This window comes from Methylobacterium sp. AC690, assembly GCF_979256535.1.
The window spans coordinates 1-113041 of record NZ_CEEDOX010000002.1 but is presented as its reverse complement, the minus strand read 5'-3'; the positions used below and the strand labels follow the sequence as shown (position 1 = coordinate 113041).

Here is a 113041-nt window from a genome sequence, read left to right as displayed (position 1 = left end):
CGAGGATCTGGCCGTCCTTGGCCAGCCGCATGGCGGCGTAGCGCACGGGCAGGTCCGTGCCGGTGGGCGAGACGTGGTTCACCTGGCGCCAGCGCGTGACGGCGCCGGGCGCGGCGTCCTTGAGGAGCGCGGCGATCTTCGGGCGACTCTCGACCGTCACGGTATCGACCCAGGGACGACCCAGCCAGGTGTCGCAGCCCTCATCCGCGAGATCGGCGCTGCCGAAGGTCGCTTCCCGGATGACGCCTTCGCCGTCGATGACCAGCGACAGGTCCGTCGCGGCAGCCACCAGCAATCCCGCCGCCTGCGCGTCGAGGGGTCCGAGGGACTTTTGAAGCGCCGCAAGCGCATCGCTCGCGGCAGGAAGCGCCAGGCTGGTCACGGATCACCAGGTCGGAATGGGGTCGGGCAGGTCGGATCGGGAGGGCGTGTTTGTCGATCGGGACTTCTTTCAGCAGGGTCTGACCGGCAGATCAAGCAAGCATTCGGCAACGGACAGGGCCATGCGGGCGTCACCGGCGCTCGCGTCGGCCCCGACGCGCCGGAAGCTGTCGGGATTGGCGGCAAAGGCCGGACCTCCAACCAGGACCCGCAGCGCATCGTTCCGCGAATTCCGGCGCAGCGCCGCGACGGTCTCGGTCATCGCGGGAAGCAGGGCCTCGCAGGCGAGGGAGAGGCCCACGACGTCGAACCACTCCTCCCGGACGCAGCGGAGGCTGTCCATCTCCGGCTGCGTGACCGTCGAGGTCACCGACCAGCCGGCTTCCCGAAAGAACTGCTCGACCAGGGTCAGGCCAAACCTGTGGGAATCTCCCGGACAGGGCAGCAGCAGGATCTTCCGGTTCACGGGGGGCGCCGCGGGCTCGCTACGAAAGCGGCCGGTGATCTCGCGCATGATCCGCTGCAGCCGTCCCATGGCGCGGGTCACTTCGACGAAGTCGCAGAGATCCTCCTCCCACAGGATGCCGAGGTGCCGGGCCGTCGGGGCGAGGAGGTCCAGGAGGAGGCTGTCGGTTCCGAGGCCACTCGCCAGGAGTTCGGCGAGCCGGCCCTCCACGTCGTCGCCGGCCGCGTCGAGCATGAGGGCCGTGAAGGCCGCGATCTGCGCCTCGCTCGGCAGCACGTCCGTCGGATCGGTGACCTGTTCGATCCGGTGCGCCAGCATCAGGCGGGGAATGATCTCGGCTTCGACGACGCGGGCCAAGTCTCGCTGCAGGCGGATCGCCTGACCGAAGACCGCGAGCTGCGCACTGATTTCCGACTCGCACAGGTCTGCAACATCCCGGCTGGATGGTTCGTAGCGCAAGCGATCACCGAACTGCCTCACATCATCCATTGGTCCCTCCCAATGTGTCTGACGGCCTGTGTGTCGGTTCGATCTTGCGCGTCGAATTCCGGGACTTTTGAGCGTGCACCGCAATATCCCGGTGCCGGGGTGGGCCAGCTTGGCCGGCACCTGCAACGAGGCTGCACGATACGCCCGAAACTCGCTTTATCAATACTCACTCTATAACTATTTTGCATTCAATCTGTCATTCGCTTTTGACGTAAAGCTGGCTTGACACTCCGGGGCCGCCTTCCTAACCTCCCTTCAACGAGGCCCGGCGACCTGGTCGCAAGGGGTCTCCGCAAGGGGGCGGACAGCATGATCCGGAGAGCGGACAGGCCCAGACGACCGCTCTACGACGCCGATCAGCGCGCCCGTCGCGACGCCACCCGCTGGACCCTGGTCCAGGGTGTTCTGGCCCCCCTTCAATTCCTCGTGTTCGCCGTGAGCCTGGGCCTCGTCCTCCGCACCCTGTGGACAGGCGAGGACGCAGCTGTCGCCAACGCGTCCGTGGTGCTGAAGACCCTGCTGCTCTACGCGATCATGATCACGGGCTCGATCTGGGAGAAGGCCGTCTTCGGCCGCTACCTGTTCGCACCGGCCTTCTACTGGGAGGACATGGTCAGCATGCTCGTGCTGGCCCTGCACACCGCCTACCTCGTGGCCCTGGCCGCGGGCGTCCTCGACACCGCCGGCCTGATGGGCCTCGCCCTGGCCGCCTACGCCTCCTACGCCGTCAACGCGGCGCAGTTCGTGCTGAAGCTGCGGGCCGCCCGCCTCCAGGTGCTGCCGTCCGGCTTCGTCGCGGAGGCCGCCCGATGAACGCCCACGCGCCGGTTTCCGATCTCACCGCCCCCGTTCTCGAGACGGGCTGCGACATCCGCCAGGAGCGCGGCCAGCGCGCGGTGTTCTGCGGGCTCACCGGCATCGTCTGGCTGCACCGCAAGATCCAGGACGCCTTCTTCCTCGTGGTCGGCTCGCGCACCTGCGCGCACCTCATCCAGTCCGCCGCCGGGGTGATGATCTTCGCCGAGCCGCGCTTCGCCACCGCCATCATCGACGAGCGCGACCTCGCGGGTCTGGCCGACGCGAACGAGGAGCTCGACCGGGTGGTCCGCCGCCTCATCGAGCGCCGCCCCGACATCCGCCTGCTGTTCCTCGTCGGCTCCTGCCCCTCGGAGGTGATCAAGCTCGACCTGTCGCGGGCGGCGCAGCGCCTCTCCCACACCTTCCACCCCGACGTGCGGGTGCTGAGCTACTCGGGCAGCGGCATCGAGACCACCTTCACGCAGGGCGAGGATGCCTGCCTGGCGGCCCTCGTCCCCGAGATGCCCCGCGCGCCGGAGGTCGAGGCGCCCGCGCTCCTGGTGGTCGGCGCCCTGGCCGATGTGGTCGAGGACCAGTTCGCCCGGCTGTTCGCGGATCTCGGCCTCGCCGCGGTGGCCTTCCTGCCGGCCCGGCGCGCCGGGGCGCTGCCGGCGGTCGGACCCAACACCCGCTTCCTCCTCGCCCAGCCCTTCCTCGCCGACACCGCCCGCGCCCTCGAGGCCCGGGGTGCGAAGCGGATTGCGGCGCCGTTCCCCCTCGGGGCCGAGGGCACGACGGGCTGGCTCGCCGCCGCCGCCGAGACCTTCGACGTGTCGCCCGAGCGCTTCGCCCGCGTCACCGCGCCGGGTCGCGCCCGCGCCGCCATCGCCCTCGACCTCTACCGCGAGCGCTTGGCCGGCGGACGGGTGTTCTTCTTTCCCGATTCCCAACTCGAGCTGCCGCTCGCCCGCTTCCTCGCCCGCGAGATGGGGGCGGAGCTGATCGAGGTCGGGACGCCCTACCTGCATCGCCAGCACCTCGCCCCGGAACTCGCGCTTTTGCCCGCTGGCACCCGGGTGGTGGAGGGCCAGAACCTCGACGCCCAGATGGATCGCTGCCGCGCGGAAAAGCCCGACCTCACGGTTTGCGGTCTCGGCCTCGCCAACCCGCTGGAGGCGGAGGGGCTGACGACCAAGTGGTCGATCGAGCTGCTGTTCACCCCGATCCAGGGCTACGACCAGGCCGGGGACCTCGCCGAACTCTTCGCGCGCCCGCTGAAGCGCCGCGCCCGGCTGGAGGTCTGAGGCGATGCAGCTCACGCTCTGGACCTACGAGGGCCCCCCGCATATCGGAGCCATGCGGATCGCCACCGCCATGCGGGGCCTGCACTACGTGCTGCACGCGCCGCAGGGCGACACCTATGCGGACCTGCTGTTCACCATGATCGAGCGGCGGGACGCCCGCCCGCCGGTGACCTACACCACGTTCCAGGCCCGGGACCTCGGCGCCGACACGGCCGCGATCTTCCAGGATGCCGTGGCGCACGCCTACGCCCGCTTCCGTCCGCAGGCGATGATCGTCGGCGCCTCCTGCACCGCCGAGCTGATCCAGGACGATCCGGGTGGCCTCGCCCGCGCCCTCGACCTGCCGATCCCGGTCATTCCCCTGGAGCTCCCGGCCTACCAGAAGAAGGAGAACTGGGGGGCCTCGGAGACCTTCTACCGCCTGGTCCGGGCGCTGGCCGGCGGCACCGCTGCGCCGCGCGCCGGGCGCCGCCCCCTCTGCAACGTCCTCGGCCCCACGGCCCTGGGGTTCCGCCACCGCGACGACCTCGTCGAGATCACCAAGATCCTCGGGGCGCTGGGCATCGACGTGAACGTGGTCGCCCCGCTCGGCGCCACGCCGGCCGATCTCGGACGCCTGGGCGAGGCCGACTTCAACGTCGTGCTCTATCCCGAGATCGCCCGCGCCGCCGGCCTGCACCTGCAGAAAACCTTCGGTCAGCCGATGGTCGAGATCGTCCCGATCGGCGTCCAGGCCACCATCCGCTTCGTCGAGGCGGTGGCCGCCGCCGCCGGGGTCGACCCGGCTCCCGTCCTCGCCGGCGCCCCCTCGCGCCTGCCCTGGTACACGCGCTCGGTCGATTCGACCTACCTCACCGACAAGCGGGTCTTCATCTTCGGCGATGCCACCCACGCGCTGGCCGCCGCCCGGGTCGCCGCCACGGAGCTCGGCTTCCGGGTGGTGGGTCTCGGCACCTACACCCGCGAATTCGCCCGCGAGGTCCGCGCCGAGGCGGCCCTGCACGGCATCGAGGCCACGATCACCGACGACTATCTCGACGTCGAGGCGGCGATCCAGGCCGCGGGGCCCGAGCTCGTGCTCGGCACCCAGATGGAGCGCCACATCGCCAAGCGCCTCGGACTGCCCTGCGCGGTGATCTCGGCCCCGATCCACGTCCAGGATTTTCCCGCGCGGCACGCGCCGCAGATGGGGTTCGAGGGCGCCAACGTCCTGTTCGACACCTGGGTCCATCCCCTGATGATGGGCCTGGAGGAGCACCTGCTCGGCATGTTCCGCGAGGATGCCGAGTTCCACGGGGCGGCCGCACCCTCGCACCTGCCCCGGCACGGCACCGCGCCGGCCGCAGCCCACACGGAGGCGCTGCCCGCGCAGGCCGAACCGATCCGCGTCACCTGGGCGACCGAGGCCGAGAAGGAACTGAAGAAGATCCCGTTCTTCGTGCGGGGCAAAGCCCGCGCGAACACCGAGCGCTTCGCGCGGGAACGCGCCCTGCCGCTCATCACCGTCGAGACCCTGTACGATGCCAAAGCGCATTTCGGACGCTGAGCGCCCGGCGCTCCGGGTCGTCCTCGTGACGATGGACAACCACGTGGCGAGCGCCCTGGAGCGCGCCCGCCAGCGCCTTGCGCGCGACCTGCCCGGCCTCGTCCTCGACTTCCACGCCGCGGCCGCCTGGGACACCGACCCGGCCGCCCTGGACGCCTGCCGGGCCGACATCGCCCGGGGCGACATCGTCATCTCCACCATGCTGTTCATGGACGAGCACGTCCGGGCCATCCTCCCGGCCCTGCTGGCGCGGCGGCCCCAGTGCGACGCGATGATCGGCTGCCTCTCGGCCAGCGAGGTGGTGAAGACCACCCGCCTCAATCGCTTCGACATGGACGGCAGCAAGCGCGGCGCCCTGGATTTCCTGAAGAAGCTGCGCGGCAAGCCCGGCGCTCAGGGCAACGGCGCCCGCCAGATGGCGATGATCCGGAAGCTGCCCAAGATCCTGCGCTTCATCCCGGGCTCGGCCCAGGACGTGCGCGCCTACTTCCTCACCCTGCAATACTGGCTCTCGGGTTCGGACGAGAACATCGCCAACCTCGTGCGCTTCCTGGTCGGCCGCTACGCCGCCGGTCCGCGCGAGGGCTGGCGCCGGATCGCGGCCGCGCCCGCACCGTTGAGCTACCCCGAGACCGGGCTCTACCACCCGCGCATGGCCGGCCGCATCGGCGAGGACCTGGCGAAGGTGCCGGCGCCCACCGCCCCGGCGAAGGGCCGCGTCGGCCTGCTCGTCATGCGCTCCTACGTGCTGGCCGGAAACACCGCCCATTACGACGGCGTCATCGCCGCCCTGGAGGCGCGGGGCCTCGCCGTCGTGCCGGCCTTCGCCAGCGGCCTCGACAACCGCCCGGCGGTGGACGCCTTCTTCCGCCGCGACGGGCGCCCGACCATCGACGCCCTGGTCTCGCTCACCGGCTTCTCCCTGGTGGGCGGCCCCGCCTACAACGATGCCGCCGGGGCCCAGGCGCTCCTCGGCGAACTCGACGTACCTTACCTCGCGGCCCACGCGCTGGAGTTCCAGACGCTGGAGCAGTGGGAGGGGTCCGACCGGGGCCTCTCGCCGGTGGAGGCCACCATGATGGTGGCGATCCCCGAGCTCGACGGCGCCACCGCCCCGATGGTGTTCGGCGGGCGCTCCAGCCGCTCCCTCGGCACCAGCGCCCGCGACATGGTCGTGCACCCCGAGCGCGCCGACATGCTCGCCGCCCGCATCGAGCGCCTGGTGGCCCTGCGCCGCAAGGCGCGGGCCGAGCGCCGGGTCGCGGTGGTGCTGTTCGGCTTCCCGCCCAATGCCGGCAGCATCGGCACCGCCGCCTTCCTGTCGGTCTACCACTCGCTCCACAACACCCTCGTGGCGATGGCGGCCGAGGGTTACGCGGTCGAGGTGCCCGAGAGCGTCGATGCCCTGCGCGAGGCGGTGCTCGCCGGCAACGCCGCCCGGTTCGGCACGCCCGCCAACGTCCATCACCGCATTCCCGCGGACGAGCACGTCCGGCGCGAGCGGCACCTCGCCGAGATCGAGGCCCAGTGGGGCCCGGCTCCGGGGCGCCAGAACAGCAACGGCGCCCAGATCTTCGTGCTCGGCGCACGGTTCGGCAACGTCTTCGTCGGCGTGCAGCCGGGCTTCGGCTACGAGGGCGATCCGATGCGCCTGCTGTTCGAGCGCGGCTTCGCCCCGACCCACGCGTTCTCGGCCTTCTACCGCTACCTGCGCGAGGATTTCCGCGCCGACGCCGTGCTGCATTTCGGCACCCACGGGGCGCTCGAATTCATGCCCGGCAAGCAGACCGGCCTCTCCGACGCCTGCTGGCCGGAGCGCCTGATCGGCGCGCTGCCGCACGTCTACCTCTACGCCGCCAACAATCCGTCCGAGGGCCTGCTCGCCAAGCGTCGCTCCGCCGCGACCCTGGTGAGCTACCTGACCCCGAGCCTGGCCCAGGCCGGACTCTATCGCGGCCTCATCGACCTCAAGGCCTCGATCGAGCGCTGGCGCGGCCTGGAGCCCGGCGCCGTCGCCGAGCGCCGCGACCTCGCCGAGCTGATCCAGGCCCAGGGCGCCGGCCTCGACCTCGTGGCCCCCGAGCCGGCCTGGGACGCGGATCTCGCCGGCCATGTCCATCGCCTCGGCGCGGCGCTCCACGAACTGGAGCACACCCTGATCCCGCACGGCCTGCACGTCACGGGCGCCGCCACCCCGCCGGAGGAGCGGGCCGACATCCTCCTCGCCCTCGCGGAAGCCAGCCACGGCCTCGTGCCGGCTCGCGCCGGGCTCCAGGCCCTCGTCGCCGGGAGCGAGATCGACGACGCCCTGGCGCAGGGCGGCCTCGGCCTCACCGACGCGAACCGCGCCGCCTTCGCGGCCTTGCGCGAGACCGATTGCCTGTTGTCACAGGATCACGAGATCCGGGGCCTGCTCGCCGCCCTCGACGGCCGCTTCATCGCCCCCGTGGCCGGCGGCGATCTCCTGCGCAACCCGGACATCCTGCCCACGGGGCGCAACCTCCACGGCTTCGATCCCTACCGTCTGCCCTCCGCCTTCGCCCTCGCCGACGGGGCCCGCCAGGCGGCCCGCCTGCTGGCGCGCTTCCGCGACGAAGGGGCGGCGCTGCCCGAGAGCATCGCCCTGGTGCTCTGGGGCACCGACAACCTGAAGAGCGAGGGCGGCCCCATCGCCCAGGCCCTGGCGCTGATCGGCGCGGCCCCCCGCTTCGACGGCTACGGCCGCCTCTGCGGCGCCACTCTGATCCCCCTGGACACCCTCGGACGGCCGCGGATCGACGTCGTCGTCACCCTGTCGGGGATCTTCCGCGATCTGCTGCCCCTGCAGACCCGGCTCCTCGCGGAAGCCTCCTACCTCGCCGCCACGGCCGACGAGCCGGTGGAGCGGAACTTCGTGCGCAAGCATGCCCTGGCGCTCCAGGCCGCGCACGGCATCGACCTCGAGACCGCGGCGCTCCGGGTCTTCTCCAACGCGGAGGGCACCTACGGCGCCAACGTCAACGCGCTGGTGGAATCCAGCCGCTGGGAGGAGGCGGACGAGATCTCCGAGACCTTCGCCCGGCGCAAATCCTTCGCGTACGGCCGCACGGGCGTTCCCAGCGCCCAGCGCGCCCTGATGGGGGCGGTGCTCGCCACCGTCGACCTCGCCTACCAGAACCTCGACTCGGTCGAGGTCGGCGTGACCTCGGTGGACCACTACTTCGACGGCCTCGGCGGCATGGGCCGCGCCGTCGCCGAGGCCCGCGGTGCGGCGGTGCCGATCTTCATCAGCGACCAGACCCGCGGCGAGGGCGTGGTGCGGACCCTGACGGAGCAGGTCTCCCTGGAGACCCGCACCCGGATGCTCAACCCGAAATGGACCGAGGGCATGCTCGGCCACGGCTACGAGGGCGTGCGCCAGATCGAGGCGCACCTCACCAACACCCTGGGCTGGTCGGCCACCACCAACGGCGTCGCCCCCTGGGTCTACCAGCGCATCACCGAGACCTACGTCCTCGACCCCGCGATGCGTGCGCGCATGGCGGCTCTCAACCCGACCGCTTCGGCCAAGGTGGCTCACCGGCTGATCGAGGCGCACCAGCGCGGCTTCTGGACCCCCGATGCGGAGACGCGCGACGCGCTCGACCGCGCCGAGGAGGAACTCGAGGACCGCGTCGAAGGCATCACCGCAGGGGTCGCCGCATGAACATCGCCATCCGTAATCCGGTCACGGCGCGCCAGCCCGAGGGCAGCGTCCAGGTCGAGCTCGATCCGAACCTCAAGATCGGCACCGCCAAGGTGTTCGCGGTCTACGGCAAGGGCGGCATCGGCAAGTCGACCACCTCGTCGAACCTGTCGGTGGCCTTCTCCAAGCTCGGCAAGCGCGTGCTGCAGATCGGCTGCGATCCCAAGCACGACTCGACCTTCACGCTGACCAAGCGCCTGGCCCCCACCGTGATCGATGCCCTGGAGGCGGTACAGTTCCACGCCGAGGAGCTGCGCATCGAGGACTTCGTCGCCGAGGGCTACAACGGCGTCATGTGCGTCGAGGCCGGTGGACCCCCCGCCGGCACCGGCTGCGGCGGCTACGTCGTCGGCCAGACCGTGAAGCTCCTGAAGGAGCACCACCTCCTCGAGGACACCGACGTGGTGATCTTCGACGTGCTCGGCGACGTGGTCTGCGGGGGCTTCGCCTCGCCGCTCCAGCATGCCGACCAGGCGCTGATCGTCACCGCCAACGACTTCGACTCGATCTTCGCCATGAACCGGATCGTCGCGGCGATCCACGCCAAGGCCAAGAACTATCCGGTGCGGCTCGGCGGGGTCATCGCCAACCGCTCGGCCAAGACCGACGAGATCGACCGCTTCAACGCCGCGACCGGCTTGGAGCGCATCGCCCACTTCCCCGACCTCGACGTGGTCCGGCGCTCGCGCCTGAAGAAGTCGACCCTGTTCGAGATGGAGCCGACGCCGGAGCTCGAAGCCGTCACCACCGAGTACATGCGCCTCGCCGCCCATCTCTGGGCCGGCGGCAAGCCGCTGAACGCGCTCCCCATGAAGGACCGCGACCTGTTCGAATTCCTCGGCTTCGATTGAGCGGGCGCCTCACCATGACCTCGCACAGCTACGCCGCCCGGCGCTCTCAGCTCACCACCTACTTCGACCGGACCGCCGTCGAGGCCTGGGCCCGGCTGACCTCGGACGCGCCGGTCTCGAAGATCCGCGCCACGGTGCGGGCCGGGCGCGATGCCATGCGGGCCAACCTCCTGTCCTGGCTGCCCACCGACCTCACCGGCCGGCGCCTGCTCGATGCCGGCTGCGGCACCGGGGCCCTGAGCCTGGAAGCCGCCCGCCGGGGCGCCGAGGTCGTCGCCATCGACGTCTCGCCGACGCTGATCGGCCTGGCGCGGGAGCGCACCACCCTGTCGGGGCCGGGGCGGATCGACTTCCGGGTCGGCGACATGCTCGACCCGGCGCTGGGCCGGTTCGACGTCGTGGTCGCGATGGATTCGCTGATCCACTACGCCACGCCCGACATCGTGCAGGCGCTGGCGGCGTTGGCGGCCCGGACCGAGGCCGCAATCCTGTTCACCGTGGCGCCGCGCACGCCCCTCCTCACCCTGATGCACATGGCCGGCCGCGCCTTTCCGCGCGCCGACCGGGCGCCCGCCATCGTGCCCGTCGGCGCGGCGGATCTGCGCCGCCGCCTGGCCGCCGAGCCGGCCCTGGCCGATGTCCGGATCGCGCGCGCGCACCGGGTCAACAGCGGGTTCTACCTGTCCCAGGCCTTCGAACTCCGGCGGGCACCATGACCCGCCTCGGCGCGTCCATGGCCCGCGCGATCCAGCGCGTCGGCCCCGGCTTCCTGCCCTTCGCCGACGCGGCGACGGCGGAACTGCCGATGGGGCGCCTGCTGCGGCTCGCCCTGTTCCAGGTCACGGTCGGCATGGCCGCGGTGCTGCTCATCGGCACGCTCAACCGGGTGATGATCGTCGAGCTGGCGGTCCCGGCCTGGATCGTCGCCGTGATGCTGTCCCTGCCGCTGATCTTCGCGCCCTTCCGCGCCCTCGTCGGCTTCCGCTCGGACACCCACCGCTCGGTCCTGGGCTGGCGCCGGGTGCCCTACATCTGGTTCGGCACCCTGCTGCAGTTCGGCGGGCTGGCCATCATGCCCTTCGCCCTGCTGATCCTGTCGGGCGACACCACCGGCCCGGCCTGGCCCGGTCACGGGGCCGCCGCGCTCGCCTTCGTCATGGTCGGCGCCGGCCTCCACACCACCCAGACCGTGGGCCTGGCGCTGGCCACCGATCTCGCCCCGGCCCATGCGCGGCCCCGCGTGGTGGCGCTCCTCTGCGTCATGCTGCTGGCCGGCATGGTGGTCAGCGCCGTCGCCTTCGGGCTGCTGCTGGCGGATTTCTCGGCCCTGCGCCTGATCAAGGTGATCCAGGGGGCGGCCCTCCTCACCGTCGTGCTCAACGGCATCGCGCTCTGGAAGCAGGAGCCGCGGTCGCCCGCCCGCACGGCGCCCGACCTGCCGCGCCCGGCCTTCGCGCAATCCTGGGCGCTCTATGCCGGCAAGGGCCGGGCGCGCCGCCGCCTCGTCGCCACCGGGCTCGGCACCGCCGCCTTCTCGATGCAGGACATCCTGCTCGAGCCCTATGGCGGGCAGATCCTGCACCTGCCGGTGGCCGCCACCACGGCGCTGACCGCGCTGCTGGCCGCCGGCGGCGGCCTCGGCCTCCTCGTCGCGGCCCGCTGGCTCGACCGGGGCGGCGACGCCTTCCGGGTCGCGGCCTCCGGCGCGGGGGTGGGCATCGCGGCCTTCTCGGCGGTGGTCTTCGCCGCCCCCCTGGATTCCGCCCGGCTGTTCGCCGTGGGCGTCGCCCTGATCGGCCTCGGCGGCGGCCTCTTCGCCCACGGGACGCTGACGGCCTCCATGGCCAAGGCCGGCCCCGAGGATACGGGTCTCGCCCTCGGGGCCTGGGGCGCGGTCCAGGCGAGTGCCGCCGGCCTCGCCATCGCGGCGAGCGGCATCCTGCGCGATCTCGGGGCGCATCTCGCCGAATCCGGCCGGCTCGGCGAGGCGCTGAACCTGCCCTCTACCGGCTACCTGATCGTCTACCACTTGGAGATCGCGCTGCTGTTCGCGACGCTGCTGGCCATCGGGCCGCTCGTCCGCGCCGAGAGCCGCGCGCCTCTCCCCCGATCCCTGCCCCGCTCAGCCTGAAGGAGACCGGCCATGCCGAGAGGTGAAATCACGGGCTACGTCGACGTCGCGCAGGTGGTCCTCTACGCGTTCTGGATCTTCTTCGCCGGTCTCGTCTTCTACCTGCGCCGCGAAGATCGCCGCGAGGGCTACCCGCTCGAATCCGAGGCCGCCCGCGGCCGGGCGATGCCGCCGGACCCGTTCCTGATCCCCTCGCCGAAGGAATTCCTCCTCTCCAACGGCCACGTGAAGCACGCGCCCCAGACCGGCGAGCGCACCCCCTGGAACTATCGCGGCCACAAGCACGAGGTCTGGCCGGGCGCGCCGCTCGAGCCCGATACGGACGGCCTGCACGACGCCATCGGTCCCGGCTCCTACGCCAACCGCGAAGACAGCCACGACGAGACCTGGGATCGCGAGAAGCGCATCGTGCCCCTGCGGGTCGCCGAGCACTTCATGGTCCACGAACTCGGGCCGAACCCCATCGGCATGTCGGTGTTCGGGGCCGACCGGCAGGTGGCCGGAACCGTGAGCGATCTCTGGGTCGATCGCGGGGAATCCATGGTCCGCTACTACGAGGTCGAGCTCGGCGCCGGCGGCCGACGGGTGCTGATGCCCGCCACCTTCTGCCGGACCGGCCGGTTCTCGCAGCGCGTGACCTGCGAAGCCCTGCTGGCGCACCAGTTCGCCGACGTCCCGACCACGAAGGACCCGGATTCGGTCACCCTCAACGAGGAGGAGCGCATCATGGCGTTCTACGGCGGCGGCACCCTCTACGCGACGCCCACCCGGCAGGAGGCCATCCTGTGAGCCGGTCCAGCCTGCGGCCCACGCCGCACAATGCGAAGACGCGGCCCACGCCGCACAATCCGAAGACGCGGCCCGCGCCGCACCTGCCCGCCAACGCCTTCGATGCGCCGCCCGGCCTGCCGGCGCCGCTGCCGGCCGGCGAGCACATCCTCTGGCAGGGCCGCCCCTGCGGTTTCGGCATCGCCTTCCGGGCGCTGCATCTGCGCCTCGTCGGCCTCTGGTTCGCCGGGCTGGCCCTCTGGGCGGCGCTCCCGGCGGCCCTGGCCGGACAAGGGCGGGAGGCCGCCTCCCTCGCCCTGCCGACCCTGGCGATCGGCACCGGCGCGGTGCTGCTCCTGGGTGTCCTCGGCTGGCTCTCGGCCCGCACCACCACCTACACCATCACCAACCGCCGGGTGGTGATGCGGATCGGCATCGCCCTGCCGATGACCCTGAACCTGCCCTTCGCCCTGGTGGAGGAGGCGGGCTGCCACCTCTACCGCGACGGCAGCGCCGACCTGCCCCTGCGCCTGCGCCCGGGCAATCGGGTCGCCTACCTCCACCTCTGGCCCCATGCCCGGCCCTGGCAGGTGAACCGGCCCGCGCCGATGCTCCGCACCGTGGCGCAGGGGGCCGAGGTGGCCGCAATCCTGGCCCGCGCGCTGGCCGCCCATCGCGAGGCGCCGGAGGCGGCGGCCGGCCCGGTCATCCTGAGGCCGCGCGCGGCCCCCGTCCCACGCCTCGCCACCGCGAGTTGATCCTATGACTCCAGCGAACCCGCATCCCCTCGCACGCACCGCCGGCCGCACCTCGCGGGGCCTCGTCCTCGGCGTCGGCCTCCTCCTCGGCTTCGTCGTCGCGGCCGTCACGGTCGGCCGGGTCGAGAGCATCGGCCTGACCCGGATGGCGCCGGCGCGCCCCGTCCAGAGCCTCGCCCTCCGGGTCGACGACGCGGCGGACGGCGCGATCACCCTGCGGGAGGCCGAGCACGGCGACCTCGTCGCCACCGTCCGGCCCGGTGAGGACAACTTCATCCGCGCCACCCTGCGGGGCTTCGCGCAGGGGCGGCTCCGGGCCGGCCTGCCGCGCGACGTCCCCTTCCGCCTGACGCGCTTCGACGACGGCTCGCTCCGGCTCGAAGACGCGCTCACCGGCCGCAGCGTCGATTTCGGCGCCTTCGGGCCCTCGAACTTCGCCGCCTTCGCCCGCCTGATGCCTCGAGACGGAGCCGCACGATGATGGCCTGGCTGAACGGACGCCGCACCGTCGACGTCCCCTGCACCGTCGAGATCGAGCAGACCCCCGAGAGCCTGCACGCCCACGTGGTCCTCGACGCCGGCTTCGAGATCGAGCCCGGCGACGCCGTGCAGGTGCACGACGCACCCACCTCGGTGCCCTACGGCGAACGCCTCGTCGTGCGCCGGACCGCCACCGTGACCCGCGCCGGCCGCCTCGAGCGGCTCTGGACCAAGCTCGCGGGCCACCTCGAACTCACCGAACTCTACGAAGTCAGCTTTTCCGAGAGGAGGCGCCTGTGACCGCAGCCATCCAGCAGTCCGTTCTCAAGGCTCCCGCGCCGAAACCGCCCCTCAGCGAGGCCACCAAGGCCGCGCAGGAGACGACGTTCCTGTCCCCGCGCTTCTACACCACCGACTTCGAGGAGCTCGACCGCACCGACGTCGAGCCCGTCCGGGCGGAGTGGACCAAGCTCATCGCGGAGCTGCGCGCCGATCCGAACAAGCGCCACTTCACGCGCAACGCGGATTTCGACTGCGACATGTCCGGGCTCGACCCGGCCCTGCGCAAGGAGTTCATGGACTTCCTGGTGTCGTCGATCACCGCCGAGTTCTCGGGCTGCGTGCTCTACGCCGAGATGCGGAAGCGCGCGAAGAACCCCGACATCCGCGAGCTGTTCGGCTTCATGAGCCGGGACGAGGCGCGCCATGCCGGCTTCATCAACGACGTGCTGAAGGATTTCGGCATCGGCGTCGATCTGGGCTTCCTGACGCGTTCGAAGAAGTACACCTTCTTCCGGCCGAAGTTCATCTTCTACGCCACCTACCTGTCGGAGAAGATCGGCTACGCCCGCTACATCACCATCTTCCGGGAGCTGGAGCGCAAGCCGGAGCGCCGCTTCCACCCGATCTTCAAGTGGTTCGAGAAGTGGTGCAACGACGAGTTCCGCCATGGCGAGGCCTTCGCCCTGCTCATGCGCGCCAACCCGAAGCTGACCTCGGGCCTCAACCGCTACTGGATCAAGTTCTTCCTCCTGGCGGTCTTCGCGACGATGTATGTCCGCGACCATTGCCGGCCGGCCTTCCACGAGGCTCTCGGCGTCGATCCGACCGATTACGACTTCCAGGTCTTCCGGATCACCTCGGAGATTTCGAAGCAGACCTTCCCGCTGACGCTGGATCTCGACGATCCGCGCTTCAAGCAGGCCCTCGACCGGCTGCTCGCCTGCTCGGTGGGCATCGCCGATGCCAAGGCGCAGGGCGGCCTGCTCGGCCGGCTCAAGCAGGGCGCGTGGGTCGCCGCCTCGGCGCTGAACTTCGCCCGGCTCTACGCCCTGCCGACCCGCGACAACCCGATGCCGGCGGAGATCCGCCTCGAGCCGGTCTGGTAGGATGGCCGCCTACGCGCTTCCCGCCCTCTATGCGGTGCTGGTCTGGTGGTTCTCCACCGGCCTGATCCTGCTCCTCGACCACCGCCCGCGCGCGACGCACGGGGTCAGCATGGCGGCGGGCACCGGCGTGCTCGCTCTGGCCCTCTGGGCCATCGGCGCCTCGGCCGGGGATGCCAGCGCGGGAAGCGCGTACGTCGCCTTCACGGCGGCCCTGGTGGTCTGGGGCTGGCAGGAGATGAGCTACTACATGGGCTTCGTCTCCGGCCCCCGGGCGGAGGGCTGCCCGCCCGACGCACGGGGCTTCCGGCGCTTCCGGGCGGCGGCGGCCACCAGCCTGTGGCACGAGGCGGCCATCGTCGCCGGCGGCCTCGCGATCCTGGCCCTGACTTGGCGCCAGCCGAACCTCTTCGCCCTGTGGACCTACCTCGTCCTGTGGGGAATGAACCTCTCCGCCCGGCTGAACCTGTTCCTCGGGGTGCGCAACCTCAACGCCGAGTTCCTGCCCGAGCACCTCGCCTATCTCGGCAGCTACCTGCGGGTGCGCGCCATGAACCCGCTGTTCCCGGTCTCGGTCACGGCGGCCGGCCTCGCCACCGCCGCCCTGGTGCTGGCGGCCCTGGCCGAGGGCGTCAGCGCCCACGAGGTCGCCGGACTCAGCATCCTGGCGACCCTGATGGCGCTCGCCACCCTGGAGCACGGCTTCCTGATGCTGCCGCTGCCCTCGGCCGCGCTCTGGCAATGGAGCCTGCCGAAGCTGGACCGGCGCGGACCGGTGCCGTCGCCGGTCCCGGCCGCGCGCGGGGAGGGCGCCCGCGGCGGCGAGCCCTGCCTCGCCGAGGCCGAGGGACGCTGAACCGTTTCCCGGTCCGCTCCGGCGGACCGGCGCGATCGACGCCGCCGCGGCGGCAGGAGAGGCGAGCGGGCCAGAACCCGCCGTGTAACGAGGGAAGGGGACGGGCATGAACTACGAAGAGATCTTCGGCTCTGCTTTGGCCGGCCTGCATCGCGAGGGACGTTACCGCGTCTTCACCGACCTCGAGCGGCAGGCGGGGCGCTTCCCGCACGCCACCCACCACACGCCGTCCGGCACGCGGCCGGTCACCGTCTGGTGCTCCAACGACTACCTCGGCATGGGCCAGAACCCGGCCGTGCTCGACGCCATGCACGAGGCCCTGGACCGCTGCGGGGCCGGGGCCGGGGGCACCCGCAACATCTCGGGCACCAACCACTACCACGTGCTGCTGGAGCGCGAGCTCGCGGACCTCCACGCCAAGGAGGCCGCGCTGCTCTTCACCTCCGGCTACGTCTCGAACTGGGCGGCCCTCGGCACCCTCGGGAGCCAGCTCCCCGGCTGTGCGATCTTCTCGGATGCCGGCAACCACGCCTCGATGATCGAGGGCATCAAGGCGAGCCGCGCCGAGCGCCACATCTTCCGTCACAACGACCCCGAGGATCTCGACCGCAAGCTGCGCCTGGTCGACCCGGCCCGGCCGAAGATCGTGGCCTTCGAATCGGTCTACTCGATGGACGGCGACATCGCCCCGATCGCGGAGATCTGCGACGTGGCCGAGGCGCACGGCGCGCTGACCTATCTCGACGAAGTCCATGCCGTCGGTCTCTACGGTGCGCGGGGCGGCGGCATCTCGGAGCGCGACGGCCTCGCCCACCGCCTCGACGTGATCGAGGGCACGCTCGGCAAGGCCTTCGCGGTCCATGGCGGCTACATCACCGGCTCGACCAAGCTCTGCGACTTCGTGCGCAGCTTCGCCTCCGGCTTCATCTTCACCACCTCCCTGCCGCCCGCCGTGGCGGCGGGGGCCGCGGCCAGCATCCGCCACCTCAAGGCGAGCCGGGCCGAGCGGGCCCGGCACCAGGAGCGGGTCGCCGCGGTCCGCGCCCGCCTCGACGCCGCCGGCATCCCCTATCTGCCGAACGACAGCCACATCGTGCCCGTGATGGTCTGCGATCCCGTGCTGTGCAAGGCGATCAGCGACACCCTGCTCGACGAGTTCGGCATCTACGTCCAGCCGATCAACTACCCCACCGTCCCGCGCGGCACCGAGCGCCTGCGGATCACGCCGTCGCCCCTGCATTCCGATGCGGATATCGACCACCTCGTCGGCGCGCTGAGCACGATCTGGGGCCGGATGGGCGTCCAGCGCGCGGCGGCCGAGTAGGACGCCCGCGAACCCTCCGCCCGTTTGGGGGGGAGGGGACTCCGTACGCGGCTTCGCGCAAGGAAGTTCAAGCCCATGATCGTGAACGGATCGATCCGAGCGATGTCCCTGAAACCGGTCTCGGCGGCGTTGGCGAGCGAGACCCCGCCGATCCTGCGGGCCGCCGGGTCGGGCAAGGCGCCGCGAACCAACCCGGGCGGGGCCGCGCCGACCTTTCCCTTCTCGGCCATCGTCGGTCAGGACGAGATGCGCCGGGCGCTGCTGATCGCGGCCGTCGATCCGTCCGTGGGCGGCGTGCTGGTGTTCGGCGACCGCGGCACCGGCAAGTCGACGGCGATCCGCGGCCTCGCCGCCCTGCTGCCACCGATGTCCGCGGTGGTCGGCTGTCCCTATGCCTGCGATCCCGGTCGCCCGGCCGAGCAGTGTCACCTGTGCCGCGCGCAGGCGGTCCTACGCGCCGAATCCATCCCCGTCCCGGTGGTGGACCTGCCGCTCGGCGCCACCGAGGACCGTGTCGTCGGCGCCCTCGACCTGGAGCGTGCCCTGACCCGCGGCGAGAAGGCCTTCGAGCCGGGCCTGCTGGCCCGGGCCAATCGCGGCTTCCTCTACATCGACGAGGTCAACCTGCTGGAGGACCATCTCGTCGATCTCCTCCTCGACGTCGCCGCCTCGGGGGTGAACACCGTGGAGCGCGAGGGCCTGAGCATCCGCCATCCGGCGCGGTTCGTCCTCGTCGGCAGCGGCAACCCGGAGGAGGGCGAGTTGCGGCCCCAGCTCCTCGATCGCTTCGGCCTCGCCGTCGAGGTGACGACGCCCACCGACCTGCCGACCCGCATCGACGTGGTCCGCCGCCGCGACGCATACGAGCGCGATCCGGCGGCGTTCTGCGCCGGCTACGCCAAGGCCGACCGCGCCATCCGCAAGGCGCTCACCGCCGCCCGCGCCCGGCTCCCCGGCCTCGGCGTACCCGACGCCACCCTGGAGGCCGCGGCGCGGCTCTGCCTGGCGCTGGGCACCGACGGCCTGCGCGGTGAACTCACGCTGATGCGGACCGCCCGGGCGCTCGCGGCCTATGAGGGCGCCGAGACCGTGGGGCTCGACCACCTGGCCCGGATCGCCCCCTCGGCCCTGCGTCACCGTCTGCGCCGCAATCCCCTCGACGAATCCGGCTCCACCGCGCGGGTCGCCCGCGCCGTGGAGGACCTCCTCGCCCGATGAGCCCCGCCTGGGCCCGCGCCCTGCGCGTGGCGCGCCTCGTCGCCACCGATCCGCAGGTTTGCGGCGGTGTCGTCGTCCGGGCCGGGGCCGGCCCGGTGCGGGACCTCTGGCTCGACCGTCTCGCCGGCGAACTCGGACCCGGCCGGCCCTTCCGCCGGATGCCGGCGGGCATCGCCGACGACCGCCTCCTCGGCGGGCTCGACCTCGCCGCGACCCTGGCCGCCGGGCGCCCCGTCGCCCAGTCCGGCCTCCTGTCCGAGGCCGATGGCGGGTGCGTGATCGTTCCGATGGCGGAGCGCCTCTCGCCCGGCACCGCCGCCCGCCTCGCCGCCGCCCTGGACACCGGCGAGGTCCGGGCGGAGCGCGACGGGCTGGCCGCGCGGGCGCCGGCGCGGATCGGCCTCATCCTTCTCGACGAAGGGGAGGGCGACGACGCCCGGGTTCCCGAGGCCCTGGCCGATCGCCTGGCCTTCCGCCTCGACCTCACCGGCATCGCCTGGGGCGAGACGCAAGGGGCGGCGGCCGAAGCCGAGCCGAACCCGGCCGAGCCGGACGTCGACATCGACATCGACGCTGCGGTGGCGGATCTCTGCGGAGTCGCGGTCCCCCTCGGCATCGCCTCCCTGCGGGCCCCGCTGCTGGCGCTGCGCGTCGCGCGCCTCCTGGCGAAAGAGGGAGCGCTCGGCACGGCGGATCTCCGCGAAGCCGCCTGCCTCGTCCTGGCGCCGCGCGCCACGCGCCTGCCCCCGAGCCCGGAGGAGGCGGACGCTGCGCCGCCGGAGCGGTCCGAGCCGCCGGCGCCGGACGATGCCGCGCCCCCTGAGGCCGTCCTCGAACCGGGGGCCGAGAGCCTCGTCGAGGCCGCCCGCGCGGCGATCCCGCCGGATCTCCTCGCCCAGCTGGCGCAGGCCGGCCCGGCGCCGTCCGCGCCGAAGGCCGGCCGCGTCGGCGCGGTGATGCAGGCGCCGCGCTCCGGGCGTCCGGCCGGCACAAGGCCGGGCTCGCCCCGCACCGGCCGCCTCGCCCTCCTGCCCACCCTGCGGGCCGCCGCCCCCTGGCAGCGCCTGCGGGCCGGCGCGGGGGGAGCCCCGCGCCTGATTCAGGTGCGCAGCGAAGATTTCCGCATCACCCGGTTCCGGCAGCGCGGCGAGACCACCACCATCTTCGCCGTCGATGCCTCCGGCTCGGCCGCCCTGGAACGCCTGGCCGAAGCGAAGGGCGCCGTCGAGCTGCTCCTGGCCGAGGCCTATGTCCGCCGCGACAAGGTCGCCCTGGTGGCCTTCCGGGGGAGCGAAGCCGAGATCGTGCTGGCGCCCACCCGTGCCCTGGCCCGGGCCCGGCGCGGCCTCTCGGCCCTGCCGGGGGGCGGGGGCACGCCCCTCGCCGCGGGCCTCGACGCCGCCGGCGACCTCGCCCGCGCCGTCCGGCGCGGCGGTGGAACCCCGGTGGTGGTGGTGCTCACCGACGGGCGCGCCAACGTCGCCCGCTCCGGAGCGCCCGGCCGGGCCGCGGCCGGCGCCGAGGCGCTGAACGCCGCCGGCCTTCTGCGGGCCGCCGCGATCCGCACGATCCTCATCGACACCGCGGCGCGGCCGCAGGAGGCCGCACGGCGCCTCGCCGAAGCGATGGGCGCGCGCTATGTCACGCTTCCCTATGCCGATGCCGCGGCCATGAGCACCGCGATCCGCTCGGCCCGCTGAAGGATCTGCGATGCCTGCGCCGAGCGACCGGCCCCAGTGGGAGCGCGACGGCGCGGATTGGCCCAACCGCGCCGCGAGCCGCTTCGTCCGTGCCGCCGACCTGACCTGGCACGTGCAGGAGTTCGGGGCGCCCGACGCGCCCGTCGTCCTGCTCCTGCACGGCACCGGGGCCGCCACCCATTCCTGGGCGGGCCTCGCGCCGCGGCTCGCCGACCACTTCCGGGTCGTGGCCCCGGACCTGCCGGGCCACGGCTTCACCGACCCGCTGCCCGCCGGGCGCCTGTCCCTGCCCGGCATGGCGGCGGCGATCCGCGACCTGCTGCGCAGTCTCGACCTGTCGCCGGACCTCGTGGTCGGGCATTCCGCCGGCGCGGCGATCCTGGTCCGGCTCTGCCTCGACGGGCTCGCGCCAAGCCTGCTGGTGGCGCTGAACGGCGCGCTGACGCCGTTTCCGGGCCTCGCCTCGGTGCTGTTCCCGGGGCTCGCCCGGATGCTGTTCCTCAACCCCGTCACCCCGCGGATCTTCGCCTGGACCGCCGACCGTCCGGCGGTGGAGCGCCTGATCCGCGGCACCGGCTCGCGCCTCGACGCCCGCGGCCTCGAGCTCTACCGGCGCCTCTTCCGCTGCCCGGGCCACGTGGCGGGTGCGCTGGGCATGATGGCGAACTGGGACCTCGCCGCCCTCGACCGGGAGATCGGCCGCCTCGCGGTGCCGACGCTGCTCCTCGTCGGCGGGGACGACAAGGCGATCGCCCCCGAGACCGCCTTCGCCCTCAAGGACCGGCTGCCCCAGGCCCGGGTCCGCCTGATCCGCAATCTCGGGCACCTCGCCCACGAGGAGGACCCGGCGCGCATCGCCGACGCCATCATCGCGGCCTACGGGGAGCAGATCGCCGCGGGACACCCGTCCGCCGGGGCTTGACGCGGCCGCGGCCCGGTCGCACCGACGGACGCAGGATGTCCGATCGCGGATGTCCGGAGACGGCGCCGGCCCGGCGCCTGTCCGCGAGGTTGCTGTCCATGGCCCTGACGCCCGTCACCCTCACCGGCCGGCATGTCGAACTCGTGCCGCTGGCGCTGGACCACGCCGCGGCCCTGTCCGAGGCGGTGCAGGACGGCCAACTCTGGCGCCTCTGGTACACGGCGATCCCCGCGCCGGAGCGGATGGCCGCCGAGATCGAGCGCCGCCTCGGCCTGCAGGACGCGGGCACGATGCTGCCCTTCACCGTCCTCGACGGACCCGGCGGCCGTCCCGTCGGGATGACCACCTACATGAACATCGACGCCGCCGGGCCGCGGGTGGAGATCGGCTCGACCTGGTACGCCGCACGGGTCCAGCGCTCCCCCCTGAACACCGAGGCGAAGCGCCTGCTGCTGGGCCACGCCTTCGAGACCCTCGGCTGCCTCGCCGTGGAATTCCGCACCCATGTGATGAACCAGGCGAGCCGGCGTGCCATCGAGCGCCTCGGGGCGCGCCTCGACGGCATCCTGCGCCACCACCAGCGCCTGGCGGACGGCTCCCTGCGGGATACCTGCGTCTACAGCATCGTCGCGCCGGACTGGCCGACCGTGCGGACCCACCTGACCTGGCAGTTGGAGAAGTCGCGCTAGCGCGACTTGGGAGGTGGAGACGCCGCGCTAGCGCGACTTTGGAGGTGGAGACGCCGCGCTAGCGCGACTTTGGAGGTGGAGACGCCGCGCTAGCGCGACTTGGGAGGTGGAGACGCCGCGCTAGCGCGGTCTGGCATCCCGCTCCGCCTGCGGGTCCCCGCGATGCTGATACCAGTCCCAGACGAGATAGGCCGGGACGGGCAGGATGATCGCGAAGAAGATCCAATCGAACATTTGCGGCATGGCAGAGCCCTCTGGTTCGGACGACCTCTGATATTGACGGGTCGTCGCGGGCCAATGTTCCCTGATCGTCCGCACGATCGGTCTCCGCCGGGATCCCTTCCGCCAGGGTTTACCGGTGGGGGTTGTGGTCGCCCGGCGATTTCCCGTGGCCATCGCGCGGCCGATGCGGGAAGACGCGGGGCCGGCGCGGATCGCAGTCGGTCGCGGCCGCCTCCCGGGCCGGCGTCCCCTTAAGCTTCAGACGGAGTTGGACCCACGGTGCCCGGAACCACGAGCCTCCTCGCCTTCGCGGCGATCGCCCTCGGCATGGCCCTGACGCCCGGGCCGAACATGGTCTACCTGATCTCGCGCTCGATCTGTCAGGGGCCGCGGGCCGGCCTGATCTCCCTGGGCGGCGTCGCCCTCGGGTTCGTCGTCTACATGCTGTGCGCCGCCTTCGGCCTCACCGCCCTGGTCCTAGCGGTGCCCTATGCGTACGACGCCATCCGCCTCGTCGGCGGCCTCTACCTGCTCTGGCTCGCCTGGCAAGCGGTCCGCCCGGGCGGGCGCTCCCCCTTCGCGGTGAAGGCCCTGCCGCAGGACAGCCCCCGTAAGCTGTTCCTGATGGGCTTCCTGACGAACCTGCTCAATCCGAAGATCGCGGTGATCTACCTGTCGCTGCTGCCGCAGTTCATCGATCCCGCCCGGGGCAGCGTCTTCGCCCAGGCCCTCAGCCTCGGGGCGATCCAGATCGCCCTCAGCGTCATGGTCAACGCCGCCGTCGCGCTCTCGGCGGGGGCGATCGCGCTGTTCCTGACGCGCCGGCCCTCCTTCGCCCTGGTCCAGCGCTGGGTCATGGGAACGGTCCTGGCCGGCCTCGCCGTCCGGATGATGACCGAAGCCCGCCGCTGAGCCTGCCCCGAGGCCCGTCGCGTGCGGGATCCCGGCGAACGTCATGCGTGGGAAGCGCCCGCAGAATCGCGCTTGCGCCCGACGGCCTGACGCGAATAGTGTCAGTCTATGTTGACACTCGCCGACTCGCCGAGCCTCGCGACGACCCGGTCTCCCCGCCCGCACGCGGTGGTGATCGGCAGTGGCTTCGGCGGGCTGGCGGCGGCGGTGCGTCTCGGCGCCCGGGGCTACCGGGTGACGGTGCTGGAGCGCCTGGATCAGCCCGGCGGACGGGCCCGCGTCCACCGCCAGGACGGCTTCACCTTCGATGCCGGGCCGACCATCGTCACGGCGCCGTTCCTGTTCGAGGAGCTCTGGAGCCTGTGCGGGCGGCGCATGGCCGACGACGTCACCCTGGCGCCGATGCTGCCGTTCTACCGCATCCGCTTCCCGGACGGCGCCACCTTCGACTATAGCGGCGACCCGGAAGCGATGCGGGCCGAGGTGGCGCGGTTCTCGCCCGAGGACGTCCCCGGCTACGAGCGCTTCATGGCGCGCAGCGCCGCGATCTGCCGGGTCGGGTTCGAGGAACTCGGGCACGTTGCCTTCTCGTCGGTCCGCGACATGCTGCGGATCACGCCCTCGCTGCTGCGCCTCGGCGGCCATCGCTCGGTCTACGACCTCGTGGCGCGCCATATCCGCGACGAGCGCCTGCGTACCATCTTCAGCTTCCATCCCCTGCTGATCGGCGGCTCGCCCTTCCGGGCCAGCGCCATCTACTGCCTGATCGCGCATCTGGAGCGCCGCTGGGGCGTGCATTTCGCCATGGGCGGCACCGGACGCCTGGTCGACGGCCTGGTTGGGCTGATCGCGGGGCAGGGCGGCGCCGTGCGCTACCGGGCCGACGTGGCCCGGATCGACGTCGCGGCCGGGGCGGCCACCGGTGTCACGCTCGCCGACGGCACCCGCATCCCCGCCGACATCGTCGTCTCGAACGCGGATTCCGCCGAGACCTACCTGTCGCTCCTCGGCGAGGAGGGCCGGTCCTGGCACCGGGCGAAGCTCAAGGCCTCGTCCTCCTCCATGGGCCTCTTCGTCTGGTACTTCGGCACGAACCGGCAGTTCCCCGACATCGCCCACCACACCATCCTGATGGGGCCGCGCTACCGCGCGCTGATCGAGGACATCTTCGTCCGCAAGGTCCTGGCGCCGGATTTCAGCCTCTACCTGCACCGCCCCACCGCCACCGACCCGCTCCTGGCGCCGCCGGGCTGCGATGCCTTCTACGTGCTGGCCCCGGTGCCGAATCTCGCCGGCGGGCAGGACTGGTCGGTGCTGGGCGAACCCTACCGGAAGGCCATCGCCGACAGCCTGGAGGGCTCGGTGATGCCGGGCCTCTCGGACGCGATCGTCACCTCCCGCGTCACCACGCCGGCGGATTTCGCCGGCGATTTCCGGAGCTTCCGCGGCTCCGGCTTCGGCCTCGAGCCCGTGCTGACGCAATCGGCCTGGTTCCGTCCGCACAACGCCTCGTCGGCGTTCCGCAATCTCTACCTCGTCGGCGCGGGCACCCATCCGGGGGCCGGGCTCCCCGGCGTCCTGTCCTCGGCCAAGGTCCTCGACACGGTGGTGCCGGATGCGCGTCTCTTCGCCTGAAAGGTCGCAGGGTCTCACCCGCCGGCCCGAACCGCTTCCGCCCGAACCCCTCCGGCCCGCGCTCACCCTGTTCGACGCCGTCCGGCGCGGGCCGGAGCGGCCGCCGCTCTGGGCGATGCCCCACGCGGATGCGGCCGACCATGCCGCCTGCCGGGCCGCGATCCGGGACGGGTCGCGCAGCTTCTTCGCCGCCTCCGCCCTGTTGCCGGCGCGGGTCCGGCGCCCGGCCTACGGGCTCTACGCCTTCTGCCGCCTCTCCGACGATGCCGTCGACGATGCGCTCGCCCGCGACCGTCCCGCCGCCCTGGCGCGCCTCGCCGCGCGCCTCGCCCGCATCTACGACGACGTCCCGTCCGATTCGCCCGCCGACCGGGCCATGGCCGACCTCGTAGCCGCCCACAGGCTGCCCCAGGCCCTGCCCGCCGCCCTCATCGAGGGGCTGGCCTGGGACGCGCAGGGGCGGCGCTACGAGACCCTGTCAGACCTCACCGCCTATGCGGCCCGGGTCGCCGGCAGCGTCGGCGCGATGATGACCGTGCTGATGGGCGTGCGCGACGGCGCCGTGCTCGCCCGCGCCTGCGACCTCGGCGTCGCCATGCAGTTCACCAACATCGCCCGCGACGTCGGCGAGGACGCCCGGGCCGGGCGGCTCTACCTGCCGCTGGCCTGGATGCGGGAGACCGGCCTCGACCCGGACGCCTTCCTGGCGAACCCGGTCGCGGGCCCGGCGCTGCGGGCGATCGTCGGTCGCCTCCTCGCGGTCGCCGAATCGCTCTACGCGCGTGCCGAGGCCGGCATTCCCGGGCTGCCCCTGGATTGCCGGCCCGCCATCCGCGCCGCCCGCCTGATCTACGCCGAGATCGGCCGCGATCTCGAGCGACGCGGCCTCGACCCGATCGCCAACCGGGCGCGGGTGCCCGGCCGTCGCAAGGCCGTCCTGATGGCCCGCGCGCTGCTGCCCCTCGCCGCAGGAAACGACTTGGCCCGGCCCGACTTGGCCGCCCTCGACTTGGCCAAGCCCGAATTACTCATGCCCGGCTCGGTCATGCCCGACCGAACCGCGCCGCCCCTGGCCGAGACCGCCTTCCTGGTGGAGGCCGTGGCCGCCCAACCCGTGCCGGTGCCCCCCGCCTGGTGGAACGTTCCCGCCCAGGTCGCCCGGGTCCTCGACCTCATCGAGACCCTGCGCGAGCGCGAGGCCACGGTCCCGGCCGGTCCGTGACCGACCCGCTCTTCGCCGCCTTCGACATCGGTCTCGTCTTCGCGCTCGCCCTGGGGTTGGCGACCTGGCAGCGCGTGGTCCTGAAGCGCGGCATCCGGCGCGACCGGGCGGCGGCCGCGCGCGCGGCGGCCGAGCGGGCCGAGGGCCCGCCGGCCTGATCCGCCTCAGCGCGTCCGGCGCGGCATCCGGAACGGCAGCATCAGCCGCACCAGGGGGTGGCTGAAACGCGCAAGCGACAGGCTCTCGTGGACCGGTCGCACCGCCTCGCCGCGCAGGGTCGCGCGGAGACAGGACCGCGCGTAGAACGGCGTGTCCTCGAAGGTTCGCGCGACCTCCACGCGATCATCGTCGCTCCGCGTACTGCGCGGCATGCGCCAGAACCGCGTCGGCGGCAGGGCGACGCGCCGCGGCGGGTCGATGTCCCGGGGCGTCCCGTCGGCGGCGAAGCACAGGGTGAGTTCCTGCCGGGTGCCGTCCGTCCGGTTGACGTCGTACAGGATCGCCGCCCCGTCGCGCAGGTCGGCCCGGCACCAGGTCCAGTCGCGAAAGGCGGCCTCGAGCGACGTGTCGCCGTGGTTGGTGTCGAAGTAGGCGGTTCCGCGCCAGGCGATCCCGGGCTCCTCCAGCGCCACCTCGACCGGGGAGGAGGGCGCCATCGGCCACCAGCGGTGCTGGCCCGCCGCATCGAGAGGGCGCGGGCCCGGCGTGAAGCCTCCCGGGCGCAGGCGCACCGTCCCTCGGACCCGGGCGGGGATCGGCGCCGTCACCTCGTCGAGGCGGATCGTCAGCGTGGTGCCGTCCCAGGACAGGCCGCTCGGCCCGATCTGGATGTGGTCGGCATCCCGGTTCAGACTCGTCCGGCCCCGCTCGGTCATGCAGAAGCGGTTGGCCCGTTCGCCGTAGAGCACGACGTTGACGGCGCAGTGGTCGAAGGGGTCGCGGCTGGGGTCCCAGGCGTAATAGGGCGAGAACACGCTGCCGATGAAGGCGATGATCGTCAGGCCCTGGCGGCCGTCCTCGCTCAGGGCATCGACGTACCACCAGACGTAGCCGTCGCGATCCACCCGCGTATCGAAGCGCGGGCGCCGCTCCGGTCCCGCAGCAGACTGTCCGCCGCGATCCGCCCGGACTGCGCCGCCATCGGCACCCCCGGACCCGGATGCACGCTCCCCCCCGCGAGGTAGAGGCCCGGAATCCGCGTGCGGGCGCCCGGGCGCTTGAACGAGGCCATCCAGCCGTGGGACGCCCGCCCGTAGAGCGCGCCCGCCGATCCCGGGAACAGGTGCGCGAATTCCGCCGGGCCCGTCGTCACCGGATCCGCCGTCTCCGAGAGGGTCAATCCGCTCGCGCTCAGGCGCCGCCGCATCGTGGTCGCGCATGTCTCGATCTCCGAGGGGCTGAAGGTCCGGGCCGGGGCGTTGACGAGGCAGAGCAGGCGCTCGGGCCGATCCGACGGAGCGCTCACGTCGGATCGGTCCTGCGCGCAGACATAGATTGTGGGATCGTCCGGCAGGTGCCCGGCCCGAATGCGCGCGAACTCCGCCGCGTAGTCGCCGGAGAAGAACACGGTGTGCCGCGCGAGCGGGAAGCCCGCGGCACGCGCCTGCGCGCAGAGCGTGACCGCCGAGAGCGAGCGCTCGGAGGCCGGAACGGTCTCTGCGGCCCGGGCCGCGTCGCGTCCGAGCAGGCCATCGGCCAGGGCCGCCACGTCGGCGTTGCAGATCACGGCATCCGCGGGGAGCCGCTCGCCGTCGTCGAGGTCGACGCCGACGACGCGGCCGCCCTGCACGGCGATGCCGCGGGCGGCCGTCCCGTAGCGAAAGGCGGCGCCGCGCTCCCCGGCCAGCGCGGCGACCGCGCCGGCGAGGCGGCTGAGGCCGCCGGCCACGTGCCAGACGCCCTGGCTCTCCACGTGGGCCACCAGCATCAGGGTCGCGGGCGCCGCGAAGGGCGACGAGCCGCAATAGGTCGCGTAGCGGCCGAAGAGCTGCCGCAGCCGCGGATCGGTGAAGTAGTCGCCGAGGGCGCGCCACAGGGTGGTGAAGGGCTGGATGCGCCAGAGGTCGCCCAGGCCCGAGAGGCCGGCCTGTCGGGTCAGGTCGATCGGGCTCGGGCGCTCGCCCCGGATGAAGGGCCCCTCCAGGGTGGCGTAGACCTCGGCGGCGCGGGCGCGGAACCGGCGGTATCCGTCGCGCGCGCGCGGCCCGGCGAATTCCGCGATCGCCGCCTCCGAGGCGTCCGGATCGGCGTGGAGGTCGAGCTGTTCGCCGGGCCTCCAGGCATGCCGGGCCAGGATCGCGGCCGGCTCCAGCCCGACATGGGCGCCGAGGTCCGCGCCGCATTCGGCGAAGATTTCCTCGAAGACCCAGCGCATCGTGAACACGGTGGGGCCGGCATCGATCGCCGTCTCGCCCACCGGGACACGCCGCATCTTGCCGCCCGGCCGCTGCCCCCGTTCCAGCACCGTCACCTCGAGGCCCGCATGGGCGAGCCGCAGCGCGGCGACCAGACCGCCTATGCCGGCACCGATGACGACGACCTTCACGTGGCTTCCTCCGGTCAAGCGGATCTGTCTTGACGACTGTCAATAAATACTGACACTTTGAGCTAGCAAGAACAAGTGACACGGGAGAGACGGCCAATGGACGCCAACCGTCGCATCGAGACCGCCCTCGACGCCGCCGTCGCGCACCTGGAGGCGCCCGGAGCGCCGCCACGCCTCGCCGAGTCGATCCGCTACGCCGTCTTCCCCGGCGGGCACCGGATCCGCCCGCGCCTGTGCCTGTCCGTGGCCCGGGCCTGCGGCGACGACGATCCGGCGGCCTCGGACGCCGCGGCCGCCGCCATCGAGCTCCTTCACTGCGCCTCCCTCGTCCACGACGACCTGCCCTGCTTCGACGATGCGCCCCTCCGGCGCGGCCAACCCTCCGTCCACGCCGCCTTCGGCGAGCCCCTCGCGGTGCTGACGGGCGACGCCCTCATCGTTTCCGCCTTCGAGACCCTCGCGCGCGGCGCGGCCCGGAATCCGAAGCGGCTGGCCGCCCTCGTCGGCCTCGTTGCCCGGGCGGCCGGTTCGCCGTCGGGAATCGCCGCCGGTCAGGCCTGGGAATCGGAGCCGACCGTGGCGTTGACCGAGTATCAGCAGGCGAAGACCGGGGCGCTGTTCGCCGCCGCGACGGTTACGGGGGCCGCCGCCGCGGGCGCTCCGTCGCTGCCCTGGCGCCTGCTCGGGGAATGCCTGGGCGAGGCCTACCAGGTGGCCGACGATCTGCGCGACGTCGCCTGCCGCCAGGAGGAGGTCGGCAAGCCCGTCGGCCGCGACTCGACGCTCGGTCGCCCGAACGCGGCCGCGCTCCTCGGGATGGGCGGGGCGCTCACGCGCCTGAAGCGCCTGGTGCGCGAGGCCGTCGAGGTCATTCCGGATTGTCCCGGTGCCGAAACGCTCCGCGCCGAGATCGAGGCGCAAACCCGGCTCTTCCTGCCGGCGAGCCTCGCGCGGGAGCTGGCGTGAGGTGGCGCGCGGCGCCACCCTCGATCCACCGCTTCCGCCCGGCACCGGGGGGCTCCGGGCGCGCTGGTACGCGCTCCGGGCCCGCATCATCGCCGATCCGCGCTTTCAGCGCTGGGCCGCCGGCTTTCCGCTGACGCGGCGGATCGCGCGGTCGAACACCCGCGCGCTGTTCGATCTCTGCGCGGGGTTCACCTACTCGCAGACGCTGTTCGCCTGTGTCCGGCTCGACCTCTTCGGACTCCTGTCGGACGGCCCGGTGCCGGGCGCGGCGCTGGCCCACCGGATGGGGCTGTCCCCCGAGGCCGGGACGCGTCTGCTCAAGGCCGCGGACTCCCTCGGCCTGATCCGCGGGCTGCCGGACGGCCGCTATCTCCTGGCCGATCTCGGGGCGGCCCTGATCGGGAACCCCGCGATCGGCCGGATGATCGAGCATCACGCGCTGCTCTACGACGACCTGCGCGATCCGGTCGCGCTCCTGCGCGGCGAGGCGGGACCGACCCGTCTCGGCGGATACTGGCCTTATGCCCTCGGGGACGGGGCCGCGCTGGAGGCCGCGTCGGTGGCCTCCTATAGCGGGCTGATGTCGGCCTCCCAGGCGCTGATCGCGGCGGATATCCTCGAGGCCTACCCGATGCGGCGCCATCGCTGCCTGATGGATGTCGGCGGTGGCGAGGGCGCCTTCCTGGCGGCGGTCGGCCGCCTCGCGCCGGCGCTCCAACTCCGACTCTTCGACCTGCCGGCGGTGGCGCATCGCGCCACGGAGCAGGCCGGCCGAGCCGGGCTCACGGGCCGCTTCCAGGCCTTCGGCGGCAGCTTCCTGTCGGACCCGCTCCCGCCCGGCGCCGACGCCATCAGCCTGGTGCGGGTGGTGCACGACCACGGCGACGCGACCGTCCGCATCCTGCTCAAGGCCGCGCACGCGGCGCTTCCCCCCGGCGGGCGTCTCATTCTCGCCGAGCCCATGAGCGGTACGCCCGGCGCCGAGCCCGTCACCGACGCCTATTTCGGCCTCTACCTCCTGGCCATGGGCAGCGGGCGCTGCCGCACCGTCGGGGAGCTTACCGCGCTCCTCTCCGAAGCCGGCTTTCGACGTAGCGTCGAAGTCGCGACGCGCCGTCCGCTGTTGACCCGGCTGCTTGTGTCAACGCGATAAGACAGCGTCATTGTAAGTTTATCTTGACGTGTAAAACTGTCTATCTAGGATGACATAACAGGTTCGGCGCCGAACGAACCGAGTCGGTGGATGGGGGAGGGCAGGCGCGATGCAAACAGATGCCGTCGTCCTCCACGATCCCGGAATGCTCCGCCTCGAAAGCCTGCCGCTCGACGAACCCGCGGCCGGCGATGCCGTCGTGGCGATCCGTTGGAGCGGCATCAGCACCGGAACCGAGCGCCTGCTCTGGTCGGGCCGGATGCCGTCGTTTCCGGGGATGGGCTACCCCCTGGTGCCCGGCTACGAGTCCGTCGGCGAGGTCGTCGAGGCCGGAGCCGGGAGCGGCGTCCGTGTCGGGCAGACCGTCTTCGTCCCCGGAGCCCGGTGCTTCGGCCCCGTCCGCGGATTGTTCGGCGGCGCCGCCGCCCACCTGGTCAGCGCCGGCGAGCGCCTCGTTCCCATCGACACGGCATGGGGCGAGCGCGGAACCCTGATCGCCCTGGCGGCCACGGCGCGCCACGCCCTGGCGGGAATCGACCTGCGCCAGCCGCTCCTCGTCATCGGCTACGGCGTCCTGGGGCGCCTGGTGGCGCGCATCGCCCAGGCCCTCGGTGCCACGCCGCAGGTCTGGGAAACCAACCCCGTGCGGCGCCGGAACCCGGAATCCTACCCCGTTCTCGCGCCCGAGGACGATGCACGGCGCGACTACGCCACGATCCTCGACGTCAGCGGCGATGCCGGCATCCTCGACGCCGGGATCGCGCGCCTCGCCCCCGGCGGCGAACTGGTCCTCGCCGGGTTCTACGAAGGCCGTCTCGGCTTCGCCTTCGCGCCCGCCTTCCTCCGGGAAGCCCGGATCCGCGTCGCCGCGCAGTGGCGGCCGGAGGATCTCGCCGCCACCCTCGCGCTCGTCGCCGAGGACCGGCTCTGCCTCGACGACCTCATCACCCATCGGCGCCCGGCCGCGGACGCTCCGGCTGCCTATCGCACGGCCTTCGGTGACGCCGGATGCCTGAAGATGATCCTGGATTGGAGAGCCGCATGAACATCCAGCTGACGAACCGGCAGCTGAACGGCGGCGCCCTGGAGGCCTCCGAGGCCCTGCGCGCCGAGGCCGGCATCGAGCCGGATCCCGTGCCCGTCGCCGCCACCAAGGCGACGCAGATCATCGCGATCTACGGCAAGGGCGGCATCGGCAAGTCGTTCACCCTGGCCAATCTCAGCTACATGATGGCCCAGCAGGGCAAGAAGGTCCTGCTGATCGGCTGCGACCCCAAAAGCGACACCACCTCGCTCCTGTTCGGCGGCCGCGCCTGCCCGACCATCATCGAGACCTCCACGAAGAAGAAGCTCGCGGGCGAACAGGTCGCCATCGGCGATGTCTGCTTCAAGCGCGACGGCGTCTACGCCATGGAGCTCGGCGGTCCCGAGGTCGGGCGCGGCTGCGGCGGTCGCGGCATCATCCACGGCTTCGAGCTCCTGGAGAAGCTCGGCTTCCACGACTGGGGGTTCGACTACGTCCTGCTCGACTTCCTCGGCGACGTGGTCTGCGGCGGCTTCGGCCTGCCGATCGCCCGCGACATGTGCCAGAAGGTCATCGTCGTCGGCTCGAACGATCTCCAGTCGCTCTACGTCGCCAACAACGTCTGCTCGGCGGTGGAATACTTCCGCAAGCTCGGCGGCAACGTCGGCGTCGGCGGTCTCGTCATCAACAAGGATGACGGCACCGGCGAGGCCCAGGCCTTCGCGGCGGCCGTCGGCATTCCGATCCTGGCCTCGATCCCGGCCGACGACGACATCCGCCGGAAGAGCGCGAATTACGAGATCATCGGGCGGCCCGAGAGCTCCTGGGGCTCCCTCTTCTCCGAGCTCGCCCGGAACGTCCACGAGGCGGCGCCGCACCATCCGACGCCCCTCAGCCAGGATGGACTCCTGGGCCTGTTCAAGGGTGAGGCCGTCGGCCGCGGCGTCACCCTGGTGCCCGCCACCTTCGAGGACATGTGCGGCACGACGCAGGTCGTGAAGCCGTCCCTCGAAGTCGTCTACGACGAGGTCTGACGCATCATGGCCGTCACCCTCGACATCGCCGCTCTTCGCGCCCGCAAGGAGCGCCCGGCCTCGACCCTGGGGGCCGTCCCGGCCTCCGCCGAGGTGGTGAACCTGGCCGCCGCGCGCGAGGACGGTCATGGCTGTCACGCCGGCAAGGATGCGATGCGGGCGGCCGCCCAGGCCGCGGGCCTGAACGAGACCCTGGACACCTATGCCCGGGACTACCCGGCCGGCCCGCACGACCAGCCCCAGAGCATGTGCCCGGCCTTCGGCTCGCTCCGGGTCGGCCTGCGGATGCGCCGCACGGCGACGATCCTCTCCGGCTCCGCCTGCTGCGTCTACGGCCTGACCTTCACCGCACATTTCTACGGGGCCAAGCGGAGCGTGGGCTACGTGCCCTTCAACTCCGAGACCCTGGTCACCGGCAAGCTGTTCGAGGATATCCGCGAGGCGGTGTTCCAGGTCGCCAAGCCGGCCGATTACGACGCCGTCGTCGTCATCAACCTCTGCGTGCCGACCGCGTCCGGCGTGCCGCTCCGCCTGCTGCCGAAGGAGATCGACGGCGTCCGCATCATCGGCATCGACGTTCCGGGCTTCGGGGTCCCGACCCATGCCGAGGCCAAGGACGTCCTGGCCGGCGCGATGCTTAAGGTCGCGCGGACCGAGGCCGAGCAGGGGCCCGTGCAGGCGCCCCGCACCGGACGGGCCGAGCGTCCCACCGTGGCCCTCCTCGGCGAGATGTTTCCCGCCGACCCGGTCGTGATCGGCGGCCTACTGGAGCCGCTGGGTCTCAGTGCCGGACCGGTGGTCCCGACGCGGGAATGGCGCGAGCTCTACGCCGCCCTGGACTGCACCGCCGTGGCGGCGATCCACCCGTTCTACACCGCGTCGCTGCGCGAATTCGCTGGCGCGGGGCGGCCGATCGTCGGTTCGGCCCCCGTCGGGCATGACGGCACCGCCGACTGGCTCGACCGGATCGGCGAGGCCTGCGCCGTGCCCCGCGCCGCGGTGGAGGCGGCCAAGAACCGCGTCCTGCCGATGATCCGCGCGGCGCTCGGCGCCAATCCGATCCGGGGCCGGATCACGCTGTCGGGCTACGAGGGCTCCGAGCTGCTGGTCGCCCGGCTCCTGGTGGAGAGCGGCGCGGATCTCGCCTACGTGGGCACCGCCTGCCCGCGCACGCCGTACTCCGAGGCCGATCAGGCCTGGCTCGAGGCGCGCGGCGTCGCGGTGCGCTACCGGGCGTCCCTGGAGGACGATCTCGCGGCCCTGATGGATGCCCGGCCGGACCTCGCCATCGGCACCACGCCCGTGGTGCAGAAGGCCAAGACGCTCGGCATTCCCGCCCTCTACTTCACCAACCTGATCTCGGCCCGCCCGCTCATGGGCGTGGCGGGCGCCGGCTCGCTGGCGAAAGTCATCAACGCCGCCCTCGGCAACCGCGCGCGCTTCGATGCCATGCGGGACTTCTTCGACGGCGTCGGCGAGGGCCATGCCGCCGGCATCTGGGAAGACGTGCCGACGCTTCGTCGCAACGTCGCCGCGGCGGTCCGGCCGAAACCGACCCACGATCCGATCGGGGAGATGGCCTGATGCTCGTCCTCGATCACGACCGGGCCGGCGGGTACTGGGGCGCCGTCTACGTCTTCACCGCGATCAAGGGTCTGCAGGTCGTCATCGACGGCCCGGTGGGCTGCGAGAACCTGCCGGTGACCTCGGTGCTGCACTACACCGACGCGCTGCCGCCACACGAATTGCCCATCGTGGTCACGGGCTTGGCCGAGGAGGAACTCGGCCGCCACGGTACCGAGGCCGCGATGAAGCGGGCCCACGCCACCCTCGACCCGGCCCAGCCGAGCGTGGTCGTCACCGGCTCCATCGCCGAGATGATCGGCGGCGGCGTGACGCCGGAGGGCACCAATCTCCAGCGCTTCCTGCCGCGCACCATCGACGAGGACCAGTGGCAGGCCGCCGACCGCGCCATGGCGTGGCTCTGGAACGAGTACGGCGCCAAGCGCTTCGCCAAGAAGGGCATTCCCGCGCGGCCGCCCCGCCAGGAGGGCGTGAAGCCGCGGGTGAACCTGATCGGGCCGGCCTACGGCACCTTCAACATGCCCTCCGACCTCGCCGAGATCCGCCGCCTGGTGGAGGGCATCGGCGCCGAGGTGAACCTCGTCTTCCCCCTGGGCTCGCATCTGGCCGACGTCCCGGCCCTGGTGAATGCCGACGCCAATATCTGCCTCTATCGCGAGTTCGGCCGGCTGCTCTGCGAGGCCCTCGAGCGCCCCTACTTCCAGGCGCCCATCGGCATCCACTCGACGACGCGGTTCCTGCGGGCCCTGGGCGAGGCCCTCGGCCTGGACCCGGAGCCGTTCATCGCGCGGGAGAAGCACACGACCATCAAACCGGTCTGGGATCTCTGGCGCTCGGTGACGCAGGACTTCTTCGGCACGGCGAGCTTCGGGATCGTGGCCTCCGAGACCTACGCCCGGGGTGTCCGGCACTTCCTCGCGGACGAAATGGGGCTGCCCTGCCATTTTTCCGAGTGCCGCAGGGCGGGTGCCAAGACCGACAATGCCGCCATTCGCGAGATGATCGCGAAGAACCCGCCCCTGGTGCTGTTCGGCTCCTTCAACGAGCGGATGTACGCGGCCGAGGCCGGGGCCCGCGCGGTCTTCGTGCCGGCCTCCTTCCCGGGCGCGATCATCCGGCGGCACACCGGCACGCCCTTCATGGGGTTCGCGGGTGCGACCTACCTCGTCCAGGAGGTCTGCAACGCCCTGTTCGACATGCTCTTCCACATCCTGCCGCTCGCCCGCGACATGGACCAGGTCGAGCCGACGCCGTCGCGGCTCCACCGGGAACTGCCCTGGGACGAGGCCGCCCGGGCCCGTCTCGACGAACTCGTCGAGGCCCATCCGGTGCTGGTGCGGATCTCGGCGGCCAAGCGCCTGCGTGATGCGGCCGAGCGCGTCGCGCGCGGCGAGGGCACGGCCCGCGTGGTCGCCCACCATGTCGAGCGCGCCCGCGCCGAGACCCGCCTGGGGGCCGCCGCATGAGCGCGCATCCCGTCCCGGGCACCCATTCCCTTTCCGGCTGGAACGGCGCGGCGCCGTCCGACCGGTCGATGCCGACCCCGCGCGTCCCGACCCGGATGCGTCCCGCCGCGGAACGCCAGGAGGAGACCCATCCCATGCAACGTTCGCTGAATCCGGTGTCGCGCCTGCATCAGGACGAGGTCCAGTTCCGGATCATCCTGGCCAGCACCTATCCGTTCTTCCTCATCGCCGCCCTGGTGCAGCGCGTGATCCCGCAGGCCCGGACGGCGCTGCCGCAGCGGCGGCGCTCGGTCTTCGCCGAGGCCCGCGCGATGGCCGTCTCGGCCATCCCCTTCGTCTTCATGGGCTGACTTCGTCCTCGGGACGAGGCGTTCCGCCCGCCCCCGATCGACCTCCCGTCCGAACAGGCGGGAAGGACCGCCGAGGCCGCTCCGCGCGGTCCGGTGACACCCACCGTACCCGGACGTGCGGGCGCGGCTAGTCAAAGCGGAGGTTTGAACCAATGGCCAATGGCATTGTCGAGAAACCGAGCAGCCTGTCCGGGCTGACGGAACCGGAAGCCAAGGAGTTCCACGCGATCTTCTTGACCAGCTTCATCATCTTCACGGCGATCGCCGTGGTCGCCCACATCCTGGTGTGGCTGTGGCGTCCGTGGCTGCCCGGACCGAAGGGCTACGCCGCCCTCGAGACGGCGGCCCAGGGCGTCGTCTCCCTGCTCTCCTGAGAAGGACCCTCATCATGCACAAGGTCTGGCTTCTCTTCGATCCGCGCCGCACGCTGGTGGCGCTCTTCACCTTCCTCTTCATCCTGGCGCTGCTGATCCACTTCATCTTGCTCAGCACCGACCGGTTCAACTGGCTGGAAGGCCCCAAGGCGCCGCGGGCCGCCAACGCGCAGACGCTGGTCCTGCCGACGATGCCCGCCTGACAGGCGCGGCCTCGACAGCAGAGGACCTCGAACACGGATGATCGGCGGGCGGGCGCCAAGGCCCCCCGTCGATCATCGCGGAGACTCGTGATGGTGGGCCCGGGAGGTCGCGATGGCGATGCTGAGTTTTGAGCGAAAATACCGCATCCGCGGCGGCACGCTGGTCGGCGGCGACCTGTTCGATTTCTGGGTCGGGCCGTTCTACGTCGGCTTCTTCGGCGTCACGACACTGTTCTTCTCGGTGCTGGGGACGGCACTGATCATCTACGGGGCGGCACTCGGACCGACCTGGAACATCTGGCAGATCAACATCGCACCGCCCGACCTGAAATACGGGCTCGCCCTGGCGCCGCTCCAGGAGGGCGGCCTCTGGCAGATCATCACCTTCTGCGCCGTCGGCGCGTTCTCGTCCTGGGCCCTGCGCGAGGTCGAGATCTGCCGGAAGCTCGGCATCGGCTACCACGTCCCCTTCGCCTTCGCGGTGGCGATCTTCGCCTACGTGACGCTGGTGGTAATCCGGCCGCTGCTGATGGGCGCCTGGGGACACGGGTTCCCGTACGGCATCCTCTCGCACCTCGATTGGGTCTCGAACACCGGCTACCAGTACCTGCACTTCCACTACAATCCCGCGCACATGCTGGCGGTGACGTTCTTTTTCACCACGACGCTCGCGCTCTCGCTGCACGGCTCGCTGATCCTGTCCTCGACCAATCCGGGCAAGGGCGAGGTGGTGAAGACCCCCGAGCACGAGGACACCTTCTTCCGCGACACCATCGGCTACTCGATCGGCACGCTGGGCATCCACCGGCTCGGCCTGTTCCTGGCGCTGTCGGCCGGCTTCTGGAGCGCCGTCTGCATCGTCATCAGCGGTCCGTTCTGGACCCGCGGCTGGCCCGAATGGTGGGGCTGGTGGCTCAATCTCCCCGTCTGGCGCTGATCTCCGAAGAGGGAGGCTCGTGACCCCATGGCCTACTACCAGAACATCTTCTCCGAAGTGCAGGTCCGACCGACCCAGCCGGAACACGGCATCCCGGTGGATGTCGACAAGCGCTGGGGCACGCCGTTCAATTCCTACCTGTTCGGCCTCATCGGCAACGCGCAGGTCGGCCCGATCTATATCGGCTACCTCGGCGCCCTCTCCTTCGCCTGCGGGCTGATCGCCTTCGAGATCATCGGTCTCAACATGTGGGCGAGCGTGAACTGGGATCCGATCCAGTTCGTGCGCCAGCTGCCTTGGCTGGCCCTCGAGCCGCCCCGCCCGCAATACGGTCTGAAGGTGCTGCCGCCCCTCGCCGAGGGCGGCTGGTGGCTGATCGCCGGCTTCTTCCTGACCGCCTCGATCCTGCTCTGGTGGCTGCGGCTGTTCCGCCGCGCCAAGGCGCTGGGCCTCGGCTACCACGTGCCCTGGGCCTTCGCCTCCGCGATCTGGCTGTTCCTGGTGCTCGGCTTCATCCGGCCGGTGCTGATGGGCTCCTGGAGCGAGGCCGTCCCGTTCGGCATCTTCCCGCACCTCGACTGGACCGCCGCGTTCTCGCTGCGATACGGCAACCTGTTCTACAATCCCTTCCACATGCTCTCGATCGTCTTCCTCTACGGGTCGACGCTGCTCTTCGCGATGCATGGCGGTACCATCCTGGCGGTGAGCCGCTTCGGCGGCGAGCGCGAGATCGACCAGATCGTCGACCGCGGCACCGCCACCGAGCGCGCCGCCCTGTTCTGGCGCTGGACCATGGGCTTCAACGCCACCATGGAATCGGTCCACCGCTGGGCCTGGTGGTTCGCGGTGCTGACGACGCTCACCGGCGGCATCGGCATCCTGCTCACCGGAACGGTGGTCGACAATTGGTACCTCTGGGCGGTCAAGCACGGCGTCGCCCCGTCCTACCCGCAGGTCTATCCGCCGGTCGTCGATCCGCTGAGTGTGTCGCCCACCACCATGCCCGGGGGAGCTCCATGAAGACCTTCTTCACCGTCCTCGGCGCGTCCATCGCCTTCTTCCTCACGGTGGCGATGGTCGGTCTGACCGATTGGGACCGGCCGCCGCTGGCGGTCCATCAGAACGGTTTTCGCGGGACCGCGATGGCGCAGGTCCACACCCGCGACGCCGTCGAGGACATCCGGGACGCCAACCGCGCGCCGGCACCGGCCGATCCGGCCGAGCCCGGCGAGGAACTTGCCGGCACGACCTACGAGAACGTCCAGGTTCTCAAGAACGTCAGCGTCAACGAGTTCAATCGGCTGATGGCTTCGATGACCGAATGGGTCAGCCCCGAGCAGGGCTGCACCTACTGTCACAACACCGAGAACATGGCCGACGACAGCCTGTACCAGAAGAAGGTCGCCCGTCGGATGCTGCAGATGACGCAGCACATCAACAGTTCCTGGAAGGAGAACCACGTCGGCGGGGCGGGCGTGACCTGCTACACCTGCCACCGGGGGCAACCGGTGCCGGCCAATATCTGGTTCACCCAGCCGGGTCCCAATCGCCCGGGCGGCTTCATCGCCCGCAACAACGGGCAGAACCTGGCCGCGCCGTCGGTCGGCCTGGCGTCGCTGCCCTACGACACCCTGACCGAGTACCTCGCCGACAAGACCATCGACAACAACGCGATCCGGGTGAACGCCACGACGGCGCTGCCGACGAGCAAGGGCAAGCCGATCCAGGATGCCGAGAAGACCTACGGGCTGATGATCCACATGTCGGAGGGACTGGGGGTCAACTGCACCTTCTGTCACAACACCCGCGCGATCTCGAACTGGTCGCAGAGCACGCCGCAACGGACCACCGCCTGGCACGGCATCCGGATGGTGCGGGACATCAACGGCAATTACCTCGAGCCGCTGCTCTCGACCTTCCCGCCGAACCGCCTCGGCGCCCTCGGTGACGTGCCGAAGGTCAACTGCACCACCTGCCACAACGGCGTGAGCAAGCCCCTGAACGGGGCGCACGTGGTCGAGGCCTATCCCGAACTCGCCAGGTCGACCGAGACGGCGAGCGCGGCCGATCCGCAGGCTCCTGTCACGGCACCGCCCGTCACGACCTCGCCCGCTCCGGATCAGCCCGCGATGCCCGCCCCGGCGCCGCAATAAGCCGGCGGCGCGCCCATCAGACGCGCAACGCCGCCGGACGGACATCCGGCGGCGTTTCGACGGTCAGGAACGGTCAGGCAGAAGCGTCGCTTCGTGCCGCGACCGATTACTTCTTGGATGCGAGGTAGGCGATCACATCGTCGATCTTCTTGTCGTCGGGATAGCCGGCAAAGACCATCTTCGTGCCCGGGACCTTCGCCTTCGGGTTCTTCAGCCACTCGTGCAGGTTGGCTTCATCCCAGGTGATCCCGGACCCCTTGAGGGCGGCGGAATAGTTGTAGCCTTCCTCCGACGCAGCCTTGCGGCCGACGACGCCCGTCAGGTTCGGCCCGACGCCGTTCTTGCCGAAGGCGTGGCAGGCTTTGCAGGGTGCGAACGCCTTCTCACCCGCCGCGGCATCACCCTCTGCATGCGCGGCCATGGGGAGCAGGGCGGCAAACAGAGCACCGTAGATCATGTATCGCATGGGGTTTCCTCGCAGATCGTTCTGGTGGCGAGGAGTAGCTAAAGCTCCGCTTCCAAAAGTAATGCGAACCGCGTCGATTATCACGTGAACGTGATCGGCCGGGATGGATTAAGGCTCGACCGCGTATGGTCGGGATTGTCCGCGCGCCTACCCTTATGCGCCTGCGCGAAATCCATCGCCTCAGGTGGAGCCATGCCGGTCCGACCCGCCGACGTCTGCCAATTCCTCGATCGCACCGGCTGGAGCCAAGCGCGTCTCGCCTGGGAACTGGGGATCAACCAGCCGCGGATCTCGCGTTTCATCAACGGCATGAAGAAACCCAATCCGGACCTTGTGCGTGTCCTGGAGGCCTTCTTCGCGGAGGACGCGCTCGCCCGCGTCGCGACGCGGACGGGCGACGGGGCTCGGTCCAACCATCCGCACGCCTAAGCCCCTCTTCGCGGGGCGCCGGCCCCGATCGAGGCCGTTCCGGCATCGGTCCCTCCCGTCTTGGCGTCGGACGGCCGCCCGAAGCGGGCCGTCGCCCGGTCAGGTCCGGGCGTAGGCGGCCGCATCCGCCACCTGGGCGGATGTGGGCCGCACGCCGGTGTAGCGGACGAACTGTTCGAGGCCCTGCAGGACCAGGACCTCGTGTCCGGTGATCGATGGCGTGCCGAGGCGTTCCGCCGCCTGCAGGAACGGAGTCCGTGCGGGCAGGGCGACCACATCGAAGGCGATCGCGGCGGCGGCGATGGCCGCCTCCGGAAAGGCCAGGGCCGCCGCATCCGGGCCCTCCATGCCGAGGGGCGTGACGTTGATGAGGAGCGGCGCCGTGCGGTCGCCGAGCTCGGTGGCATGGGCGAAGCCGTAGCGCTGCGCCAGGGCGACTCCCGCGGCCGCGTTGCGCGCGACGACCGTCCCGTGGCGAAAGCCGGAATCGCGCAGGGCCGCCACGACCGCCTTGGCCATCCCGCCGGACCCCCGCAGCACGAACGCCGTTGACGGATCGATGGCGTACTGGGCCAGCAGGGCGCGCACCGCGAGGTAGTCGGTGTTGGCGCCGGTCAGCGTGCCGTTGTCGTTGACGATGGTGTTGACGCTGTCGATCGCCCGCGCGGACGGGTCGAGGGCGTCGAGGAGCGGGATCACCGCCTCCTTGAAGGGCATCGAGACCGCGCAGCCGCGGATGCCGAGCGCGCGGATGCCGGCGATCGCCCCGGGGAGGTCGGTGGTCGCGAACGCCTTGTAGACGTAGTCGAGCCCGAGCAGCGCGTAGAGCCGGTTGTGAAACCGCGACCCGAAATGCCCCGGTCGCGCCGACAGGGACATGCAGAGGGTGGTGTCCCGCCCGATCGGGGGACGCTCGGGACAACGCCTGTCCGCGTCGTCCGCCCTCCCGTCCAGGCTCAGGGCTGCGATCCCGCGTAGAACTTCGGATTCAGGGCGGCGAGCGCCAGCAGGGGCGGGGGCATGACGACGCCGGCGACCCGCATGGCACGCGCCGCGGCGCGGCAGGCGGTCTGGTCGTTCGCGCCGGCGGCCGTCTCGAGCTGCGCGATCACGGCCGGATCCGGCTTCGGGCTCGGGGCCGGTGCACCGGGCGGCGGCGGAGACTTGGCCGAAGCATTGGCCTGGGTCATGACCGTCTTGCCGTCGCTGACGGGCGCCCGCGTATCGCTGGTCGGCGCCTTGGTGTCGCCGGCCGGCGCCTTCGCCTCGGTGGCCGGCGCCTTGGTGTCGCTGGACGGCGCCTTGGTGTCGGCGTTCGTGGGTCCGCTCAGGCCGGACTTCTGCTGCGGTTCACCCGCACCCGTCGAGGGCTGCCCCTCGCTCTTGCCGGAGGAATTGGAGACGGCGGTCGCCTGCTTCGCCGGTGTGGCGGCCTCCTGCTTCTTCTCCTCCGGCTTCTGCACGAAGGCGACCAATTCCTGGCACAGGTTCGCCGGCCCCTTCGCGGGAGCCGCCGCCGGGGCGGGCGCCGCATCCTGGGCGAAGGCCGCGGGCGCCACGAGGCAGCTCGACAGGAGCAGCGCGGCGAAGGGCAGGCGTCGGATCATCTTCGGTCCCCTGTGGTCCGGGCGCTTGGTTGGGTTCGGCGATCGCAGGATGGATCAGGACCGCTTCGGGTGGGAGGGCTCACCGGTCGCCTTGCCGTGTGCCGATTCCCCGGTGTCGTTCGTGCGCGGATCGCCGTTCCACTTGTCGCCCACGAGATTGGTGCCCGGCTCCGACACGCGGGCGCCCGACGTCGCGAAGGCCTGGTAGGCGAACTTCTGATTGCTCGTCAGGGCGTACATGGCGACGACGCCGAGCCCGATGGCCGCGATGACGGCGAGGATGAAGGCTTTCATGGTCTGGTTCCCCGTCGCCGTGCCGGCGTCCTCAGGCAGCGTTGGAAGGTCACTCGGCCGCGGCGGGATGGCGCCCGGTCAGCTGCGGACCGCTGGCGGTCTTGGCCTGCTCCTGCTCCACCCAGAGATCGTGGTGCGCGCGCGCCCAGGCGAGATCGACCTTGCCGCTGCCCATGGCGTCGTAGGCGCCCTTCATGCCGAGCGTGCCGATGTAGATGTGCGCCAGGATGCCGGCGATGAAGGTGATGCCGATCAGCGAGTGGATCACCTGCATGACCTGCATGCCGTTGATGTCCAGCAGCGCGAACGGGAACAGCATCATCAGGCCGGTCAGGCTCATGGCGACGCCGAAGCCGGCGACCATCCAGAACACGCCCTTCTGGCCCGCGTTGAAGCGCGCCGCATGGGGGTGCTTGTTGCCGATGAAGCCGCCGCCGGCCTTGATCCAGGCCCAGTCCAGGCGGTTGGGGATGTTGTCCTTGATCCAGACCACGAACATCATCACCACGCCGAACATGAACGGCCAGGCCAGGTAGACGTGGCTGTACTTCGCCCATTGCGCCAGAGCGCCGAAGGCCTCGGGGCCGATCAGCGGCATCAGCAGGCGCTTGCCGAAGATGTAGTTCAGGCCCGAGAGCGAGAGGATGATGAAGCACACGGCCGTCATCCAGTGGGTGAAGCGCTCGAAGGTGTTGAAGCGCAGGATCTTCCGGCCGGATTCCTGGCTGTGCTCCGTCAGGATGCGCCCGCGCCAGAGGAAGAACGCGCCCAGCGCGCCGATCATGCCGAGGATGAAGGCGGCACCGATCCACGGCAGGTAGTGCTCGCGGAACGACTGGTACTCGCGGCCCTGCGGCTGGATCAGGTTCGCGGCCTTCCGGTCCGGGATGCTGATCCGGCCGGTGATCTTGTCCGCGTTCTTGAAGAGGAACTCTTCGTTCACCGAATCCGCCGTGGGCTTGGCGCCCATGGGGTTCTGCCCGTCCTGCGTGATCGGATTCTGGGCCTGCGCCGGTTCGAACGCTGCCGGCGCGGCCAGGAGCGTCGTCGCGACGACGAGGGTGCTGAGGAGCGTAACTGCCCGCCGCATCGGCGTTCCTTTCGATGGCGTGTCGCCCGATGGCGTGTCGTCTTGGAGCCGCCGGACGGCCGCCGGCTCCAGGGGCGAGGGGGCGATCAGATCGCCACGGTCTCGCGGTAGGCCGTCTTCCAGCCCCAGGCGCCGGAGCCGTAGCCGCGCTTGATCACGCGCTGCTTGTAGATCTCGGCGATCATCTCGCCGTCGCCGGCGAGCAAGGCCTTGGTCGAGCACATCTCGGCGCAGAGCGGAAGCTTGCCCTCGGCGAGGCGGTTCGAGCCGTACTTCTCATACTCGGCCACCGACAGGTCCGGCTCCGGTCCACCCGAGCAGTAGGTGCACTTGTCCATCTTGCCGCGCGAGCCGAAGTTTCCGACGCGCGGATACTGAGGCGCGCCGAAGGGGCAGGCATAGAAGCAGTAGCCGCAGCCGATGCAGATGTCCTTGGAGTGCAGCACCACGGCGTCGGCCGTGGTGTAGAAGCAGTTCACCGGGCAGACCGCCGCGCAGGGCGCGTCAGTGCAGTGCATGCAGGCCATCGAGACCGAGCGCTCGCCGGGCTTGCCGTCGTTCAGCGTGACCACGCGACGGCGATTGATGCCCCAGGGCACCTCGTGCTCGTTCTTGCAGGCGGTGACGCAGGCGTTGCACTCGATGCAACGGTCGGCGTCACAGAGGAACTTCATACGGGCCATGGTCGATGCGCTCCTCTCACGCGGCCTTGATCTGGCATAGGGTACACTTCGTCTCCTGCATGCCCGTCACAGGATCGAAGCCGTAGGTGGTGACCGAGTTGACGCTCTCGCCGAGCACCACCGGGTCGGTGCCCTTCGGGTAGTAGTCGCGCATGTCCTTGCCGTCGTACCAACCCGAGAAGTGGAAGGGCATGAACGCGACGCCCTTGCCGACGCGGTCGGTGACGAGCGCCTTGACCTTGGCCTTCGAGCTGTTCTCGGCGCCGGTGACCCAGACCCAGGACCCGTCCTTGATGCCGCGGTCGGCGGCATCGCCGGTGTTGATCTCGACGAACATGTCCTGCTGCAGCTCGGCGAGCCACGGATTCGACCGGGTCTCCTCGCCGCCGCCCTCGTATTCCACGAGGCGGCCCGAGGTGAGGATGATGGGGAAGTCGCGCGCCACGTTGCGCTCGACCGCCGCCTTCTGCACCGACAGGCCGATGTTCGGCATGCGGAACTGCCGCTCGTCCGGCCGGGTGGGGTACTTCGCCACCAGGTCCGGCCGCGGCGAGTAGACCGGCTCGCGGTGCACCGGCACCGGATCGGGCAGGTTCCAGGCATTCGCCCGGGCCTTGCCGTTGCCGAACGGGATCACGCCGTGGTCGAGGCAGACCCGCTGGATGCCGCCCGACAGGTCGGTGGCCCAGCTCACGGTGTCGGGCTTGTCGCCGCCGATCTTCAGGATCGTGGCGAGTTCGTCCGCCGTCAGGTCCTTGTCCCAGCCCAGCTTCTTGAACACCCCGAAGGTGAATTCCGGGTAGCCGTCGGTGAGATCCGAATCCTTGGTGAAGCTGTCCTCGGCCAGCAGGGTCTGGCCGTTGCGCTCGGTGCCGAAGCGGGCCCGGAAGGTGCTGCCGCCGTCCTTCACGTGCAGCGACGTGTTGTAGAGGATCGCCGAACCGGGATGGCGCAGCTCGGGCTTGCCCCAGCACGGCCAGGGCAGGCCGTAATAGTCGCCGCCCACCTCCGGGTCGTCCTTGGGCGCCCGAAGGGTGATGAGATCGAACTTGTGCTGGTTGCGCATGTGCGCCTTCAGCCGCTCGGGGCTCTGGCCGCAATAGCCGGTCGACCAGCCGCCACGGTTGATCTCGCGCAGCAGGTCCTCGGCGGACGGGACGTTGTTCTCGACCTTGATGTTCTTGAACAGCGTCTCGGCGAAGCCGAGCTTCTTGGCCAGGAGGTAGAGCACCTCGTAGTCGTTCTTCGACTCGAAGGCCGGCTTCACGATCTGCTCGCCCCATTGCAACGAGCGGTTCGAGGCCGTGCGGGAGCCTTCCATCTCGAGGGAGGTACAGATCGGCAGCAGGTAGGTGTTGTCCTGCCGGGCATCGAGGGCCGCGAAGGTGGTCGGGTGCGGATCGGCGACCACCAGCAGCTCGAGCTTGTTCATGCCCTCGATCGCCTCGGGCAGGCGGGTCACGGTGTTGCCGCCGTGGCCGAACACCATGAACGCCTTGATCGGGCTGCGCTGGTCGATCTGCTCCGGCGGCAGGTTCACGGCGTCGAACCAGCGCGTCGAGGTGATGCCGGGCGCTTCCATGTTCTCCTTGCGCGAGCGGGCCTTGCGGCCGGCCGCGGCGGGAACCTCGTCGAAGCGGGACTGCAGCCACTCGTAGGGCACGTCCCAGACGCGGGCCCAATGGCGCCAGCCGCCCTCGACGAGACCGTAGTAGAGCGGCAGCGAGGTGACATCGAGGCCGAGATCGGTCGCGCCCTGCACGTTGGTGTGGCCGCGGAAGATGTTCGCGCCGGTACCGGGCTTGCCGACGTTGCCGGTGGCCAGACACAGGATGCAGAGGGCGCGCACGTTGGCGGTGCCGACCGTGTGCTGGGTCGCGCCCATGCACCAGATCAGGGTCGCGGGCTTCTCCTTGGCGAACTTCTCCGCCACCCGGCGCAGCTGCTCGCCCGGCACGCCGGAGACGCGCTCGACCTCCTCGGGCGTCCACTTGGCGACTTCCTTGCGCACGTCGTCCATGGCGTAGACGCGCTGGCTGATGAACTCCTTGTCCTCCCAGCCATTCTGGAAGACGTGCCAGAGGATGCCCCAGACCACCGGGATGTCGGTGCCGGAGCGGATGCGCACGTACTCGGTGGCGTGGGCGGCGGTACGGGTGAAGCGCGGATCGATGACGATCATGTTCGCGCGGTTGATCTCCTTGCCGGACAGCACGTGCTGCATGGAGATCGGGTGCGCCTCGGCGGGGTTGCCGCCCAGGATGATCATCGTCTTGGCGTTGCGGATGTCGTTGTAGGAATTGGTCTGGGCGCCGTAACCCCAGGTGTTGGCGACGCCCGCCACCGTGGTCGAGTGACAGATGCGCGCCTGGTGATCGACGGAGTTGGTGCCCCAGAAGGCACCGAACTTGCGCATCAGGTACGCCGCTTCGTTGGTGAACTTGGCGGAGCCGAGCCAGTAGACCGAGTCCGCGCCGTTCTTCTCGCGGATGGCGCCGAGCTTGTCGCCGATCTCCTCGATCGCCTGTTCCCAGGAGACGCGCTGCCACTGCCCGCCGACGAGCTTCATCGGGTATTTCAGGCGGCGGTCGGACGAGACCAACTCACGGATGGCCGCGCCCTTGGCGCAGTGGGTACCGCGGTTGATCGGGCTCGCGTAGGACGGCTCCTGGCCGACCCAGACGCCGTTCACCACCTCGGCCGTCACGGTGCAGCCGACGGAGCAGTGCGTGCAGACGTTCTTCTTGATCTGCACGTCCGGCGCCGTGGCCGAGGACCCGGCCGCGCGCGCCTGACGCACCGACCCGAGCTGGATCGTGCCGGCCGCCGCGAGGGCGCCGGCGGTCAGGCCCGACTTCTTCAGGAAGCCACGCCGGTCGAGCACGCCGGCCGCGAGGCCCGCGGCGACGGCCTGATGCTTGGTGCGGCTCGCCTCGCCGCTCTTGCGCTTGGTCAGCATCGCAGGCTCACTTCTTTCCGGCGTTCGTGCTGTTCTGGAGGGTCTCGTAGCCGTTGGTCCGGTAGAACGCCTTCACCTCGTCCGTGAGGCGGTAGCGCGACCGGGTCTCGTCCGTGCCGGGGTCATAGGCCTGCGCCTCGGTGACCGAGATCGGCGACGCCATGCCGGCCGCGGCCGCCACCGTGCCGCCGCCGAGCGCGCGGAAGAACTGGCGACGGCCGAGCTGATCCTTCTGATCCTGTCCCATCGCCCACACACTCCTGACGGTGCTCGCCCATGCGGGCCGAGCGCCATGATCCCAAGTGACGAATGCCTCAGGCATCCATCGCGAAAGCTGCCGCCTCGATCTCCAGGAAGGCTCGTCCCAGAGCCCCGACCGGGCGGTAGAAGCGCGCTGCCTTCGCGCGCTCCAGATCCGTGAAGAAGCGTTCGCCCCACGGCGCGATGTGCCGGAGGAAGAACGCGCGGGACGCCTCGGGCTCCGCCTCGAGCCGTCCGGCCGTGAGCCCGGCCATCACATCGAAGAGAATCGCGAGATGATCCTCGGGTTCGGTCGTCGCCGGGTCGCGCTCGATGCCGAGATTCGAGAGATCCTCCCGCACCCGGGCAAGGGGCCGCTCGTTCAGGAACCCCGTCAGATAGTAGGAGGCGTAGGGAAGGAGCTCGCCCCGCCCGACACCGACGAAGAGCGCGAAATATTCCCGCTCCACCGCCTCCACCGACGTCTCCCGCGCCAGGGCGGCGAGGGCGGCGACCTCGCGTCCGAGCACGCTGTCGCCGCCGCTCAGTCCGGCCAAGGCGCGGAGAAGATCCGCCGTGGGAGGGCGACCCAGCAGGACCGCGAGCAGGTCGTACTGCTGGGCACGCAGGTAATCGACTTCGTCCAAGGCCAAGCTCGCCACTGCGGCCTCGTCGATCCGATCCGTCACCCCGAAGCCTACTTCCCCTGGCGGCTCTGAAAACGGCGCACCGGAACGCATACCACTCCTCGACCCTTGCGGCCCCCGCCGCTCCACCTGAGGTGCGGTCTAGTTTGTATTGATAATAAAAAGCGTTTCGCCGGACGGCAATCGGCTTTCTTCGGATTAGCTCGGCATCGCGCCGCCATGGCGTCGCAGGGGCGAAACAATCGGAGGCGATTGAAACGCGCGCTCACTAATTTTCGATGGATGAAGCTCCGCGACGCCGACGTGCGCCGGCTGCTCAGGGACGGCGAGCACGTCCGGGGCGGCAAGCACGTCCGGATCGGCGAGTCCGTCGGGTGCCGCGAGCTTTTGCGTCTCGGTCTCCGGTTCGTCCGCATCCGGTCCGGTCGATGGTGTGACCTCGACGACACCCTCTTGGATACCGGCGGGCTCCTCGACCCGTCGCGGGGCATGGCCGGTCATGATCCGTTCGACCATCGCCTTGATGTCGTCCGTGGGGAGCATGGGGCCGAGCCCCGGCACCCCGCCGGGCGTATTCCAGTCATAGGCATATTCCCGGGCCTCGCTCACGAAGTCACGGATCGCCGGATCGACGGACCACATTCGCCGCAGGGCGGCTTTGCGCAGAGCCGCCGGAATCCCCACCCTGAGAAACGGAGCGAGCTCGGTCTCCGCGGTCAGATCCTCGATCTTCGGCAACCGGGCGATCGCGTCCGCCAGGCTCTCGTCGTCGATCGCCGGTTCCGAGGAAAACAGAGCGTCGTCAACGGCTTGCGGTTCGGTCGGGAGCGGTTCCGGGACCGCCTGCTCGCGCTCGCGCCGACGAACCTCCTGCTTGCGTCGCGCCCAGCGTGAGAGAAGGCCGTCGCTCATTCGCCGCGTCCCTTGCCCTGACCGCCCCGCGCCAGCGCTTCCGGATCGGCGCGGTCGCGCTTCCGCTTCTCGAACTTCCGCTCCACATGGAACGCCTCGAAGAAGGCGCGCAGGATGCCCTGGCACTCGCTCGGCATCGGGACGGCTTCCACGATCTCCCCGATCCCTTCCGCCATGGCCTCGCCCTCGTAGGGATCCGCCGTCACGGTGGCGATCTCGTAGGAATCCTCACCGAGTTTGCGCAACGAGACCCAGAGGGAGGGACGTCCGGACACGAGGTTGTCGCGATAATGCGAGGTCTCCGCAGGGTGCAGGAGAACCTCGTAGGATCCGGCGTAGAACGTTGATTCCGCTTCGGTTTCTGCAAGCTGGGTCCAGTTCGCCACGGGGGGCGCCGCCGGCAGTGCCGCGACCGGCAGCCAGGCATGGGTCGCCCAGGGGCCGCGCAGGCGCCGGCGGGCGACGAGGATACCGACCTCGAAATGGTTCTGCGGCAGGACCCGCTCCTGCGCGGGTTCGTCCGGCGCTCGTCCGGTCCGCTCGTCGTCGGGGATTGGCGGAACGTTGGGCATCAGCAGGGCGCCTGCGCTGTCTTGAGGGGGAGGCCTGCGATCAGATTCTGCGGCTTCAGCGTCACGAGGTTCGCGCCCGTTGCCGCCAGCAGGAGGTAGACCGGACGGTCGCCGACCGAGTCTTCGAGGCGCGTCCGGTCGGTGAACGTCAGGCTGAAGAGCGCGATGACGCGCTCCTGATCGGCGCTCGAGACCGGGTCTCCGCGCCAGAGGGCGTTGCCGATCCGGGTCGCTTCCGCATCCAGGCCGACGAACCAGCGCCAGTCGGAATCTTCGAGCTTGTCGAGGGGGTTGACCCGAACCTCGACGTTCAGGAGGTGCCCGACGAAGGCCTCGATCACCCGGGCGAGCGCCTCGCGGCTGCGCACGCTGGAGCCGAGGTTCAGCGCCATCGAGAACGCATCGGAGCGGCTCCAGTAGCTCCAGGCGTTGTCCTCGTTCAGAACGTCGAGTTCGTTCGCCGCGTCCTTGCCCAGCATGCTCACCAGCGGCGACAGGGGTGCACTCCCCTCCCGGGCCTCGATCACCTCCGCATCGGCCAGGAGAACGGCGCCGTCGAGGCGACTGATCCGTTGTGACCGGAACAGCAGTTCCGCTGCGCGCAGCACGAACGGGTCGTCGCAGCCGTCGAGGGCATTGCGCAGGATCAGGTGGACCAACTGGTTGAGAAATAACGAGGGAATGCCCTGCAGGCCCTGTCTGACCATGCCGAGATAGGCCGCCTCGATCGAGCGCGCGGCCAGCAGGCGATCCCGGAAGGCGAGCAGCACCTCCCAGTTTTCCCGAGCGTCCGGATCGGCAATGGCGCTCACGGCCTCCGGCGCCACGGGGCGGCGGGGGTGAGCGAGCAGGTCGGCATAGAGGCCGCGCTCCGCAGCGCAGGCGTCGTCGGGCGGCAACACTTCCGGGCGAGCGAGATAGGCGAGGATCAGTTCGTCGGTGACGGCCAACCCACCACCCTCGGTGCGCTGCGTCAGGTGGTGGCCGCTGGAGACCCAGAATTCGGTCATGGCAGGGTCTGTCCCGGTACGAAGGCTGGCATCGATCAGGTTCCCGAGGACGTGGAAGCCCGCGCGAGACCGATCAGGTCGGCCCGTTCCTCGGGCTCCTCCTCATCGGTCTCGACGAAGCGGAAGGCGCGGGCATGGGCGTGCAGGCGGTCGGCTCCGGGCGTTCCGGCATCGCGCTGGTGCAGCGTCCGGAAGGCCTCCGAGATCTCGCCGTCGGTCTGGGTCCGATGCATCGCCACGACGCTTCCGATGGGAACGCCGCAGAGGGAGGCCGCGAAGTCGATCTCCTCGCGGGCGGCGGCGCGCGCGGTCGCTCGGTCCGGGGCACCGAGCCGCTCCTGGATATGCCGAGCCAGATCTTCGACCGCCGCATCGCGCTCGGCTTCGGACGCTTCGCTCACCACCACGAGGGTCGAGAAACCGAGCGACGTCACCCCGACGAAGCCGGACCGAAAGGCGGCGCGCGCCTTCCCCTCCAGTGCGGGAAGGTCCTGGTACCAGAACAGAAACGACCCCGTGACCGCCCATTCTCCCGGCTCGGCCGGATGGGCGAAGACGAAGGTATCGGAGGGGTCGAGCCGCAATGTGCGCGGTAACTTGAGCGCCGTCATAGGCGGACCGTCCCGGTTTCCGGATCGAGCCATGCCGGTTCGCGCAGCAGCCGCGCCAGAGACCAGCGCTCGGACTCCCCGAGAATGACGTCGCCCTCTCGATCGATGCGGACCGACACGCCCGATGGGGTCGGCAGATGCGCGAGGTAGCGGGCTGCAATCCCGTCGAAGCCGTCTTCGGCCCACAGGGAGAACGTCCGGATGAGATTGCGGGCGAAGCTCTCGACCAGCGGATAACGGATGTCCGCGGGAAATCCCTCCTCATCCAGGGCCGTCGAGCCAGGGGTGAGCCCCGGATCGCCGGTGCCGGCCTTCGAGAGGATGAGCATGGCCGAGAACACGAGCCAGTCTGGCGTGGATGTTTCGGTGCAGGTGGCGGGCCAGCCCAACCGTCCGCCGCCGAGCCGGGCTCCGTCGAAAACGAGAACGTCCGGCCAGCCGAAGGTGAGCGGCATTTCCGGTGGGCCGTGGGCGCCGACAGCGTCGGCAAGAGCCGTCATGGCTGCCAGGAATGCACGGCGCGCCGAACCCAGGGGCTCGTCCGGCGCCAGCACCACTGCCAAGTCGAGCACGTTCGCGCGTTCTGTGAGGATGAGGGTGCCTGCCGCGTCAGACCCGTCTCGCCCGACCAGTGCCAAGGCTTCCGTGAAGGCATCGCAGGCACCCTGTACCAACCGGCCGGTGAAGGCTGGTGGCAGGGCGAGTGCCGTCGATGGAACGTCGAGGTCCAGGGCTGTCATCACGGAAACGGCAAGGCTCACGGGGGATTGGTTGCGGGAGGGATACGCGCACCCGACATGTTCAGCCGACGACGAAGTCACAAGACGCAAGATGCGCGCGGGACGTGTCGTCGCTGCGCTCCGGTGTCGGATCGCAGTTTTGAACCATTTGAGTATATGCGATACGAACGACGACGCGAAGAGGCCACCGCTGTTCGGGCCGTCGTCTGCGTCAGCCTCCTCCAAATCCATCCAGGGTTCGTCCGTGTCCGACCGTATCGTATTCGCCTGCTCCTGCGAGAAGACGATGTCGCTCGACGCCGAGGCGATCGGGCGGGGATGTGGCGGGACGCTCAAGCTGGTCGATCAGCTCTGCGGCCGCGAGCTCGACCGCTTTCGGGCTGCCGTGCAGGGGGGTGGCGCGGTCACCGTTTCCTGTACCCTGCAGTCGCCCCTCTTCGACGAAGTCGCATCCGAACTCGGCGCCGAGGACCGGGTGGCGTACGCGAAGATCCGGGAGACGGCAGGCTGGTCGATCCACGGTCACGAGGCTGGCCCGAAGATGGCGGCTCTGCTCGCTGCGAGCGCCGAGCCCGTCCCGAATGCCGCTACCGTCGCGATCGAAAGTCAGGGCGTCGCCCTGATCTACGGTCGTGACGAAGCCGCCATCGAGGTTGGCCGTCGTCTTGCGGAACACCTCGACGTCACGGTGCTGCTGAGCCGGCCCGGAACGGTCGAGCCGCCTATGCGCAACGATTTTCCGATCGTGCAGGGTACGGTCGCCGGTGCAACGGGAAGGCTCGGGGCTTTCGCGTTGCGCATCGACGATTACGCCTTGCCGGCTCCATCGTCGCGATCGCAGCTCATTTTCGGACCGAGCCGAAACGGCGCAAATTCGACCTGCGACATCGTCATCGACGTTACCGGCGGCACCCCCCTGTTTCCGGCGCACGAAGTTCGGCTCGGCTATCTGCGCGCAGATCCGAGAGATCCGGCGGCGGTCGAGCGCATGATCGCCGAGGCGTCACACCTCGTCGGCACCTTCGACAAGACGCGCTTCGTGGATTTCCACGCCGAGCTTTGTGCCCATTCGCGCTCGCGCATCACCGGTTGCACCCGCTGCCTCGAGGTTTGCCCGACGGGGGCGATCTCGCCGGCCGGCGATACGGTGGCGATCGATCCCTATATCTGCGCCGGATGCGGGAACTGTGCCTCGGTCTGTCCGACCGGGGCTGCCGCCTATGCGCTGCCGCCGGCCGATGCGCTCATGCGGCGGCTGCGGACCCTCATGGTCGCCTATCAAGCGGCCGGTGGGCATGACGCGGTGATCCTGTTCCACGACGGCGACCACGGCGAGCCCCTTATCGACGCGCTTGCGAGGCATGGCGACGGCTTGCCGGCTTGCGTCCTGCCCGTGCGGGTGAACGAGATCACGCAACTGGGCCCGGAGGCCTTCGCAGCCCTCTTTGCCTACGGCGCCGCTGGGGTCCGAATTCTTGGCCGCGACCGACCCAAGCATGACCTCGACAGTCTGCGCCGAGCGGTGGTCCTCGGCGACACCCTGGCGCGCGGACTCGGTTATGGCAGCGGGATCTCAGAGCCGGTGGTCTCCCTGATCGAGACCGACGACCCCGACGTTCTGGGCGCCACCTTGGCGGCGCAGCCGAGCGGACAGGCGGCCGGCGCGCCCTCTCGCTTCATGCCCATCGGCGGCAAGCGAGAAGTTTTGCGCTTTGCTTTCAACGAGATGCATGCGGCTGCTCCCGAGCCGGTCGCGCGGATTCCGCTGGCCGCGGGCGCTCCGTTCGGAGGCCTGGAGTTCCGGACTGAGGATTGCACGCTGTGCCTGGCCTGCGTTGGCGCCTGCCCGACCCATGCACTGTCCGACAGTACCGACCGGCCGTTCCTCGCCTTCGAGGAGAGCCTCTGCGTGCAATGCGGGCTCTGCGCCAATACCTGCCCGGAGAGTGTCATCACCCTGAAGCCCGGCGTCGATTTCGAGGCCTGGGCCGCACCACGACGTGTGGTGAAGGAGGAGGAGCCCTTCGCATGCATCGCTTGCGCCAAACCCTTCGGCACTCGCAGTACGATCGAGCGGGTGGTGGAGAAGCTGCGCGATCGGCACTGGATGTTCCGGGGCGAAGCAGGCGAAGCGCGCGTGCAAGCCCTGATGATGTGCGAAGACTGTCGTGTTGAGGTCGCGGTGAACCAGGGCTTCGATCCGCATGCCGGACCCGAACGCGCCCGTCCGCGTACCACCGAGGACTACCTGCGTGAGCGTGCCGCTCGCGGCGAGGCGATCTAGCCGGATCAGGCTCTGTTATGGGCGCCTGGACATGGCGGAGCATGGCGGCGCGCGACCTCGGGCAGGTCGTCGCCCTGGCCGATCGGCTGTTCCCGGACCATCCGGAGGATGCGGTGCATTTTGCCGAACGGCTCGCATTGGGCGCCGGCCTGTGTCTGGCCCTGAGCGACGCAGATGCGGGCGTGTCGGGATACGCCATCGCGTATCCCTGGCCTCTCGGGCGAATTCCGCCCTTGAACCGGTCGCTTGCGCCCGTGCCGCCGGCGGGGGGCGGGGCCTATCTCCATGACCTCGGCATCGACCCGGCGCTCGCCGGAGCCGGGCATGCGGGAGCGGGTTTGGCGCTCCTGATCCATCGGATGCGGGAGGCCGGGCTCCGCGACCTCGCCGTGGTGGCGGTCAACGGAACCCTATCGTTCTGGGAGCACAACGGCTTTCGGATCCGCGAGCCGGGCGACGGAATGGCCAGGAAACTCGCCAGCTACGGCAGTGCCGCTCATTACATGGTCCGGACTTTGTGATCCGATCTCAGCGCGTCGTGGTCGCGTGCTCCAGGAACTTTACCAGTGCCTCCCGGTCTTCCGCCCGGTTGATCGTCTGCTCCGGCATGCGTGTCCCCGGGGTATAACGGGCGGGGCCGACCTCGAAGAGTTGCGCGATCGTCCGCGCGTCCCAGACGATGTCCATACCCCTCAGGGCGTCGGAATAGCGGTAGCCCGGCGCGGTGGCGATTCGCCGGCCCATGATGCCGGCGAGCGTCGGTCCGGCGCGGGGGCCGTCTTCCGACGTGAGGGCGTGGCACGCAACACAGGCGCGGAACACCTCGGCGCCGCGGTCGCCATGGTAGACGGCCAGGGCATCCGCCGGGCGGGGCATTGCCAGGGGGCCGATCGGCTCTCCGGTCCGAGCATCCCAGCGTCGGATCAGCCGATCGCTGCCCCCGGTGAGGAGTTCCTGTCCGTCCGGGCGCCAGGCGATGGACCAGACCGGCAGACCCGGCCCGACGAGCCGGTGCAGGATCGCGCCCGATCTCCGATCGATCACGGCGACTGCGCCACCGGCGGTGGCGGCGGCGATCCGGCTCCCATCGGGGGAGGGCGCGAGCGCAATCACCGGGTTCGGCCCGACATCGACCGAGGCCCGGGCCGATCCGTCAGGGCGAAACAGGCGTACGACGGCGTCCCCGCCTGCGACCGCAATTTCGCCGTCCGGCGTCACCGCCAGCGCGTTCAGGATGGTGGGCAGCGTGAAGACGATGGTCACGCCCGCCGGGTCGTCGGCCTGGGGCCAGATCCGTAAGGTGGCGTCGTAGCCGGCGGTGACCGGCCGTCCGTCCGGCAGGAAGCCCACGGCGTTCACGTTGCCCTGATGCCCCTCCAGTACGCGGACCGGACCGCCGGTCAGCGGGCGGATGCGGGCGGTCCCGTCCCAGGAGGCCGAGGCGAGGAGCAATCCGTCGGGCGAGACGGCCAGTGCCGCCACCGGCCCCGAATGTTCGGTAAAGACCCGCGCGGGCTCCGGCTGTCCGGCGCGCCAGAGTGCGATGCGGCCATCTTCCGAGGCGGTGACAAAGGCGCCATCGGATAAGGCCGCAACCGCGTTCACGGCTCCATCGTGAAAGCGCAGGACGGTAAGCGCCGCGCCGCTGTCGATCGCCCACAGGATCGCGGCTTGATCGAAGCCGCCCGAAATCGCAACGGCACCACCCGGCGCGACGGCCAAGGCTCGAACCGGGCCCCCATGTCCGCGCAATTGCGCCGCTGCGGGTGATCCAGACGAGGCGGTGACGAGGAAGCAGAGGGCGAGTGCCCGCAGGGACGGGGCCCGATCGGCCAAGGCTTTGCCGAATATCTGCAACGCATCCCTCGCGATGATACGCCGGGATCCCGGTCCGGCGCGCGAACCTAGACGATCCGCCCGGCAGATGTCGCTGCGCGAAGACGGGACCCGGTGACGCGGTATACCCGGTGGGCGCTTGATCATCGCCCGACGATGGCGCATCGCTCGACGCATGATCGCTTCCGCCCGCAGCGCCCTCGAAACGGAGGCCGGCTCGCCCGCATCGGCACCCGGCCAGCGCCGGACCGCATCCTCGGCCCTCATGCCCCTGATGCAGGCCGTTCATCTGCTGACACAGCATCTTGCCCCGGTCGCACCGGAGGCGGTACCGCTCGGTGAGGCCGTTGGTGGGACCGGCGCGGTGGATTGTCATGCGCCGCGGGCCATCCCGGAATTTCCGACGGCCCTGCGGGACGGTTGGGCCGTGCGCGGCGCTGACATCGTCGGCGCCTCGCCCTTTGCGCCGATCCTCACAGGGCGTCGTCCGCTCTGGGTCGAGGCCGGCGCGCGGTTGCTCGAAGATGCCGATACGATCCTGCCGCCCGAAGCCCTCGACGGATCGTCCATCGTGGACGAGGTCGCGGTCGGTGAGGGTGTGCGTGCGATCGGTGCCGAAGCCTCGTCCGACACCCTGCTACTTGCGACCGGTCAGCGGGTGACGGCCCTGCACCGGCTGGCCCTTCAGGCGGCTGGGTTCGCAAGCATCGCGCTGCGCCGTCCGCGCTTGACCCTGATCGTTGCGGGCGCACCCGAGCTTGACACCGTGTCCCCCCTACTGGCGCATTGGGTCGCCGAGGCCGGCGCCGTCGTGCTCGGCATCATGGCGGCCAACACACCGGACGCGATCGCGGATGTGCTCCGGACACAGGAAGGTGACGCCGTTCTGATGATCGGTGGGACAGGTTTCGGACACAACGACCATGCCGCTGCCGGATTGGCTCTTGCGGGAACGGCGCGGGTACACGGCATTGCCCTCCAGCCCGGGGACAGCGCGGGCTTCGGCGAGGTCGGAGGGCGCCCCGTCGTTCTGCTGCCAGGGCGGCCCGACGCGGCGGTCAGCGCCTTCGTCACCCTCGCGCGCCCGATGATCGCAACTCTCGCCGGAGCTCGGCCCACGTTGGGGAGCAGAGCCCCGCTCCTGAGCAAGATCGCCTCGACCATTGGTATGAGCGAAATCGTCTTCGCGCGACGGATGCCCGACGGGCTCCTGCCGCTCGGTGGTCGCGACCTTGCGCTGGCCAGCCTGATCCAGGCCGATGCGGCGATCCTCGTCGAACCTGACTCGGAAGGCTATCCAAAGGGCAGCGTCGTTCAAGGTCTCCCGCTGTGAAGGAGGGAGTACCCACCAACGCCGTGGCGACGGAAGACGCTTTCCTGGACCTGCTGGCGCAGGCTGCACGCCAGGAACAATTCCTGACCGTGGTCAGCCGGGAGGAGGCCATCGAGCGTTTCCGCTCAGCGGTTCCGCACGCCCCCCTCGCCGCCGAGACGATTCCCCTCGGTGAAGCACTCGGGCGCGTCCTGGCCCACGATGTCGCCTCGCCCATCGACGTGCCGCCCTTCGACCGCGCCCTCGTGGACGGTTTCGCGCTGCGCGCTGGCGATACCGCGGGCGCGGACGCGGCGCAGCCGCGTCGCCTGACCCTCAACCGCGAGATCCTCGCGTGCGGGGTCGCGCCGGCTGTGGCCGTCACCCCCGGCACCGCGACGCCGATCGCCACCGGCGGCGTCGTCCCGCGCGGCGCCGATGCTGTCGTAATGGTCGAGCAGACCGAGTTCCGCGCCGACAGCCTCGCGATCGATCTGGTCCGTCCGGCCCGGCCCGGCCAATTCATCGGCTATGCCGGATCCGACATGGCCTCAGGCGAGACCGTCCTGCGCAAGGGCATGCTGATCACCGCAAGGGAGATCGGCATGCTGGCCGCCTGTGGTCTCGCCGTGATCGACGCCGTCCGCCGCCCCCGGGTCGCCGTTCTGTCGACCGGCGACGAACTGGTCGCGCCGGGCCAGCCGCTGAAGCCCGGCGCGATCTACGATTCCAACGGACCGATCGTGGCCGCGACCGTGACCGAGAACGGTGGTAGCGTCTGGCCGCTAGGCATCGTGCGGGACGACGAGACCGCCCTGGACAAGGCCCTCCGCACCGCCATCACCGACAGCGACCTCGTGGTCCTGTCGGGAGGGACCTCGAAGGGAGCGGGCGACGTTTCGCACCGCATCCTTCAGCGCCTCGGCGAACCCGGCATCCTCGTGCACGGGGTCGCGCTGAAGCCCGGCAAGCCGCTCTGCCTCGCGGTGGCGGGGAAGACGCCCGTGGTCGTCCTCCCTGGCTTTCCGACGTCCGCGATGTTCACCTTCCACGATATCGTCGTGCCGCTGGTGCGGGCGATGGCCGGTCTTCCGCCGCGGGAGGAGAGCACCGTCACGGCAGTTCTGCCGCAGCGCGTGCTCTCCGAGCGCGGACGTACCGAATTCGTGATGGCCGCCCTGGCAGAGACGGAGAGCGGCCTGCGTGCCCTGCCGCTTCCGAAGGGATCGGGCTCGGTCACGGCCTTCTCACAGGCCGACGGCTTCTTCGCGGTTCCCGCCGCCAGAGCCGGCCTGGAAGCCGGAGAGACGGTGTCCGTCACCCGCCTCGGTGCCGGCGTTCGACCGCCGGATCTGACCCTCATCGGCAGTCACTGCGTCGGGCTCGACCAGGTGATCGGGCGGCTCGCGGAGCGCGGGCTCCGCGTACGGCCCATCTGGGTCGGCTCTGCCGGGGGGCTCGCCGCCCTGGGTCGGGGGGAGTGCGACCTCGCCGCGATGCATCTCCTCGACGCCGAGACGGGCGTCTACAACCGGCCGTTCCTGGCGCCCGGAATGGCGTTGGCCGAAGGCTGGGCCCGCCTGCAGGGTATCGTATTCCGGCCTGGACATCCCTTGTTCGAGGGCCGCTCGCCGGAAATAGCTGTTGCCGCGGCCCTGGCCGAACCCGCGACCATGATGGTCAACCGAAATACCGGCTCGGGCACCCGTGCCCTGGTCGACGGCCTTCTGAAGGGTGCCCGCCCGCCTGGGTTCTGGAATCAGCCGCGCTCGCACAACGCCGTGGCGGCGGCGGTGGCTCAGGGGCGCGCGGATTGGGGCGTCGCCATCGCTACCGTGGCGCGGGCCTACGACCTCGGCTTCCTGCCGCTCGCGCATGAGCGCTACGATTTCGCCTACCGCGCAGAAAACCGCGACCGGCCGGCGTTGGCCGCCTTCCTCGCCTGCCTGCGCGAACCAGAGACTCGCATCCTCCTCAACGAAGCCGGGTTCTCACCCGCGGAGGCATCGTGAATCCCGCCGCGGTCATCGGTCTCGCGGGCTGGAGCGGCGCGGGAAAGACCACGTTGCTGTCCCGGCTGATCCCGCTGTTGGTGACGCGCGGAGTGAAGGTTGCAACGATCAAGCACGCGCACCACGCCTTCGACGTCGATCATCCGGGCAAGGATTCCTACGTCCACCGCGAGGCCGGCGCGTCGGAGGTCATCGTGTCCTCGTCGCGTCGCTGGGTCCAGATCCACGAGATCGGCGACGGGTCGGAAGCGCGACTCGGCGACCTCCTGCGCCGGCTTTCTCCCTGCGATCTCGTCATCGTCGAGGGCTTCAAGCGGGAGGCGCATGCCAAGCTCGAAGTCCACCGCGCCGCAAACGGCAAGCCACCGATCTACCCGGACGACCCACGGATCGTCGCGGTGGCCAGCGATCAGACCTTCACGGATGCGAGGGTCCCGGTGGTCGATCTCGATGATATCGCGCGCATCGCCGATCTCGTTCTCGCCCTGGCAGAACCGCTGGAGACGGCGCTGGCGCACGTGGAGGGGCCATGGCCCAACTGACCGACGACTGCTTCGCCTTCGGGGGCGCCCTGATGCGCATCGAGGACGCCGTGGCCCTGATCGGGGAGCGGCTGCCGGTCCTGGCTGGGACAGAGTGGCTGCCACTCGGTCAGGCCGATGGACGCGTCGCGGCCGAGCCTGTCCTGGCGCTCCACGACGTGCCGCCCTTTCCGAATTCCGCTGTCGACGGCTACGCGATTTGCCACGGCGATCTCAACCCGGAGGGCGAGACGCGCCTCCCGGTCCGCGGTCGGCTCCCCGCAGGGATGGCCGCGGAAGGGATCCTGGGCGACGGCGGCGCGATCAGGATCTTCACCGGCGCTCCGATGCCGCCCGGGGCCGATACGGTGTTCATGCAGGAGGACGTGCGCCGCGAAGGCGACGTGGTCGTGCTGCCGTCCGGGTTGAAGCGGGGTGCCAATGCTCGGGACGCCGGCGAGGACATCACTCGCGGGGCCTGCGCAATTCCGGCGGGGCGGCGCCTGCGGCCGCAGGATCTCGCCCTCGCGGCCGCCTGCGGTCATGACCGGATCGCCGTGCGTACACGGCTGCGGGTCGCCTTATTCTCCACCGGCGACGAACTCACCGAGCCGGGTGTGCCGCTTCTCTCCGGCGCGATCCACGATTCAAACCGCGTGATGCTCGCGACCCTGCTCGCCCGCCTCGGAGCCGAGGTCGCGGATCTCGGTATCCTTCGCGACGAACCCGATGCCCTCGCCGCGCGCCTGCGGCAGGCCGCCCGGGATCATGACCTGATCCTGACCTCGGGCGGCGTTTCGACCGGAGAAGAAGACCACGTGAAGACCGCCGTGGAGGCGGTCGGCGCTCTGATGTTCTGGCGCCTGGCAATCAAGCCCGGTCGGCCGGTGGCGATGGGCGTCGTTGACGGCACGCCGTTCGTCGGCCTGCCGGGCAATCCCGGCGCCGTCTACGTCACGCTCCTCTTCGTGGTGCGACCGCTTCTCGCGCGCCTTGGTGGCGCTCACGACATCAAGCCCCTCGGCCAACCTGTCCGGGCGGCCTTCACCTATCGCAAGAAGGCGGGCCGACGCGAGTTCGTCCGTGTCAGCGTCTCGCCCGGACCCGATGCCGTTCTGGAGGCGATGAAGTACCCCCGCGAGGGCGCCGGTGTGCTCTCATCGCTCACGGAGACCGACGGGCTCGTGGAACTGGACGATGCGGTGACGGCCGTGGCCACCGGAGACATCCTCACCTTCTACCCGCATGCGGTGCTCTGGTAGCCGAGGGTGGTGGAAGCCGCCCGTCCGACGGCCTCCGTCAAGGCCGCCAGTACCGCCGCGTCGATGGTGACGCGGGCCGCGAGAAAGTAGGTTTCCCATCCCAGGGATTGAAAGGCGAGACCGAAGCGCTCAGCGATCGCAGGGGGGCCCATGCCGACATCCGCAGCGCCCGTGGCGATGAGGGCAGCGACGGCCTGATGGGTGAACTCCTCGGTTTGCGCCCCACGGATCGCGCGACTTTCGAGACCGGCCTCGGCACAGAGACGTTCGAACCAGATCCGCGTGCCGGCGCCGCGCTGACGGTTCACGAAGCGCAGGCCGAGGCGCGCGATGTCACGGACGTTGGTCACCCCGTGCGGGTTGCCGGGCGGGAGCATCAGGCCTTGCTGCCGCCGGAACAACGGCCTGACGCGCAGGTCCTGATCGCGGAACAGGGCATCGAACGGGTCGGGCGCCGGGCCCTCGGAACCGTAATGGAAACCCGCCGCATCCGCGCTCCCGGTACGCAGATGCGCCAAGGCATCGAGGCTGCCGGCGATGGCGAGCTCGACGTCCGGCCGCGCTTCGACGACGCCGAGCAGAAGGGGATCGTGACTTGCCGCAAGCCTGAGAGGGGCGGGCCGTGGGGCCTCCAGGGCGCGCAAGGCTTCTGAGATCCGGTCCGCCTCGGCGGTGAGGAAGGGGTTGAGGCGATCGTACATCTCCGAAAGCGCGGCGTGGAGATGGCGGCCATAGGGCGTGAGCACCGTGCCGTGACCCTTGGTCTTGATCGCCACCGGTTGTCCGATGACGGCTTCGAGCGTCGAGACCCGGCTCCAGGCCGAGCGGTAGGACATCCCAAGTCTTCGCGCGGCGACGAGCAGAGAGGGTGACGCGGAAAGGGCGTCCAGCAGCGCGAAGGTCGGCCGCAGCGCGAGACCGTTCCAATCGCCGTCGGCCTGCAGCGCGAAAGCGCTCGGTTTCCGCATCGGCAATGCCTTTCCTATTGATCTTTCCCTCTACCCCGTATCATCCCGCGAGGCCCTGCGCAGCCCGGTGACGATGCTACAGACCCTTGAGGAGACGATCTCGCGTCTGGCGACCCTCGACCGCGACGTCCTCGCGATCGCGTGGCTCTCCCTGCGCGTCAGTCTCACCGCCGTGAGCATCGGGCTCGTTGTCGGAATCCCGCTTGGGGCCTTCCTGGCGGTCGCGATATTTCCAGGGCGATCGATCCTGGTCGGACTCCTCAATGCCTTCATGGGACTTCCCCCGGTCATCGTCGGGCTGGTGCTCTACCTCCTGCTATCGCGGTCCGGCCCTCTGGGATCGCTCGGCCTCTTGTTCACCCCGGGTGCAATGGTGGCGGCCCAGGCTGCACTGGCGACGCCACTCGTTGCGGCGCTCACCCGGCAGGTGATCGCGGATGCCGAGGCGCATCTCGGTGAGCAGTTGCGCTCGCTCGGGTTATCGGCCCCGCACCGGGGAATCGCACTGATCTACGACACGCGATTCTCCCTCGTAACCACGGCCCTGGCGGCCTTCGGCCGCGCGATCTCGGAGATCGGCGCCGTCCTCGTCGTCGGGGGCAACATCGATGGTCATACCCGCACGATGACGACGGCGATCTCGCTGGAGACCCAGAAGGGTGATCTGAGCTTGGCCCTGGCGCTCGGTCTTGTGCTGATCGGGCTCGTAATCCTCGTCAACGCGGTGGCGGCGATCCTGCGCGCCCACGCCGCGCGCGCCTACGGCTGAGCCGATGCCCGCCATCGACCTACGCGACCTCGTCCTCTCCCGGAACGGAACCACCATCCTCGATGGTTTGAGCGCCCAGATTCCCGCGGTCGGCATCACCGCCCTGATCGGGCCGAACGGCGCGGGCAAGAGTGCCACGCTGCGGGTCATCGACGGCCTACTCGCGCACGATGCCGGTTCGGTGCGAATCGTCGGCGATGGCCCGGTGCGACGCGCCTTCGTGTTCCAGAGGCCGGCGCTGTTGCGAGCCAGCGCGCTTGCCAATGTCGCGCTCGCGCTGGCGCCTCTGGCTCTGTCTCGGGACGAGCGAACGCGGCGTGCCCAAGCTGCCTTGGTGCGTGTCGGCCTCGGCGATCGGGCCGCGGCGCCGGCGACCCGCCTCTCCGGCGGCGAGCAGCAGCGCCTGGCTCTCGCGCGGGCCTGGGCCGTCGAACCCGATCTCCTCCTCGCCGATGAGCCGACCGCCAATCTTGATCCGGGCGCTACCGAACTCGTCGAGGGCCTGATCGCCGAGATTGCGCGGCAGGGCACGAAGGTTGTGCTGGTCTCGCACAATCTCGGACAGGTCACACGGCTCGCCGTTGACGTCGTCGTGCTCGCCCGCGGGCGAGCCGTCGAGCAGGGCCCGACACGAGCACTTCTCACCTCGCCCCGAGCCCCCGAGACGCGGGCCTACATCACCGGAGAACTCCCTTGGACATCCTTCGCCGCGGCCTCCTGACCTTCGGCCTCCTGTTCGCGCTCGGTGCCGCATCCGGCGTCCGGGCCGAGCCCGCTTCCATCGTCGTCGCTTCCACCACGTCCACCGAGCAGTCGGGCTTGTTCAAGCACCTGCTGCCGCTCTTCGAAGCAAAATCTGGGATCGCCGTGAAGGTCGTCGCCCTCGGTACCGGCCAGGCCCTCGACGCGGGCCGCCGCGGCGATGCCGATGTGGTCCTGGTTCATGACCGCCCGGCCGAGGAGAAGTTTCTGGCCGAGGGCTTCGCCACCAAGCGCTGGGACGTGATGTACAACGACTTCGTCCTGATCGGACCGAAATCCGATCCGGCCGGCGTCCGCGGAGGCGACGTGGTCGCGGCGTTCGACAAGCTCGCGGCGGCCAAGGCTCCCTTCGTTTCGCGCGGTGACCGCTCCGGAACCCACAGCGCCGAATTACGGACCTGGAAGGAGGCCGGCGTCGATCTCGTCTCCGTCAAGGGCGACTGGTACCGCGACATCGGCCAGGGCATGGGGCCGGCCCTCAACACCGCCTCGGCCCTGAACGCCTACCTGCTGGCGGACCGGGGAACCTGGCTGTCGTTCAAGAACCGCGGCGATCTCACCATCCTGGTCGAGGGCGACAAGCGCCTGTTCAATCCCTACGGGGTGATGCTGGTGAACCCCGCCAAGCATCCGACCGTGAAGGCGAAGGAGGGTCAAGCCTTCATCGACTGGCTGATCTCCCACGACGGTCAGGCGGCGATCGCGAGCTACAAGATCGAGGGCAAAGAATTGTTCTTCCCCAACGCCAGTCGGTAGCGCCGAACCCCGCGTCGCGGCGAGCCGCCGCTCTCCGTTCTCCGCATCGGGGTCGTTTGCCTCAGTACCGGAACCCCGGACGGGAAGCGTAAGGTGCTGCGTCAATGCGGGGCGCAGAATGTCAGACCTGACATCGACACGGAGCGATGCGGACAGGTGTCGAGCGTGAGCGGCGATTGGGCCCATCGCGGGCGTGGTACCCGGCGTCATCCACGACAGCTCGGAGGGGGCAATTGCCGCGCCTCCGTGCACGGCACGGGCACCATGTCGAGCGCCTTGTCGCCTCGTCGCGACGAGGCATATCTGTGAAGCATGACGGACATCATCGAGCACACCGACGGCCAGGAAATCCTGGAAGACGGCCACGGCGTCCGCTTCATCCTGCCGGCATGGCGGTTCGACCGTCCAGTCGGAGGAGGGGTGTGCCGGGACGCGTTGGTCAGCGGCCGACGGGTGCGAACCTTCAACGTCCAGAAGGGTGACGTATCCGCCAATGAGGCGCGTCATTACGCGGGACGTTTGAAGGATGCGCCGGCTCGGGCGATGGCGGTGTTCGACGCAAGTCGACGCGATATCCATCCGCCCGGCAAAGCGATGCGCGCCAGATTCGCGATCACCGTGCACCCGGGCCTGCTGATGACGCACGATTGGTGCGTCGTCAGCCAATACAACGCCCGCCCGAGCCCAGGCGAACGCTGGCGGAATCCGCCCTTCTCGATCGGTATCAAGCCGCAGGCCCCCCACGCTCGGGAAGAAGTGCTCTACGTCGATCTGGCAACCTTCCCCGCTGCCGGCGCTCTGGAGCAGGGCCGCCATGTCGATCTGGGGCCGGGGGCCGTCGTCCCATTGCAGAGGGATCGCCCCTACGCGGTCGCCATCGACTTCGTGGATGGGGCGGGTGGCGAGGGGCTGCTGAAGGTGACGGTCGATGACAAGCTGATCGTCGATTATGCCGGCCCGACCGGCTACGCCAACTTCGCCGGCTGCTTCTTCGCCTACGGTCTGTATCGCTCCCCGTGGTGCCCCGGCTGTGAGGGTTTGACCGCGAGCTTCACAGACGTCGTAGAAGGCATCTCAGAGTGATCGCTGCGCCTTCGGGCTCCTACGATAGACGATTTCCGTAGGACTGCAGCACCGTGTCACTCCAGCGATCCGGGCGCGAGCGCAGCGCGGTTTCTCGGATGGTTTTGCCGGGCAATCCAGGGATTGCCCGGCGCAAGAATTCGCTTAGTGCCGATCCCGCCGAACGACGGCGGCGCCATGATCGGCCCGGGCACGATCTCTGTTCACGGCACTTCGACCTTCCGCCGCAGCATGATTGTCTCGGCGCAGGCCCGCCGCGTCCCGATTGACCACGGCCTGATCCCGATCGATGGCGGCCCGGTCTCCTCGCCGTTCGTCTCTGCGAAGGACCGCGGCATCATGATATTGCCTGGCCCGGTCGGTCCCGACAGTCCGGCGATCGTCGGCGCTCGAGCTCTCGGCGCGGTCCAAGTCGCGTCGCTCCGCGGCTGCCCTTCCGTTGTCACGGCGCTGTATGGCAGCATCAGACTGCGCGAAGCCCGGGAGCACCGCAGAGGCTGAGATCAGGATGGTTAAGGTGGCGAGGGTCAATTTGGATTGGGTCATGTGCTGAACCTTGTCCGATCCCTGAGCCCCTCGGGCCCAGTTGATGTTGCGAAGCATCTGCCCCGCCAGCTGTCGGTTCGATGAACGTCACCGGCCTGCCGCCGGAACAACGGTCACGAATTGCTGATCTGAACGAAGCGTAATTCAGATGCTCGCCTGCACAATCTTCATATCGACTGCGCAGGTGACGCCGCGTGATCCTGCGTATCGTCCTACCAGATCCCATCAGCAAATGGTCCGACCGGATGAGTGCGGTCCTACCCGCGAAGATTTCCCGATTGCCTGCGCCGGGCGATGTACCAGACCGCCAGCACGACGACCGCGATGACGAGGCTCAGCCAGATCCAGTTGAAATCCGTCGCGGCCGCATTGGCGGCGGTGGAGTTCGAGCCGGAGGGTCCCGTCTCGGGAATCGGCGGGGCGGGATTCGTTTGCTGGGCGAGCGCGCTCCCGAGGCTCGCGGTCCACAGGAAGACGCTGCTGGTGAGGGTGCGGGTCATCGGCATCGCAGTCTCCGCTGCTACTTGTCTGTCTTGTTGTCTGTCTTGCGAGCCGACCCGTACTGGAAGGCCGGCGCTGCGTTCAGTTGCGCCTTCGTCATACGGATCTCGGCCTCGAGGGGCACACCGCCCGCCAGCACCGTGGCGCGATCGGCGGTCGGCTTCCGGTTCTCATCGACCGTGCCCGTGGTCGCGGTAACCTGATCGGTGTGCTTGTTCTGGACGGCACCCAGGACCTCGCGCGTCGTATCGGCCCCCGGCATGGTCTCGGGCTGCACGCGCGCTGCGGCTTCGGTGCTGGGCTTGGTCTCTGGCGTGGTTACCGAGGTCGGCCCGCTCGTGAGGGGAACGTCCTTCATGTTCCAGCTGACCGTGTCGTAGGGGATCGCCACGAGCTTCTCGCCAATTCCCAGGAAGCCACCGACACCGATCACCACGGCCTCGACCTTTCCGGCGTCGCCGATGAGCACGTCCTCGATCGATCCAACCCGCACGTGATCCATGCCGACCACCGGAAGGCCGATCATCTTGGATCCCCGCATTGCCCCCGGACGTGGTTGGGCAAACCCGGCGCTGGCTGCGTCCCCAGCCGGTTGGGCATGGACCGACCCCGCGTAAGTCAGCGGAAGCGCGAGAACGGACAGGGCAAGGAGCACGGTGCTCCGGCGGCCGATAGACATTGCAGACTCCACGAAAACAACCGGCTTCGCGGAACGCGAACGATCGCTGGACAACGCGCCGTCCGCGTCCCGAGTTCAGGGCCATCGGCACAAGGCCGCTTCGGCGATTTGACTCTCCGCCCCGGGCAGGGCTGATCTCTGCCGGTTCCGCCATGCTGTTCACGCACCTCTCCGACGATCTCTTCAAGCCGCTCGCCTCGCCGAGTCGGGCCTTCAATGCGGCGCTCCTGCTGCATCTGCACGCACGCGTGTTCGGAGACACCGCCGAACCCCTGCGCAAGAGCGAACTGCTGTCAGCGATCGGCGATTTCGCCGCCGATTTCGTCGACCGTGAGATCGACGACGATACCTCCGGGACCGTCGAGCCGAGCGAGCGCCGCTCGGTCGTCTATCGCCGCCTTCTCGATGCCGGATGGCTGGTGGAGCGGCGGGAGCGCTACGTTCCGGTGGTCGAGTTCGACCCCGAGGCCCGGATGGTCATCGAGGAACTTGCACGCCTCGACCGAGGGGAGCGGCGCTCCTACGGCGGTGCCGTCCTCGATGTGCTGGGCAGCCTGGAAAGCGCGATCGCCAATCCCGCCGAGCGTTCCGAGGCGCTGGTCAATGCCGCCAAGTCGGCCCGCACCTTCCTGAGTCATCTGCGCAGCCTCGCCGGATCGATGCGCAAGAGCGAGGAGCGCATCCTGCGCGAGGCGGACCAGGGTGTTGCCCTGCGTCTGTACTTCGAAGAGTTCGTCGCGCGCCATCTCGTCAGCGACTACCGAACGCTGCACACCCGCTTCAATCCCTTCCGCTTCCGGTCGGGAATCGTGCGCGAGGCCGGCCGTGCGCTGCGCGATCCCCTCACACTGCGCGCTTTGACCGATGCGGGCCTCCGGGAGGGGCGGGCGCCCGACCGGGAGACGGCTGAGCGCGCGGTCCGCAGCGATCTGGCGGAGATCCTGGCGATCTTCGAGGGGCTCGATCGTCACCTCGACGCGGTCGCCGACATCGTTGCCAGGCTCGAGCGTCGGATCGCCGCCACCCTGCGTTACCTCGACCATCGGGATTCGGACCGGATCGAACGCACGGCCGCAGCTCTGCGCGCGGTGGCGGGTGGCGATGACGACCTCGGCGGCCTGCCCGATCCGCAGGTCTCGCTGTTCCGTCCGCCGATCGGCGAGCCGCACTGCTACGCCCCACGCCTGCGCCGGGCGGCGATCGAGTCCGAGCCGCTGCCCGAGATCGAGATCGATCCCGTCATCGAGGCTTTCATCGCCGCCAAGGACGCGTTCCGGGAGCGCGTCGCAGTCACGCCGGAGCGGATCGTGGCCTTCGTCGAGGCGCGGCTCGGGCCGGAACGCGCCATCCGGGGCTCTCAGATCCAGATCGCCGACGTCGACGATTTCGTCGTCTTCCAGCGGCTGCGTGAGATCGATGTCCTGTTCGACGGCAGCCTGCGTGCCCGCTACCGGCTCTCGCGCATGGAGGGACGGGTCTCGAATGGCTGGCTCGATTGTCCCGACTTCCTGCTGGAACGGGCTCCGGCGCTGCGCCGCTAGAGCAACGTCCCCCGGTGCCGCACCGCCGCTATGCTGGATTCCCGCGCGAAATCCCCCCGTCCTGAAAGGCGTTCGGAGCGGTTCGACTGTCGATCCTGGTTTAATCCCGGGACTTGGCAAAATACCGTGACAGGTTCATGCTCCGCTGGATTTCACGCGCCAGATGCGAGGTGAAATCCGAGAAGACTGCGGGAGCGTTCGTCCATGACCAGCGCAAAGTGCCTGATCAAGTCCGCCTGGATCGCCGCGGAAGTCGGCCGTGAGCGTTGCGAGCGGGTCCTGGTGGTCGAAACCTACATCGCCGTCAGCCCGTTGGAGCCGAACTACGATCCCGCCCGCTACGAGGCGATCGTGGCCGAGGTCCAGCGCGTCCTCGCCGCGAACCCCTCGCTCGACCGCGCCTCGATCCTCAGTATGCACCGAGACACGGCCTGCCTCTCCCTCTTCCGTGCAACGCCGGCCGTCGCCGCCTGAATACCAATCCGACACTGGCGGCGCGCTCTCGGTGACCCCTTCGCAGCGACGTCCCTTGGCGCGGGTCGTCGCGAGGCGTTAGAGACACCGGCCGGCGCGGGTTGATCCCGCGACCGCGAGGCCAGCCATGCTCGAACCCTTTCGCGCCATCGTCGACGGCGAGGACTTGCCGCCGCCCGGAGCCCGCGCGCCTTCGGAAGAGGAGTTGACCCGGGCACTCCAGGTCCTCCTGAAGAGTCAGTGTGTCTATGCCGGCACGCCGGGCATCGGGCGCTCCTACGAGCTCGCCCGGCATTACGCGCCGTTCTTCCAGGCCTATTTCGCGTGCCTGGGCTACCAGTTCGAGGTGATGCACCGCGATCAGATGGTGTGCCTGCGGGTCCCGCCCGAAGGTGTCCGGCACGATGCCCAGGCCGAGCGCCTGCGCAAGGACGAGACGCTGGTACTGCTCGCCCTGCGACTTGCCTACGAGGAAGGCCTGCGCGCCCATCGCGTGACCACCGAGGGAGTCGTGGAATGCACGACCGACGACATCGTCGAGTCGATTCGCACCGCCACCCGAAGCGACCCGCCGGAGGAAGCACGTCTCACCGAGATCCTCCGACTGTTCGCGCGCAAGGGGGGGCTGCGCCTGGGCGAGCGTGACAAGGTCGAGAAGATCACACCCCTGATGGTCATGCCCGGAATCGCGGTGTTGTCGCCGGACGCCTGGATGGATCAGGTTCGGGCCTGGGGGGCCGCACGCGGCGACGAGGAAGCCTGACCTCTCAGGTCTGCTTCGGATGCGGTTGCCGAAGACATTCAGGACGTTGCGCTTCGGTGGGAAGCGCCGAAGGTTCTGGGCATAGAGGGCCTCGATGTCCGCGCTCCCCTGGGCTTCTGGTTTTTGACCACTGGTCCTCGTCGCCCGTCAGCCGGACCGCCACGGGGCAGTCGCAAGACATGCTCGACCAAGCGGCGGCGACGCTCCACACGGAGTTCGGGGCCAAGCCGATGAGGGTGGCCGGCCGACGCTGCCGGCCCGGAAAGCACCGCGATCCTGGCCCCGCCGGTACCCGACCTGGGCATTCCGGTGAGCAGGTTCGGCAGCTAGGGATCGAGGGCCTCCGTGGCGATCAGGGATGCCGATCGGCACCGGTCGTTGAGCTTGGACGTCGTGATCGCACGTACCCGGCCCAGGCCGCCTCCGCCGGCGACGCTCACGCGGTACTGAGGCTGCGCGGTCTTCATCATGAGCGAATCCGATCGCCTGCCGGCCTGCGCCGCGGGGCGCCGCGTCCCCAGGCGGGCGGGCGCACCGGCTTGCATCCCGGGCGCGCAGCGTTCATGCGAGGGGCGTCTTCTCGAAATTGGGACCGTCAGCGCCGGCCGTGTACCGCCTTACCGATATCGTCCTCTCGAACTGGTACCTGATCCGCCGCGAGCAGATTCGGATCCGGGGCGCGGCTGCGCTGGTGGGACCGACGGGGGCCGGCAAGTCCACCATCTTCGACGCGGTCGGCACGGTGCTGGCAGGCAACAATGCCAGCCGGCTCGCCCTCAACGCCTCGGCTTCGGGACGCAGCGCTCGGACGGTGCGCGATTACTGCCTCGGTTGGATCAGTGATCCGGCGGAGGGCGGGCGCCCCACCCGTGAAGCCTGCGAGACCCTGATCGTCCTGGTCTTCGAGAACGAGACCACGGGCCGCGTCGTGTCCGCCGGACTGGCGCTTGCGGCCCGGGCGGAGGATAGTCGAGAGACCACCCTGTCCCGGTTCGTCCATGTCGGCCACCGCTTCGAGGTGGCCGATTACGTCCGGGAAGCGCCGGGCGGTAGCTTCGTCGCGCCCTGGACGGAAATCGCCAAGGATCTTCGCACCCGCGGAACCACCTTCGACGAGTACCGCGCGTCGGGCGAGCGATTCACCGCCGAACTCCTCGGCATCCTGCGCGAGGGGGCCGCGGTCCCGGAGCCGCGCCACTTCCTGCGCACCTTCTCCAACGCCGTGGCGTTCAAGCCGATCTTCGATTCATCGGCCTTCGTCCGGTCCTTCGTGCTCGAACCTGAGCCCCTGGACGTCGCACGCATCCGGCAATCCGTGGAGACCTGGCGGCGCCTCCTCGAGACTATCGAGGAGTTGGAGCGGCGCCTGGCGCATCTGGCCCGGATCGTCGGGCGCTACGAGACCTGGGCCGAGGCGAGCCTCGCCTCGGCTCTCGGAGACCTGCGTGCCGCCGATGCGGATCTGCGTCGCCGCATCCTCGACACCGTCACCGCCCGCCAAGCCCTCAAGGATGTCGCCGAGCGACTTCGCATCGCGCGCGAGAGCGTCGCGACCAGCCAGGGTTTCGTGCGCGAGATCGACGGCGAGATCGCCGGCAAGAAGGCGCTTCTCGCCGGCACGGCCGCCGAAGGGCGTCTCGCCGCCTCGAACGCCGGCCTTGCCATGCTGGCCCGCGACCGGCGGGATCTGGCCGCCCGGGTCGCCGACCTTGTCGGGATCGTCCTCGATACCGGCAAACTCTCGGTGATCATCGGCGAGATCCGCAAGGTCTCGCCGGAGGCTGCCCGCCTGGTGGAGGCTTGTGCCCGATCGGGCCTGCGACGCGAAGCCAATCCGGAAGAGACCCTGCGGTCCGACGGCCCGCTCGCCGCGCTGCTCGCTGGACTGGCCGGGATGCCCCCGATCGCGACGCCTCTCGAGCGGGCCGCGGAGGACGCGGCGCTGCGCGCCCGTGCCTTGGAGAACGAGGCGCAGTCCCGCGCCCCGGCACCCAGCGCGGGGCGGGGGGCGGCGCCGCGCCTGTCCTCCGACGTTGCGGCGTTCCGCGAGGAACTGTCCCGCCTCGGCATCGTGGCGACGCCGATCTGCGAACTCGCCGAGATCATCGATCCGAAATGGGGCCAGGCCCTCGAAGGCCTCCTCGGCGGCGCTCGCGAGGCTCTGGTGGTGCAGCCGGACCGCCTCAACGAAGCCTTCGCGCATCTCGAGGCGCGCAAGAGCCAGTTCTACCGCTGCCTCCTCGTCAAGACGACGGATACCGCCCGGCGTCGCGGCGGGCGCGACGACGAGGGGCCGCTGGCGCTGATCGAGACGGCCGATCCGCACGCGCAGGCCTTCCTCGGCGCGCGCCTCGGGGGCTACGATCTCGCCCCGAACGATGCGGCCCTCGCTCATATGAGCCGGGCCGTGGCGCCGAGCGGGCGCTCGACCTCTGGCATGGCCTACTCGGTGGTACGCCCGGTCCAGCTCATGATGACCCGGGGCCATCGGGGTCCGACCGTCGAGAGCCGCCAGGATTGGGAGCAGGCGGTCGCCGAGGCACGGCGCGCTCGGGCCGAGGCCGATGTCCTGCGCGAAGCGGCCCGGATCGGTGCCGCCCTCGCGCGGCGCCTGTCCGAGACAAGCCTCGACCTCGCCGCGTTGCGGGCGGAGGCGGATGCGATCGAGGGCCGTCGGCGCAGCCTGACCACGGAGCGGGAAAGCGTCGAGCGTGCCGAGACCGGCGTGCTGGAAGCAGAGCTCGCGGAACTCGCCAAGGAGCGCTCGGCCTATCTCACCGAGCTCGTCCAGGTGCTGGAGCCGAAGCGGGACCTTCTGCTGGGCGAGGAGGCTGGCTTGAAGGCCAAGGTTGCGGCGAGCCGCGAGGCGGCCCGTGCCGCGCTCCAAGCGCGTCGGGCCGCGTATCAGCGCTGGACCGGCGGCGACAGCATGCGCATCCGGCTCGTGCGTCCGGACGCCTACGACCCGGGGGCGCTGACCGCGCTGCGGGCCGAGCGGGCGGATCTCGACGCCAAGGCGCTGGCGAGCCTGGCCAGTGCCGGGCGCGCCCGCGCCCGGGAGGCGGCGGAGACGGCACGAACGCAGGGCCGGGCGGCCGAGCGCGACCTTGCCGAGTACTGCGTGCAGTGGCGCGTCGAGAATCCGCTGGGAGCAGGCGATGCGCCGGCCTCCTTCGGCTACGGCTGGGCGAAGCGGGCCCATGACGAGGTGGCGAGCCACGAACTTCGACGCTACCGGGACCAGGCGCGGCGGGCGGAGAGCGAGATGCGCCGCCTGATGATCGAAGACCTGCTGACCCGGCTCGCGGACAAGTTCGAGCGCGTGCGCGCCCGGCTCGATGCCCTGAACGAGCGCCTGTCGAGCCAGACCTTCACGGGACAGACCTACGCGTTCGAGGCCGAGGTGGATCGGCGCTACGCCGCCGTCCACGCCCTGGCGACAGAGGTCGCGCGCTCGCCGGATGCGGCCCAGGCGATCCTGCCCGACGAGGGCGGCGCGATCCCGGACGGTCCGCTCGCGGCGGCGATCGACGAGATCACGGCCCTCATCGCCGGTGAGGAGAGCGCCGCGCGCCTCGCGGATTACCGCAATTACTTCGTCTACGAGATCGGGATGCGGGATCGGGCCGGGAACCGCACGACGATGTCGAACCGGGCGCTCCGCGGGTCGGGGGGCGAAGCGCAGGCCCCGTTCTACGTCGCCATCGCGGCGTCGCTCGCCTCGGCGTATTACCCGGGTGACCGGCCCGGCGACGAGAACCCCGGCCTCGGCCTCTGCCTTCTCGACGAGGCGTTCTCGAAGCTCGACGTGCGCAACAGCCAGGCCCTGGTCGACCTCTATCAGGCGTGGGGACTGCAGCTTCTGATCGCGGCGCCGGAGGACAAGCGGACGACGTTGACGGAGGTGATGGATACCATCGTCACCGTCTATAAGAGCCCGGACCTGTCCTCCGTGCGAATCGAGGCCGAACACCCGCTGGAAGCGGCCAAGCGTGCGCTGGCGGCGATCAATCCCGAGCGCCAGGGCATCGAAGGTTTTCGGATCACCGACGCCGCCGAATAGGACGCAGGCCGTCCTACCAGACCGGCTCGGGACCGTACCAGGTGAAGTGCTTCTTGACCGGTTCAATCACGTCCCAGGTGCCAGAGAAGCCCGCCGGAGTGACGAAGGCATCGCCGGTCCGGTAGGTCTTTGAGACGCCCTCCGCATCCGTCACCGTCACCACGCCCGCGATCAGTTGGATGAATTCCGCCCGGCCGAAGTCGATGCGGAACTTGCCTGGCTGGCAGGTCCAGATTCCGGCGGCGAACAGCCCGTCCGGGCTCCTGTAGATGTACGTTGCCGTCTGCTGGGGCTTCCCCGACAGGATGTGCGAGCGCTCAGGCCAGTATGCGGATTCGCGCGGCTGAACGGCTGGGAAATCGTGGGTGCGCTCGACCGGTCCCTCCAGCGCGGGGGGAGGTGCAGGCGTGCGGCGCCACGAGGGCATCGTGCCGACGAGGGCCATCATCGGGCCGGCGAAGGTGTGAAGCAGACGAGCAATTTCCATTCGCGATCCTCTGACTAGTCCGAGGCGAAAATCGCGGATTGTCGTCCAATTTACAATGGATCGCTCGGCCGTCGACGCCTGATCTGCAGAGAAGGCTGAATCGATGATGAAACGCTGGAAGCATAAACCAATCCGCCGATCTTTTCCGAAACTCGCGGATGATGCGCGGATGAGCGCCCTGGCGCCGAACGAGGGGATCGCCGGGGAGCCTGACCCCGTGAACAGGCGCGGAGGAGCATCCGTCCAGAGTCGCGGCTCTGCGATAACGCTCATCGATTCAGCACTACACCCTTGAGTGTAATCCAGTCCCAACTAATCACGATATCTAACAAATGATTGTTGGGTATCGCACATACAGTCCATGAATCGAGCCGTACAGTAGGAAATCGACCGCTGCACTTGCATCGAATATTGTTTAGGGGCTTACTTGCCTGCCAGATCTGGTTGGATCTGGCTCTGTCTCGAAACTAGGGTCGCGCAATGACAGAAAGCGGACCACCCTGCGTGCTGGTCGCAGAGAGCAACGCGATTGTTGCCCTCGACCTCTGTGAAACCCTGCAGGAGGCCGGTTACCGCGTCGCTGGCCCGCTGGCGACGGTGGCCGCGACCGAGGCGCTCCTGGAGCGGGAGCACGTCGATCTGGCCGTCATTGAGCCGAAGCTGAAGGATGGTGATTGTTCAAGGACCTTGCGGCACCTCCGCAGGCGCGGCGTCCCCTTCATTCTGCACACGGCCTGTCATCGTGCGGATCCGATCACGCGTGGCTTCGGCGACGCCCCCTGGCTCGCGAAGCCTGCGATCCCCTGGGACGTCGTGATCGCCCTCGACGAAATCGCGATCGGGAGTTTGTGAGATGGTACAGGCCCTCAGCAGTCAGGCGGTTGGGGACCGCGCCTTCTTTCCCGTGCCGGAGTCGCCCGCGTCTGCGCTGGTACAAAAGCTCGAAGCGTTCCAAGACTTGTCGGCCGAGGACCGGAACGCGCTCGCGCGTCTTGTGACGACCGCGCGGGACTACCCGGCCCACACCGACATCCTGCGCGAGGGCGAGCCGGCCGATGGCGTTCTCATCGTGGTCAAGGGGTTCGCGTGTCGGAACCAGTTCCGTCAGAACGGCGCACGGCAGATCACCGCCTACCTTGTGCCCGGCGATCATTGCAACTTGGAAGCCGGTCTCATCAACCGCATGGATCACACCGTCAGCACGCTCTCACCCTGTCGGGTTGCCCGCGTGAACGCGGAGGCCCTCCACGCGATTCTGCGGCAACACCCCGCCATACGGCAGGCTCTTCGGATGAGCATCCTCGTCAACGAGGCCACCCTGCGTGAGTGGATCGTCAACATCGGATGCCGAACCGCCGTCGAGCGCATCGCGCACCTGTTTTGCGAACTGCACCTGCGCTTGAACGCAGTGGGCCTGACCCGTGGGATGACCTACGAATTGCCCTTCACGCAGAGCGATATCGCCGTCACGGTCGGGCTCTCGAACGTTCACGTCAATCGTTCTCTGCAGGCACTGCGACGCCAGCGGTTCCTCACCTTGTCCGGTAAGCGGCTGACCATCCTCGACTGGACCGGCTTGAGCGAGTTGGCCGAATTCAATCCGAGCTACCTGCAACTGGGCTGCCGTCCCCTGGACGGGTAACGCGAACCGAGCCGTCGGGCGGCCGCGATTCGACGCTTGGGTACCGAGGCCGCCGGTGCTCGGCGCCTCCCGTTGCCGCCGCGGCTCAGGCCTTCGCGGACGATTGGGGATCGATCGTCCCGGTCTCGCTCTCCAGGCGATCGTCGGCCGCCTCGTCGAACGCCTGCATCCAGGCGGTTCGGTCCTCGCTGCCTTCGGCATAGGGGCAACTCTCACGCTGCTTGCCGTAGAGGCGGGCATTCCGGCCCTTGATGAAGGGGCTGTCGCTTGCGGTCGCGCCGTCGCTCATATCTCGTATCCTGATGGTCGTGCGGCACGCCGGGGCGCATCCCCGGTCGTACGGCCTTGTCGCGGGTCAACCCGGACCAGGTCGATCCGGTTCATCCGCGTTCCATCACGAGCGCGCTGTTAGGGATCGCGCCGGTGATCCAGGCTATGCGCCACTGCGCGCCGCAGAATCCGAGAGAGATCCTCGACGGAGTAGGGCTTGCGAAGCAACTCGAAGCCGTGGGTACCCTGCTCGGCGATCACGTGGCTGTAGCCCGAAGCGAGGACGACGGGCAGGCCGGGATAACGCGCGCGGATCGCCTGTCCGAGGTCGATGCCGTTCATGCCGGGCATGACAACGTCGGAAAACACGACGTCGAAAGGGCGTTCGGACGGTTTCGCGAGGGAAGACGGCGCCAACATCTGAAGTGCCTGTTCGGCATCCGTGACCCAGCGGGTGTCGTAGCCGAGTTCCTGGAGGGCCTGCGTCGCGAAGGCTCCGACTTCCAGATTGTCCTCGACGACCAGCACCCGCGTCCCATGACCGTCGGCGAGGGATGCCGGTTCGGGCAGCACGGCTTGGGGGGCGATCTGCGCTCGGACGCGGGGCAGGAACAGCGTGAAGGTCGTCCCGCTCCCGAGGGCGCTGTCCACCAGGACCTCACCGCCGGATTGCTTGGCGAAACCGAAGACCTGTGACAGCCCGAGGCCGGTGCCCTGCCCGACGCCTTTGGTGGTGAAGAAGGGCTCGAAGATGCGATCCAGCATCTCGGGTGGAATACCCGAGCCGGTGTCCGACACCGAGACCGCGACGAAATCGCCGCGGACACGCGGATGCGCCCGCACGGCAGGAATGGTCAGGGCGCGGGTCACTCGGATCCGCAGCCGGCCTTCGCCCTCCATGGCATCCCGTGCGTTGACCACCATGTTGACCAGCGCGGTATCGAATTGGCTCGGATCCGCGTCGACGAGATAGGTCAGCGGGGTACCGTCGGAGGACAGGCCCGGAACGACGTCGGTTTCGACCTGGATCCGCGCACCAGTGAGGGTCCCCACCATGTCTCCCACGGAGGCGACGCTGCGCGCGACATCGAACACCTCCGGGCTCAGGGCTTGCCGGCGCGCGAAGGCGAGAAGTTGCCCCGTGAGCTTCGCCGCCCGCGAGACGGTGTCTGAGATGGCCCCGATGTAGCGCTGGCGCCGCTCCTCCGGCAGGTCTGGGCGCTTCAGCAGATCGGTGGACGACTTGATCACTGTCAGGAGGTTGTTGAAGTCGTGCGCAACGCCACCCGTGAGCTGGCCCACCGCTTCGAGCTTCTGCGATTGCCGCAGCTGCTCCTCGAGGGCCTTGCGCTCCGTCACGTCGCGACCAGCCGCGTAGAAATGGTCGCCCTGCGGAATGGCGTTCCAGGACACCCACCGGAAATCGCCATCGGCCGTCTTCATGCGGACGTCGAGATTGTCGAGGACGCTGCCCTCGGTCAGGCGGGTGAAGGCGGTGGTCGCCGGTGGGACATCGTCCGGATGCAGGTAGTTGTCGAACCGCGCGCCGAGGAGGGCGTCGGCCGGCCAGCCCAGCATTTCGGACCAGGCCGGATTCACGGCCCGGTAGAGACCGTCGAACCCACAGATCACGAGAAGGTCGCGGCTGGCGCGCCAGACGAGGTCGCGCTCGGCGGTACGGTCCCGCGCCGTGGTCCGCAGCAGCGTCTCGGCTTCGCGGCGGTCGGTGATGTCGTTGAAGAGGATCGCGACGCGGTGCTGGACCGGTTCACCGACGCGCAGTGCGTGGACATCGAACCAGCGGCCGAGGGCGACCGCGCCGCTCTCGAACCGGGCCGGTCGACCCGTCAGGGCGACTTCGCCATAGGTTTCGAGCCAGCGCGGCTCGAGATCCGGGATCACCTCGCTCACCCAACGCCCGACCACGTCGCCGAGACCTGCCTGACGTTCGAAGGCTGGATTGACCTCCAGGAAGCGGTAATCGACCGGACGGCCGCTGGAGTCGAAACGCATCTCCACGATGCAGAAGCCGGCGTCGATCGCATCGAAGAGGGTCCGATAGCGGGCTTCACTCTCCGCGAGCTTGCCCTCCTCGGTCCGGAACCGGGTGACGTCGAGCTGGCTGGCGAAGAAGTAGATCAGCCGGCCCTCAGGGTCGAAAACTGGGCTGACGTAAAGTTCGTTGCGGAATGCGCTGCCGTCGCGATGATAGTTGACGATCTCCACCACGACGTCCCGTCGCGCCGCGATCGCGTCCCGCACGCGAGCGACTTCGGCCGGATCGGTACCGCTGCCCTGCAGGAAGCGACAGTTCCGCCCGAGCAGCTCCTCGACTCCGTATCCGCACAGCTCCTGGAAGGCCCGATTGGCGAAGACAATCGGGTTGTCCGGAAGGTTTGGATCTGTGATGATCATCGGCATGCGGGTCTTCTCCGCTGCCGTGAAAAGCAGGTTGGAGCTCGCCGCCGAGGTGCGCTGGCCCGGGCCGGGTGCACGGATCCCGGTAGCACGCTCCGCCCGCAGCGCCGCAATCTCCGCCTCGAGTGCCTGTTCCCTCAGACGAAGCCGTTCAACCGCGTCGTCCATGACCCCCCGAATATCACCTAAACGCGGCACGTCTCTTCGACGGCGCCCGGAGCCTCGTCGTGATTCGTTCCGCGCCACGCCTCCCTATCCCACGTCTGTCGGCACGTCGATCACGTGCGGCACAGGATGCCGATGGCAGAGTCGGAACCATTGCGTGGACCGTGGATTGCGATAGGCGCTGACGTTAGACCTGTGCCTGCAGTGTGTCGGCTCTGTCTGATGGTCGGCTCTGCATCGCCTCTTCGTTGTTCACTGGCCAGCGGCCTCGCTGTCCGTTCCGGGAAACGATCGTTCGTGCCGAGCTTTGGACCGATGCAGACGTTCGATACAACCACGACCACCCTGCCCACCCTGCGTCGCGGTTCACAGCTGTATGAGACGGAGCGGCGACTCAACGCGGTCCTGAACAACGCTTCGGTGGCCATCTTCCTGATGGATGACCGCCAGCACTGCGTCTACATGAACCGGGCTGCGGAACTGCTCACCGGTTTCAGCCTGACCGAAGTCCTCACGCGCGATTGCCCCCTGCACGATATCGTCCACCACACCTACCCGGATGGCCGCCCGTTTCCGCTCGCGGAATGCGCCATCGACCGGGCCTTTCCGGAGAACAATCAGGAGCGCGGCGAGGAGGTGTTCGTCCATAAGGACGGACACTTCTACCCGGTCGGGTTCACCGCCAGTCCCATCCGCGACGACGAAGCGCGCATTATCGGTACGATCATCGAGGTCCGCGACATCACGGAGGAGAAGGCGGCCGCCGAGCGTCAGCGCCTTCTCACCAACGAACTCAACCATCGGGTCAAGAACACGCTGGCGACCGTCCAGTCGATCGCCGCGCAGACCTTCAAGGGAAAGACCGACGGCGTCGCGCGCCAGACCTTCGATGCGCGCATGGTCGCTCTGTCGAACACCCACAACGTGCTCACGGCGGAGAACTGGGAGAGCGCCAGCCTGCGCAGCGTCGTCGAGGGCGCCGTGGCACCGCACGCCCTGGCCGAAGTCGATACGGCGCGCTTCGACCTCGTCGGTCCGGATACCCGCCTGCACCCAAAGGTCGCCGTCACTCTCGCGATGGCGCTGCACGAACTGATGACGAACGCGGCCAAGTACGGGGCGCTGTCGGTTCCCGAAGGTCGGGTCGGCGTGTCCTGGACCCTGGAGCCGGAGGGCTCGGGCGAGCGCCTCGATCTCGTCTGGACCGAAACGGGCGGGCCGCCGGTCGCGCCACCCACGCGGAGGGGATTCGGAAGCAGGCTCATCGAGCGGCAATTGCCGCTGGAATTCGACGGCAGCGCGGATCTGACCTTCGCACCCACCGGCGTCATCTGCCGGCTCCGTATCCCGCTGACCGCGCTCGGATGGCACGGGCAGGAACGGGTGACCGGACGGGTCGCCCGATGAGCGGCCTCCAGGGACGGCGGGTTCTGCTGGTGGAGGACGAGAGCCTCGTCGCCATGCTCGGCGAGGACATGCTGCTCGATCTCGGCTGTGAGGTCGAGGTCGCCATGCGTCTCGACAAAGCGGTGGCGCTGGCCCGCGGGGCGGACCTGGACATGGCGATCCTCGACGTGAATCTCGGCGACACCTGCAGCTATCCCGTGGCCGATGCCTTGTTCGAGCGCGGCATTCCTTTCATCTTCGCCACCGGCTACGGCCTCTCGGGGATCGAACCCGCCTACAACGCCATTCCGGTGATGCAGAAGCCCTATCAGGTTGCGCAGATGGAGCGGCTGCTCCGGCACCTGCTGACCTGCAAAACGCCGCCCAAGGGGAATATGCCGTCCTTGCCGTGCGGGTGTTCGTTCTGGGCGAAGATCGTCGGCCCCCACCAGATCCGGGCCGACTGAGCGCCGTCGCTGCGGCCTTCGGTCTCCAACGTGAGGCGCTTGCCGCTGGAGCTTTCCGAACGATGTTGCGTTCGCTCCCTGCGGTGACGGGACAACGAACACGAACGCCCATGCAGATTCATCTGGACGCCCTCGGCGGCGTCGCCGGCGACATGTTCGCCGCCGCCCTTCTCGATGCTTTTCCGGACCAGGAAGCCGGCGTGCTGGAGAGCATCCGAGCCGCCTTGCCGGAGGTCTCCTGCGAACTCGTCAGACACAATGACGGCATTCTGGCCGGCCGCCGCTTCGTCGTCGCCCGCGGTCCCGGGGCTCGGGATAGCGGGGCGGCCGGTCACGCGCATCGCCACCACGACCACGCGCATGGCGACGGACACGGTCACGCCGGCGATGCCCAACACGGGCATCGCCACTGGTCGCAGATCCGTGCGGACCTGCAGGCCTGTCCGCTCGGGTCCGCGGTCCGCGCTCATGCGATCGGGATCTTCACCCGTCTGGCTGAGGCTGAGGCGCGGGTCCACGGCATCGCCGTCGAGGCGGTGGCCTTCCACGAGGTCGGCGCGTGGGATTCGATCGCCGATATCGTGGCGGCCGCCCACCTGATCGCGGCGCTCGACGCCGAGGCCTGGAGCGTGTCGGCGCTGCCCCTCGGCTCGGGCCGGGTCCGGACCCAGCACGGACCGCTGCCCGTGCCGGCCCCGGCCACGAGCCTCCTCGTCGAGGGGTTCGAGACCCTCGACGACGGCGTGCCGGGCGAGCGGGTCACGCCGACGGGGGCCGCGATCCTGCGCTACCTGCGCGACATCGCGCCACCGCTGCCGGCGGCGCCGCGGATTCTCAAGGGATCGGGCATCGGCTTCGGCACCAAGGTCCTACCGGGCCTCAGCAACTGCCTGCGCGCGATGGTGTACGAGGCGGCGACGTCGCGCGGGAGCGGCGAGCACCGCGACCTCGGCGTGATCGAGTTCGAGGTGGACGACCAATCGGCGGAGGATCTCGGCATGGGCCTCGATCGCCTGCGCGCGCATCCGGATATCTTCGACGTCGTCCAGATGCCGGTCTTCGGCAAGAAGGGACGGATGATGACGCATGTGCGCGCGCTCGCCCGTGCCAGCGCGCTCGAGGAGGCCATCGCGGCCTGCTTCCGCGAAACCACCACGATCGGCCTGCGCCATCGCATCGTCTCGGGTGCCGCTCTTCCGAGGCGGATGCACACCGTTACGGTCGAGGGTCAACCCGTACGGGTGAAGGTCGTCGACCGGCCGGGCGGGCGCACCGCCAAGGCGGAGGCCGACGATGCGGTCGCCCGGGAAAACCATGCCACCCGTGCCAGCCTGCGCCGCGCGGCCGAGGCGCTGGCACTCCGGGCGGATACCGAGGAGGTGGGCACGGCATGAGCGGCGATGTCCTGCAACGCCTGAACGACGTGCTTCTGGAGATCGGGCCCCTCGCGGTCGCGGTCAGCGGCGGCGTCGACAGCCTGACTCTCGCCGAGACAGCCCATCGCCTCCTCGGAGCCGACCGGGCGCTGATGGTCCACGCGGCCTCGCCGGCCGTACCGCTCGAGGCGACGCAGCGTGTCCGGGACGAAGCGGCGCGGGCGGGCTGGACCCTGCGCGTGGTCGAGGCCGGCGAGTTCGCCGACCCGAGCTACCGCGCCAATCCGGTCAATCGCTGCTTCTTCTGCAAGACCAACCTCTACGGAACGATCCGTCAGGTCACCGACCGGACCATGGTGTCGGGCGCCAATCTCGACGATCTCGGCGAGTACCGCCCGGGCCTCGACGCAGCCCGCGAGTACGGCGTGCGCCATCCCTACGTGGAGGCCGGACTGGATAAGGCCACGGTGCGGGCGCTCGCCCGCGATCTCGGCCTCGGATCGGTGGCGGAGCTCCCGGCAGCACCCTGCCTGTCGAGCCGCGTCGAGACCGGTATCCGGATCGAGCCCGAAACCTTGGCATTCATCCACGTCGTCGAAGGCTTGGTGAGCCGTAGCCTCCAGGCCGGCACCGGACCGCGCCGCGCCGTGCGCTGCCGCGTCCGGGCCGCCGGGATCGTGGTGGAGCTCGACCCCGACAGCCTCGCCGCCCTCGACAGCGTGCGCCAGGCCGCTCTGTCAGCGCAGATCCGGGCGGGTGCTCCGGCGAACCTGCCCGAGGCCTCGGTGCGGTTCGCGGCCTACCGCACCGGCAGTGCCTTCCTGACGGGAACGGTCCGATGAGCGTTTCCAACGAATTCGTCCTCGACTTCGCCCGGCCGGAGCGGATCGGCCTCGAGGAGGCGATCTACGCGGCCGGCAAATCGCCGGTGCAGATCGACGCGATCCTGGACGCCGCCACGGCGCGCGGTGCGCGACTGCTGCTGACGCGCCTCGACGTCGACAAGCATGTGGCCCTTTCCGGCCGCCACCGCGACCGGATCGACTACTGCCCGGTGTCGCGCACCGCGATCTTCGGAGAGGCCCGTCCGATCAGCGGTCCTGCCCGCATCGGCATCGTGGCTGCCGGCACCTCCGACGTTCCGGTGGCGCGGGAGGCCGAGCGGACCCTGGCCTACCAGGGCCATGCCGCGACGCTCTTTGCCGATGTCGGGGTCGCGGGGCTCTGGCGCCTGACCACCCGCCTCGACCAGATTCGTGCCCACCCCATCCTCATCGTCGCCGCCGGCATGGATGCGGCCCTGCCGAGTGTCGTCGGCGGCCTCGTCGCCAGCGCCCTGATCGCGGTGCCGACCTCCGTGGGCTACGGGGTGGCCGAGGGCGGCCGGACAGCCCTCGATGCTATCCTGGCGAGCTGCGCCCCCGGTATCACCGTCGTCAACATCGACAATGGCTATGGGGCCGCCTGCGCCGCGATGCGCCTGCTTAAGGCCGCCCGCGCCCTGTCGCAATCCAACCCCGTCGATGGGATGCCGGCCTGACATGCCGCGCCATTCCCGCCACACACCCGTTCACCCCGGAGAGCAGACATGGAACGCCGCAGCTTCCTACAGGGCGCCGCCGCCGGCGCCGGACTCGCCGCCACCAGCAGCGCCGGTGCAGCCGTGACCGCGCCTGGCCTGCCCAACACGCGACCGAAGGACCCGGCCGATTTGCCGGTGCTCACCGACCCCGGCGAACGCCGTGGCGAGATGCTCTACCGCCCCTTCGGTCGCCACGACGAGAAGATCTCGGCGATCGGGATGGGTGGCTTCCACCTTGGAAAGAACGCGGTCTCCGATGACGAGGCGACCCGCCTCATCCATGCCGGCGTCGATCGCGGCATCACGTTCATGGACAATTGTTGGGACTACAACGGTGGCCGCTCGGAGCTGCGCATGGGAGTCGCCCTCTCGCAGGGCGGCTACCGCGACAAGGTCTTCCTGATGTCCAAGATGGATGGGCGCACGAAGCAGGAGGCGATGCGGCAGATCGACGAATCCCTAAAGCGCCTGCGCACCGACCGGATCGACCTCGTCCAGCACCATGAGATCCTTCGCTTCGATGACCCGGACCGGGTCTTCGCCGAGGGCGGCGCCATGGAGGCCTTCGTCGAGGCCAAGAAGGCCGGCAAATTGCGCTACATCGGCTTCACCGGCCACAAGGATCCGCGCATCCACCTCCAGATGCTTGAAGTCGCCGAGGAGCGCGGGTTCCAGTTCGATTCCGTGCAGATGCCGCTCAACGTGATGGACGCGCATTTCCGCTCGTTCGGCCACCTCGTGCTGCCATACCTGGTCCAGCACGGCATTGCGGCGCTCGGCATGAAAACCTTCGGCGACGGCGTGATCCTGAAGAGTGACGCGCCGATCAAGCCGCTCGAGTACCTGCACTTCTCCCTGAACCTGCCGACCACCGTGGTGATCACCGGCATCGAGAGCCAGCGCGACCTCGACCAGGCCTTCGAGGCGGTGAAGACTTTTACGCCGATGGACAAGGCGAAGGTTGCTGAACTCCTCGAGCGCAGCAAGCCCTACGCGCTCCAGGGCAAGTACGAGCTGTTCAAGACCTCCGCCACCTTCGATGGCACCGCCAAGAACGCGGCTTGGCTCGGCGAGGATGTGGAGAGCGTCAAGAAGCTCGCGCCGACCATGGAGTGAGACCGGACGGCTCTCAGGCGCCCGTCCTCGTCGTTCCGGCGAGAGACCGTCGCGTCAAAATCCTGGACGTACCGAGCGTCATCCCGGGACCGCGAAGCGGAGCCCGGGATGCAGAGACGCGCCAGCGGCGCAGGGCTTTCTACCGTCGGCGGTGCTGGAGGCCGGGCTCGCCTCCTGCGCCCGGGAATGGCCTGGTGCTTTCGATGATGATGTCACGAGGCGCAGCGAGGAATGCCGTCGCAACGCACAGCAGCCCGGTGCAGCCGGCGAACATCATGACGATGCCCGCCGGCGGATGGATCAGCCTTCCTTGAAGCCGTAATCCGGCACGCCTTCCTCGTTGCCGTAGTATTTGTACGGCAGGAACTTGCCCGACATGTTCATCTTCACCCGGTCGCCCTTGTTGTTGGGCTCGCGCTCCATGGTCATGTTGAAGTCGATGGCCGACATGATGCCATCGCCGAACTCTTCCTGGATCAGCTCCTTCCAAGTGGTGCCGTAGACCATCACCAGCTCGTAGAAGCGGTAGATCAGCGGGTCCGTGGGCGGCATCTGCGCGATCGAGCCGCGGAAGGGCGCCTCGTTCAGCATGCGCTCCTCAGACTGAGAAAGGCCGAACAGGGCTGCAGCCTTGGCAGCCTGCGCCTTGGGCAGCTTCATCTGGCCCATGCAGGCGGCGGTGATCAGGATCGGCGAGATGCCGCCGATCTCGTCCTGGATATACTTCCAGGTCCAGCCTTTCTCGCGCTTGATGTCGAGGAGCTTCTCGGTGAGGTCTTCGCGCTTCATGGCTTGCGTCTCCGTGGTGGGTGGGAAAGGGAAAGATCAGGCGCGTCGCGCTGGCGCGGTATCGGCGGCCGGAGCGGCGCCCTCGACCTCAGTGAGGCTCGGCCGGATCACTGGGGGATGACGCGGGTCGTAGCCTGCCGGCATCGCGTCCCGCAGCGTCTTCGAGCGGCTGACGAGAAAATCCATCAGGTGATTGCGCAGGGCGTAGTAGCCCGGGGCATGGTGCAGCTGAGTGCGGTCCCGGGACTTCGGCAGCGGATTCTCGACGATCTCCGCGACCTTGGCCTGCGGGCCGTTGGTCATCAGGACGATGCGGTCGGCGAGGTAGATCGCCTCGTCAACGTCGTGGGTGATCATGAAGACGGTCTGACCGGTCTCCACGCAGATCCGCCGAACCTCGTCCTGGAGCGTTCCGCGCGTCAGCGCATCGAGGGCGGAGAACGGTTCGTCCATCAGCAGGATCTTGGGCTCGATCGCGAGGGCGCGCGCGATGCCGACGCGCTGCTTCATGCCTCCGGAGAGCTCGGAGGGGCGCTTGTGCTCGGCGCCCGCGAGGCCCACCGTGGCGATCGCATCCTGCGCGCGTGCCGTGACCTCGGCCGTGGCCGCCTTCCGCCAGCGCGACGACACCGCGTAGGCGACGTTGCCCAGCACCGTACGCCAGGGTAGCAGCGCGTGGCCCTGGAAGATGACGGCCCGGTCGAGGCTGGTGCCATCGATGGCCTGCCCATCGACGATGACGACGCCCTCGCTCGGGGCCTCGAGTCCGGCCAGGATGTTGAGCACGGTGGTCTTGCCGCAGCCGGAATGGCCGATCATGCAGACGAACTCGCCCCGGCGCATGGGCAGCCACAGGTTCTCGAACACCGTGTTGCTCTTGCCCCCCGGCGCCGGATAGCGCCGGGCGATGCCCTCGATCGAGATGAACTTCTCTAAGGACGGCATGGTCTGGGACGACATGCGGACCTCGTCGGTCTGGTCTGAGGTTGGGGTGTGGAAGGGGAGCAGCGTGACCATTACGCTCACTCCGGAAACGTGACGAGGCGCTGCGCCCGGGCCAGCAGTTGGTCGAGGATCATGCCGACGAGGCCGATCACCAGAATCGAGGTGATCACGTTGGTGATCGAGAGGTTGTTCCACTCGTTCCAGACGAAGTAGCCGATGCCGGTGCCGCCCACGAGCATCTCGGCCGCCACGATGACGAGCCAGGCGATGCCGATCGAGATGCGCATCCCGGTGAGGATGGTGGGCGCGGCCGCCGGCAGGATCACCGTGACGGCCCGCCGGAACGGGCCGACTTCCAGGGTGCGGGCGACGTTGAGCCACTCGCGCCGGGTGCCGGCAACGCCGAAGGCGGTGTTAATCAGCATCGGCCAGAGCGAGCAGATGAAGATCACGAAGATCGCCGACAGGCCGGAATCCTTGATCGTGTAGAGGGCGAGCGGCATCCAGGCGAGTGGCGAGACAGGCTTCAGGAGCTGGATGAAGGGATCGAGCGCCCGGTTCATCAGGGGTGACATGCCGATGAGGAAGCCGATCGGGATCGCCACCAGGACGGCGAGGCCGTAGCCGAGCGCGACGCGGCCGATGGAGTAGGCGAGCTGGATGCCGAGGCCCTTGTCGTTGGGGCCCCGGTCGTAGAACGGGTCTTTCAGGTGCTTCCACAGGGTGGCGCCGACGTCGAGCGGGCCCGGCATGGCCGACTTTCCAGTGGTGGCGCTCGCGCCCATCAGGGCGGCATATTCCGGATCCATCGCCTCGGTCTTGGCCGTGCCCCCGACGGCGATCTGCCAGGTGAGCAGGAACGCCAGGAGCAAAGCCAGCGAGACGAGGCCGGCGCGAAGGGAGAGGCTCACGGCCATGGCTCAGCCTGCCCGCTTGATCTTGAAGGAGTCGAGGTATTCCTTCGGCTTGGCCGGATCGAAGGTCTTGCCCATGACCACGAAGGTCTTCGTGGTGGTCTCGGGCGGCGTGAGGCCGTTCTGCTTCATCAGCTTCGCGGCGTCGGTGGCGAGGTAAACCTTGGCCGCCACGGTCGCGTAGTCGACGTCGCCCTTGATCTGACCCCAGCGCTGCATCTGGGTCATGATCCAGACGGCGAAGGACTGCCAGGGGAAGGCATCGAAGTCGACGCGGTCCGGCACCTTGCGCACGCTGCCGAGCCCGTCCGCGAAGGTGCCGGTGAGGACCTGCTCCACCACGGTAACCGGCTGGTTCAGGTAGTTGGCCGGTGCGATCTGGGCGGCGATCTCCTTCCGATTCTCCGCCTTCGACGCGTAGGTGGTGGCTTCGATGATCGCCCGCAGCAGGGCCGCGTAGGTGTTCGGTGTCTGGGTGATGAAGTCCTGCGACGCCGCGAAGGCGCAGCAGGGATGCCGATCCCAGATCTCCTTCGACAGGATGTGGATGAAGCCGACGCCGTCATAGACCGCGCGCTGGTTCACCGGATCGGGGGCGAGGAAGCCGTCAATGTTGTCGGCCCGCAGGTTCGCGACCATCTCGGGCGGCGGGACCGCGCGGATCTGAACGTCGGTGTCCGGGTCGATCCCGGCCTCGGCGAGATAGTAGCGCAGCAGGTAGTTGTGCATCGAGTAGTCGAACGGCACCGCGAGCTTGAAGCCCTTCCAATCCTTCGGGTCACGCCGGTCCTTGTGCTTCATGGCCAGCGTGATCGCCTGACCGTTGACGTTCTCCACCGCCGGCATTGTGTAGGGCTGCGGGTTCGAGCCGACGCCGAGGGAGATCGCGATCGGCATCGGCGCCAGCATGTGGGCGGCGTCGTATTCGCGGTTGAGGGTCTTGTCGCGGATCACCGCCCAACCGGCGGTCTTCACCACGTCGACGTTGAGGCCCTGCTTCTCGTAGAAGCCCATCGGCTTGGCCATGATGATCGGCGTGGCGCAGGTGATGGGGATGAACCCGATCTTCAGGTCGGTCTTCTCCGGCTTCCCGCCTTCGGCGAAAGCTTCTGCGACGAAGCGGGTCGGCAGGAACTGGCTGACGGCGGCTAGGGCGGTGGCGGCGCCGACGCTGCGCAGGAAAGCGCGCCGCTCGGCATCGTGCGGAAAGAGTGCGCGCATCACCGTGCCCTCGACGACCCGCTCGATCGCAGCATCACCGCCGGGCGTGCCGGCATCATGCTCGCGCTGTGAGGGGTGGGCGCCGCACGAACAGCCGCCCCGGTTCAAGCGACGGGACGCATCGAAGGGATTGTCGAACAGGGCCATGGCTGCCTCACCGCAAGCTGGTGCGGCTCATTGAGCAATCGCCATGCCAGGTAGACTTTCAGAAATTTATCAATGGATGCGTGCGTTTATGCCATCTTGATGCTTTTACGTGATCTCGTGTTTTGCGAGATTTCGTGACGGTAGTAACGAGATCTCGTGCTACCGTCACATGATGGCTCCCGATTCCACTCTCCCTCCTGAACTCGGCCTCGCCTTCGAGGAAAGTCGCGAGCCGATGTTGATCCTGGATCCGCCCGCGGATCGGATCATCGACGCGAACCCCGCCGCTGCGGACCTGCTCGGCTACCCGCGTCCCACGCTCCGGGGGATGCCCGCCAGCACGCTGCATCCGGGGCAGCGCCCGGCCCTGATCGTGTTCACCCAGGCCGTGGACGCGAAAGGCCATTGGTGGACCCACGCGCTCTCGCCGCGGCACGGTTCCGGAAAGGCGCTCCGGCTCGAATACGCCGGCTCGCTGCTCAAGAGTGCGGCGCCCCTCATGCTTGTGACCTTGGCCGACCTCGACGCGCGCCGTCGGCGCCACGTCGACGCGCAGGCGGACGCTCACATGCGGGCCGGCCTCTCCGAGTGGCAGCGGATGGAGCGCATCTTCCGCGATATCGAGCGCGAGAATCAGCTCATCCTCCGCGCAGCGGGAGAGGGCATCTACGGGGTCAATGCCGAGGGGGTGACAACCTTCGTCAACCCGGCCGCGGAGCGGATGCTCGGATGGCCCGCCGCCGAACTCGTCGGCCGAGACATGCACGCCACCGTCCACCACACCCATCCGGACGGAGCCCACTACCCCCACCGGGACTGCCCGATCTACGCCGCCTTCCGCGACGGCGCTGTTCATCAAGTCGACACGGAGGTGTTCTGGCGGCGTGACGGGCACGCGTTCCCCGTGGAATACACATCGACTCCGATCCGTGACCGGGGCCAGCTTCTCGGCGCCGTGATCGTCTTCCGCGATGTCGGTCCCCGGCGGGAAGCCGACGAGCGACTGCGTCAGGCGCTCGCCGAGGTCGATGTCTTGCGCGAGCGCCTGGAGCTCGAGAACGCCTATCTCAAGGAGGAAATTCGCCTCGAGAGCCATCACCAGGGCATCATCGGGCGCTCGCCGGCCATCGAGGCCACCCTTCGCCAGATCGACGTGGTGGCCGGCACAGACGCCACCGTTCTCGTCACCGGTGAATCCGGCACCGGCAAGGAACTCATCGCCCGGGCGATCCACGAGGCCAGTCGGCGGTGCGACCGCCCCCTGATCCGGGTGAACTGCGCCGCCGTCCCCCGCGAGCTGTTCGAGAGCGAGTTCTTCGGCCACGCCAAGGGCGCCTTCACCGGCGCTGTTCGCGACCGCGTCGGGCGTTTCGAGCTCGCCGATGGCGGCACGTTGTTTCTCGACGAGGTCGGCGAGATCCCCCTCGACCTGCAGGGTAAATTGCTGCGGGTGCTGCAGGAGCGCTCCTTTGAGCGAGTGGGCGAGGAGCGCACCCGCGCGGTCGACGTCCGGCTGATCGCGGCCACCAACCGTGACCTGCGGGACGAGGTGCGCCGCGGCCGCTTCCGTGAGGACCTGTATTTCCGCCTAAACGTTTTCCCGATCGCTGCGAGTCCCTTGCGTGAGCGACCGGAGGATATTGCGCTGATCGCCCAACATTTCCTAAGGGGCGCGGCGCGAAGGCTCAACATCGCCGAGCCTCGGCTTACGGAAGGGGACGTACGCCGCCTCAGCCGCTACCCGTGGCCTGGAAACGTTCGAGAACTGGAGAATGTGATCGAACGCGGCGCGATCCTCGCGGTGCGCGGGCGGCTCCATCTCGACTTGCCAGAGATTGATCCGCCGCCGCAGGGCCTAGATGTGGTCGCCATGGCCTCTCCGATCCTCAACCCGCTGACAGAGCCCGAACGCCGCGCTCGCGATCGGGCCGAAATCGAGGGGGCCCTGGGCTTGGCCGGCGGCAAGGTCTTCGGCCCGGGTGGCGCAGCCGAGTTGCTCGGCCTGCGCCCGACCACCCTGGCCTCGCGGATGAAAGCCCTGAATATCGACGGACGAGCCTTCCGCGTGAGGCGCTGAGACCGCCGCTCCGGGGGGACGGATACGTCTTCACGCGCGTCCTGCTGCCTTCGGCACGATCCGTGCGCCAGAGGATATGTCGAAGTCCGGTGCCCGGCCCTAGATGATGCAGACGCTCGTCTTCGCTGGAGTTCGTGTCCTGATGCATCCCTCTCGACGCGCCCTCGTCGCCGGCGCAGGCCTTCTGCCCCTGTCTGCGGTTTTGCTAAGGAACAGGGCGATGGCTGGCAGTGAGCGATCCTCCAAATTACTTCACCGACCGATTCCCTCTTCAGGCGAAAGCCTGCCGGTGATCGGGATCGGTACGTCGCGTCGGTACGAAGTCGAGCCGACGCCAGAGAAGATCGCGCCGTTGCGCGAAGCGGTGCAGAGATTCGTTTCGCTCGGCGGAACGGTCATCGATACCGCGCCGAGCTACGGCACCGCAGAGGACGTACTCGGGCTGATCCTGAGCCAGGATGGCCTGCGCGAGAAGGTGTTTCTGTGCAGCAAGGTTGGGACACAAGGTCGTGAGGCAGCTGTTGCTGAGATCGCACGATCCTTCCAGCGCCTGAAAACGTCGGTGATCGACCTCGTCGCGGTCCACAACCTCATCGATCCGGATGCAAACCTTGCGACCCTTCGCGATCTGAAGACACAGGGGAAGATCCGTTACCTCGGTGCAACGGTTTGGCGCGATAGTCAGCTCGCGGATCTCGAAGCCCTGATGACCCGCGAGACCCTGGATTTCATTCAGGTGAATTACGCCCTCGACGATCGCGGCGCTGCCGAGCGCATCTTACCCTTGGCGAAGGAGCGCGGTATGGCCGTGATGGTCAACGTTCCCTTCGGACGCGACCGCTTGTTCAAGGCTGTGCAGGGGCGCACACTTCCGCCCTGGGCTGCTGAGTTCGACTGCGCGAGCTGGCCGCAATTCTTCCTGAAATACGTCCTCGCGCACGAGGCTGTGACATGCCCAATTCCCGGTATGGCCAAGGCCGCCTATGTCGAGGACAACCTCGGTGCCGCACAGGGCCGTCTACCCGACGCCGCGCAACGCACCCGCATGGAGGCCCTCGTCGATGCACTCTAAGTTCTTGACACGCCGCTTGATTCTTGCGCTCGCTGCGGGCGCGACCTTCGCCGTGGCCCTTGGCGGCCCGGGTTGGGCGCAGACTGCTTCTGCGCCGGCGCGCATTGGTATCATCGGCGCCGGCAACATCGGCGGCACCCTTGGCGGTCTCTGGGCCAAGGCCGGCCATGCGGTGATGCTGTCGTCCCGGCATCCCGAAGAGTTGAAGAACCTCGTCGAGGGCCTCGGATCTAACGCCCGCGCTGGGACGCCGGCAGGGGCAATTGCTTTCGGCGACGTCGTACTTATCGCCGTCCCCTACAAAGCGTATCCTCAGATTGCCCAGGACCATGGCGCGGCCCTGAAGAACAAGATTGTGATCGACGCCGGCAACGCCACTCAGGCCCGCGATGGCGAGGTTTACGGCGAGGTCCAGGCACGCGGCATCGCCGCAGTCTCCGCCAAGTATTTGGACAAAGCGCTAATCGTCCGCGCCTTCAACGCAGCCAACTACAAGGTCTTCGCCAAGAATGCTCACCGCGAGGGGGCGCAGATGGCGATCCCCCTCGCAGGCGACGATCCGCAAGCTGTTGCGACGGTGTCGAAGCTCGTTACCGATGCGGGCTTCGATCCTGTGGTGGTTGGATCACTTCAGAAGGCCGACAGCTTCGCCATGGGGTCTGCCGGCTTCGGTCTCGAACTCACCGCTCCAGACATGCGCGCGCGCCTCGGTGTTACCCCTTGAGCGATGATACCTCCACCAGTGCCTCGCACGAAGCGCCGGCGGGGCAGCGTTCCTCTGATTGGCTTCGACACCTCGTCGATGTGCGGCCAGGCGAGGGACCAGCTCTTGCCTGGTCGTGGGCCTACATTTTTTCGATCCTGGCGGCTTATTACGTCCTCCGGCCAATCCGTGACCAGATGGGCGTGGCAGGCGGCATCGAGAACCTGCCCTGGCTCTTTACGGGCACCCTGGCGGGAATGTTGGCCCTCAACGTGCCATTTGCTTGGCTGGTGAAGACTCTGCCACGAGCGCGGTTCGTGCCGCTCACCTACCGGTTCTTTGCAGCAAACATTCTCGTCTTCGCCGCCGCTTTGTACGTCGCGGGTCCGGAGGGGAATATCTGGATTGGTCGTGCTTTCTTCATTTGGTTGTCGATCTTTAACTTATTCGTCGTCTCGGTCTTTTGGGCCACCATCGTTGATGTCTTCTCAGCGGAACAAGGAAAGCGGCTTTTCGCGTTCATTGCTGCCGGAGCGACGCTCGGTGCCATCGCGGGCTCGGCCACGACTGCCATCCTCGCCCGCAACGCGCCGACCTGGGCCCTGCTGCTCGGCGCCGCAGTTCTTCTTGAAGTCGCGGTCTTCAGCATGCGCGGGCTTGCGCAAATGTCGGACCGACTCCGCCAAGCACCCCACACCGGCGATGCACTGGCCGCCGAGGCCATCGGCGGCAGCGCTTTCGCGGGGATCACGCGAACGCTTCGCTCGCCCTACCTTCTGAATATCAGTCTTTTCCTGTTGCTGTTCTCGATCACCTCGACATTCCTGTATTTCGAGCAAGCCGGTATTGCCAAGCGTAGCTTTCCCGATCGGGGATCACAGACAGCCTTCTTCGCCAGCGTGGACTTGTTGGTGAATATCCTCACGCTCGGCGTGCAATTTTTCCTGACGGGACGGATCGTGCGCCGGATTGGGTTAGGACCGACCCTGGCCCTCCTGCCAGCAGCCAGCATCCTCGGTTTCGCTGCTTTGGCCGTATCGCCGACGATTGCCGCGATTGTTGTTTTCCAAGTCCTGCGACGCGCCGGAAACTTCGCCATTGCCCGGCCAATCCGTGAAGTACTCTTTACCGTGGTACCGCGCGAGGATCGGTACAAAGCGAAGAACTTCATCGACACGGTGGTATATCGGGTCGGAGACCAGTTGGGGGCCTGGTCATTCGCCGGGATCGCCGCTCTGGGGCTCGGATCGACCGCTGTCGCCGTAACGGCAGTCCCTCTGTCGGTGGCATGGCTTCTGAACGGCCTGTGGCTTGGGCGTCGTCAGCTAGAGCGTCAGATGCATCAGGATAGGATCGCGCAGAACCAGGATCCGACTGGCCGGGTATAGGCCCTCAAGCACCGAATCTCAGGGCGCGTGAGCGTGATACGATGACTTGAGATTCTTCGGGGTCCGTCATCCGATCAGGCCGCGCGGACAACGCTCGGTCTATCCGACGCGACCCGATGGTTGTGCCAGCGGAAACTCCTGAGCACAGAAGCAATAAACGCGAGTACCCTCCCAGCTCGAGAGTCCCTGTTTTGGACATCTCTTATCTGTGATGCGCATGTCAGGCATGTTCATCAGCGAATTTGGCTTCGACCGCTTGATAAATGTCTACAAATGGGCGATCTGCTGCCTTGGGGGCACAGGGAAAAGAAAACTACGCATGTCCGAAAGCACTGAAATTCAAACGACCGACTTCGTCGATCTCGCCGCGGACATCGTCGCGGCGTATGTGTCGAACAATCCAGTCCGCACCGCCGATCTACCAGATCTGATCCGCAACGTGCACGCAGCGCTCAACGGCCTCGTCGCCGGTACCGCTCAGGTCGCGGAAGAGGTCGCTCCGGAAAAACCGTCGCCTGCCCAAATCCGCAAGTCTGTGATGCCGGACGGCATCGTCAGCTTCCTCGACGGCAAGAGCTACAAGACACTGAAGCGTCATCTCAGCAGCCATGGCCTCGATCCGCACAGCTACCGGCAGCGGTACGGCCTCCCGGCGGATTACCCGATGGTTGCCCCGTCTTACGCAGCCATGCGTTCGGAACTCGCGAAGTCCATCGGTTTGGGTCAGGTTGCCAACCGTAATGAGGACGATGAGGTGCCGCCGAAGACCAAGGGTCGCAAGCAGGCAGCTTAAGGTACCGTTTCGCGACTGATCGAGGTCTCGCCTTCCCTAATCGGTGCGGGACCTCGATAGCCAGCGCACCTGCCCGCTGGCGAGGCTTTAGCAGCAACTCTAGAGTCAATGCTGATCCCGATTGGTCGGGCTCAGATCTGCGCTCTGATGTATTCCATTTCCCGCAGCGAAGATCACAATGTCGCCGGGTCCGACGTAACGCATGGCGCGGAAGTCCCAGCGCCGATGGAAGAGCCTTGGACCAGCAAAGAGACGTTAGGCGTTCCAGTAGCGATCGTCGCGAAAGCCAACATAATTGTTACGACAAAGACAATCTACCCATTCGTCAGCAGGGGGCGTTCTCTCGCGCCTCAGAGAAGCGGCCATGTTTGTTTCCGCAAGGCTCCTCTGGCATCGAGGATGCTATCCACCGGACAGGGATGCGGGTTGGCCCGGGAGCGTCAGGCGGTCACCTGCCTAGTTCAAGATGCCGCCTGCGATGCTACATATGCCAAAGTTCTGGTCGGGATAATTTTTGATATAGATATAACTTCCGAAGGGCTGAACGAGATACTCTGTGTGACGGCCCCGCATCGGCCTAGTATATAGTCTAAACGTTCTGCTCAGGGATAGTCAGCAACGCGAATCCAGTCGTCGGTGTGTAGCCTAGACTTGCATGCGCTGTGCTCGAACCCCGTACGACCGTGACTGAAGCATATCGACCGTCCGGTGCAATCACCAAGAGTTTTGGCGTATCACCAATTTCGCGATGATCGAAGATGTTCGGGTATCGACCATCGGCTCGTATGATACTGTTGATATCTGCGCGCCCGTCTCTTTGCTCCCATTGGGTATGTCCGATCAGCGTCAGAGTCCCGTCGGGCGCGACGTCGAGCCCGTAGACCCCGGTACCGACGGCATAACGTTCGCAGTCTCATACCGCCCCAAAGTGCCATCGATCGCTAGGACGCCGACGCGCGCCGACTTGTACATCGCGACGAAGGCCCGCCTACCATTGGGCTTAAACGCGACGGCGGCGGCTTCATTGAGGACATCGACTATTGCAACTGACCGCACCTTTGCGGCGGCGATCGACAGCACGCTAACGCTGCGTCCTTCGCGGTTCGCAACGAGAGACAAGTCGCCGACCTTCGAAATCGCGATGTCCGAGGGTTACCATCCAATCTCGACCATCTCGATAAGGCGCAGTGGTGGTGTGGTCAGATCGATGACATGCAGGCAATTGTCTGCGTGAGCGTACCAGACTGCATCCTCTTGGTGCATCAGCACCGAACTTAGGACCACGCCAAGGCGTCCATTCGGCATGATCCGCAGGTTCGTTAGCGGCCCGTACCTCGAGTTACCAACGGGAAGAGTATGGGCGAGGCGAGAATCTGCCTCTTCGCTGACGTCGATGATCCCAGAGTATCGTTTCCGTTCGGTCCGTTGCAGCTTCCATCCGGCGCGAAGAAGGTTTTGCCATCGAGGCCGACGAGCATGAGCGCTATCGTGCTACCCGAGGCCCAAGCGACTCGGGATGAGCGGGAGCAGGAGCGCCATCCCGAGCTTGCCGATGTGGATGCGTACCATATCCTGCACATAGGGCGCTCGGACCAGGAGTTCTGTTCGCCTCATCATAGAGCGATCGGTCTGCGGCGCCGCAGGGGCCAGCACATTATCGGAACAGTCGAAGTCCTGCGCCAAGCAGACTGAGCCCTGCGATGAGCAGGGTGCCACCGGCCCATTCCAAGACGCTCCGACGCCGCGGCGAAGCCTGTGCTGCAGCTGCCAAAGCAACGCCAGCCAGCAGGAAGCTCGCACTTACCGTGAACATCAGGGAGCCCCTTCTTTCGAATTCTGGGCCATGACAGTCCTCATGGACCGATTGCCAGATTCTCCTAACCCTGGAGTTCTCTCCTTGTGTGCGAAATGAATTCAGATTTGCATGCCCCATTTGGGGGATTGGCGAGGCTTTCGCACACAATAGAAGTCTTGTTGCAACTGAGCAGTCAGTGCAAACTTCGATTGAAGAAGCTGGATCAGTTCGAGTGGAACGGGAAAATGCACATCAGTAAAATCTTGGTTTAAGAAACATCCTACTGAAACGCTATTATATTATCAAATGACCCAATGTTCATTATATTACTGACGTTTCAATCAAAGTTTTTAGAAATATGCGGATTTTATTGATTTTAATTCGTCCTGGTTGGCTTGATTGATTGTCTCTCTAAGTGACGCCACCCGGTGATCGAGCTCGAGAAAAAGCTTTGTCGCGGAAATTCGCGCGCGATCGAAATATTCGAGTCGCGTCGGGATTACAGGGACGAGCAACCTTTCTCCTTGTGTGCGGACTCCTGCCTGGTCCCCCCGACCGCGAACGCTCGACGACTCTATGCTGGACGACCCCTGCGGCAGGGTCGCCAAATCGCCAAGGCGGGGCCCGCAGGCTCGTGAGCTCGCAACCGATGACCGTCGTCGGTTAAGAGCTCAAGCAAATGCAAAGGCGGTCGTTTGAACTTTCCCGGAACAACCACACTGTAATCAGCGGTTGCCAGGCACAACGCGTGTCGCCGAGCTGGTAAAACGCGAGGCCGCGAGATCGTCTCCGGGGCTCCGAGCCGAGAAGCGTGTGGCGATTCCAGTTTGCGGCAAGACAATCGCCGTCGGTGATCCGTCGAGCTTTGCCTTCGCCTTTGCAAGTTTCACCGGTGCCGCACGGCTTGCGGGTTCGACATCCGTGGCAGCCGCAACGAAGAGCGCATGTAGCTGGGTTCGCGAATCCGCATTGGCCGGTACAGGTACCGCACGGGGTGGCGCATCTGGGGTAAGATTAACCATACCGGCATTGCCGAGACCGGCAAGTTGTATAGCAGGCCGAGGGGGCGGGAGGGGCATCGTCAGAGCAGCAGTTACGGCTACAAATTCAGCTGGACGGCGAGGTGGTAGCGGCAGAGACGCTGAAAAGGCCGCATCCGGCGCTGATTTTGCAGCCGCTTGCGTCTCACCGGTCAGGAGGCTCTGGGCGTCGCGGCCGTCACGTTCAAGCAGATTGCTCTTCAGAGCCTCATCCGTGGCGGGTGCTGCGTACGCAAGCGCTGAGCGCGCACCGACGGGGTCTTCGGGATCGGCACTGGCAACAACGATGGCCGTTGCCTTCGGGCGCGGTCTCATAGACGCTTTCGCTGCCATCTGAACCGGCGTCACAGTGTCCTGCGAGCCGCCGCCAAAGAGACTGGCGAAGAACCCCTTGATGCTTGGCCCATCGTCCTCGTCCATCTGCGCCACTTCCGTGATCCCAAGGACCGTGCCTCCCCGCGCCAGGATCTCGGTACGGGCCGTTTCATAGCCGGGCAGGGGGCGATTGTCGGAGGGGAGGTGTACAGTCTTTCCATCCGGGAAAAGACGAGCCAGCTGATCGTGCGTCATGCGCGGCCAGGAGCGGACTGAACCCACGTCGAGATGTACGAAGGGAGAGTTTGAGCGTGGATACCAACCGACGCCGCCCCTTTGCATCCGCATTCCGATGGCACGAATCTGGTCGATCGACACGTCCGGTAGATAGAAATCCATAGCCTTACCGAGCATGTGCTGACTGTACTCGGCGACCATCTTAGATCGTCGGCGCAGCATCGCGTTGGTGCCGGGCGAACGATAGGCAGAGACGACGTTGATGGGTTCCTGCGATCCTACCGATCGGTAGGCTTCCCAGACTGTGTCGAACAGGCGCGGATCCATCTTGATCGGCTCGTCGACTCGCCAGTCACGCAGGAGCCAGTTCAGCTGTTCGAGAGCCGCCCGGTCGTAACGTCCGTCGCGCTTAAAGGTAACCGTCAGGCTTTCCTTCGTATGGGTGTGATAAATCGATAGGGTCCGCGTATCCCCATTGGCGACGGCGTCCTGTGTGCCACGGGTTCCCCCAAGGAGAGCGAGACCGAAGCTAGCAACGATGGCCGGTAGACGTCCGGCCCGCTTCAGCGAGACAGCGCGTTGGGTCGTCCGGCCGTTCCGCAGAAACTTACCCACCGTGATCTCACCCTCTACCCAATCGCGCGCGGGGCACGGATCATGGTGAACGCAAGGTTGCCGAAAACCGTAAACGTTCGGTTTACTAAGTTCTCGGCGTTTTGCTACCCGATACCTTACGGCTAGGTCTGAACCATGGCAAAATCGTGCCTCGGTGTGCGCAGAGGCGCCGTCCAGATTATGTTCCTAAATGTGCAATACTTTTGGTCCAAGGAACGCCGCGAATCGGTATGCCTCAGCAAAAACGGTCGTCTCATGTGTTTTCTAGAAGGGTCAAAGAAGCAAGATTTATGTCTGACCAGCCTTTAGGAAGTAGGCGAATCTATTCTACAGAAATGTGCCGCAGTATCGATACAAACGCGAAGGAATTGTCGCTCCGACACCTCGATGAACTGCAAACAAAAAACTAATTTGCTGATGCTGCCAGCGAAAAATTCTCCGTGAAACACTATGGCGTCTGGACAAGCCGCCCCCGTCCAATCGATCAGTCTTCCATACGCTTGATCGCGGAGATCGTATCAGGGGTCTTCAGCGGCGTCAGATCTAGTAGCCGGCTGGAGCGGGTACCGGGAATCGAACCCGGGTATTCAGCTTGGAAGGCTGCTGCTCTACCATTGAGCTACACCCGCATCGCCGACCCTTCTAGCAGGCCACCGAAGCCTGAGACAGCCCGAAGAAGATCGGGATCTCAGTAGAGGTTTGGTGGGGGAAGTAGGACTCGAACCTACGAAGCTTACGCAGCGGATTTACAGTCCGCCCCCTTTGCCGCTCGGGACATTCCCCCAAACCGACCGCCTTTCGGCGGCGCGCCGTCCTTATGATGACCGTCCGGGCGGGAGTCAACCGCATCACTCAATCGAAATATGCGAGATCGCATATCCGCATCTGGGCTCGCTCGGCGCCGCGCCAGGTGTCTACAGACAGTGTGCCGGCGACGTGCACCTCTTTGCCGATGCTGGACAGGAGTGCCTGTCCAAGCGGGCCTTGTGTAGACCGGAATGCGATGGCGCCGATGGCTTGGCCATCCCTGCTACGCAGACGAACCCGAACGTGTCCTTGGCCTACGACGGCGGCGTCCACGATGCGGTGGCGTGGTAGGACGAAGGTCGGCTCCGGAGCCGCAGAGCCGAATGGACCGGCGCGGTGGATCGTGCGCACCAGTTCGGCGGTGACACCGCCCGCACTGATTGCACCATCCACCAGCAGCGCTTCGACAGCCCGTGCCTCAGCCACGGTCGTCGACAGAACAGATGCGAGGTGATCCCGAAAACCCGTGACGTCCGGTCCGGGCAGCGTCACGCCCGCCGCCATGGCGTGGCCCCCGCCCTTCAGAGCCAGCCCCGCCTCGACTGCCGTACGGACGGCATGCCCTAGATCCGCGCCCATGATCGAACGACCCGAGCCGGTCGCAGTGCCGTCTGGACGCAGGGCGAAGGCAAAGGCTGGGCGGCCGAAACGCTCCTTCAGGCGCGCGGCGATGAGCCCGACAACGCCGGGATGCCAGTCGGCGGACGCAGCGACCAGCACCGGACGGTCCGGATCGAAACTGAGCACGTGGCCCATCTCGGCCTCAGCGGCGGCGACCGCCTCCGCCTCAATCACCTGCCGTTCGCGATTGAGACGGTCCAGTTCCACCGCGATCCGTGAAGCCTCGGCCGGATCAGCGGTCGTAAGGAGGGTTGCCCCAAGAGCCGCATCTCCAATCCGTCCCCCAGCATTGATCCGTGGGCCGACGAGGTAACCGAGGTGCCAAGCTTCCGGCGGCTCAGCTAAGGATGCCGCGTCCAGCAGCGCCGCGAGGCCTATGCGGCCGCGGGCGCGCATCACCTTGAGACCTTGAACAACAAGGGCGCGGTTTAGGCCGACCAGTGGAACAACATCCGCCACAGTCGCCAGGGCAACGAGGTCGAGGGACTGGGCGAGGTCGGGTAGCCGGTCGGCAAACTCAATTTCTCCCCTAAGACGCCTGTTCAAGGCGACGAGCGTCAAAAAGACGACGCCCGCAGCGCAGAGGTGTCCGAGGCCGGAGAGATCGTCGAGGCGGTTCGGATTGACCAGGGCACGGCAGGGAGGCAGGTGCTCCGGGGCACCATGGTGGTCGAGGACAATTACATCAAGGCCGAGTGCCGCGGCAGCCTCCAGAGGGGCGTGTCCGCTCGTGCCGCAATCGACGGTGACCAGCAGGGTAGCGCCAGCGCCTCGCAGGGCCTCGACGGCGGCAACGTTCGGGCCATAGCCCTCCGTGATCCGGTCGGGAATGTGAATGTGAACGGTTAGGCCGAAGCCACGTAGATAGCTCGCCAGAAGCGCGGCGCTCGCGGCTCCATCGACATCGTAATCGCCGAAGATCGCTACCTGCTCGCTGGTCTGAACGGCACGGGCAAGCCGGTCGACGGCCGGCGCCATGTCGATCAGGCAATCGGGATCCGGCATAAGGTCGCGCAAGCGTGGCTTCAGGTAAGCGTCCACTTCGGCCGGGCGGATGCCGCGCCCCGCAAGAACTCGGGCCAGCAGCTCGGGCAAGGCATGCGCCTGCACCATCGTCGCCGCGTAGGCCTGCACGGTTGGATCCGCGCAGCGGTCGCGCCAAGGCCGGCCGAGAACCGAGAGGGAGACGTCGAGGAACGCGCGGGGCGCGTCGAGGGAAAAGGCGGCTGACACGGGAGGATCATAGCGCCATGTCTGCCGCAGGACTGCATCCGAAACGACAACGGGGCCGGCGAACAAGCGCCGACCCCGCCAAGACCGCATCGCGGGTCATCGCCCGCGGCGGCGTCAGAGGTTTTTAAGAATGCTGTCGACCACTTTCTTTGCGTCGCCGAACAGCATCATGGTGTTGTCGCGGAAGAACACCTCGTTCTCCACGCCTGCGTAGCCGGAGCCCATGCCGCGCTTGATGAAGAGCACGGTCTTGGCCTTCTCCACGTCGAGGATGGGCATACCGTAGATCGGCGAGGCTTTGTCCGTCTTCGCTGCCGGATTCGTGACGTCGTTTGCGCCGATGACGAAGGCCACATCGGCCTGCGGGAACTCACCGTTGATGTCCTCAAGCTCGAAGACCTCGTCGTAAGGTACGTTCGCCTCGGCGAGCAGCACGTTCATGTGACCGGGCATGCGGCCAGCGACAGGGTGGATCGCGTACTTCACGTCCACACCCTCCTTCTTCAGCAGGTCGACCATCTCGCGAAGGCTATGCTGAGCCTGCGCTACCGCCATCCCGTAGCCCGGTACGATGATGACCCGCTCCGCGTTCTTCATGATGTAGGCCGCGTCGTCCGCCGAACCTTGCTTGACCGGACGGGCCTCTACTGCGCCGCCACCCACAGCCGCGGCGTCACCGCCGAAGCCGCCGAGGATGACCGAGATGAACGACCGGTTCATCGCCTTGCACATGATGTAGGACAGAATCGCGCCGGACGAGCCCACAAGCGCACCCGTGATGATGAGCGCGAGGTTGCCCAGGGTGAAACCGATGCCGGCGGCTGCCCAGCCCGAGTAGGAGTTGAGCATCGAGACGACGACGGGCATGTCGGCGCCGCCAATCGGGATGATGAGGAGGCCGCCGAGCACGAAGGACAGGATGACGATCAACCAGAAGATCGCCTTGCTCTCGCTGCCGATGAAAATGGCGATCAGCACCACCAAGGCGATGCCGAGGCCAATGTTGATGAGGTGCCGCTGGGGCAGCATGATCGGCTTACCGGACATGCGCCCGTCGAGCTTCGCGAAGGCAATGACTGAGCCCGTGAAGGTGATCGCGCCAATGGCCACGCCGAGGGCCATTTCGAACAGCGACTCCTTATGGATGTGGCCGTTCTCAAGGATGCCTACGGCCTGCGGAGCGTACAGGGTCGCGGCCGCTCCCATCACGGCTGCAAGGCCGACGAGGGAGTGGAAGGCGGCAACGAGCTGCGGCATCGCCGTCATCGGCACGCGCTTGGCGATCACCGCGCCGGCCCCCCCGCCGATCGCGAGGCCGAGGATCACGATGACCCAGGCGCCGAGCCCGGCCGGCGGATGCCCGACCAGGGTGGTGAGCATGGCCAGCCCCATGCCAATCATGCCGTACAGGTTGCCCTGCCGCGAGGTGGTGGGGTGGGAGAGCCCACGCAGCGCCATGATGAACAGGACGCCGGATACGATGTAGAGAAGGGATGAGACGTTCTGGGACATGTCTCAGGCCTTCTTCTTATACATGCCGAGCATGCGCTGGGTAACGAGAAACCCGCCGAAGATGTTTACGCTGGCGAGAATGATACCGACGAAACCGAAGAAGCGGGCCCAGCCGGTGCCGTGCTCAACATAGGGAACACCCGCCGCCAGGAGCGCGCCGACGATGATCACCGATGAGATCGCGTTGGTGACAGACATCAGAGGGGTGTGGAGGGCCGGAGTCACCGACCAGACCACGTAGTAGCCGACGAAGATCGCCAGCACGAAGATCGCGAGCTGGAAGACCGTCGGGTCGACGGCGCCGTGGGTGACAGCGCTAAGGCCGTGACCGATACCATCGGCGTATTTTTGCGCCTGGAGCGCATGCTGCTGCGCGATATCGGCAGCGGTTCGGGCCGCGGCGGCGGCGGCGCGCGCCTGCTCGGCGGCCTGATCGGGGGGAAGCGTGGCCATCGTATCCTCCGGCGGGATCAAGATTTGGGCTGGAACGAGGGATGCGAGACCTGACCGTCGCGAGTCAGGTTGGTCGCCTTGACGAGTTCATCGTCCCACTTGACCGCCAATGTCTTGGCTTCCTTGTCGATCAGCGTCTCGACGAAAGCGTAGAGGTTGCGGGCGTAGAGGCTGGAGGCGGTAGCTGCGAGGCGGCCAGGCACGTTGAGGTGACCGACGATCTTCACGCCCTTTTCAGTCGTAACAACCTCTCCGCTCTTGGCACCCTCGACGTTCCCACCGCGCTCGACGGCAAGATCGACGAGAACCGAGCCCGGCTTCATCGATGCGATCATTGCCTCGGACACGAGCTGCGGAGCCGGCCGCCCAGGGATCAGCGCCGTCGTGATGACGATGTCCTGCTTGGCGATATGGGTGGTGACGAGGTCAGCCTGCTTCTTCTTGTACTCGGCCGACATCTCCTTGGCATAGCCGCCGGAAGTTTCCGCCTGCTTGAACTCTTCGTCCTCGACAGCAACGAACTTCGCGCCGAGGGATTCGACCTGTTCCTTGGTTGCCGGGCGCACGTCCGTAGCGGTGACGACCGCACCCATGCGGCGTGCCGTTGCGATCGCCTGAAGACCAGCGACGCCGACGCCCATGACGAAGACGCGCGCCGCTGGAACAGTGCCGGCAGCGGTCATCATCATCGGCATCGCACGGCCGTACTCGGCAGCGCCGTCGATGACAGCACGGTAGCCGGCAAGGTTTGCTTGCGACGACAGCACGTCCATCACCTGAGCACGCGTGATGCGGGGCATCAGCTCCATCGCGAAGGTGTCGAGACCGGCTTCCGCCATGGCCCCAAGCTCCGCCTCATGGCCGTATGGATCCATGATTGCGACGACGCTCGCGCCGCGCTTCAGGAGGCCGATTTCCTCGGGGGACGGACGCCGAACCTTCAGAACGAGATCGGCCGAGCTGACCGCATCAGCGGCTGAGCCGACGATCGAAGCGCCGGCGGCTTCGTACTCGACGTCCAGCACGCCAGCCTTGAGGCCCGCTCCAGACTGCACGGTCACGTCGGCTCCGAGGCCGATGAACTTCTTGACCGTCTCTGGCACCGCCGCGACCCGCGGCTCCGCGGGATCGGTTTCCGATAATACAGCGATGCGCATGCAGGAATGCTCCTTAAAGGACGGCCCGAAGGCGACCCGCAAATCAGTCAAGTTATGGATGGAAAGGGATCAGGCGAAAGCGAGGTACAGCGCCAGGAGGATGCCAACTGCCAGGGGGGCCTTCCAGCCGATCGCGGGAGCGAGAGCACCGACGGCACCCGCGACACCAGATAGGATCACACCGAAGATTGCGGTTAGCCAGGCCTCGCGAATACCGCCGACAGCCAGCGCCAGGACCCAGCATAGGACGACACCAGTGCCGATCTCTACGAATCGAACGAAGCCGCGATAGGTCTGCTCGTGAGTCTTCTCATCCATCGCCGGGCTGTAATGCGCACCGGACACGGTCTTGGTATCGGCCATCTTGTGAGCGTCCCCTTGGGCATCATCTTAATTGTTCCAAGGGGATTTAGCGCAAGCCAAGGTCGCTCGCAATCGACATGCGCACCGACCAATCACCTCGAACGCCTTTTTATGGCCACGCTCTCAAGCCGGCAACGCAAGTCCTGCCGTCGTAAGCGCCTCGCCCTGGCGCGCTTCCAGTTCGGCAAGGGAGAACCGGTCGATCTCTGCTTCGAACAACCGGTGATAGTTCAGCTCCGAACGAAGATGCAGAAAGACGGCGCCGAGGCCAACCGCTGCGCGATCCATGAAAACGAACTCCTGTGGGATCGTGACAGGGCCACGCGCCTTGAGGGCTTGATGGACCTCGAAGGCCTGCCGACGCCCATACTCGCCTGGCTTGACCCCGTCGGCCACGGTTCGTGTACGATCCTCCAAGATCGGTCCATAGATAAAGCGCGCCCAGATATTCAGGATTTCGACAAGTCCCTTGTTGAGGTTCTTGAATCCCCATGTCTCGTACGCATGAACGATACGGGCATTGTCGTTGGTCAGCAGACCCCGATAGAGGTCGACGACCCCACCGACGAAGCGCGGATGAAAGATCCGGACACAGCCATAGTCGAGAAGGTTGATCCCCTTCGCCTCGCCGCCCTCCGAGAAGACCGTGTAGTTGCCGAGGTGGGGGTCACCATGGATGACGGCGGCACGGCTGAAGGGATGCCACCAAGCCTTGAACATCGACCTAGCCAGCCGATTTCGGACGTCCACCGGAGCCTCGGCAAAATCGAGAATCCGCTGACCGTCGAGCCAGCCAAGCGTCAACAGGCGCTTTGTCGAGAGATCCTTGTGGATGGCGGGTACGCGGACCGCATCGACGTCGCGAAGAACGTTGCCGTAGAGCACGGCATGTTTTGCTTCTCGCTCATAATCGAGTTCCTCGCGGACACGGGCCCCGATTTCCTTCGCAATCTCCCGGGTATCGAGCCACGATGACATGCGGCGATGCAAAGCGAATGCGACTTCGAGCTGTTTAAGGTCGGCCTCCACCGCCGATTGCATGTCCGGATATTGAAGTTTGCAGGCGAGCCGTGTGCCGTCGAGCGCCGTTGCGCGGTGAACTTGGCCGAGGGAAGCCGCTGCGGCCGGCTTCAGATCAAAAGTTTGGAACCGGGTCTGCCAACCCGCTCCAAGCTCGGCCATCATGCGGCGCTTGACGAACGCTGCGCCCATTGGAGGCGCATCGGCTTGAAGCTTCTGGAGTTCGGTGGCGTACTCGGGCGGCAACAGGTCTGGAACCGTCGCAAGCAGCTGCGCCACTTTCATGATCGGGCCCTTCAGGCCACCAAGAGCTTGGGCCAAGGCTGCCGCATTGGACGGAGCCTCTTTTCCGCCGAACAGCCTTGCGCCGGCCATGCGGGCCGCCACCCCGCCGACATTGGCGCCAACGCGCGCATAGCGACTGGCGCGGGCGGAGAAGCGGTTGGCTTCACGATCGGTGTCGGCCATCGGGATCAATCAACTCGTCGGGAAATCCTGGCTTTGAGATAAGCGTATCGGCGCATCCTGCCAGGGCAGCGGGCTCAACGGTCGCGGCTCTGCATTCTCGTCACCAGCGGATCACCCCACCTTCCATAGGGCGTTCGGTTTTCGTCACTCACGCCGGAAGCAAACACCCGGATCGCCACTATACCTTCACCTTGCCTCTTGAAAGGAGCCCCTCGAGACGCATGCGGACTGAGTGTCGGAGTGGATCGTGCGTGGCGCGAAATCTCACAAGGAACCGCCTCCCGTTGTTTGAGGTAACCAACGGGAGACATTTATCGCCAGGGGCTCATATTACCGCCTGCTTACGCACCCTCCATCGCTTCCAGTTCGGCGATCATACCTTCGATCATCGAGAGCCCAATTTGCCAGAAGCCCGGGTCGCGGGCGTCAAGGCCGAATGGGGCAAGAAGTTCGCCGTAGGGCTTTGCGCCGCCGGCTGACAGGAGCGCGAAGTAGCGCTCGACAAAGCCATCCTCAGCCTGCGCGTAGACGCCATAGAGTGAGTTCACGAGGCAGTCGCCGAAGGCATAGGCATAGACGTAGAACGGTGAATGGATGAAGTGCGGGATGTAGGCCCAGAAGGGCTCGTAGCCCGCATCGAGTGCTATCGCCGGACCGAGGCTCTCCGCCTGTACCGACATCCACAGTCCGTTGAGCTGCTCGGCGGTGAGCTCGCCCTGTGTCCGGGCGAAGTGGACCTTGCGCTCGAAGACGTAGAACGCGATCTGGCGGACGACTGTGTTGATCATGTCTTCCACCTTCGCCGCCAGCATGGCGCGGCGCTGGCTCTTGTTCGCGGTGCCGACCAGGAGGCGACGGAAGGTCAGCATCTCACCGAAGACGCTGGCAGTCTCCGCAAGGGTGAGAGGTGTCGGTGCCATGAGAGCACCGTTCGGGCCGGCGAGAACCTGATGCACGCCGTGGCCGAGCTCATGCGCAAGCGTCATTACGTCCCGCGGCTTCCCCTGATAGTTCACAAGGACGTAGGGATGGGACGATGGTACCGTCGGGTGCGCGAAGGCGCCAGGCGCTTTGCCGGGGCGAGTCGGTGCGTCGATCCAATTGCGGTCGAAGAACGTCTGGGCAATGTCGGCCATCTGCGGCGAGAATGCCCGGTAAGCGTCCAGGACGGTGTCGCGTGCCTCGCTCCAGGGAATGGTACGCTGATCGACCTTGGGAAGCGGAGCGTTTCGGTCCCAGTAGGGTAGAGCCTCAACGCCGAACCACTTGGCCTTCAGGCGATAGTAGCGGTGCGACAGACGTGGATAGGCCGCTTGAACGGCTTCAACCATCGCGGCGACCACCTCGGGCTCAACGCGGTTCGAGAGGTGACGCGCGTCTGCCACGTCCTTGAAGCCACGCCAGCGGTCCGAGATCTCCTTGTCCTTCGCAAGCGTGTTGGTGATCAGCGTAAAGGTGCGCAGGTTTGCGCGAAAAACTTCGCTAAGAGCGCCCGCCGCTTCCTGCCGAACGGAGCCATCCGGGTCCTGGAGTTTGTTGAGAGTCGGCTCCAAGGTGAGGTGTTCGCCTTGCACGGGGAAACGGAGCGCCGCGATTGTGCCGTCGAACAGTCGGTTCCAGGCCGAGCGCCCGGTCACGGACTTCTCCAAGAAGAGCTTCTCGGTGCGATCATCAAGCTGGAATGGCTTCTCGCGCCGTAGATCTTCGAGCCAGGGTGCGTAATGCGCGAGGGGCCCATCTGCCATGGCAAGATCCATGGTCTCGTCGGGAATGCGGTTCAGTTCGAGGGCGAAGAACAGCAGATGGCTGGAGGCTGTGGTAAGGCGCTCCTGTGTGTCGCCGTAGAATTTCTCCCTGAGCTCATTTGTGGTGTCGCCGGAATACACCAAGCCCGCGAACGACATCAGGCGTCCGAGCAGATCCTCAATCCCTTCGTATGTGGCGACCGCCTCGGCCAGCTGGGACGAGGCATCCGGCGCGGCAGCCATCTCTGCGAGGTGTCCAGCGTACTGCTCGGAGAATCGCGCGCAGTCTGCCTCGGCGCGGATCAAATCGGTCGAGAAATCGGCCGAATCGATCCCTGCATACAGGTCGGTGAGGTCCCATTCCGGCAGCGCCCCTAGATCGGCCGCATGTGCCGTAGCTCTGGCCGCATTGGACCCTTCCGCATTCGTGACGATGCCCGAACGACTGGCAGTGGCGACGGTTCGGCTCGGCATGATGATCTGCTTCCTTTCGGCTCGGTGAGTGCCGTGCGCGGTGATATCGAGTGCGGGGGCCCTCCGATCAATCCGATCCAACCATAATCCTGAAGGTCGGGACGGTTTGTCAGGAGGCGCACGGAGCGGGGTGTCCGCACTGACAGGTCCCATGTCCGGAAAAGTCGGATCGTCGTTAAGCACGGCTTTACGCTCTTGGGGCACCCTGCGGTTCGAAACGAAACACGCCGGCGACGATGGCGCCCGGACGACCCCCGTGTCGTCGGATGCCGTCCGCTTGCGAACAGCGAGGCTGCCCCATGTCGACAACGGTTCTCATCGTCGACGATGACCCTGTGCAGCGCCGCCTCGCCGAAACGATGGTTCGGCGCCTCGGCTTCGAGGCGCGGGTGGCCGAGAGCGGCGAGCAGGGGCTCGAAGTCTTGCGCGCCGGTGATGCGATCGACGTGCTACTCCTCGACCTTGTCATGCCCGGCGGCCTTGATGGTCTAGGGGTTATGTCCGAGATGCGCAGGACCGGCCTTGACGTGCCGGTGATTGTTCAGACCTCAAACGGCTCGATCGACGCCGTGGTCACGGCGATGCGTGCCGGCGCCACCGATTTCGTCGTCAAGCCAGCCGGTGCCGAGCGTCTGCAGGTCTCGATCAAGAACGCTCTCAAGGTAGATCAGCTTGAAGAAGAGGTCCGCCGCATGCGCCGGCGCGCCTCGGGCGCCCTGACCTTCAAGGATCTGACATCGCGAAGCCCAGATATGGAGCGGGTGATCCGTCTCGCCGAACGCTCGGCCAAGTCCAACATTCCGGTGCTTATCGAGGGGGAGTCAGGCGTCGGCAAGGAGGTGTTGGCGAGGGCAATACAGGGGTCTGGCGATCGACGCGGCAAGGCATTCGTCACCGTCAACTGTGGGGCAATCCCCGACAACCTCGTCGAGTCAACGCTTTTCGGACACGAGAAGGGCGCCTTCACGGGCGCTACCGAGCGGCACGTCGGCAAGTTCGTCGAAGCGTCGGGTGGAACGCTTTTCCTCGACGAGATCGGTGAGCTACCTCTCGACGCGCAGGTGAAGCTCTTGCGCGCCCTGCAGGAAGGCGAAGTCGACCCTGTCGGCGGCAAGCGCAGTGTGCGGGTGGACATTCGTTTGATCTCGGCGACGAATCGTTCGCTCCTCGACCTCGTGAAGCAGGGCCACTTCCGCGAGGACCTGTATTATCGTTTGAACGTCTTCCCGATGACCCTGCCACCGCTGCGGGCCCGCCGGGAGGATATACCGGATCTGGTGCGCTCCTTCTGCGCGCGCTTCGCGGCCGAGGAAGGCAAGAAGGTGAGGGCCATCACACCCGAGGCCATGGCGCTTCTGACACGGTACGGCTGGCCGGGTAATGTCCGCCAACTCGAAAACGCTTTATTTCGTGCGATCGTGCTCGCAGATGGCGACGAACTGACCGTCTCCGAGTTTCCCCAAATCGCCGCTCAGGTGGAAGGGTTCGACGTTCGTATTCCCGCCGCACCGATTCAGCCAATTGTACAAGGCGGCGCGCCGGAGCCGGTGCGGGAAATCGTCCGAGTGGAAGTGCGCGATCCGCATGCCATGAGTCTGGTCGCGGAAGAGACGGGCGAAATGAAAACGATGGACGGTTTGGAGGCGGAGATCATTCGCTTCGCCCTCCAGTTCTATCGCGGCCGAATGTCCGAGGTTTCACGCCGTCTTGGAATAGGCCGATCTACCCTTTACCGGAAGCTTAAGGACCTGGGTCTCGCAGAAGAGGACAAGGTTGACGAGGCTGCCGCCTGAAAGCTCTCGTCGGCGACCGTGCGATTGCGCACGCGCCTGCTGGGTCCGATTATCATAATGCCATCGGCCAGTACGGTCGGTCTCGAGGAGTTGCCACCATGGGCGTTTCGCGCTCCGCCTCCGTCGCGCTGTCCACACTCTTGGCAGGCTTCGTCGGCTATGAGGCCCAGGCCCAAGGCTTAGACGTGCGCCCGCCGGAGAACCGGGCGATCTACGCACAGAGCCCCCAGGTTCAACCGGCACCGCCGGCTTCAGATGCAGCTCCCACAATCCCTGTCGCACGGAACGCCTCGGTCGATGCGGGGGCGCACGAGCCGTCTAAGCCGGACCCCTCCGCCGCGGGCGCCGGTCCGAGCGCGACTGCGACGGGACCGGATGCGAACCCATCTTCATCGGGACCACCTTCCGCGAGCGAAGCTGCGGTACCGTCGCCCCTGCCAACCGATCCGCAAGCTGCTGCCATCGCCACCCGGCTTGCCGATCCAAAACCGCTTCTCGCCCGGCTCTCAACGAAAGATCGCGAGGCCATCCAAGCATTCTACGCGCTGGGCGCCTTTAAGCCGGTCTGGATCCTCGATGGATCGCTGACGCCCGCGGCGAAATCGGTGGCTGTCCGGTTGGCCGCCGCCGGTGAGGACGGCCTCACGGCTTCGGCATATCCCGCGCCGGTTCTCGGAACTTCAGGAACTACCGAAGCGCAGATCGCGGACGCGGACTTGAAGCTCTCAGCCGCGGTGGTCCTCTATGCACGGGATGCGCGCGGTGGGCGCATCCATCTGGCCAATCTGTCGCGTCTGATCACGCCGGTTCTCGACTTGCCAACACCGGATGCCGTCCTTGCCCGGATCGTTTCCGGCGGCTCGTCGGCGGGATCACTGCTACAAGGCTATAATCCAGCTCAGACGGGTTACCTCGCTCTCAAGGCGCGCCTCGCGATGCTGCGCGGACAGAGTCAGACTGCATCTGCGTCCAGCGTACACCTTTCGCAGGGGCCAGTGCTTAAGCTCGGCATGAGCGACCCGCGCGTTCCGGCCCTACGGAGCCGGTTCGGCCTAGAAACCCGGACAGCCGGCACTCTCGATGCCGGACCGGGAAATTCGGAGTCCTACGATGCGGGCGTGGTTGCAGCTGTGGCTGCGTTCCAGCGCGCGCGAGGTCTGCCCTCGAACGGCGCATTGACTGCCCAAACCGTATCCGCTCTATCCCGGCCCGACCCCGCGGGCCGTACCGACGAAGCAGAGGCTGCGCTTATCGTGAACATGGAGCGCTGGCGCTGGTTGCCGTCCGATCTCGGCCGCGACTACGTCATGGTCAACATCCCTGAGTTTCGCTTGCGGGTGGTCCGCGACGGGCGCCAGCGCGATGAGGCACGCGTGATCGTCGGTAAAACCGAATCGCCGACGCCTATCTTTTCGGGGCTCATGGAGTACGCGGTCGTCAATCCGTCTTGGAACGTTCCGCCTTCGATCCTGAAGAACGAGTTCTTGCCAGGTCTCGCCCGCGACCCGAATTACGCGGCCCGTCGGGGCTATGAAGTAGTCTACCGCAATGGCAATGTTTCGGTGCGTCAGCCGCCGGGGGAGCGCAACGCCCTCGGCTTTATCAAGTTTATGTTCCCGAACAATCACGCGGTCTACCTCCACGATACACCGAACCGAACTTTGTTCTCGTCCACTCACCGCGCCCTTAGCCACGGCTGCGTGCGCGTCGAGGACCCGTTCCGGTTTGCTGACGCGGTATTGCCAGAAGCGTGGTCGAGCGAGCGCTTGAAGAAGCTAATTGGAAAGGGCGAGCGCCAGATACGCTTGAGTGAAAAGCTGCCGGTTCATCTCGCGTACTTTACGACGTTGGTAGACGAGGCCGGTACGACGCGGACCCTGCCCGACCTGTACGGTTACGACATACGTATGAAGATCGCCCTCGGACTGAGCCCCGGGAGTCTGTTGGTTGCGCGGGGATCAGACGGCAAATCCGCGGAGGCCCGGCGTTCTCTACAGAGGAAGCCGACAACGGTCACAGCGCGGACCGGACCGGCGCTGACGGCCGCTCCAAAGCCAATGGCTGACGCGCGCCGGGCACGTATTCGAGAAGTCAATTCCGATGGCCCTGTTTCACGCGCCATGGCGGAACGTCCTCCGGCCGGTAACGGCGAGCCTGACCTCTGGACTCCGCGGCCCGGCCGGCCCCTGAACGGTTGGTGGTAGCACCCAACGTTTAGGCATTTGGCGACACTGCCTGCTTGATCACCGGCGCCGGCGTATCTCCAGCAAGTTCCTGAGATAGAAGCATGAGCCGCAGCGGAGAGATATACCTCCGACCCTAACATTGCATCGGCCGAGCGCGGGTCTGAGGGTCCGAACCATCGGCTTGTCGCAGCCTCTTTGAGGCCGACATGCTGTGTATCGGCGTGGAAAAAGGACCCGGCTGAGGGGCTGATCGGCGTCCAATAGGGACCCACCCGCTCCCGTGCATC

104 protein-coding genes and 2 tRNA genes (1 of these 106 cut by a window edge) are annotated in these 113041 nt (G+C 68.0%); 65 read left to right on the top strand and 41 right to left on the bottom strand.

Annotated features, from left to right (window positions below):
• Both ppsR and AC0IY1_RS02880 read right to left on the bottom strand, forming a co-directional pair.
• Positions 1 to 382, bottom strand: the beginning of a protein-coding gene (gene ppsR / locus AC0IY1_RS02885; RefSeq protein ID WP_471767605.1) for a transcriptional regulator PpsR. The gene continues 1064 nt to the left of window position 1, outside the view; the window shows 382 of its 1446 coding nt (coding positions 1–382); its start codon is at positions 380 to 382; the stop codon falls past the left edge of the window.
• A gap of 69 nt (positions 383 to 451) precedes the next feature.
• On the bottom strand, positions 452 to 1336 hold the full coding sequence (locus tag AC0IY1_RS02880; RefSeq protein WP_471767603.1) for a cobalamin B12-binding domain-containing protein: 885 nt from the start codon (positions 1334 to 1336) through the stop codon (positions 452 to 454).
• Between the two features lie 309 nt (positions 1337 to 1645).
• Between AC0IY1_RS02880 and bchF the strand changes: the two genes are divergently transcribed.
• The 18 genes from bchF to AC0IY1_RS02790 all read left to right on the top strand — a co-directional run bounded on the left by bchF (position 1646) and on the right by AC0IY1_RS02790 (position 21790).
• Positions 1646 to 2149 (top strand): 2-vinyl bacteriochlorophyllide hydratase, encoded by a 504-nt coding sequence (bchF, locus tag AC0IY1_RS02875; RefSeq protein ID WP_471767599.1) that lies wholly within the window; start codon positions 1646 to 1648, stop codon positions 2147 to 2149.
• The gene (locus tag AC0IY1_RS02870) at positions 2146 to 3438 is read left to right on the top strand and encodes a ferredoxin:protochlorophyllide reductase (ATP-dependent) subunit N (protein ID WP_471767596.1); all 1293 of its coding nucleotides are present in this window, start codon (positions 2146 to 2148) and stop codon (positions 3436 to 3438) included. Before bchF ends, AC0IY1_RS02870 begins: the two co-directional genes overlap by 4 nt.
• 4 nt (positions 3439 to 3442) lie before the next feature.
• Positions 3443 to 4984 (top strand): ferredoxin:protochlorophyllide reductase (ATP-dependent) subunit B, encoded by a 1542-nt coding sequence (bchB, locus tag AC0IY1_RS02865; RefSeq protein WP_471767594.1) that lies wholly within the window; start codon positions 3443 to 3445, stop codon positions 4982 to 4984.
• Positions 4959 to 8669 (top strand): magnesium chelatase subunit H, encoded by a 3711-nt coding sequence (locus AC0IY1_RS02860; protein ID WP_471767592.1) that lies wholly within the window; start codon positions 4959 to 4961, stop codon positions 8667 to 8669. Before bchB ends, AC0IY1_RS02860 begins: the two co-directional genes overlap by 26 nt.
• Entirely contained in the window at positions 8666 to 9559 is an 894-nt protein-coding gene (bchL, locus tag AC0IY1_RS02855) for a ferredoxin:protochlorophyllide reductase (ATP-dependent) iron-sulfur ATP-binding protein (RefSeq protein WP_471767589.1), read from the top strand. Before AC0IY1_RS02860 ends, bchL begins: the two co-directional genes overlap by 4 nt.
• A gap of 14 nt (positions 9560 to 9573) precedes the next feature.
• Positions 9574 to 10275, top strand: coding sequence for a magnesium protoporphyrin IX methyltransferase (gene bchM, locus AC0IY1_RS02850; RefSeq protein ID WP_471767587.1), 702 nt, complete (start codon positions 9574 to 9576; stop codon positions 10273 to 10275).
• The gene (locus tag AC0IY1_RS02845) at positions 10272 to 11690 is read left to right on the top strand and encodes an MFS transporter (protein ID WP_471767584.1); all 1419 of its coding nucleotides are present in this window, start codon (positions 10272 to 10274) and stop codon (positions 11688 to 11690) included. The genes bchM and AC0IY1_RS02845 overlap by 4 nt, the downstream gene beginning before the upstream one ends.
• 12 nt (positions 11691 to 11702) lie before the next feature.
• Positions 11703 to 12479, top strand: coding sequence for a photosynthetic reaction center subunit H (gene puhA, locus AC0IY1_RS02840; protein WP_055956067.1), 777 nt, complete (start codon positions 11703 to 11705; stop codon positions 12477 to 12479).
• 83 nt (positions 12480 to 12562) lie between these two features.
• On the top strand, positions 12563 to 13216 hold the full coding sequence (gene puhB / locus AC0IY1_RS02835; protein ID WP_471767943.1) for a photosynthetic complex putative assembly protein PuhB: 654 nt from the start codon (positions 12563 to 12565) through the stop codon (positions 13214 to 13216).
• A gap of 4 nt (positions 13217 to 13220) precedes the next feature.
• Entirely contained in the window at positions 13221 to 13697 is a 477-nt protein-coding gene (puhC, locus tag AC0IY1_RS02830; RefSeq protein WP_471767581.1) for a photosynthetic complex assembly protein PuhC, read from the top strand.
• Positions 13694 to 13996 (top strand): hypothetical protein, encoded by a 303-nt coding sequence (locus AC0IY1_RS02825; protein WP_471767579.1) that lies wholly within the window; start codon positions 13694 to 13696, stop codon positions 13994 to 13996. The genes puhC and AC0IY1_RS02825 overlap by 4 nt, the downstream gene beginning before the upstream one ends.
• Before the next feature lie 8 nt (positions 13997 to 14004).
• Complete coding sequence (gene acsF / locus AC0IY1_RS02820; RefSeq protein WP_471767940.1) at positions 14005 to 15084, top strand: magnesium-protoporphyrin IX monomethyl ester (oxidative) cyclase; 1080 nt, start codon at positions 14005 to 14007, stop codon at positions 15082 to 15084.
• Between the two features lies 1 nt (position 15085).
• Positions 15086 to 15937, top strand: coding sequence for a putative photosynthetic complex assembly protein PuhE (puhE, locus tag AC0IY1_RS02815; protein WP_471767576.1), 852 nt, complete (start codon positions 15086 to 15088; stop codon positions 15935 to 15937).
• A gap of 106 nt (positions 15938 to 16043) precedes the next feature.
• On the top strand, positions 16044 to 17261 hold the full coding sequence (hemA, locus tag AC0IY1_RS02810; RefSeq protein WP_471767574.1) for a 5-aminolevulinate synthase: 1218 nt from the start codon (positions 16044 to 16046) through the stop codon (positions 17259 to 17261).
• A 246-nt stretch (positions 17262 to 17507) separates the two neighbouring features.
• Positions 17508 to 18479, top strand: coding sequence for a magnesium chelatase ATPase subunit I (bchI, locus tag AC0IY1_RS02805; RefSeq protein WP_471767938.1), 972 nt, complete (start codon positions 17508 to 17510; stop codon positions 18477 to 18479).
• Positions 18476 to 20179 (top strand): magnesium chelatase subunit D, encoded by a 1704-nt coding sequence (locus AC0IY1_RS02800; protein ID WP_471767571.1) that lies wholly within the window; start codon positions 18476 to 18478, stop codon positions 20177 to 20179. The genes bchI and AC0IY1_RS02800 overlap by 4 nt, the downstream gene beginning before the upstream one ends.
• A 10-nt stretch (positions 20180 to 20189) precedes the next feature.
• Positions 20190 to 21101: an alpha/beta fold hydrolase BchO gene (gene bchO / locus AC0IY1_RS02795; protein WP_471767569.1), complete on the top strand. Its 912-nt coding sequence runs from the start codon at positions 20190 to 20192 to the stop codon at positions 21099 to 21101.
• Between the two features lie 98 nt (positions 21102 to 21199).
• Entirely contained in the window at positions 21200 to 21790 is a 591-nt protein-coding gene (locus tag AC0IY1_RS02790) for a GNAT family N-acetyltransferase (RefSeq protein ID WP_471767566.1), read from the top strand.
• 120 nt (positions 21791 to 21910) lie between these two features.
• On the opposite strand, the gene AC0IY1_RS02785 is transcribed toward AC0IY1_RS02790, so the two are convergent.
• Positions 21911 to 22033 carry a hypothetical protein gene (locus AC0IY1_RS02785; RefSeq protein WP_471767562.1) on the bottom strand — a complete coding sequence of 41 codons (123 nt, stop codon included), beginning with the start codon at positions 22031 to 22033 and terminating at the stop codon, positions 21911 to 21913.
• Positions 22034 to 22291: 258 nt separating this feature from the next.
• On the opposite strand from AC0IY1_RS02785, the gene AC0IY1_RS02780 reads away from it, so the two are divergent.
• The 4 genes from AC0IY1_RS02780 (at position 22292) to AC0IY1_RS02765 (ending at position 25939) form a co-directional block, all read left to right on the top strand.
• A complete protein-coding gene (locus AC0IY1_RS02780) occupies positions 22292 to 22924 on the top strand; it encodes a LysE family translocator (RefSeq protein ID WP_103709833.1) in 633 nt (210 codons plus the stop codon).
• 108 nt (positions 22925 to 23032) lie between these two features.
• The gene (locus AC0IY1_RS02775) at positions 23033 to 24559 is read left to right on the top strand and encodes a phytoene desaturase (protein ID WP_055956046.1); all 1527 of its coding nucleotides are present in this window, start codon (positions 23033 to 23035) and stop codon (positions 24557 to 24559) included.
• Between the two features lie 115 nt (positions 24560 to 24674).
• Positions 24675 to 25781: a phytoene/squalene synthase family protein gene (locus AC0IY1_RS02770; RefSeq protein ID WP_471767935.1), complete on the top strand. Its 1107-nt coding sequence runs from the start codon at positions 24675 to 24677 to the stop codon at positions 25779 to 25781.
• Positions 25778 to 25939: a hypothetical protein gene (locus AC0IY1_RS02765; protein WP_471767560.1), complete on the top strand. Its 162-nt coding sequence runs from the start codon at positions 25778 to 25780 to the stop codon at positions 25937 to 25939. The genes AC0IY1_RS02770 and AC0IY1_RS02765 overlap by 4 nt, the downstream gene beginning before the upstream one ends.
• A 6-nt stretch (positions 25940 to 25945) precedes the next feature.
• Here the strand turns inward: AC0IY1_RS02765 and AC0IY1_RS02760 are convergent, their stop codons facing one another.
• Together AC0IY1_RS02760 and crtD are read right to left on the bottom strand one after the other, a co-directional pair.
• Positions 25946 to 26845 carry a carotenoid 1,2-hydratase gene (locus AC0IY1_RS02760; protein WP_471767557.1) on the bottom strand — a complete coding sequence of 300 codons (900 nt, stop codon included), beginning with the start codon at positions 26843 to 26845 and terminating at the stop codon, positions 25946 to 25948.
• Positions 26803 to 28326: a 1-hydroxycarotenoid 3,4-desaturase CrtD gene (crtD, locus tag AC0IY1_RS02755; protein WP_471767554.1), complete on the bottom strand. Its 1524-nt coding sequence runs from the start codon at positions 28324 to 28326 to the stop codon at positions 26803 to 26805. The genes AC0IY1_RS02760 and crtD overlap by 43 nt, the downstream gene beginning before the upstream one ends.
• A gap of 96 nt (positions 28327 to 28422) precedes the next feature.
• On the opposite strand from crtD, the gene AC0IY1_RS02750 reads away from it, so the two are divergent.
• The 12 genes from AC0IY1_RS02750 to pufC all read left to right on the top strand — a co-directional run bounded on the left by AC0IY1_RS02750 (position 28423) and on the right by pufC (position 39570).
• On the top strand, positions 28423 to 29292 hold the full coding sequence (locus tag AC0IY1_RS02750) for a polyprenyl synthetase family protein (protein WP_471767551.1): 870 nt from the start codon (positions 28423 to 28425) through the stop codon (positions 29290 to 29292).
• A 1-nt stretch (position 29293) separates the two neighbouring features.
• Positions 29294 to 30445: a methyltransferase gene (locus tag AC0IY1_RS02745; protein ID WP_471767549.1), complete on the top strand. Its 1152-nt coding sequence runs from the start codon at positions 29294 to 29296 to the stop codon at positions 30443 to 30445.
• 109 nt (positions 30446 to 30554) lie between these two features.
• Complete coding sequence (gene bchC, locus AC0IY1_RS02740; protein WP_471767546.1) at positions 30555 to 31490, top strand: chlorophyll synthesis pathway protein BchC; 936 nt, start codon at positions 30555 to 30557, stop codon at positions 31488 to 31490.
• The gene (locus AC0IY1_RS02735) at positions 31487 to 32503 is read left to right on the top strand and encodes a chlorophyllide a reductase iron protein subunit X (RefSeq protein ID WP_471767544.1); all 1017 of its coding nucleotides are present in this window, start codon (positions 31487 to 31489) and stop codon (positions 32501 to 32503) included. Before bchC ends, AC0IY1_RS02735 begins: the two co-directional genes overlap by 4 nt.
• Before the next feature lie 6 nt (positions 32504 to 32509).
• Complete coding sequence (bchY, locus tag AC0IY1_RS02730) at positions 32510 to 34087, top strand: chlorophyllide a reductase subunit Y (RefSeq protein WP_471767541.1); 1578 nt, start codon at positions 32510 to 32512, stop codon at positions 34085 to 34087.
• On the top strand, positions 34087 to 35553 hold the full coding sequence (bchZ, locus tag AC0IY1_RS02725; RefSeq protein WP_471767539.1) for a chlorophyllide a reductase subunit Z: 1467 nt from the start codon (positions 34087 to 34089) through the stop codon (positions 35551 to 35553). The genes bchY and bchZ overlap by 1 nt, the downstream gene beginning before the upstream one ends.
• Positions 35554 to 35687: 134 nt before the next feature.
• Positions 35688 to 35903, top strand: coding sequence for a hypothetical protein (locus AC0IY1_RS02720; protein ID WP_055956535.1), 216 nt, complete (start codon positions 35688 to 35690; stop codon positions 35901 to 35903).
• A gap of 152 nt (positions 35904 to 36055) precedes the next feature.
• Positions 36056 to 36277, top strand: a complete 222-nt coding sequence (pufB, locus tag AC0IY1_RS02715; RefSeq protein WP_055956020.1) for a light-harvesting antenna LH1, beta subunit — start codon at positions 36056 to 36058, stop codon at positions 36275 to 36277.
• 14 nt (positions 36278 to 36291) lie between these two features.
• Positions 36292 to 36480, top strand: a complete 189-nt coding sequence (gene pufA, locus AC0IY1_RS02710) for a light-harvesting antenna LH1, alpha subunit (protein WP_018043293.1) — start codon at positions 36292 to 36294, stop codon at positions 36478 to 36480.
• A gap of 112 nt (positions 36481 to 36592) precedes the next feature.
• Positions 36593 to 37417 (top strand): photosynthetic reaction center subunit L, encoded by an 825-nt coding sequence (pufL, locus tag AC0IY1_RS02705; protein WP_055956014.1) that lies wholly within the window; start codon positions 36593 to 36595, stop codon positions 37415 to 37417.
• 27 nt (positions 37418 to 37444) lie between these two features.
• Positions 37445 to 38437 carry a photosynthetic reaction center subunit M gene (gene pufM, locus AC0IY1_RS02700; protein WP_103709842.1) on the top strand — a complete coding sequence of 331 codons (993 nt, stop codon included), beginning with the start codon at positions 37445 to 37447 and terminating at the stop codon, positions 38435 to 38437.
• Positions 38434 to 39570: a photosynthetic reaction center cytochrome PufC gene (gene pufC, locus AC0IY1_RS02695; protein ID WP_471767536.1), complete on the top strand. Its 1137-nt coding sequence runs from the start codon at positions 38434 to 38436 to the stop codon at positions 39568 to 39570. The genes pufM and pufC overlap by 4 nt, the downstream gene beginning before the upstream one ends.
• Positions 39571 to 39676: 106 nt before the next feature.
• Here pufC and AC0IY1_RS02690 read toward each other — a convergent pair whose 3' ends face one another.
• On the bottom strand, positions 39677 to 40036 hold the full coding sequence (locus tag AC0IY1_RS02690; RefSeq protein WP_055956005.1) for a c-type cytochrome: 360 nt from the start codon (positions 40034 to 40036) through the stop codon (positions 39677 to 39679).
• Between the two features lie 192 nt (positions 40037 to 40228).
• On the opposite strand from AC0IY1_RS02690, the gene AC0IY1_RS02685 reads away from it, so the two are divergent.
• Positions 40229 to 40465: a helix-turn-helix domain-containing protein gene (locus AC0IY1_RS02685; protein ID WP_471767534.1), complete on the top strand. Its 237-nt coding sequence runs from the start codon at positions 40229 to 40231 to the stop codon at positions 40463 to 40465.
• Positions 40466 to 40564: 99 nt separating this feature from the next.
• On the opposite strand, the gene AC0IY1_RS02680 is transcribed toward AC0IY1_RS02685, so the two are convergent.
• The 13 genes from AC0IY1_RS02680 to AC0IY1_RS02620 all read right to left on the bottom strand — a co-directional run bounded on the left by AC0IY1_RS02680 (position 40565) and on the right by AC0IY1_RS02620 (position 51833).
• Positions 40565 to 41368, bottom strand: coding sequence for a shikimate 5-dehydrogenase (locus AC0IY1_RS02680; protein ID WP_471767932.1), 804 nt, complete (start codon positions 41366 to 41368; stop codon positions 40565 to 40567).
• Between the two features lie 53 nt (positions 41369 to 41421).
• Positions 41422 to 42072 carry a hypothetical protein gene (locus tag AC0IY1_RS02675; RefSeq protein ID WP_471767532.1) on the bottom strand — a complete coding sequence of 217 codons (651 nt, stop codon included), beginning with the start codon at positions 42070 to 42072 and terminating at the stop codon, positions 41422 to 41424.
• Between the two features lie 54 nt (positions 42073 to 42126).
• A complete protein-coding gene (locus AC0IY1_RS02670) occupies positions 42127 to 42366 on the bottom strand; it encodes a hypothetical protein (protein ID WP_055955992.1) in 240 nt (79 codons plus the stop codon).
• 49 nt (positions 42367 to 42415) lie between these two features.
• Positions 42416 to 43456, bottom strand: coding sequence for a formate dehydrogenase subunit gamma (locus AC0IY1_RS02665; RefSeq protein ID WP_055955990.1), 1041 nt, complete (start codon positions 43454 to 43456; stop codon positions 42416 to 42418).
• 86 nt (positions 43457 to 43542) lie between these two features.
• On the bottom strand, positions 43543 to 44139 hold the full coding sequence (fdh3B, locus tag AC0IY1_RS02660) for a formate dehydrogenase FDH3 subunit beta (RefSeq protein WP_055955987.1): 597 nt from the start codon (positions 44137 to 44139) through the stop codon (positions 43543 to 43545).
• 16 nt (positions 44140 to 44155) lie between these two features.
• Entirely contained in the window at positions 44156 to 47098 is a 2943-nt protein-coding gene (locus AC0IY1_RS02655; protein WP_103709847.1) for a formate dehydrogenase subunit alpha, read from the bottom strand.
• Between the two features lie 7 nt (positions 47099 to 47105).
• A complete protein-coding gene (locus tag AC0IY1_RS02650; protein WP_055955978.1) occupies positions 47106 to 47345 on the bottom strand; it encodes a formate dehydrogenase in 240 nt (79 codons plus the stop codon).
• Positions 47346 to 47412: 67 nt separating this feature from the next.
• Positions 47413 to 48027 (bottom strand): TorD/DmsD family molecular chaperone, encoded by a 615-nt coding sequence (locus AC0IY1_RS02645; protein WP_245436154.1) that lies wholly within the window; start codon positions 48025 to 48027, stop codon positions 47413 to 47415.
• Positions 48028 to 48183: 156 nt separating this feature from the next.
• Positions 48184 to 48897: a DUF3306 domain-containing protein gene (locus tag AC0IY1_RS02640; protein ID WP_471767530.1), complete on the bottom strand. Its 714-nt coding sequence runs from the start codon at positions 48895 to 48897 to the stop codon at positions 48184 to 48186.
• Positions 48894 to 49469 carry a DUF3305 domain-containing protein gene (locus tag AC0IY1_RS02635; protein ID WP_471767527.1) on the bottom strand — a complete coding sequence of 192 codons (576 nt, stop codon included), beginning with the start codon at positions 49467 to 49469 and terminating at the stop codon, positions 48894 to 48896. Before AC0IY1_RS02635 ends, AC0IY1_RS02640 begins: the two co-directional genes overlap by 4 nt.
• A complete protein-coding gene (locus AC0IY1_RS02630; protein ID WP_471767526.1) occupies positions 49469 to 50479 on the bottom strand; it encodes a DUF6352 family protein in 1011 nt (336 codons plus the stop codon). Before AC0IY1_RS02630 ends, AC0IY1_RS02635 begins: the two co-directional genes overlap by 1 nt.
• A gap of 35 nt (positions 50480 to 50514) precedes the next feature.
• Positions 50515 to 51090 carry a DUF6505 family protein gene (locus AC0IY1_RS02625; protein WP_471767524.1) on the bottom strand — a complete coding sequence of 192 codons (576 nt, stop codon included), beginning with the start codon at positions 51088 to 51090 and terminating at the stop codon, positions 50515 to 50517.
• A complete protein-coding gene (locus tag AC0IY1_RS02620) occupies positions 51087 to 51833 on the bottom strand; it encodes a biotin/lipoate--protein ligase family protein (RefSeq protein ID WP_471767929.1) in 747 nt (248 codons plus the stop codon). Before AC0IY1_RS02620 ends, AC0IY1_RS02625 begins: the two co-directional genes overlap by 4 nt.
• A 283-nt stretch (positions 51834 to 52116) precedes the next feature.
• On the opposite strand from AC0IY1_RS02620, the gene AC0IY1_RS02615 reads away from it, so the two are divergent.
• Both AC0IY1_RS02615 and AC0IY1_RS02610 read left to right on the top strand, forming a co-directional pair.
• Positions 52117 to 54114 (top strand): 4Fe-4S binding protein, encoded by a 1998-nt coding sequence (locus tag AC0IY1_RS02615; RefSeq protein WP_471767521.1) that lies wholly within the window; start codon positions 52117 to 52119, stop codon positions 54112 to 54114.
• A gap of 41 nt (positions 54115 to 54155) precedes the next feature.
• Positions 54156 to 54635, top strand: a complete 480-nt coding sequence (locus AC0IY1_RS02610; protein ID WP_471767520.1) for a GNAT family N-acetyltransferase — start codon at positions 54156 to 54158, stop codon at positions 54633 to 54635.
• Positions 54636 to 54642: 7 nt separating this feature from the next.
• Here AC0IY1_RS02610 and AC0IY1_RS02605 read toward each other — a convergent pair whose 3' ends face one another.
• Positions 54643 to 55929, bottom strand: a complete 1287-nt coding sequence (locus tag AC0IY1_RS02605) for a c-type cytochrome (RefSeq protein ID WP_471767927.1) — start codon at positions 55927 to 55929, stop codon at positions 54643 to 54645.
• Positions 55930 to 56125: 196 nt separating this feature from the next.
• Between AC0IY1_RS02605 and AC0IY1_RS02600 the strand changes: the two genes are divergently transcribed.
• From AC0IY1_RS02600 to AC0IY1_RS02585, 4 genes are read left to right on the top strand one after another with little or no spacing between them, the layout of a single operon-like run.
• Positions 56126 to 57283 (top strand): molybdopterin-binding protein, encoded by a 1158-nt coding sequence (locus tag AC0IY1_RS02600; RefSeq protein ID WP_471767518.1) that lies wholly within the window; start codon positions 56126 to 56128, stop codon positions 57281 to 57283.
• On the top strand, positions 57280 to 59274 hold the full coding sequence (locus AC0IY1_RS02595; RefSeq protein WP_471767515.1) for a molybdopterin biosynthesis protein: 1995 nt from the start codon (positions 57280 to 57282) through the stop codon (positions 59272 to 59274). The genes AC0IY1_RS02600 and AC0IY1_RS02595 overlap by 4 nt, the downstream gene beginning before the upstream one ends.
• The gene (gene mobB, locus AC0IY1_RS02590; protein ID WP_471767514.1) at positions 59271 to 59816 is read left to right on the top strand and encodes a molybdopterin-guanine dinucleotide biosynthesis protein B; all 546 of its coding nucleotides are present in this window, start codon (positions 59271 to 59273) and stop codon (positions 59814 to 59816) included. The genes AC0IY1_RS02595 and mobB overlap by 4 nt, the downstream gene beginning before the upstream one ends.
• Entirely contained in the window at positions 59804 to 61057 is a 1254-nt protein-coding gene (locus AC0IY1_RS02585; RefSeq protein ID WP_471767512.1) for a molybdopterin molybdotransferase MoeA, read from the top strand. The genes mobB and AC0IY1_RS02585 overlap by 13 nt, the downstream gene beginning before the upstream one ends.
• Here AC0IY1_RS02585 and AC0IY1_RS02580 read toward each other — a convergent pair.
• Positions 61033 to 62025: a substrate-binding domain-containing protein gene (locus AC0IY1_RS02580; protein WP_471767510.1), complete on the bottom strand. Its 993-nt coding sequence runs from the start codon at positions 62023 to 62025 to the stop codon at positions 61033 to 61035. The two genes, AC0IY1_RS02585 and AC0IY1_RS02580, sit on opposite strands and share 25 nt — an antisense overlap.
• A gap of 73 nt (positions 62026 to 62098) precedes the next feature.
• On the opposite strand from AC0IY1_RS02580, the gene AC0IY1_RS02575 reads away from it, so the two are divergent.
• The 5 genes from AC0IY1_RS02575 to AC0IY1_RS02555 all read left to right on the top strand — a co-directional run bounded on the left by AC0IY1_RS02575 (position 62099) and on the right by AC0IY1_RS02555 (position 65896).
• Positions 62099 to 62794 carry an ABC transporter permease gene (locus AC0IY1_RS02575; protein WP_471767508.1) on the top strand — a complete coding sequence of 232 codons (696 nt, stop codon included), beginning with the start codon at positions 62099 to 62101 and terminating at the stop codon, positions 62792 to 62794.
• 4 nt (positions 62795 to 62798) lie between these two features.
• On the top strand, positions 62799 to 63515 hold the full coding sequence (locus AC0IY1_RS02570; protein WP_471767505.1) for an ATP-binding cassette domain-containing protein: 717 nt from the start codon (positions 62799 to 62801) through the stop codon (positions 63513 to 63515).
• A complete protein-coding gene (locus tag AC0IY1_RS02565) occupies positions 63488 to 64312 on the top strand; it encodes an ABC transporter substrate-binding protein (RefSeq protein WP_471767503.1) in 825 nt (274 codons plus the stop codon). Before AC0IY1_RS02570 ends, AC0IY1_RS02565 begins: the two co-directional genes overlap by 28 nt.
• 312 nt (positions 64313 to 64624) lie before the next feature.
• Positions 64625 to 65395, top strand: a complete 771-nt coding sequence (locus tag AC0IY1_RS02560; RefSeq protein ID WP_471767501.1) for a hypothetical protein — start codon at positions 64625 to 64627, stop codon at positions 65393 to 65395.
• Positions 65396 to 65542: 147 nt separating this feature from the next.
• Complete coding sequence (locus AC0IY1_RS02555) at positions 65543 to 65896, top strand: hypothetical protein (RefSeq protein WP_471767498.1); 354 nt, start codon at positions 65543 to 65545, stop codon at positions 65894 to 65896.
• 302 nt (positions 65897 to 66198) lie between these two features.
• On the opposite strand, the gene AC0IY1_RS02550 is transcribed toward AC0IY1_RS02555, so the two are convergent.
• Together AC0IY1_RS02550 and AC0IY1_RS02545 are read right to left on the bottom strand one after the other, a co-directional pair.
• On the bottom strand, positions 66199 to 66447 hold the full coding sequence (locus AC0IY1_RS02550) for a hypothetical protein (protein ID WP_471767496.1): 249 nt from the start codon (positions 66445 to 66447) through the stop codon (positions 66199 to 66201).
• Between the two features lie 14 nt (positions 66448 to 66461).
• Positions 66462 to 66983 (bottom strand): PRC-barrel domain-containing protein, encoded by a 522-nt coding sequence (locus AC0IY1_RS02545; RefSeq protein WP_471767925.1) that lies wholly within the window; start codon positions 66981 to 66983, stop codon positions 66462 to 66464.
• A gap of 290 nt (positions 66984 to 67273) precedes the next feature.
• Between AC0IY1_RS02545 and AC0IY1_RS02540 the strand changes: the two genes are divergently transcribed.
• From AC0IY1_RS02540 to AC0IY1_RS02530, 3 genes are all read left to right on the top strand, one after another.
• Positions 67274 to 68662 carry a Wadjet anti-phage system protein JetA family protein gene (locus AC0IY1_RS02540; RefSeq protein WP_471767493.1) on the top strand — a complete coding sequence of 463 codons (1389 nt, stop codon included), beginning with the start codon at positions 67274 to 67276 and terminating at the stop codon, positions 68660 to 68662.
• 204 nt (positions 68663 to 68866) lie between these two features.
• Positions 68867 to 69136 (top strand): hypothetical protein, encoded by a 270-nt coding sequence (locus AC0IY1_RS02535; RefSeq protein WP_055955920.1) that lies wholly within the window; start codon positions 68867 to 68869, stop codon positions 69134 to 69136.
• 127 nt (positions 69137 to 69263) lie between these two features.
• Complete coding sequence (locus AC0IY1_RS02530; protein ID WP_471767490.1) at positions 69264 to 69899, top strand: DUF4194 domain-containing protein; 636 nt, start codon at positions 69264 to 69266, stop codon at positions 69897 to 69899.
• A gap of 326 nt (positions 69900 to 70225) precedes the next feature.
• Here AC0IY1_RS02530 and AC0IY1_RS02525 read toward each other — a convergent pair whose 3' ends face one another.
• A complete protein-coding gene (locus AC0IY1_RS02525; RefSeq protein WP_471767487.1) occupies positions 70226 to 70369 on the bottom strand; it encodes a hypothetical protein in 144 nt (47 codons plus the stop codon).
• A gap of 137 nt (positions 70370 to 70506) precedes the next feature.
• Here AC0IY1_RS02525 and AC0IY1_RS02520 point away from each other — a divergent pair, with 137 nt between their 5' ends.
• On the top strand, positions 70507 to 73962 hold the full coding sequence (locus AC0IY1_RS02520) for an SbcC/MukB-like Walker B domain-containing protein (RefSeq protein ID WP_471767485.1): 3456 nt from the start codon (positions 70507 to 70509) through the stop codon (positions 73960 to 73962).
• 13 nt (positions 73963 to 73975) lie between these two features.
• On the opposite strand, the gene AC0IY1_RS02515 is transcribed toward AC0IY1_RS02520, so the two are convergent.
• A complete protein-coding gene (locus AC0IY1_RS02515) occupies positions 73976 to 74449 on the bottom strand; it encodes a cupin domain-containing protein (protein ID WP_471767483.1) in 474 nt (157 codons plus the stop codon).
• Between the two features lie 504 nt (positions 74450 to 74953).
• Between AC0IY1_RS02515 and AC0IY1_RS02510 the strand changes: the two genes are divergently transcribed.
• Positions 74954 to 75301, top strand: coding sequence for a response regulator (locus AC0IY1_RS02510; RefSeq protein WP_055955908.1), 348 nt, complete (start codon positions 74954 to 74956; stop codon positions 75299 to 75301).
• Between the two features lies 1 nt (position 75302).
• Positions 75303 to 76091, top strand: a complete 789-nt coding sequence (locus tag AC0IY1_RS02505) for a Crp/Fnr family transcriptional regulator (RefSeq protein ID WP_471767482.1) — start codon at positions 75303 to 75305, stop codon at positions 76089 to 76091.
• 85 nt (positions 76092 to 76176) lie between these two features.
• Here the strand turns inward: AC0IY1_RS02505 and AC0IY1_RS02500 are convergent, their stop codons facing one another.
• Together AC0IY1_RS02500 and AC0IY1_RS02495 are read right to left on the bottom strand one after the other, a co-directional pair.
• On the bottom strand, positions 76177 to 76380 hold the full coding sequence (locus AC0IY1_RS02500; RefSeq protein WP_055955902.1) for a ribosome modulation factor: 204 nt from the start codon (positions 76378 to 76380) through the stop codon (positions 76177 to 76179).
• Between the two features lie 119 nt (positions 76381 to 76499).
• Entirely contained in the window at positions 76500 to 78947 is a 2448-nt protein-coding gene (locus tag AC0IY1_RS02495; protein WP_471767480.1) for a PAS domain S-box protein, read from the bottom strand.
• 312 nt (positions 78948 to 79259) lie between these two features.
• Here AC0IY1_RS02495 and AC0IY1_RS02490 point away from each other — a divergent pair, with 312 nt between their 5' ends.
• The 6 genes from AC0IY1_RS02490 (at position 79260) to AC0IY1_RS02465 (ending at position 84871) form a co-directional block, all read left to right on the top strand.
• Complete coding sequence (locus AC0IY1_RS02490; protein WP_055955897.1) at positions 79260 to 80351, top strand: sensor histidine kinase; 1092 nt, start codon at positions 79260 to 79262, stop codon at positions 80349 to 80351.
• Entirely contained in the window at positions 80348 to 80797 is a 450-nt protein-coding gene (locus AC0IY1_RS02485) for a response regulator (RefSeq protein ID WP_471767477.1), read from the top strand. The genes AC0IY1_RS02490 and AC0IY1_RS02485 overlap by 4 nt, the downstream gene beginning before the upstream one ends.
• 110 nt (positions 80798 to 80907) lie before the next feature.
• A complete protein-coding gene (gene larC / locus AC0IY1_RS02480; protein ID WP_471767474.1) occupies positions 80908 to 82191 on the top strand; it encodes a nickel pincer cofactor biosynthesis protein LarC in 1284 nt (427 codons plus the stop codon).
• Positions 82188 to 83015 carry an ATP-dependent sacrificial sulfur transferase LarE gene (gene larE / locus AC0IY1_RS02475; RefSeq protein WP_471767472.1) on the top strand — a complete coding sequence of 276 codons (828 nt, stop codon included), beginning with the start codon at positions 82188 to 82190 and terminating at the stop codon, positions 83013 to 83015. The genes larC and larE overlap by 4 nt, the downstream gene beginning before the upstream one ends.
• Entirely contained in the window at positions 83012 to 83713 is a 702-nt protein-coding gene (larB, locus tag AC0IY1_RS02470) for a nickel pincer cofactor biosynthesis protein LarB (RefSeq protein WP_471767469.1), read from the top strand. Before larE ends, larB begins: the two co-directional genes overlap by 4 nt.
• 48 nt (positions 83714 to 83761) lie before the next feature.
• A complete protein-coding gene (locus AC0IY1_RS02465; RefSeq protein WP_055955882.1) occupies positions 83762 to 84871 on the top strand; it encodes an aldo/keto reductase in 1110 nt (369 codons plus the stop codon).
• 300 nt (positions 84872 to 85171) lie between these two features.
• Here the strand turns inward: AC0IY1_RS02465 and cynS are convergent, their stop codons facing one another.
• Genes cynS through AC0IY1_RS02445 form a run of 4 tightly spaced genes read right to left on the bottom strand, consistent with a single transcriptional unit; the run spans position 85172 to position 88887 of the window.
• On the bottom strand, positions 85172 to 85660 hold the full coding sequence (gene cynS, locus AC0IY1_RS02460; RefSeq protein WP_055955879.1) for a cyanase: 489 nt from the start codon (positions 85658 to 85660) through the stop codon (positions 85172 to 85174).
• A gap of 36 nt (positions 85661 to 85696) precedes the next feature.
• Complete coding sequence (locus AC0IY1_RS02455; protein WP_471767466.1) at positions 85697 to 86677, bottom strand: ABC transporter ATP-binding protein; 981 nt, start codon at positions 86675 to 86677, stop codon at positions 85697 to 85699.
• A 5-nt stretch (positions 86678 to 86682) separates the two neighbouring features.
• Entirely contained in the window at positions 86683 to 87522 is an 840-nt protein-coding gene (gene ntrB, locus AC0IY1_RS02450) for a nitrate ABC transporter permease (RefSeq protein ID WP_471767463.1), read from the bottom strand.
• A 3-nt stretch (positions 87523 to 87525) separates the two neighbouring features.
• On the bottom strand, positions 87526 to 88887 hold the full coding sequence (locus AC0IY1_RS02445) for a CmpA/NrtA family ABC transporter substrate-binding protein (RefSeq protein ID WP_471767460.1): 1362 nt from the start codon (positions 88885 to 88887) through the stop codon (positions 87526 to 87528).
• Between the two features lie 169 nt (positions 88888 to 89056).
• Here AC0IY1_RS02445 and AC0IY1_RS02440 point away from each other — a divergent pair, with 169 nt between their 5' ends.
• The 5 genes from AC0IY1_RS02440 to AC0IY1_RS02420 all read left to right on the top strand — a co-directional run bounded on the left by AC0IY1_RS02440 (position 89057) and on the right by AC0IY1_RS02420 (position 94920).
• A complete protein-coding gene (locus AC0IY1_RS02440; RefSeq protein ID WP_471767457.1) occupies positions 89057 to 90964 on the top strand; it encodes a sigma-54 interaction domain-containing protein in 1908 nt (635 codons plus the stop codon).
• A 142-nt stretch (positions 90965 to 91106) separates the two neighbouring features.
• On the top strand, positions 91107 to 92036 hold the full coding sequence (locus tag AC0IY1_RS02435; protein WP_471767922.1) for an aldo/keto reductase: 930 nt from the start codon (positions 91107 to 91109) through the stop codon (positions 92034 to 92036).
• Positions 92026 to 92760 (top strand): NADPH-dependent F420 reductase, encoded by a 735-nt coding sequence (locus AC0IY1_RS02430; protein WP_471767454.1) that lies wholly within the window; start codon positions 92026 to 92028, stop codon positions 92758 to 92760. Before AC0IY1_RS02435 ends, AC0IY1_RS02430 begins: the two co-directional genes overlap by 11 nt.
• Complete coding sequence (locus tag AC0IY1_RS02425; RefSeq protein ID WP_471767451.1) at positions 92757 to 94127, top strand: NTP/NDP exchange transporter; 1371 nt, start codon at positions 92757 to 92759, stop codon at positions 94125 to 94127. Before AC0IY1_RS02430 ends, AC0IY1_RS02425 begins: the two co-directional genes overlap by 4 nt.
• Before the next feature lie 319 nt (positions 94128 to 94446).
• Positions 94447 to 94920, top strand: coding sequence for a Ros/MucR family transcriptional regulator (locus AC0IY1_RS02420; RefSeq protein WP_055955862.1), 474 nt, complete (start codon positions 94447 to 94449; stop codon positions 94918 to 94920).
• A 2520-nt stretch (positions 94921 to 97440) separates the two neighbouring features.
• Here the strand turns inward: AC0IY1_RS02420 and AC0IY1_RS02415 are convergent.
• The 10 genes from AC0IY1_RS02415 to AC0IY1_RS02370 all read right to left on the bottom strand — a co-directional run bounded on the left by AC0IY1_RS02415 (position 97441) and on the right by AC0IY1_RS02370 (position 108775).
• Positions 97441 to 98922: a peptidoglycan L,D-endopeptidase MepK gene (locus AC0IY1_RS02415; protein ID WP_471767449.1), complete on the bottom strand. Its 1482-nt coding sequence runs from the start codon at positions 98920 to 98922 to the stop codon at positions 97441 to 97443.
• 555 nt (positions 98923 to 99477) lie between these two features.
• A tRNA-Gly gene (locus AC0IY1_RS02410) sits at positions 99478 to 99551 on the bottom strand.
• A 71-nt stretch (positions 99552 to 99622) separates the two neighbouring features.
• Positions 99623 to 99706, bottom strand: a tRNA-Tyr gene (locus AC0IY1_RS02405).
• 68 nt (positions 99707 to 99774) lie between these two features.
• The gene (recJ, locus tag AC0IY1_RS02400; protein WP_471767919.1) at positions 99775 to 101463 is read right to left on the bottom strand and encodes a single-stranded-DNA-specific exonuclease RecJ; all 1689 of its coding nucleotides are present in this window, start codon (positions 101461 to 101463) and stop codon (positions 99775 to 99777) included.
• Positions 101464 to 101697: 234 nt separating this feature from the next.
• Positions 101698 to 103095, bottom strand: a complete 1398-nt coding sequence (locus tag AC0IY1_RS02395; protein WP_471767447.1) for an NAD(P)(+) transhydrogenase (Re/Si-specific) subunit beta — start codon at positions 103093 to 103095, stop codon at positions 101698 to 101700.
• Between the two features lie 3 nt (positions 103096 to 103098).
• A complete protein-coding gene (locus tag AC0IY1_RS02390; protein ID WP_055955636.1) occupies positions 103099 to 103548 on the bottom strand; it encodes a proton-translocating transhydrogenase family protein in 450 nt (149 codons plus the stop codon).
• 17 nt (positions 103549 to 103565) lie between these two features.
• Positions 103566 to 104705 carry a Re/Si-specific NAD(P)(+) transhydrogenase subunit alpha gene (locus tag AC0IY1_RS02385; RefSeq protein ID WP_471767445.1) on the bottom strand — a complete coding sequence of 380 codons (1140 nt, stop codon included), beginning with the start codon at positions 104703 to 104705 and terminating at the stop codon, positions 103566 to 103568.
• 69 nt (positions 104706 to 104774) lie between these two features.
• Positions 104775 to 105068, bottom strand: coding sequence for an aa3-type cytochrome c oxidase subunit IV (locus tag AC0IY1_RS02380; protein ID WP_055955629.1), 294 nt, complete (start codon positions 105066 to 105068; stop codon positions 104775 to 104777).
• A gap of 123 nt (positions 105069 to 105191) precedes the next feature.
• Positions 105192 to 106556, bottom strand: a complete 1365-nt coding sequence (locus AC0IY1_RS02375) for an ABC1 kinase family protein (RefSeq protein WP_471767443.1) — start codon at positions 106554 to 106556, stop codon at positions 105192 to 105194.
• 341 nt (positions 106557 to 106897) lie between these two features.
• Entirely contained in the window at positions 106898 to 108775 is a 1878-nt protein-coding gene (locus AC0IY1_RS02370) for a M3 family oligoendopeptidase (protein ID WP_471767440.1), read from the bottom strand.
• 299 nt (positions 108776 to 109074) lie between these two features.
• Here AC0IY1_RS02370 and AC0IY1_RS02365 point away from each other — a divergent pair, with 299 nt between their 5' ends.
• Positions 109075 to 110568, top strand: a complete 1494-nt coding sequence (locus AC0IY1_RS02365; protein WP_471767437.1) for a sigma-54-dependent transcriptional regulator — start codon at positions 109075 to 109077, stop codon at positions 110566 to 110568.
• A gap of 98 nt (positions 110569 to 110666) precedes the next feature.
• On the top strand, positions 110667 to 112772 hold the full coding sequence (locus AC0IY1_RS02360) for a L,D-transpeptidase family protein (protein ID WP_471767434.1): 2106 nt from the start codon (positions 110667 to 110669) through the stop codon (positions 112770 to 112772).
• Positions 112773 to 113041: the final 269 nt, after the last annotated feature.

Bases quoted from the DNA above. Each gene is read 5' to 3' on its own strand.
- larB (WP_471767469.1), top strand. From the start codon at position 83,012: ATGAGCGTTTCCAACGAATTCGTCCTCGACTTCGCCCGGCCGGAGCGG.
- AC0IY1_RS02615 (WP_471767521.1), top strand. From the start codon at position 52,117: ATGTCGCTCGACGCCGAGGCGATCGGGCGGGGATGTGGCGGGACGCTC.
- bchY (WP_471767541.1), top strand. From the start codon at position 32,510: ATGGCCGTCACCCTCGACATCGCCGCTCTTCGCGCCCGCAAGGAGCGC.
- AC0IY1_RS02430 (WP_471767454.1), top strand. From the start codon at position 92,026: ATGCACTCTAAGTTCTTGACACGCCGCTTGATTCTTGCGCTCGCTGCG.
- AC0IY1_RS02770 (WP_471767935.1), top strand. From the start codon at position 24,675: ATGCCCCACGCGGATGCGGCCGACCATGCCGCCTGCCGGGCCGCGATC.
- AC0IY1_RS02880 (WP_471767603.1), bottom strand. From the start codon at position 1,336: ATGGATGATGTGAGGCAGTTCGGTGATCGCTTGCGCTACGAACCATCC.
- AC0IY1_RS02690 (WP_055956005.1), bottom strand. From the start codon at position 40,036: ATGCGATACATGATCTACGGTGCTCTGTTTGCCGCCCTGCTCCCCATG.
- puhC (WP_471767581.1), top strand. From the start codon at position 13,221: ATGACTCCAGCGAACCCGCATCCCCTCGCACGCACCGCCGGCCGCACC.
- AC0IY1_RS02675 (WP_471767532.1), bottom strand. From the start codon at position 42,072: ATGATCCGACGCCTGCCCTTCGCCGCGCTGCTCCTGTCGAGCTGCCTC.
- AC0IY1_RS02585 (WP_471767512.1), top strand. From the start codon at position 59,804: ATGGCCCAACTGACCGACGACTGCTTCGCCTTCGGGGGCGCCCTGATG.
- AC0IY1_RS02455 (WP_471767466.1), bottom strand. From the start codon at position 86,677: ATGGTCACGCTGCTCCCCTTCCACACCCCAACCTCAGACCAGACCGAC.
- larC (WP_471767474.1), top strand. From the start codon at position 80,908: ATGCAGATTCATCTGGACGCCCTCGGCGGCGTCGCCGGCGACATGTTC.
- pufM (WP_103709842.1), top strand. From the start codon at position 37,445: ATGGCCTACTACCAGAACATCTTCTCCGAAGTGCAGGTCCGACCGACC.
- AC0IY1_RS02775 (WP_055956046.1), top strand. From the start codon at position 23,033: ATGTTGACACTCGCCGACTCGCCGAGCCTCGCGACGACCCGGTCTCCC.
- bchI (WP_471767938.1), top strand. From the start codon at position 17,508: ATGCGCCGGGCGCTGCTGATCGCGGCCGTCGATCCGTCCGTGGGCGGC.
- AC0IY1_RS02435 (WP_471767922.1), top strand. From the start codon at position 91,107: ATGCATCCCTCTCGACGCGCCCTCGTCGCCGGCGCAGGCCTTCTGCCC.
- AC0IY1_RS02380 (WP_055955629.1), bottom strand. From the start codon at position 105,068: ATGGCCGATACCAAGACCGTGTCCGGTGCGCATTACAGCCCGGCGATG.
- AC0IY1_RS02640 (WP_471767530.1), bottom strand. From the start codon at position 48,897: ATGAGCGACGGCCTTCTCTCACGCTGGGCGCGACGCAAGCAGGAGGTT.
- AC0IY1_RS02540 (WP_471767493.1), top strand. From the start codon at position 67,274: ATGCTGTTCACGCACCTCTCCGACGATCTCTTCAAGCCGCTCGCCTCG.
- AC0IY1_RS02490 (WP_055955897.1), top strand. From the start codon at position 79,260: ATGCAGACGTTCGATACAACCACGACCACCCTGCCCACCCTGCGTCGC.
- ntrB (WP_471767463.1), bottom strand. From the start codon at position 87,522: ATGGCCGTGAGCCTCTCCCTTCGCGCCGGCCTCGTCTCGCTGGCTTTG.
- AC0IY1_RS02570 (WP_471767505.1), top strand. From the start codon at position 62,799: ATGCCCGCCATCGACCTACGCGACCTCGTCCTCTCCCGGAACGGAACC.
- hemA (WP_471767574.1), top strand. From the start codon at position 16,044: ATGAACTACGAAGAGATCTTCGGCTCTGCTTTGGCCGGCCTGCATCGC.
- pufA (WP_018043293.1), top strand. From the start codon at position 36,292: ATGCACAAGGTCTGGCTTCTCTTCGATCCGCGCCGCACGCTGGTGGCG.
- recJ (WP_471767919.1), bottom strand. From the start codon at position 101,463: ATGGTGCAGGCGCATGCCTTGCCCGAGCTGCTGGCCCGAGTTCTTGCG.
- AC0IY1_RS02720 (WP_055956535.1), top strand. From the start codon at position 35,688: ATGCAACGTTCGCTGAATCCGGTGTCGCGCCTGCATCAGGACGAGGTC.
- AC0IY1_RS02635 (WP_471767527.1), bottom strand. From the start codon at position 49,469: ATGCCCAACGTTCCGCCAATCCCCGACGACGAGCGGACCGGACGAGCG.
- AC0IY1_RS02580 (WP_471767510.1), bottom strand. From the start codon at position 62,025: ATGCGGAAACCGAGCGCTTTCGCGCTGCAGGCCGACGGCGATTGGAAC.
- pufB (WP_055956020.1), top strand. From the start codon at position 36,056: ATGGCCAATGGCATTGTCGAGAAACCGAGCAGCCTGTCCGGGCTGACG.
- AC0IY1_RS02845 (WP_471767584.1), top strand. From the start codon at position 10,272: ATGACCCGCCTCGGCGCGTCCATGGCCCGCGCGATCCAGCGCGTCGGC.
- AC0IY1_RS02395 (WP_471767447.1), bottom strand. From the start codon at position 103,095: ATGTCCCAGAACGTCTCATCCCTTCTCTACATCGTATCCGGCGTCCTG.
- AC0IY1_RS02505 (WP_471767482.1), top strand. From the start codon at position 75,303: ATGGTACAGGCCCTCAGCAGTCAGGCGGTTGGGGACCGCGCCTTCTTT.
- AC0IY1_RS02545 (WP_471767925.1), bottom strand. From the start codon at position 66,983: ATGCGGGGATCCAAGATGATCGGCCTTCCGGTGGTCGGCATGGATCAC.
- AC0IY1_RS02685 (WP_471767534.1), top strand. From the start codon at position 40,229: ATGCCGGTCCGACCCGCCGACGTCTGCCAATTCCTCGATCGCACCGGC.
- AC0IY1_RS02870 (WP_471767596.1), top strand. From the start codon at position 2,146: ATGAACGCCCACGCGCCGGTTTCCGATCTCACCGCCCCCGTTCTCGAG.
- AC0IY1_RS02600 (WP_471767518.1), top strand. From the start codon at position 56,126: ATGATCGCTTCCGCCCGCAGCGCCCTCGAAACGGAGGCCGGCTCGCCC.
- AC0IY1_RS02610 (WP_471767520.1), top strand. From the start codon at position 54,156: ATGGCGGCGCGCGACCTCGGGCAGGTCGTCGCCCTGGCCGATCGGCTG.
- AC0IY1_RS02495 (WP_471767480.1), bottom strand. From the start codon at position 78,947: ATGGACGACGCGGTTGAACGGCTTCGTCTGAGGGAACAGGCACTCGAG.
- bchO (WP_471767569.1), top strand. From the start codon at position 20,190: ATGCCTGCGCCGAGCGACCGGCCCCAGTGGGAGCGCGACGGCGCGGAT.
- AC0IY1_RS02385 (WP_471767445.1), bottom strand. From the start codon at position 104,705: ATGCGCATCGCTGTATTATCGGAAACCGATCCCGCGGAGCCGCGGGTC.
- AC0IY1_RS02665 (WP_055955990.1), bottom strand. From the start codon at position 43,456: ATGCGGCGGGCAGTTACGCTCCTCAGCACCCTCGTCGTCGCGACGACG.
- bchC (WP_471767546.1), top strand. From the start codon at position 30,555: ATGCAAACAGATGCCGTCGTCCTCCACGATCCCGGAATGCTCCGCCTC.
- AC0IY1_RS02860 (WP_471767592.1), top strand. From the start codon at position 4,959: ATGCCAAAGCGCATTTCGGACGCTGAGCGCCCGGCGCTCCGGGTCGTC.
- AC0IY1_RS02375 (WP_471767443.1), bottom strand. From the start codon at position 106,556: ATGGCCGACACCGATCGTGAAGCCAACCGCTTCTCCGCCCGCGCCAGT.
- bchL (WP_471767589.1), top strand. From the start codon at position 8,666: ATGAACATCGCCATCCGTAATCCGGTCACGGCGCGCCAGCCCGAGGGC.
- puhE (WP_471767576.1), top strand. From the start codon at position 15,086: ATGGCCGCCTACGCGCTTCCCGCCCTCTATGCGGTGCTGGTCTGGTGG.
- AC0IY1_RS02750 (WP_471767551.1), top strand. From the start codon at position 28,423: ATGGACGCCAACCGTCGCATCGAGACCGCCCTCGACGCCGCCGTCGCG.
- AC0IY1_RS02655 (WP_103709847.1), bottom strand. From the start codon at position 47,098: ATGCTGACCAAGCGCAAGAGCGGCGAGGCGAGCCGCACCAAGCATCAG.
- AC0IY1_RS02790 (WP_471767566.1), top strand. From the start codon at position 21,200: ATGGCCCTGACGCCCGTCACCCTCACCGGCCGGCATGTCGAACTCGTG.
- AC0IY1_RS02420 (WP_055955862.1), top strand. From the start codon at position 94,447: ATGTCCGAAAGCACTGAAATTCAAACGACCGACTTCGTCGATCTCGCC.
- fdh3B (WP_055955987.1), bottom strand. From the start codon at position 44,139: ATGGCCCGTATGAAGTTCCTCTGTGACGCCGACCGTTGCATCGAGTGC.
- AC0IY1_RS02800 (WP_471767571.1), top strand. From the start codon at position 18,476: ATGAGCCCCGCCTGGGCCCGCGCCCTGCGCGTGGCGCGCCTCGTCGCC.
- AC0IY1_RS02550 (WP_471767496.1), bottom strand. From the start codon at position 66,447: ATGCCGATGACCCGCACCCTCACCAGCAGCGTCTTCCTGTGGACCGCG.
- AC0IY1_RS02785 (WP_471767562.1), bottom strand. From the start codon at position 22,033: ATGCCGCAAATGTTCGATTGGATCTTCTTCGCGATCATCCTGCCCGTC.
- AC0IY1_RS02500 (WP_055955902.1), bottom strand. From the start codon at position 76,380: ATGAGCGACGGCGCGACCGCAAGCGACAGCCCCTTCATCAAGGGCCGG.
- cynS (WP_055955879.1), bottom strand. From the start codon at position 85,660: ATGAAGCGCGAAGACCTCACCGAGAAGCTCCTCGACATCAAGCGCGAG.
- AC0IY1_RS02515 (WP_471767483.1), bottom strand. From the start codon at position 74,449: ATGGAAATTGCTCGTCTGCTTCACACCTTCGCCGGCCCGATGATGGCC.
- AC0IY1_RS02625 (WP_471767524.1), bottom strand. From the start codon at position 51,090: ATGACGGCGCTCAAGTTACCGCGCACATTGCGGCTCGACCCCTCCGAT.
- bchZ (WP_471767539.1), top strand. From the start codon at position 34,087: ATGCTCGTCCTCGATCACGACCGGGCCGGCGGGTACTGGGGCGCCGTC.
- AC0IY1_RS02560 (WP_471767501.1), top strand. From the start codon at position 64,625: ATGACGGACATCATCGAGCACACCGACGGCCAGGAAATCCTGGAAGAC.
- AC0IY1_RS02445 (WP_471767460.1), bottom strand. From the start codon at position 88,887: ATGGCCCTGTTCGACAATCCCTTCGATGCGTCCCGTCGCTTGAACCGG.
- pufC (WP_471767536.1), top strand. From the start codon at position 38,434: ATGAAGACCTTCTTCACCGTCCTCGGCGCGTCCATCGCCTTCTTCCTC.
- AC0IY1_RS02825 (WP_471767579.1), top strand. From the start codon at position 13,694: ATGATGGCCTGGCTGAACGGACGCCGCACCGTCGACGTCCCCTGCACC.
- AC0IY1_RS02390 (WP_055955636.1), bottom strand. From the start codon at position 103,548: ATGGCCACGCTTCCCCCCGATCAGGCCGCCGAGCAGGCGCGCGCCGCC.
- AC0IY1_RS02365 (WP_471767437.1), top strand. From the start codon at position 109,075: ATGTCGACAACGGTTCTCATCGTCGACGATGACCCTGTGCAGCGCCGC.
- AC0IY1_RS02525 (WP_471767487.1), bottom strand. From the start codon at position 70,369: ATGATGAAGACCGCGCAGCCTCAGTACCGCGTGAGCGTCGCCGGCGGA.
- AC0IY1_RS02575 (WP_471767508.1), top strand. From the start codon at position 62,099: ATGCTACAGACCCTTGAGGAGACGATCTCGCGTCTGGCGACCCTCGAC.
- AC0IY1_RS02465 (WP_055955882.1), top strand. From the start codon at position 83,762: ATGGAACGCCGCAGCTTCCTACAGGGCGCCGCCGCCGGCGCCGGACTC.
- AC0IY1_RS02530 (WP_471767490.1), top strand. From the start codon at position 69,264: ATGCTCGAACCCTTTCGCGCCATCGTCGACGGCGAGGACTTGCCGCCG.
- larE (WP_471767472.1), top strand. From the start codon at position 82,188: ATGAGCGGCGATGTCCTGCAACGCCTGAACGACGTGCTTCTGGAGATC.
- bchF (WP_471767599.1), top strand. From the start codon at position 1,646: ATGATCCGGAGAGCGGACAGGCCCAGACGACCGCTCTACGACGCCGAT.
- AC0IY1_RS02670 (WP_055955992.1), bottom strand. From the start codon at position 42,366: ATGAAAGCCTTCATCCTCGCCGTCATCGCGGCCATCGGGCTCGGCGTC.
- AC0IY1_RS02485 (WP_471767477.1), top strand. From the start codon at position 80,348: ATGAGCGGCCTCCAGGGACGGCGGGTTCTGCTGGTGGAGGACGAGAGC.
- AC0IY1_RS02650 (WP_055955978.1), bottom strand. From the start codon at position 47,345: ATGGGACAGGATCAGAAGGATCAGCTCGGCCGTCGCCAGTTCTTCCGC.
- AC0IY1_RS02735 (WP_471767544.1), top strand. From the start codon at position 31,487: ATGAACATCCAGCTGACGAACCGGCAGCTGAACGGCGGCGCCCTGGAG.
- bchB (WP_471767594.1), top strand. From the start codon at position 3,443: ATGCAGCTCACGCTCTGGACCTACGAGGGCCCCCCGCATATCGGAGCC.
- AC0IY1_RS02440 (WP_471767457.1), top strand. From the start codon at position 89,057: ATGATGGCTCCCGATTCCACTCTCCCTCCTGAACTCGGCCTCGCCTTC.
- AC0IY1_RS02360 (WP_471767434.1), top strand. From the start codon at position 110,667: ATGGGCGTTTCGCGCTCCGCCTCCGTCGCGCTGTCCACACTCTTGGCA.
- AC0IY1_RS02370 (WP_471767440.1), bottom strand. From the start codon at position 108,775: ATGCCGAGCCGAACCGTCGCCACTGCCAGTCGTTCGGGCATCGTCACG.
- bchM (WP_471767587.1), top strand. From the start codon at position 9,574: ATGACCTCGCACAGCTACGCCGCCCGGCGCTCTCAGCTCACCACCTAC.
- puhA (WP_055956067.1), top strand. From the start codon at position 11,703: ATGCCGAGAGGTGAAATCACGGGCTACGTCGACGTCGCGCAGGTGGTC.
- AC0IY1_RS02535 (WP_055955920.1), top strand. From the start codon at position 68,867: ATGACCAGCGCAAAGTGCCTGATCAAGTCCGCCTGGATCGCCGCGGAA.
- pufL (WP_055956014.1), top strand. From the start codon at position 36,593: ATGGCGATGCTGAGTTTTGAGCGAAAATACCGCATCCGCGGCGGCACG.
- AC0IY1_RS02630 (WP_471767526.1), bottom strand. From the start codon at position 50,479: ATGACCGAATTCTGGGTCTCCAGCGGCCACCACCTGACGCAGCGCACC.